Source organism: Antrihabitans auranticaus, assembly GCF_016481275.1.
In the GTDB taxonomy this organism is placed as follows: Bacteria; Actinomycetota; Actinomycetes; order Mycobacteriales; family Mycobacteriaceae; genus Antrihabitans.
Genome location: NZ_JAEMNW010000002.1, coordinates 806207 through 921252, shown reverse-complemented (window position 1 = coordinate 921252; position 115046 = coordinate 806207). Strand labels below are relative to the sequence as shown.

The following is a 115046-nucleotide window of genomic DNA, read 5'->3' as shown; positions in this document are numbered from 1 at the left end:
CCGAATGGACGAAGGACGCGGTCATTCGCGATCCACACGGTGCGTTGTTCACCGCGAGTCAGTTCACGCCGCCGACGTGAATCACGGCTCCGAGGTATCCGCGAACGAATGATGTTCGTGCGCCACAGTCCACGCGCCGTCCTGCTTTCGCAGGCCGAGCGTGAGTCGCAACCGGGCATCCGGTCGTAGCGCGAAATCCTCGGCCGTCCCACACCGCAGGAGGGCAAAAGCAAAAGCAACGTCCGCGCCGGCAGTGACCTCGAGCGACTCGATCTCGAACGATGACCCCTGCGCCTGCCATTCGAAGAAGTCCGGCCACACAGCGCGGTAGGCGTCGATCCCCCGCACCCCGGCGTGCGGCGGTGGGACGTCGAACATCACGATGTCGTCGGTGTGGTGGGCAACTACAAGATCGAGGTCGCCGCGATGGACGGCAGCTGCCCAGTTCTCGACAAGGTCACTGATTTGTTGTTCGTCGGGATTCCGCAAGTTCCTCATCCTCCTGCCGGCGGCAACGTCACGCTCCAGTGAACTCACAGAAGCGGGCACAGGAGTCGGCGATGCACCGGTAACCACCTGGTCGGCAGACCATTACGGCGTGTCGCTCGGCGTGTCGCAAAAGACTTTGCGCGCGAACTGTCGACTTCCCACAGTAGGTTCTAGACAAGAACGACAGCGGGAGGCGGCATGTACCTGTCCGAATTCGAGGCGCCAGGTCCCCTCACGGCTGACGTGGCGGACGAGCTGGCGCACCGCGCGAGCCGGTACACCTCGCGAATTGTGCTCTCCTGCAACGGCCGAAGCGTCCACGCCCCAGTCCTCGGCGTGAGTTGGGATGCCCTGGGCGTGCGCAAGGGCAGTACCGTGCTCGTCACTGTCGAAGGCGGTCACCACCCGCCGGACACCGAGGACGCCATAGCACTCGGGGACTTCGTTGGGTTCTTGGAGAAACTTACAAAAAACGGCGGCAAATCCTGAGCCAACGCGGCGTAACACCTGTCCGGTTTGCAACGACTGGACGTTTAGGAACCCACATTCCGTCGAGAGCTCAGGGACATGACCACGATGACACGCACGGACGAGCGATACTTCAGCTGGACAGCACGCCAGCTCATGCTCGGCAGCGACGCGACCCTCGTGACAGACCCGGTACACCCGTCCGACACGACGACCATTCACCTCGACGTCCACATGACGGTGGGCGCTCGAGAGGCGCGTCTGGTGACGTTCGCGTGCCTCGACGACGAGGACGACGAGTGGACAGCACTGCTGGTCGGTGACGTTTCCGGCGCCAGTGAAGTTCCCGTCCGCACGGTCGAGGAGGAGCGACTGCTGCTCGCTGGAGCGCGCAGCACGATCCCCGCCGAGATCCTCGTCGCCGTGCCACCCGAAGAGGCCGATATGCCGTCGGACACGTCGTGCCGGCGCATCATCCATACTCAGCTGTGCATGGGCGGCCCGATTCGCGATGTCATCGGCGCAGCCGGCGCCGTTTCGGTTGTCGTCAACTGGAGCGATCTGTCCCGTCCGGCCGCGTAAACCGGACCCACCGGGGGCCATCACCACAGCCTGGCTGAATATTGATGGCAATTGACATAGAGCCATATTGTGGCTGCAATTAGATGCGCGAACAATTACTGCCATGTTGTCGATTCTGCTTTCAGTCCTTCTCGTCATTGCCATGACGGCGGCAGTACGGTCGCACTCTCGTGGCCGTCGGGTCTTCTCGCTCGACCAGTTCCGGCCGGCAGCACCGTTCGTCGGCGTGCTGACCGACGGTCCTTCGGACTACCCGATCACCCGGTAGTGGAGATAGACCACGCCATTTCCGAAACGCCGCTGGTCCAGCAGTTCGAGCTGGCGTCGCTGACCGTCAGGGAGGTAGCGCGTGCCGCCGCCCACCATGACAGGTGAGATGAACTGGTGATACTCGTCGATCAGTCCGGCGCGCGCCGCTTGAGCGGCCAAGTTCGGTCCGTCGATCGAGATGTCTTGCACAGCTGCTTCTTTCAATGCCCGAATCGCCTCGGGATCGAAAGAGCGCTCGAGTCGCGTGCGTGCCGTTGTCACCTCGGGCAGCGTCGTCGAGTAGACGATCTTGTCCGCCGCGTGCCAGATCTTCGCGAAGTCCCGATGGACCGCCGGTTCGCCAGGGTCGTCGGCGGTTTCCCAGTAGGTCAGGGTTTCGTAGGTCCGCCGACCGAGCAGGTAGGTGCCGGTGGATCTGACAGTGTCGTTGACGAACCCATGCACCTCCTCGTCGGGCGCGCTCCAGTCGAAGTTTCCCGAGGAATCGGCGATATAGCCGTCCAGCGACGTGATTCCCATCGCGGTGAGCTTTCCCATCGAATCAGTAGAGCAGATCTCTGATGCGTGATTGCATGGAAGCCGTGAAGCTGTTCGTGACGGGTGGGACGGGCGCTATCGGAACGCACGCCATACCGGAACTGGTGCGAGCTGGCCACACAGTTACCGCGTTGGCCCGCACGCAGGAAAAGGCGACCGTGTTGCGGGCGCAGGGTGCAGCGCCGGTGATCGTCTCGCTGTTCGATCGGGCCGCGTTGGCGAAGGCCTTTGCCGGCCAAGACGCGGTCGTCAATCTGGCCAGTTCTTTGCCGTCTGTCACGCGTTTCATGAGCAGGCGAGCGTGGCGGCCCACAGAGAAGGTTCGCGCCGAAGGTTCGGCTGCCGTTGTCGATGCGGCACTGGATGCCGGTGTCGAGCGTGTCCTCCAGGAATCGGTGGTGATGCTGTACTGCGACAACGGTTCCGAGTGGGTCGACGAAGATTCACCCGTCGACCACTATCCGATCACGCGCGGAAACTTCGCCGCCGAAGCGAGCGCCAACAGGTTTACAGCCGCGGGCGGGACGGGCGTCGTTCTGCGCTTCGGCGTCTTTCTCGGTCCCGGCGCGGCACACAGCGAACTGCTGTATGCCCAGGCTCGGCGACACCTGGCAGCCGTGCTCGGACCGCCTGACAGCTACCTGCCGTCGATACACCTCGCTGACGCCGCAACCGCGCTCGACGCAGCGCTCACCGTCCCCGCGGGGACCTACAACATCGTCGACGACGAGCCTCTGACCAAGCGGCAGTATGCAGACGCCCTCGCTGCCGCGGCCGGCAAGAAGTCCTGGGTGCATGCGCCCGGTCGCGCGGCTCTGCTCGCCGGCGACCGGCTGACGTCCCTCACGCGATCACTCCGTGTGCGCAACGAGCGATTTCGGACGGCGTCAGGGTGGGCACCGCAGTTTCCGAGTGCCCGCGAGGGCTGGCGAGCAACGGCGGCCGTCCTCGACGCGGCGTGACGGCTACTCGCCAGGGAAGTCGATGATCGCGAGATTTGCCGGCAGCTCATCCTTGCGGGGCTCGGGGTCCGACATCCTCCCCTGCAGAAAGCTGCCGGTCAGGTAGTTGTCGGCAGCGAGGATTTCCTTGGGGTCGACTTGGCCTGCGTAGTCGAAATCGTCGATGACATAGGGCAACCCGTTGGCGCCGAGCAGACTCGGGCCGTCCATCAACTGGAAATGCAGATGCGAAGCGTTGGCATTCCCGGTGTTACCCAACTCGGCGATCTTGTCGCCCTTCTTGACCTTGTCCCCCGGCTCGACGAGTACCGTGCCCTCGATGAAGTGCGCGTACATAGCGTAGTCGCCGTCGCCGATGTCCAGGATGACGTGGTTGCCGTCGACGTTCTCGACCGTCAGCTTTGCGGCGAGGACCGGATCGGCTGCCGGCAGTACGCCGGGAGCGTTCGCGGCGACGTTGTCCAGCGTCGAGACGACAGTTCCGTCCGCCACTGCGTACACGGCCGAGCCGTAGTCGACGTAGCTTTCGTTCTTGGTTTTGTCGCCGGTATAGAACTGGCCCTGTTCGTTGGTTCGTTTCCAATCGATCGCGAATCGCTGGCTGTTGTTGATTTTGCCGTCGAGCGGCAGCGTCGAGCTACGGTGCGGAAAGCCCGGCAGGCAGCAGCCGTTCAGCGCAATCCAATTGTCGCCGCGCAGCGGCGATCCGATGACTCGCGGCTTCTCCAGGGAGATGTCGACCGGAGTCGTCACGTAGTCGATCGGGGTCGCTTCGCGAGCCGCGGGTGACGCCGCGCCGAAGGCATACAGATGATGCAGGACATTCTCGGGCGCGTCTTCGAGGTTGTCGAACGCGTAGTCCACGAAGAAGATTCGTGTCTCCTGCGGCGGAATGATCGTCGATCCCGCTGGCGCAGACGGCAACGCGCGCAGGCGGTTGCAGTCGCCGTACGAGCAGGTTGGATCGAAAATCGCGTTGCCGGAGAACGACGCGATCACCTTCGACGGATCCGACGCGTCTACGACGTCCAGCTTGCCCACGGTCGCCGGTACCGCCGACGCGTTCGTCAGCTCGAGGTCGTACGCGACGTGATACTTACCGTCGGTGGCCGGAAAGGGAAACGTGGGCGCACCGATCGACCCCACCGTGACCGAGGTGTAGGCATCGGGAACGGCTATCGAGCTGGTCTCGTTTTTCGCGGAGTCGGGTCCGTCCGACGAGCAACTTGCCAGTGCGAAAATCACCGAAACGGCAACGGCTGCAATCTTGGCGACAGACATGGTGCTCGCTTTCTCTGGGAAACATGCGCCGATGCGGTGCAGCTTAGCCATCGATCCGAGCGAGCCGGCTCCGGCTGACCGTCAATGTTTTCGGACCACGTACTCCGGCGCACCAGGCTTCCACACAATCACGTCCATGTGACTGTCGTTCATCTCGACGGCTGAGGCGCCCGTCAGTTCTGCCGCGTAGAACGGATCGAACTTCTCACCGCGCAAGTCGAATCCCGTGTCCTCGAACAGCTTGTTCGCGAACCGCTGGTGCAAGGCCTCGTCCTGCACGTTCCGCACGGTGCCCCATAATTTCGCGTCGCCGTCGGAGACGTGCGTATCGACGGTTGCGGTGTGCAGACAGAATCGCGGATCGCGGGCAAGATCCTTGAACTTGGTGGTGTCCGGCATTCCACCTATCCACATCTCACCTTCGAACGCCCGCGGTTCCATCGGGCTGATCCGCGGGTAACCGTCTGCTCGCAGGGTTGCGAGCATGCAGAGGTTCCCTGTCGCAGCGTGCCGCCGGTTGAAAATGGCGAAGATACGAGGCGCAGCGTCGGCAAATTCCTTCCAATTCGTCATACGCCGACGCTACGACACGGCACCGACAGAAACGCTCAGCTCGGCGACTTCCCCAGCGCCAGTCCGGCCGCCCGTCCGGAGAAGATGCACCCGCCGAGGAAGGTTCCCTCGAGCGCGTTGTAGCCGTGGACCCCGCCGCCGCCGAACCCGGCGACCTCGCCGGCGGCGTACAGGCCGGGGAACGGCTCGCCGTCTTCACGAATGACCTGTGAATCGAGGTTCGTCTGCAAGCCGCCCAGGGTCTTCCGGCTCAGGATGTTCAGGCGCACTGCGATCAGCGGTCCGTGTGAGGGGTCGAGTATCCTGTGCGGCTTCGCCACTCGCGCAAGCTTGTCGCCGAGGAATTGGCGTGCGTTCGTGATCGCCATGAGCTGCAGGTCTTTCGAGAACTTGTTCGCGACCTCGCGGTCACGCGCGACGATCTGGCGCTCCAAATCGGCGAAGTCCAACTGGGGCCCGCGGGCGATCTTGTTCATGCCGGCGACGAGTTCGCGCAGGTTGTCGGCGACCACGAAGTCGGCGCCGTGCTTTTTGAACGCCTCGACGGGTCCGGGCGCCCCCTTGGAGAGCCTGCTCTGCAACGTGAACTTGAGGTCTTTGCTCGTGATGTCCGGATTCTGCTCCGATCCCGACAAGGCGAACTCTTTCTCGATGATCGCCTGTGTCAACACGAACCACGAATAGTCGTAGCCGGTGGCAAGGATCGCTTTCATCGTCCCGTTGGTGTCGAAACCGGGAAAGTTCGGCGCCGGAAGTCGTTTGCCGGTGGCGTCGAACCACAGCGACGACGGACCCGGAATGATCCGGATCGCATGCTTCGGCCAGATCGGATCCCAGTTGTTGATGCCTTCCGTGTAGTGCCACATGCGGTCGCGGTTCGATATATGCCCGCCTGCGCGTTCGGTGATCTCCAGCATCCTGCCGTCGACATGCGCGGGGACACCGGCGATCATCGTCTCCGGGCATTTGCCCAGGCGATCGGTCGGCCAGTTCTTACGGATGAGATCGAAATTATGACCGATGCCACCGGACGTCACCACGACAGCTTGCGCGCGGAATTCGAACTGGCCCACAGCTTCCCGTGACGACGCCTTGCCTCGCTCGAGGTCCGTCGGCTCGAGCACCGTGCCCCGCACGCCGACGACCGCGCCGTCTTCGATGATCAAGTCGTCGACCTGATGGCGAAACTGGAAGGTGACCAAGCCCTTCTTCTCGCCCTCGAGAACGGGCTCGGCGAAAATGCGGACCACCTCTGGTCCGGTCCCCCACGTCAGGTGGAACCTCGGTACCGAGTTGCCGTGACCGTCTGCGTTTCCGCCGCCACGCTCGGCCCAACCGAGAACCGGGGTTATCCGCAGTCCGAGGTCGTGCACGTACTGGCGCTTCTCGGTGGCTGCGAACTCGACATACGCCTGCGCCCACTGCCGGCCCCAGTGGTCGTCGCCCTCGCGGTCGAAGCCCGCCGATCCCATCCAGTCCTGTAACGCTAGATCGTAGGAATCCTTGATACCGAGCCTGCGCTGCTCGGGGGTATCGACGAGGAAGAGTCCACCAAGCGACCAGAATGCCTGCGCGCCTAGGTTGTTGCGATTTTCTTGGTCGACGACGAGGACCTTGCGACCTGCCTTGACCAACTCGTGCGTTGCGACCAGCCCGGAGAGGCCCGCACCCACGACAATTACATCGGCTTGCTCGGTCATGGCATTCCTTCTGTCGGAGCGGCTTTTGCGTTCGAGGTGGAGCTGTAGGCCAGGACTACTTCGGTGAACAGATCGATGCGCCGAACGTGCACAGCCGGATTGTCCGGTTCGATCAGGCATTGGACCGTGGTGCCGTCGTGCACGGCTACGAGGGCTTGGCCCAGCGCAGCCGGGTCGGGCACTGTGCGCCCGGCGCGCAGCAGCAGGGCCTCGACCATCGGAGTCAAAGTCGAGACGATCGCCGATTCACGCGCGGCCACCATGTGCCGCAGCGGAGGGTTTCGCAGTGCGTGCGCGGTGAATTCTGCACTGATCCGGTACCAGTTGTCGTCGATCGGAACTGCCTGCAGAACGCGGGCGACGACGTCGCGAACGGTCCGCACGTCAGCATCCGAGCCTGCATCCAGTGCACTGTCGACGCCGGCCAGCATCTCCGCTGACCGGTCCTCCCACATCGCGAGGAACAGGTCGTCGAGCGTGTCGAAGTTCGAATAGAACGCGCCGCGGGTGTAGCCCGCGCGCTCGCAGATCTGCTCCACCGTCGACCGCCCGAAACCGTCCGCCGCGAACACGTCGAACGCGGCACCGAGCAATCTCTGCCGAGTTTCCGCGCGCCGCTTGGTGACGCGCTTACGATCGATCGGTGGCTCGTCGAGCTCGCCGGCATTGCGCATCCGAGCCATTCGCACCTCCCGTTCAGTCGATACACAAATGTATCGGATACAAGAACGTATGGGAATAGCTGTCTTCGCCGACGCGACCGCGGATGATGGCATGATGCCCGTGTGGCCAGACTCTGCACCTGCATCGTTGCCCTGACCGTCGTCTTGACCGCCGGCTGCTCGGCGGGCGAATCCACCGAATCGAGTACGACCGCCGCGAAACCGACGAGCGCTGCGGCCGCTTCGACCGACCAGGCGTCCGTAACCACCGCTGCGGAAACGACGCCCCTGCCGCCGGGTGGCGGCACCCCCGAGGAACAGTTCATCGCCGCTGTCCGGGCGGGCGGCATTCCGATTCGCAACGATGAGGGGCTGATCGGCACGGCACAGCGCATGTGCGACGCGTTGACCGCAGGTGAGTCGGTGGACGCAACCGCACAGCTCGGCATCGAGGAGCATCCGTGGAATCCCGACCAGGCAAAGACGGCGGTCCAGTTGGCCGGAACATTGCTGTGCCCGGAAAATGCGGGCAAGGTCGCGAACTAGTCCCCCGCAAGGAAGTTCCCAGAAACAAGTAACCTCCGCTCGATTCCCGAGCGGAGGTTGCCCACGGCGGCCTCGCACAATTGGGTGCCATCCACGATGTTCGCGGCTTCCCTGGGGGCAGAGTCAGCCTGCTCGCGCGATGCCACACACATTGACATCTGCTCGCCTGACACGCATACCGTCTGCGACCGTTCCCAGTCACGTCGAGCTGTTCGTATCAGCTTCCACCGTGATGAGCGTTTAGACCCATCGCGATTCCTTACCGTTGAAAGCAACCTTCGTTATTCAGATCTTGGGAACCGAGTTACTGCTGACTCACAACACGACGACCCTCGTCGTCGCCCGGTTCGGAAAGGTCCTAGGTGGGTCCCCTGCAGGAGGACCCACCACGCTCAGGCTACTTCCGAGATCTATGGTAACCCCGGATGACCTGCAGCGAAAGGGTTCGTTCTGGCCAAACAGCGCAACCGGAATTGTGCTGAATGATCATTCGTTCAAGGCGACGATCGGAGCTCTCATGGCCCGACACATGGGTAAACCGCTGCGCGCAGGCGAGGACGTCAACGCCGCCACCTACCATCCGTGGACGATGTGCGTTCCCGCTTCCCCCTGACGCTCAGTCGGCTACGAGCCCTGGGTCGGCAGACTGCGCGGGTCCTCGTCGGGGATTCCGTCCCCGTCCTCGTCGAACGTGACATCGACGCGCTCGAAGCCTTTGGCCCGTTGTGCTTTTGCCTGATCGGTGTAGGCGGCGCGGTCGCCCGCGGTCAAGCTGACATCGTCGGTGAACGGACCGAGCAGTGCCCGCGGATACAGGTGACCGACGATCACGGCGTTGATTTCCGCGCACATCACGGTGGCAGCGGCCGCTACGTACACGAATGCGAAAAGGCCGAGCACAACGGCGAACACGCTGTTCGTCGTGCTCGCGCTCTTCACGACCTCGGCGATGTAGTAGACACCGAACTGCTGAAGGAGTTGCCAGAACACCGCGGCCACGATGGCGCCCGGCAAGACGTGTTTGATAGCGAGCGTCTGTGCTGTGCCGTGCCGGAACGCAACGACGAAGACTGCGGTGTCGATCACCGTGGTGCCGAAAAGCAGCCCGGCGTGGGCGAGTCCGCCGAAGGAACTGAACGAACCGCTCACGATCGAGAGGGCGGCGGTGGCGCCCAATGCGATTCCGAGAACCAGCAGCAGCACGAGACTGCGCAAGCGGGAGAGGAATGGATTGCGGCGTTCGTTTCGTGGGACCGACCACACCGTGTCCATCGCGTTCTGCCACGCTTGGCCGACACCGAGCGCGCCGTAGATGGCGCCGACAACGCCGATCGTCAATCCCCAGCCGCCACCACTGAGTTCGCCCGGGTTCGCCAACTGATCGCCGATCACGGGGAACTGACTGAGCGCCGACTCCACGACGCGTTCCTGCAGACCGGGATTGCCGGCGAGTACGAGACCCAGCACGGTGGTCAGCAGCAGGAGAATCGGAAACAGCGAGACGAACGCGTAGTAGGTGATGAGTGCAGCCAGAAAGCTGCCCCTGTCGTCGACGAACTTGTAGACGACGGCGATGACGAATCCGACGGGTGGAAACCGTCTCTGCACTCTGTCCAACCGATCCAACATTCGCGGCTCCTGTGGGGCTAGGCCTCCACTATCGCTGTCGGCGAGCAGTTTTCCGCCTTTTTCGCCGGATTGTGGAGCATGTGCCCCACTACAGCGTGCGTATCCACCTTCGAGTGTCGGCCGGATCGATGACCTCGTCCAGCTCGAACGTGGTGGCCGAGGTCAGCGCCTTGCCGTGCTGGTAGGCAAGTTCGACGAACTGCTGGAACAGTTTCTCCCGTTCGTCCGGATCGGCAACCGCCGCAAGCTCTTTGCTGAACCCGAGCCGGACCGCCCCCTCGAGTCCCATACCGCCGATCTCGCCTGTCGGCCAGGCGACGGTGAACGCGGAGGCGTGAAACGATCCGGCCGCCATCGCCATCGCGCCGAGTCCGTATCCCTTGCGCAGAATGATGGTTCCGAACGGAACGGTCAGGCGCGCGCCGACTACGAACAGCCGCCCGAACCGTCGTACGGTCGCCTCCTTTTCTGCCTCGGGCCCCACCATGAATCCTGGTGTATCGCAGAGCGAAACGACGGGTAGCCGGAACGCCTCGCACAGCGCCAGGAAGTCCCCCAGCTTGTCGGACGCCTCGGCATCGATCGCGCCGCCCAGGTGGTGACCGCTGTTGGCGATCAGGGCGTACGGCACGCCTTCGACGCGGACCAGGGCCGTCACGACGCCGACGCCGTAGTCGGCGCGCAACTCTAGCGCAGAGTCCACGTCGACGACCGCCTCGATTGCCCGGCGGACGTCGTAGGACCGCAAGCGATTTTCGGGTACGACGTGCCGGGCGAGCCGTGGGTCGGGAGCCTCCCAATCGGGTTCGGGCCCTTGAAAATACGAGAGGAACCGCTTGGTGAGCGCAACAGCGTGCTGTTCGTCGCGAGCTACGAGGTCGACAACGCCGTTGCGGCGCTGCACCTCGATCGGACCGATGTCCTCCGGGCGGCAGGTGCCGAGCCCACCGCCCTCGATCATCGCCGGACCGCCCATGCCGATGTTGGCGTCAGGCGTGGCGATGATGACATTGCACACTCCGGCAAGAGCGGCGTTGCCCGCGAAGCACCGTCCCGAAACCACTGCTACGAGCGGAACTTGCCCGTTGAGTGCGGCAAGAGACCTGAACGTCGCAAGCTCGAGCCCCGCCGCGAGACCACCGTCGGTGTCTCCGGGCCGACCGCCGCCGCCCTCTGCGAACAGCACAATCGGCACCCGCTTGCGGGCAGCCAGGTCGAAGAGTCGATCCGTCTTGGCATGGTTGTACTTGCCCTGAGTCCCTGCCAGGACGGTGTAGTCGTAGGACAGCACCACGCACTCGGCGGCGCGTGTCCCGAAAGTCGCTGCGCCGATCGTGGCGATGCCACCGACCAGCCCGTCCGCGGGAGTGTTCGCGATGAGGTCCGCTTCGGAGCGGCGGGTCTTCTGGGCGGCGAGAACCAGCGACCCGTATTCGACGAAGGAATCCTGGTCGACGAGGTCGGCGATGTTCTCGCGCGCTGTGCGGCGAGCCAGCTTGCGGCGCTTGGCAACCGCCTCCGGCCGCGCCGGGTCGAGGGCTGCTTCGTGCCGGGCGTGGATCTCGGCGAGGTCGGGCCGAACCAGGTCGAGGTCGGTCGAGTCTGCCGCAACGTGCCCGGTATCGGTACCGGTCGGCCGGAATACGACGAGTGGATCGCCCGGTCCGACAACGTGACCGGGTGACACGAGACTGCGCACAGTGACCGCACCGCGAGGCGCCGTCAGCACATGCTGCATCTTCATCGCCTCGAGCATGACAAGCTGCGCGCCAGCGGTGACGATGATGCCTTCCGGCGCGATCTCGACGACGGTGCCGGCCATGGGCGCGCGAACGACGTCCTCGTCTGCGCGCAGTTCCACCGTCGACTGCGAGGTGCGCGGCGACCGAGACTGTGCCTCGGCCGCCAGCTCAGGTAGCCGCCCGGCGAGGAATGTGGTTGCGACAACGCCGGATTGCACATCCGGGTCTGCGAGGAGAAGCCGCAGGAACCCTGCGTTGGTGGCAATCCCCTCGATGATGAATTCGTCCAGGGCGACCTGAGCCTTGCGCAACGCCGCGGGGAAGGAAGACGACCGCACGTGCGTGATGACCTTCGCCAGCAACGAGTCGTAGCGCATGCTCGGAGTCAGTCCCGGACGGCCGAACGTATCGACGCGCACGCCTGGACCGGTCGGCGGAGCGAAGTTCACCAGCGTGCCACCCGACGGAGTCGGCGTTCCGTCGGGGGCCATCGACTCCATGTTCACGCGTGTCTGAATCGCGATGCCGCGCATCGCAATCGGATCACCGGAGACGGCACCGCAGGCGGCGGTGACGCCCGGCGGTAGGCCGAGTTCACCGAATGCCGCCCCGGTGGCCAGGGCCAACTGGACGCCGACGAGATCGATGCCCGTCACCTCTTCGGTGATGGTGTGCTCGACCTGAATTCGTGGATTGACCTCGAGGAAAACGAACCGGTCGCCGGCAACGAGGAATTCGACGGTGCCGACACCGTCAAGCCTTGCGCTTGCGGCTACCCGCACAGCAGCTTCGTGGAGCTCTCGCCGCAGCGTCGGTGAAATACCCTGTGCAGGTGCGATTTCCACGAGCTTCTGCTGTCGGCGCTGCAAACTGCAGTCGCGATCGCCGAGCGCAACGCACGAATCGGTCGAGCCGACCACTTGAACCTCGATGTGGCGGGCAGCGTCGAACAACTCCTCGGCGAACACCGCGGAATCCCCGAACGAGCGCTCCGCCTCCGACGCGCACACCTGGTACGCGGGTTCGAGGTCGGTTTCGTTGCGCACGATCCGCATACCGCGACCCCCGCCACCGGCGAGCGCCTTGATCATGATGCCGCCGGACCTACTGGCAAAGAAGGCACGAACATCCGCCAGCGAACTCGGTCCAACCGTCGCGGGCAACACCGGGACACCCGCACCGACTGCTGCCGCGCGTGCAGCCGACTTGTTTCCGAAGACGTCCAGGACCTCCGGTGCGGGCCCGACGAAGGTCACGCCGGCACGCCCGCATGCGCGGGCGAATTCTGCGTTCTCGCTGAGAAAGCCGTAACCGGGGTGGACGAGGTCGGCTCCCGAGTCCGCGGCAGCGCGCAGAATCGCCGAGTGGTCGAGATAGGCCTGCGCGCCGCTACCGTTGAGCGCGACCGCCTTGTCCGCCGCGTGCACATGTGGACTGTCCGCGTCGTCCGCGGCGTAGACGGCCACCGTCGCCATTCCGAGTTCGTGTGCGGTGCGGATGATGCGCAGCGCGATCTCGCCGCGGTTGGCTACGAGGAGAACCATTCCCCCAGACTATGCACAGCTCGAATCACGCCGTCGCTGCCACCGGATGCAGCGTGCGATACCCCTTGCGCACCCGGTAATCGTGCAGGTCCACCTTCGCGAGTTGACGCGTGAACTGGGTCGCGAATCCCGGATACATCGTCGCGTTGAACCCGTCCGCGGTGAGGTACCAGCTCTTGCAGCCCGAGTTCCAGGTAGTACTGGCTAGCCGCTCCTGAATATCGGCGTTGAACTCGTCCTGGCGCGCCTTCCGCACGTCGAATACCCGGATCTCGTCGCTGACGATCTTGCGAACCGCCTTCACGATGTAGGAGATCTGCGCCTCCATGTAGACCAGCGCAGAGTTATGGCCCGGACCGGAATTCGGCCCGAACGTGAGGAACAGGTTGGGATAGCCCGAGACGCTGACGCTCTTGTACGCGTACGCTCCCCGCGCCCATTCGTCCGCCAGCAGCCGACCGTGCAGGCCCGTCACAGGGAAAGGCGTTCCCGCCTTGCAGACGTCGAATCCTGTTGCAAAGACAATACAATCGAGTTCGTGCTCGATCCCGTCCGCCGTCCGAATGCCAGCGGGCGACAACGTCGCGATCGGCCAGGTGACGAGCTTGCAGTTGTCGCGCTGCAACGCCGGGTAGAAGTCGCTGCTGACCAGCATGCGTTTGCAACCCGCACGGAAATCCGGTGTCAACTGACGTCGCAACCACGAATCCCGCACTTGCCTGCGTAGATTCGCTTTGGCGGCGAGCTGGATGGCCGTGGTGACCGGCGAATTCCAGACCATCCCGACCGCCATCGCTTCATGACCCCAGTAACATGCCTGCCGAGCGGCATTCTCCGCCATCGGTATTCGTCCGAATGCGAACTTCGCCCAGCCCGGATGCCCGAAATCGAGCCGTGGCAACACCCAACCCGGCGTGCGCTGAAACACCTTGACGCTGCGCGCCGCCGCCACGAGTTCCGGGACGATCTGGACCGCGCTGGCGCCTGTTCCGACTACTGCTACTCGTTTTCCCGCCATGTCGTAGCCGTGATCCCAACGCGCGCTGTGAATTTTGTGGCCCGCATAGGTGTCGAGTCCACGAATATCGGGCCAGCTGGGATTTGCCAGCGGACCTGCCGCCATGACAACGGTCCGGCCGTAGTAGGTCCGCCCGCCGGCTGTGCGCACAGTCCAACGACCGGCAGGCTCGTCGAACTCGAGACCGGTCACCGTGGCCCGGAACTGGATGTGGCGCCGCAGGTCGAACTTGTCGACGATGTGCTCGATGTAGCGAAGAATCTCCGCGCCGCTCGAGTATGCGCGTGACCACGTCGGGTTCTGCGCAAACGAGTACGAGTACAGCAGCGACGGAATGTCGCATGCCGCACCGGGATAGGTGTTGTCGCGCCAGGTACCGCCGACTTCGTCGCCGCGCTCCAGGATCACGAAGTCGTCGATGCCGGACTGCTGCAACCGGATTGCGGTGCCCAATCCCGCGAAACCGGCGCCGACTATGAGGACGGTCGCGACCTGGTTCATCGCGAGATCGGTTCGTATGTAAGCTCTTCCGTCCAGGACGGTACCTTGCCGAGCAACCTGACCGGGAAATGATCGATCGCGACGTTCAACGATTCGGCAAGGAACTGGAACGGCTGGGTGTGGTTCACCGCGAGCGAGGCGTGGTGCTTGATGATGTGGTAGACGGGCAGGCGGCGAGTGTTGCGGCTGCGCTGTCCAACAGCCTCGTAACGCCGCACCGCGTTGTACAGCTTCTCCTCCGAAAGGCCCATCGCCGCCACGTTGGTGATCATTCGGGTGAGCAGCGGGGTGTAGAGCAGCAGGCCGAGAATGACGGTCGGCTGCAATGCGGTGCCGGCAAGCTCGACAGCGTGCTTGCGAAGCGGGCTCGCCCCGAGGTGGTCCAATACCTGGAAGCCCACGGCAAGATGCCGTGATTCGTCGTTGTTGATATTGCGGAACACCTCCGCACAGATCGGGTCGTCGACCTCGTCGAGCAAGAACTTCACCAGAGCGCCGTCGAGCGCGGTTTCCAACGCAGGGATCACGGATCCGAGAACTGCCAGGGAGAGGTCGTCGCCATAGCGGTCGAGCCATTCGATGACGAGTCGAATGTTCTTGTTGGGCACTGGCATTTCGCCTTTTTTGACCATCCCCCACCGGCGCATGAGGGCCAGCTCCGCGTTCGCGTGCCGCTGCTCCTCGGCGTGGAAGTAGGTGTAGATCTGTTTCAGATCATCGAACGGAGCCTTCGGCACCATCGCCGCGAACCCCCGCGCACCGACGTGTTCGATCCAGACCAGGTCGGACATGAAGGCTTTCAATTTCGGGTGCTGCTCGGCTGTGATCAGCTCGGCTCCCGGTGCCTCCCAGTCGATGTCGGCCAGTGCCCATTGCTTGTCTTCGATAGTGCGAAGCATGTCGCTGTATTCGAACGCCATTGTTCTCCTACTTCCAGCCGTGCTGGTGGCGCTCGCCACCATTGGCCGCGCCTGCCACCAGTTTGTGGTCGCTCGTCGAGGTTGTCAAGATGTAGGGGTGCGGGCAGCAGCAGGAACCTGGGGCGGTCGAACCGCAGACGAGCGCCGGACCGAGCGACGGCAGCGGCTCATCGCTGCCGCGACCGAGATCTGGAGCGAAAACGGCTGGGCAGCAGTGACGATGCGCGGCGTCTGCGCCCGCACATCACTGAACGACAGATACTTCTATGAGGTTTTCGAAGACCGCGACGCCATGCTCGTCGCGGTGTGGGACAGCGTCCGTACAGAGGTCCTCGAGCTCGTCGCCGACGTGCTGGCGGAAAACGCGGAGCAGCCGCCCCTGGAAACTTTGCGCATCGTCATCACAGCGGTCGTCGATCGGATCACCCAGGATCCCGGCCGCGCGCAGATCATGCTCGGCCACCACGCCGGCAGCACCGTGCTCGAGGATCGGCGCGCGTCCGCACTCCAGGACGCGACGGACCTGATCGTCGCGGCTGCCACACCGCACCTCAAGTCCGGTGTCGACGAAACGGCACTGCGGATGGACGTCCTCATCGGCATCGGCGGCTTCTACGAATTACTCGTCGCGTGGCTCTCGGGCGTACTCGAGCTCGAGCCCGATCAAATCGTCACGCACACAACTCGTTTCGGCGCGGCAATGGCCACCCAGTACTTGAAGCTGACGCCCGTGCGCGGTTAGGGAGGCTATGGAGTCGCCAACCGCGCACGAGTCACCGACCGCCGAAGTGTTTGCTGGTATCGCGGACGAGGCTGTCGTAGACAACCTTGTTGATCGGCCGGTTGAGCGGTCCGGCGGGCTTGGTCAGCGTTCCGGGCTCGAAGGCGAACGTCCAGGTGAAACGGCAACCGACCGGCGTCGGCTCCACGAGGTAGTCCTCCGCGAAACGCCGGAACATCGGGGCGTTCATCTGCTCGACCTGAAATCCGTGCCGTCGCCCCTCTTCCCACACGTCGAATCGTTCGCGGAGGGTCAACAGGCGTGCGAGCTTGACGGTTCGCGTCGTCCCGACGCCGAACGGGCGGTCCGAGGTATATCCGCCACTGAGCAGCTTGCACCATTTCAGGGGTTGGTCCGCGGTCAATCCTGCCCACACCTCCTCCGGCGCAACGGGTAGCTCGATCGGGTACACGTATCGGTACGGGGCGGTCGCGACGAAGTCCTCGTCGCACGGCTCCAGGTCGAACCAGCGGGCCATTGCGCTCACCTTTCTGCGGCGCGGACCGACCGCGTTCGGACATGCATTCGTTCGCCCTGCGGACCGTACAGGCTGAGGATCTCAGCGGGCCCGGGACCGGGGTTGCCGAACCAATGGGGAATATGTGTGTCGAATTCGGCCGCCTCCCCCGCAGTCAACACGATGTCGCGGTCCCCCAGCAAGAGACGCACTCGACCCGACATGACATACATCCACTCGTAGCCGTCGTGGACCTTCAGTTCCGGGTCGCGCTCGGGCGTGCGTGCCGGGAGGACCTGCTTGAACGCTTGCACACCGCCAGGTCGGCGGGTCAGCGGAATGATCGTGCTCCCATGCCTTTCGAAGGGTCGCATGTGCACGCGGGGATCACCGGTGGGTGGCGCGTCGACGAGCTGATCGAGCGGAACCTGATGCGCCGCAGCGAGCAAGAGCAACAGCTCCAGGGTCGGCCGCCGCTGCCCCGATTCCAGGCGCGACAGGGTGCTGACCGAAATGCCGGTCGACTCCGAAAGCTGCGCCAGTGTCGCGCGACGTTCCTTCCGCAAGGCGCGCAGTCGCGGACCGACGGTGTCGAGAACCTGCTCTAGATCCGGAGTGCTGTCGTCGCCCATCGCTCCAGTTTGCCACTTCGGCAAACATACTTGCCATATTTTCCCATCAGGTCGACAGTCGAGCCATGAACGAAAACTATGACGTCGTAATCGTCGGTGGCGGTGCCGCAGGGTTGGGCGGGGCGATGGCTCTGGCACGCGCACGTCGATCGGTGTTGGTGATCGACGACGGCACGCCCAGAAACGCCCCCGCGGGGCATGTCCACAATTACCTCGGCCGCGAGGGCACGCCGCCGCTCGAACTGGTCCAGATCGGCCGTGCCGAGGTTGCCGCATACGGCGGCGAGTTCAAGAACGCCCGCGTCACCGCCGTAGAACCGGTCGGTGGCCCGTCCTTTCGCGTAACTACGAGCGACGGCGTCGGCATCACCGCACGTCGCTTGCTCATTGCCACCGGTCTCGTCGACGAACTACCCGACATCCCGGGAGTCGCACAGCGGTGGGGCCGCGACGTCTTGCACTGTCCCTACTGCCACGGCTGGGAGGTCCGCGATCAGGCCATCGGAGTCATCGCCACGTCGTTCATGGCGGTGCACCAAGCTCTCTTGTTCCGGCAGCTCAGTCCTCACGTCACGTTCTTCCAGCACACCGCCCCCGCGCTGTCAGCAGAGGAAATCGAACAATTGGCCGCGCGCGACGTTCCAGTGGTCACCGGAGAAATCGCGACGCTGGATATCACCGACGACAAACTTTCCGGGGTTGTGCTCCGTTCTGGCGAGCTTCATCCACTTCAGGCTGTCGTTGTCGCACCCCGTTTCACCGCCCGGGTCGACATGCTCGCGGGACTCGGCCTCGAGCCGGTCGAACTGGAGCACAACGGTCATGTCATCGGAAGTTTCATCCCGGCCGATGCGCAGGGCGCCACGTCGGTTCCTGGCGTGTCAGTGGCCGGGAATGTCGCCGACCCGAAGGCGCAGGTGATCGTCTCGGCGGCATCTGGACTCACGGCCGGCGCGTTCATCAACGCCGACCTGGTGAACGAGGACGTCCGAGACGCCATCGCGGCGCGGGTGTCAGCCCGCTGACGAGATAGCCCGGGCGTCGAGTCCCGCGACGAAGCGCGCCACATCCGCGAGTGCAGCGCTCGCCGCACCGCCCAGGCGGTAGAACATCTGGAACACGTGAATCTGGTTGGGCCAGTTCTGCAGTTCGCACTCGCCGCCCGCGCGTTGCTGTGCCTGTCCGAACAGTTCCGCTGCAGGCCGCAGAATTTCACGCTCGCCGACCTGAATCAGAAGCGGCGCCAAATGCGGTCCAACTACCTGTTGTACGTCGGCGCGCGGATCCGTCGGGTCCGTGCCGTCGAAGTACAGGGCGATCAGTCGATCGGCGCCGCGCACCGGGATCAGCGGATCGCGACAACCGGCCTCGGTGGTGGCGTCCATCGCGAGCGCTGGGTCGATCAGCGGCGAGAAGGCGAATGCGCCGGCAGGTTGGGGCAGACCCAGCCTCTGCAACTCGCCGAGCAGACCGATCACCAGGTGCCCGCCGGCCGAATCTCCGCCCAGCACAATATCTTCCGGCCGATAGCCTTTGTGCAGCAGCCAGCGGTAGCCCGCGAGCGCGTCGTCTTGCGCCGCGGGAAAGCGATTCTCCGGCGCGCGCCGGTACCGGAGCACGAATGCCGGGCGGTCGCAATCGGCTGCAAGCCGAGCGGCCAGGCCGCGGTGTGTGCGCGGTGAGCACACGACGTACCCGCTGCCGTGTAGGTAATACAGCACCCGGCCAGCGGAAACTCCTGGCGGACTGACCCATTCGCCGCGCACGGCGTCAGCTCCGATTCGGGTGTCGACCGGAGTCACCACGCCACGTGGTGCGGGAGAAGTGGCACGCAGTACGACATCGATAAACACGCGGGCGATGTGGACGGTGACGCGATTGGCGGGCGCGACACGCACGACCGATTTGACGACGCCCATCCCGGCATACGCGAGAGGGCTCGCCGCCAGCCGATCCAGCACGTCTGCCATCGGCGGGACTTTCGGAACCGACACTCTCGGCCGATGAATCGAGATCACCACGTGCGCTCCTTCGCCTGCGACATTGCAAACTGGAGGAATACTAGCCGATATTCACTTGCCCGACGGTCGCGGCTGCCGTTCGGAAGTCGCTCCGCGCGAGCGCAGCGCATCCTAGGCTGTGACCGCCGACCGGTTACGACAAAGGAGATCTCCCGATGGCCTCTCGTCTCAACCCCTACATCAGCTTCGACGGCACAGCGCGTGAAGCGCTCGAGTTCTACAAAGACATTTTCGGTGGCACCCTCGACGTGAATACCTTCGCCGACTTCGGCGCACCCGACGCCGGCTACGGCGACAAGATCATGCACGGAATGCTCGAGACCGACAAGGGCTTCACGCTGATGGCGGCAGACACCCCACCCGGAATGGATTACAAGCCGGGCGAGAACATCACGGTCAGCCTGAGCGGTGACGACGAGGAACTACGCGGCTACTGGGACCGACTGATCGACGGCGGCACAGTCACCGTCCCGCTCGAAAAGCAGATGTGGGGCGACGAGTTCGGGTCCTGCATCGACAGGTTCGGCATTCCGTGGTTGATCAACATCACCGCGGCCCAGGGCTGACCCGCCGACTCAAGCGAAGGCTTGTGCGAGTCGCCCGCGCAATGTGCGGCCCGAATCTCGCGAGCGTTCGTCGATGAGGAAACGGATCTCCTCCTCGACCCCCTTGCGCACCAGGTCACGGACCTCGCACGCAGCGGCGTTCAGATCGGGTGAGCCGACCCAGGGCGTGGTGTCGATCGGAGTACCGACCGAGAAGTAGAAGCGTTCGGGCCGCATGATCGGCGTCGGTCCGATTCCCCGGGAAAGGGGCGGTGCGAGTTCCCAACGGAAGCCGAAGCGCTCGGCGACAGCGCGGACCGGTTTCAGTGCCGGGTGATCCGCATCCACGAGGATGTCGAAAGCGTCGTCGACGCCAATTGCGCCGACCGGGTAGATCGGCACACCTGCCTCGATCGCCATGCGCGCGAAGCCCGTTCGCTCGTCCCAGAGCAAGGCGTACTTCTCGTTCTTGCGGCGAACTGCTTCGCGGCCGCCACCCGGAAACACGAGGACCGCCTCGCCGTTGGCGAAGAGTGCCCGGCAGTTGTCGCGATTCGCCCGTACCGCTCCCCACCGATGCAGAACCTGACGAACGCCGGGCACAACCATGAGGATGTCCTCGGCGAGCCCACGCAGCACTCGACCGGTTCGGCGTTGCACCTCGTCCGCGAAGAGCGGAGCGTCCAACCCGCCGTACAGGTTGTGGTTTCCGGCGAGCATGATGGCACCCGACTGCGGGATGTTCTCGATTCCGTAGAACTTCGGACTGGTCCAGAGCCGCAGCGGCGCCAGCAGGGCGCTGATCAACCGTTCGTCGATGGAGTTGAACCGCACATCGAGAGGTGCGCCGTCGGTGAGCGGGGCATTCATATTGTGGTGACAATCCTTGTTCGGCCGGGCGATCGGTCGCCCTCATCGTACCGAGCGCCCCTCGGCTGACCCGAATCCGGCGCATCGGTGCTGGTCGGGAGCTTGTGCGGTACGACATATCGCTGCCCGAACTTTATCAGTGGCAGTTCGATGCAGCGATAGAGAACGTCCGCCGCAGTCAGTCCGATCACGATGACCGCGAGCGCTTTCCACGTGCCGTCGACCGAGGGGTACACCGACACCACCGCAAATCCCGCCAACGCCTGGACGAGATAGAGCGAGTACGACCGTTCTCCCACGAAGACGAGCGGACGGGCCGACAGTACCCGCTGAACTGGTCCGGGTGTGATCACCGCGGGCAGGAACAGAGCTACCGCAATCGCGTACAGCGGGCAGACCAGCACGAAACCGGGGAGGTCACCGGGCGCGTGCTGGCCGAGCAGTCTCGCACCCGGTCGCACCGCCAAGTGCACGCCGACGAACGCGATCGCTACCGCAATGGCCACATACGGGCGCGTGAGCGGCGCGACGACCGCGAAGCCGCGGCGACTGTGCATGCCGAGGGCGAGCAGGCAGCCGCACAGAATGGAGAAATAGTGGTACGACCACGCAGTTTGCTGCGATCCGAGGGTCGGTGGGATCAGAGCGAGCGCAAGGACCATGGTGCCCGCGGTGGCAGCGATCCGACGTCCACCAGCGCGACCACCGGCCGCCAACAGCCCGAACGCAAGCAGTGGCCAGACGAAATAGAACTTCTGCTCGATTCCGAGTGACCAGGAGTGCCCGAACGGGTTGTTGGCGACGAACTCGTTCCAGAAGAGCAGATAGTCCGGGAAAGCTGCCTGCAGCGGAGTGCCGAAGAACTTGCCCCGCACCACCCACACAAAAACGGTGAGTCCGAGCAGAACGAAGTAAACGGGCATGATGCGGAAGACACGGCGCACGTAGAAATTACGCAGTGAAATTCGGCCGAAACGGGATTCTTCCCGCAGGGCAAGCGTAGTGATCAGAAACCCAGAAAGGACGAAGAAGAGCTGGACGCCGATCCACCCCGACAGGAACTCCCATTCTTTTCCACCGAAATGAAAGATGACAACGCTGACAGCCGCAAATGCGCGGAGCCCGTCCAGCGCGGGAAATCGACGAATAGCCAGGTAGTCGGCGTGTGAAATGGCAGCCACTACCGGCTGCCGACCTTTTCCAAGGACACATCGACCCGGGGATACTCGACAATGGGCTCGGATTTCGCCATCACAACACGGGCCGCCAGGAAGCGCCGACCGAGGGCGATCATCGGCACTTCGACATGGCGGTACAGCACGTCAGCGGCGATGATCGACACGACGAGCACACCGATTGCCTTGCCGGTCCCGTGCAGAGACGGCATCGCCGAAACCACCATCAAGCCGGCGAGCACCTGCACCAGATAGATCGAGTAGGACCGCTCGCCCAGGTAGTTCATGATCCGCGTGGACAGCACCGTGCGGACCGGTCCGGGTCCTACGACAGCGACGAGCAGCATCGCGACGAAGAACGCGTAGATCGGGCACACAGCAACGAATCCGGGAATGTCCCACGGGTTGTGGTGCCCGAGGAACTCCGAGAGCGGACGGATCTGCCATTGCACGACGCAGAAGGCAATCGCCACAAGTCCCGCAATCTTGGGCTTGGTCAACGGCGCGACCAGGGCAAAGCCACGCGGACTGTGCATGATGAGGGCGACGACACACCCTGTAAGCACGGAAACGTAGTGGACCGGCCAGCCTTTCGGGTCCGCATCGAGAGTCGCGGGAATCGCGACGAGCGAAAGCACAATGCCGCCGCACGCGAGCGCGAGCCGACCGCGGCCGGCCCGCCCTGCCGCGGCGAGGAACCCGAACGCCAGCAACGGCCACACGATGTAGAACTTCTGCTCGATACCGAGCGACCACGACTGTCCGTACGGGGTGCCGTCGGCGAACTCGTTCCAGAACAGGAGGTACTCGGGGAACGCGGCCTGCAGTGGATGCCCGAAGAACTCGTCGCGATTCGCGAAGACGAGAACCGTCACCGCAAGCAAGAGGAAATAGACCGGCAGGATCCGGAAGAATCGCCGCACATAGAAGTTACGCAGCGATATCTTCCCGAAACGCGATTCTTCACGCAAAGCGAGTGTCGTGATCAGAAATCCGGACAGAACGAAGAAGAGTTGAACGCCGATCCAGCCCGACAACCAGCGCCATTGCACCTCGCCGTAGTGATAGAAAACAACGGCGATCGCGGCAAACGCGCGCAGTCCGTCCAATGCGGGAAATCGTTTCATCGCCAGATACTCGGCATGCGTCATCGCGCTCAATTGGGCCAGACCTTCCCGCACGCCCTGTCGCGCACTGATTGTTCAGACACATCCCCCGTTGGACAAAGCTCGGGCAAGCGTAGATGAACTGCGGGCCACCACTCAGTAAAGAGTGTTGAAACACACGTTGCTCCGGACCGGCGGGCGCCGCGTAGAGGCGCACCCGGATCTCCTGCAAGATGTACCCGTGCACATCGCGCTTCTGCTCGTGGTCCTTGTCGGCGTTGCGGTCGCGCTGGCAGCCGCCGCGCGGCGGGTCGGCGCGTCGGAACCGCTGGTCCTTGTCGTTGCCGGCGTCATCGGCTCGTACTCCACCCTCGTGCCGGACATCGAGATCGAACCGGACCTCATCCTGCTCGGCCTACTGCCGCCACTGTTGTACACGGCGGCGATCAAGACGTCCCTTGTCGACTTCAAGGCCAACAAACGAGCGATCGCGTTCCTCTCCGTCGGCCTGGTGCTGTTCACCACGTTCACGGTGGCGCTCGTTGTGTGGTGGATTCTGCAGGTGCCGTTCGCGGTCGCGGTAGCGCTCGGCGCTGTCGTTGCACCACCGGACGCCGTCGCCGCGACGGCTGTCGCACGCAAGGTCGGGATGCCGAGGCGCATCGTCACGATCCTCGAGGGAGAATCCCTGTTCAACGATGCGACGGCACTGGTCGCGTTGCGGACGGCCATCGCCGCGATCGGCGGCACGGTGGCAGTCTGGGAAGCGGGCTGGGACTTTCTCGTCGCCGCGGGCGGTGGCGCAGCGGTCGGTATCGCTGTCGCTTTCCTGCTGTCGATCTTGCGGCGCCGCATCACCGACCCCGTACTCGATACGTCGCTGTCGTTTCTCGCACCGTTCGTCGCGTATCTACCGGCCGAAGAGATCCACGCATCCGGCGTGATCTCGGTGGTCATCTGCGGCTTGATCCTCGGCCACAACGCACCGGTCTGGCAGAGTGCGGCGTCCAGGATTGCCGAGCGCACGAACTGGCAGACGATCCAGTTCATCCTCGAGAGCGTTGTGTTCCTCGTCATCGGCTTGCAGGTGCGCGCGATCGTCGACGACGCCTGGCACGGCGGAGTGGATCACAGTCGGGTGATCCTGGCGTGCGCCGCGGTGTTCCTGACCGTCGTTGTGTCCCGACCGCTCTGGGTCTTTCCGAGCACCTACCTGCCGAGGCTGATCCCGAGCGTCAAGGCCGCAGATCCCGCGCCGGGCTGGCGGAACGTCGCAGTCGTCTCCTGGGCGGGTATGCGCGGCGTCGTCACGCTTGCGGCTGTTCTGCTGCTGCCCGAGGACACACCGCACCGCGAGGTGCTGACGCTGTGCGCGCTCGTGGTCGTCGGCGGCACATTGTTGCTGCAGGGTTTGAGCCTGCCGTTCCTTGTTCGCCTGCTGAGCCTGCGTGGCCCCAGCCGTGCCGAGGACGCGCTGCAACAAGCGGGCCTGCTGCAGCAGGCCACCGATGCCGGGCTCGCCGAACTCGAAGCGAACATCACCCCGCAGACGTCGCCCGACGTCGTGGCCAGCCTGCGCTTCCGGCTCACGCAGCGGACGAATGCGGCATGGGAACGGCTCGGCGCTCCGGAGTCGGAACAGATGACGCCGAGCGAGGAATACCGGCGTCTGCGTTTGCAGATGCTGGGCGCGGAGCGTGCAGTGGTCCTCGAGGTTCGCGACTCGGGTGTGCTCGATCACGAAGTCCTGCAATCGGTGATGAGCCTGCTCGATCTCGAGGAGTCGTTGATAGACCGCTTCGACGAGGCCGGTGACGACCTACGCGAGGAAGCGCTGTCGTCGACGGTGACAGGCGAATGCGCACACCTTCTCGACGCACCGGTCACGTGTGTGCCGGACCATCCCGGAATCTGCCAGGAATGCCTCGACGAAGGCTTCGTGTGGGTTCACCTGCGGATGTGCCTCACCTGCGGACATGTCGCGTGCTGCGACTCCTCGGTCGGCAACCATGCGTCCGCCCACTTCCGCAGCACCGAGCATCCGGTGATGCGAAGCGTCGAACCCGGCGAGGCGTGGCGCTGGTGCTACGTCGACAACGTGCTCGGCTGACGCGTCCCCACCAAGACGTTGGCACCGCCGTCGTCGTCTGCGACGACCTGTGCGGTCAAACCGGCGGCGTCGAGAATGTGCACGGCCGCGGCCGCCTGCGCCTCGCCCGTCTCGAAGAACAGTCTGCCGCCTGGTGCTAGCCAGTCCGGTGCATCGGCAATCACGCGCCGCAGCACGTCGAGGCCATCGGCGCCCCCGTCGAGTGCCACCGAGTTTTCGTGCAGACGCGCTTCGGGCGGCATCATGGCGATCTCGCAGCTCGGCACATACGGTGCATTCACCAGCAGGACGTCGACCGTCCCGAGCAACGAATCGGGCAGCGGCTCATACAGATCCCCCTCGTAGACCGCTGCGCCGAGCGGAACCAGATTTCGGCGCGCGCACTGCACGGCGGCTGCGTCGATATCGGCTGCGTACACGCGGCAACTCGGGACACGCGAAGCAAATGCGAGACCCAAAGCGCCTGCGCCGCAACAGAGGTCGACCACGACCGGATTGTGCGGCGACGACGCGACGGCCTGCTCGATCAAAAACTCCGTGCGCCGGCGGGGTACGAACACTCGCGGATCCACCGATACTCGGAGACCACAGAACTCGGCCCAGCCGAGAATGTGCTCGAGAGGCAAACCGGCCGCGCGCCGCTCGACCATCGCATCGAGTTGCACGCGTGACTGCGCGGCTGCCAGCAGCAACCGCGCCTCGTCTTCGGCGAACACGCAGCCTGCAGCACGCAGCGTCGCAACGACGCCGGACACGGGCGCTACCGAATCAGTGGACATCCCCAACAAACCTTACCCAGTTGTGACGCCTGCACGATTTGCGTGCTCGACGCGCGATCCGCGACGAGACTCGAAGCCGAACCGAGGAGAACAAAGTGCGCGATTACCCGCAGATCCACACGCCCGTCGATCGCGTCGAGCCTGTACCCCGCCGAATTCGCGCGCGGTTGAACGGGAAGACGGTGCTCGACACGACCGCTGCGCTGTATGTCTGGGAGTGGCCCAACTATCCGCACTATTACATTCCCGTTGCCGACATCGACACCGAATTCGTCGTCGACGAAGAACACACCCACCGGTTGCGCCGCGGCAGCGTGCGCCGCCATGGCTTACGGGTCGGCTCTGCGGATCGGCCCGGCTCGGTCCGTGTGTTCACCGACGATTCGCTGCCTGGCCTCGCAGGCATGGCGCGAATCGACTGGACCGCGGTCGACTCGTGGTTCGAGGAGGACGAAGAGGTCTTCGTGCACCCACGCGACCCGTACACCCGCGTGGATGCGTTGCGGTCCACGCGGTCGGTACGAATCGAACTGGACGGGTTCGTCCTCGCCGAATCTGCCTCTCCAGTCATGGTTTTCGAGACCGGACTACCCACCCGGTACTACCTGAACCGCGCGGAAGTCGACTTCGGCCGCCTGACACCGACCGCCACCGTCACGTCCTGCCCGTACAAGGGCACGACCACGGGCTACTGGTCGATCACCACCGGGTCCGCGACCTACGCAGACCTGGCATGGTCCTACGACTTTCCGACGCGGGAGCTCTTGCCGATCGCGGGTCTCGTCGCGTTCTACAACGAGAAGGTGGATGTGTTCGTCGAGGGCCGGCTACAGGACCGGCCCATCACGCACTTCTTTCGCTGACGCACCCGTCACCAGTAGTTGCCTGATGTCGCATCGACGAATGCCTTCTTGGCGCCGGAGATTTCGGTGTCTTCGCCCTTCGCGGATGCCGAATCGCCGAACATTTTGAAACCCCGATTTCGGACGACGTCCATGATCTCCGGCGTCAAAGAATCCGCGAACGACGCAACGCGGCCGAACGCCGGACTGACCCTGCGCGGCCGCTCGATGATCGCCTCGCACACCACGTGTCCGGCCTCTTCGGGCGTCAGCGTCGGGAAGTTGTCGTACAGCGTGGTCGGGGCAATCATGGGGGTCCGCACCAGCGACATGTGGATGGTCGTGAAATGCACGTTCTCATCGCGTGTTTCGGCCTGGAACGCATCCGACGCGGTGTCCAGCGCAGCCTTCGACGCGATGTAGGCCGCGAAACGTGGCACGCGGGTCTGCACGCCGACCGTCGAGATGTTGATGACATGCCCGAACTTCCGCTCCCGCATACCGGGCAGCAGACCGAGCATCAGGCGAAGCGGCGCAAAGTAGTTCAGCTGCATCGTGCGTTCGAAGTCGTGGAAACGATCGTAGGACAGCGCAAGCGAGCGGCGGATCGAACGACCCGCGTTGTTGACGAGGATGTCGACGCGCCCGTGCTTTTCGAGGATCTGCGCGACGAGCTCGTCGATCGCCTCGAGATTGCTCAGGTCGCACGGGTACACGTGCGCGGTCCCACCGGCGACGCGGACCTCGTTGGCCACTTCCTGCAGCTTCTCCTCGCCGCGCGCGACGAGCAGGACGGTTGCGCCTGCCGCCGCGGCCTCGATCGCGGCCGCGCGGCCGATGCCCGACGATCCGCCCGTGATCAGCAGTATCTTGCCCCGCACGACCTCTGCCAGTTTCGGCCCGGGGCGAACGAGCCGTGCGAAGCCGGACGGCGTCGTGTATCCAGTCGGTGTCGCAAGGGCCTTGCTGATCGCATCGACGGGTTTGGTGACGAGGGCCCCGACCTGCTTCAACGGATTCATAGAATCGCTCCAATCACAATCGGATTCAACTGGCTCCCGTGATCGGCGCGCGTCCCACGTCGACGGGGTGCTGACCCAATCCTTCCAAAGATCGCCCAGGTGTCGAGGTGCTATTACGAGATAGCTGCGGGAGGCGACGTGGCACTGCTCTTGTGCACGGTCATAGCATGGACTCAGGGAGGTGGTTCCCGAGATGCTGTATCGATTACTCGCCGACGCGACCGTCGTCGTACATCTCGTCTTCGTCGGCTTTGTCGTGGTGGGCGGGTTCCTCGCATGGCGTTGGCGCGCATTGATTTTCCTGCACGTTCCCGCGGTCGGCTGGGGGTTCAGCGCCGTGCTGATCGGCATCGAGTGCCCCCTCACCGACTTGGAGAACTGGGCCCGCCACCATGCGGGTCAGGCCGGACTGCCGTCCAGCGGATTCATCGACCACTACCTCACCGGCGTCATCTACCCGGAGAGTGCGCTCGGACTGATTCGGATAGCGGTTGCAACGGCGGTCGTGACCTCGTGGGTCGGCTTCGCTGCGCTGACGCTCCGGCGGACACGGGTGGCGTAGGAGTGGCCTACCTGTCGGCGCATCTCCCTGTGCTTGCCCTTGCAGTGGAGTCGGTCGCGGTGTTCGAGGCTGCCGTGGATCGCTACCGGGTGGCCCTCGGCCTGGCGCCGGTGCAATCGGACCTGCAGCCGGGCAGGGTGGCCGCGTCTTTCCTCGGCGACCGGCTGATGCGGATCGACGGCGAGCCGATCTCCGGTTTCGCCGAACTGTCCGGATTCTTCGAAACTGCCGACGGCTGGATCCGCACGCACGCCAACTATCCGCATCACCGCGCCCGCCTACTGGGCGTACTCGGACTGCCCGGCGACGCCGACCGCGCAGCAACCACCCGTCGCTTACGGGGCCTTTCTGCCGACGCGGTCGAGAGCGACGCCGCGGGTGCCGGTGCCATCGCTGTGCGAGTTCGGACGGAAGCGGAGTGGGCAGCGAGCGCCCAGGGCCAGGCCGCAGCAACGGGTCCTCTCGTCGGGTCGACACCCCGAGCCGATAGCGGTAGCGCTGCGAATGCCGGAAGCGCGACCCTCGACCGCCCGCTCGACGGAGTCAAGGTACTCGACCTCACGCGTGTGATCGCCGGACCCACCGCGACGCGAGCGCTGGCGCTTGTGGGCGCCGATGTGCTCCGCATCGATGCGCCGCAATTGCCGGAAATTCCGTGGCAGCACCTCGAGACTGGACAGGGCAAGCGGTCGGCACTGCTCGATCTGCGGTCTGCACAGGACCACAAGAGGTTTCGGGATTTGCTCGCCGCCGCCGACGTGCTCGTGACCGGCTACCGGCCGGGCGCATTCGACAAGTTCGGGATCGATCCGGCCGTCGTGCGTCCCGGAATCATCGACGCCCGCGTCAGCGCATGGGGTGAGTCCGGTCCGTGGGCCGACCGCCGCGGCTTCGACAGCATCGTGCAGGCCGCTTCGGGTATCGCACTGATCGAGCGCGCCGACCCACCCGGCGCCCTTCCGGCTCAGGCGCTCGACCACGCGACGGGTTACCTGCTCGCCGCGGGCGTAGTCGATGGTTTGACCGACCGTGTGCGCGTCGGTCGGGGCACTGACGTGCGAGCCGCGCTCGCGCGCACGGCTGCCGACCTCCTGGCAGCACCCGGCAGAAGCGAGCAACCCGGTGAACCCACAAACCCGGGAGCGGACACTCTTGTCGAGCACGGCGGAATCCGCACTGCGCGACCGGCACTCGCGGCCTACGCAGACTTCCCGGCACCGGCACGGCAGTGGGGCGCCGATCCCGCCGACTGGGTGATGTGAGAATGCAACGGTGACAACCGCGCGAGTGATGGTCGACGTCGACACCGGGATCGACGATTCCCTTGCCCTGCTCTTCCTGCTCGCGAGTCCGGACGCCGAGATCGTCGGCATCGCGTCGACGGCGGGCAATGTCGCGGCACCCGTGGTCGCCGCCAACAATCTCGCCTGGCTCGATGTCTGTAGGGCCGGTCCGATCGAAGTTGCGCTCGGGTCGCTCACTCCCCTGGTCGTTCCGCTGGTCACGACCGAGGACACCCATGGACCACGAGGCATCGGGTACGCCGAACTGCCGCCGTCGGATCGTGCCTTGTCTGCGCGTTCGGCGAGCGACCTGTGGGTCGACGTTGCGCGCCGCCATCCCGGCGAGGTGACCGGCCTCGTGACCGGTCCGCTGACGAATCTTGCACTCGCGCTGAAAGCGGAACCGCAACTGCCGCAGCTACTCCGTCGCCTGGTCGTGATGGGAGGTGCGTTCCATTACGCGGGAAACACCACGCCGACCGCCGAATGGAACATTTCTGTCGATCCCGAGGCAGCGAAGGTGGTGTTCGACGCGTTCTCCGCCGCCGCGCTGCCGCCGATCATCTGCTCGCTGGACCTCACGGAGACGATCGAGATGAAGCCCGACCATGTTGCACGCCTCGCGCAGACGGCGGGAAGTGTTCCGGTCGAAGAAATTTCGGCCGACCATTCGGAAGCCACGCGTTCGACGGCTACCAACCCGATCGTGCGGCACTTCAGCGACGCGGTCCGGTTCTACATGAACTTTCACCGAGACCACGGGCAGGGTTTCCTCGCGCACATGCATGATCCGTTCGCTGCCGCAGTCGCGCTGGACCCGTCGATCGTGACGACCCGCCCGGTGACGGTGGATGTCGAGTTGACCGGAACGTTGACACGCGGGATGACTGTCGCCGACCTGACCGGCATGTGGGGCAGACCGCCGAACGCCGAGATAGCCACCCAGACCGATCCCGAGGCATTCTTCGATCTGTTGATCGAGCGCATCGGTTCCTGGGCGCGCACGCTCTATCCGCCGGTGGCGTCGTGAACTCCGACGCGACCGCGGTAGTCGAGTTCTGGCGCGAACTCGATTTGCCCGGACTGATCGACATCCATACGCATTTCATGCCTGACCGGGTGTTGCAAAAGGTGTGGGACTACTTCGATTCGGCCGGCCCCCTCACCGGCCGACCGTGGCCGATTCGCTATCGGACCGACGAGGACGCGCGCGTGGAACAGCTGCGCGAGTTCGGGGTTCGAGCGTTCACATCGATGATCTATCCACACAAGCCGGACATGGCCGCCTGGCTCAATGAATGGGCGGCCGAATTCGCCGCCCGCACACCGGATTGCCTGCAGACGGCGACCTTCTTTCCCGAACTCGGAGTCGAGAGCTACGTCGAACACGCCCTGACCGCGGGTGCGCGAATCTTCAAGTCGCACATACAGGTCGGTAATTATCACCCCGACGACCCGCTGCTGCATCCGGTCTGGGGCATGCTCGAAGACGCACAGGTTCCGATCGTCATCCACTGCGGTTCCGGCCCGGCACCGGGAACGTTCACCGGCCCCGATCCGATCCGCGCCGTCCTCGCCCGCACCCCGCGCCTGCGGTTGATCATTGCGCACATGGGAATGCCCGAGTATTCGGAGTTTCTCGACATCGCCGATCAGTATCACGGCGTATTGCTGGACACCACAATGGCTTTCACCGACTTCACCGAGGAAGGCATTCCATTCGGTCGCCACGAGCTGCCGCGGCTGCAGGCGCTGTCCGACCGGATCCTGTTCGGCAGTGACTTCCCCAATATCCCGTATCCCTACGTCGAGGCTCTGACTGCTCTGACGCGGCTCGAATTGGGCGACGAGTGGGTCCGTTCTGTCTGTTTCGCCAACGCAGCACGCATCTTCGGCATCTAGCGAGCCGAATGCATGCGCCGATCTCTCCGAGCGTGGCTAATGTGGTGGGCGTGGGCGAACCCCAGGCGATCATCGACCCGTTGACGCGAGCGGCTGTATTCCTCGTCGCCACCATCGACGAGGGTGGCGAACCGATCGTTCGCGATCTGCTCGCCGACGTGGCAGGCCTCGAACGGTCTGTCGGCTTTCGCCTTCCCGGAACCGGGTTGACCTGTGTCACCGCGATCGGATCCGCTGCCTGGGACCGCCTGTTCAGCGGGCCGAAACCACAGGAGCTACACGTATTTCCCGAGTTTGCCGGCGAGCGGCACCAGGCCCCGTCGACACCGGGCGATCTGCTCTTCCACATCAAGGCCGAATCGCTGGACGCGTGTTTCGAACTCGGGACCACCATCGCCGACCGTCTCGGCGCGGCAGCGACAATCGTCGACGAGACGATGGGCTTCCGGTATTTCGAACAGCGTGATCTGCTCGGCTTCGTCGACGGGACCGAGAACCCGACCGGCCGGGGCGCCTACTCTGCCGCGCTCGTCGGCGCCGAAGACCCCGAATTCGACGGTGGCAGTTACGTGATCGTTCAGAAGTATCTGCACGACATGGCGACCTGGAAGTTGCTGACCGTCGAAGAACAAGAAATGGTGATCGGCCGAACCAAACTGGACGACTACGAACTGCCGGACACGGTCAAACCCGTCGATTCACACGTCGCGAGGACGACGGTCATCGACGACAACGGTGACGAGCGGCAGATTCTGCGCGCCAATATGCCGTTCGGCAGCATCAAGTCCGGCGAATTCGGTACGTACTTCATCGGTTACGCCGCAACTCCTGCAGTGACGGAAACAATGCTGGAGAACATGTTCGTCGGTTCCGGCGACGTTACTCACGACCGGATCCTCGACTTTTCGACGGCAGTGACCGGCACTCTGTTCTTCGCGCCGGCCGTGGATTTTTTCGATGCTCTTCCGCCACCCCCGATTTCGGCAACCTCGGCAGTCCCCCACATACCGATGACGAACGGATCGCTCGACATCGGCAGCCTGAAAAGGAGCGTCACGTCGTCATGAACAATTTGTATCGGGATCTGGCACCGATCACCGCACCGGCGTGGACCGCGATCGAGGAAGAAGCGACGCGAACGTTCAAGCGCCACATCGCCGGTCGCCGCGTGGTCGATGTCTCCGGACCGCACGGCACCGACTTCTCTGCCGTGGGCCTCGGCCGGACGACGGCAATCGCGGCACCGGACACCGGTGTGGAAGCCCGCCAACGCGTCGTCGCGCCGCTCGTCGAACTCCGGGTTCCCTTCACGCTGTCCCGGGACGAAATCGACAACGTCGAACGGGGCGCGCAGGATACGGATCTCGACCCCGTGCGCGACGCAGCGAAGAAGATCGCGTTCGCCGAAGACAGGGCGATTTTCGAAGGTTATCCCGCTGCGGGGATTACGGGCATTCGCGCGACGTCCTCGTGCGAGTCGGTCCAGTTGCCCAGCGATCCGCGGCTGGTTCCCGAGGCGATTGCGCATGCGTTGAGCCAACTTCGGCTCGCCGGCGTGGGCGGGCCGTATTGCGTGCTTCTCAGCGCCGACCTCTACACGGTGGTCAGCGAAACTTCCGACCACGGATACCCGATCCGCGAGCACATCGGCCGCCAAATCGAAGGCGACATCATCTGGGCGCCGGCGATCGACGGTGCGTTCGTCCTCACCACACGCGGTGGCGACTTCGATCTTCAACTGGGCCAAGATCTCTCGATCGGCTACCTGAGCCACACCGCCGAAGACGTGCAGCTGTACTTCCAGGAAACCCTGACCTTCCTGGTCAATACCGCCGAGGCCGCCGTCGCGCTCGGGGCGAGCTAGGGGTCGATCGGCAGCGCACGATGGATTGTCAGTGCCGCCGCGAGCAGTCGTGACCCGTACGGGTCGCTGGGGTCGATACCCGTCAGGTCGGCCACCCGCCGCAGTCGATAGCTGAACGTGTTCGGATGTACGTGCAGTTCGCCGGCGGCCGACTTGCGGTCCAGGCCGTGCCTGATGTGTGCATCCAAAGCCTCCATCAGGTGTGGCTGCTCGATGACCGGTGCCAACTGTTCGATGATCAGGGCGCGCGCGGGTCCGGGTCGAGTGATCTGATACTCGAGCAGCATGTCCGAAAGCGTGTGCAGTCCGGTGCGCCGGCCGAGCCGCCGTGCGAGGTCGGCGACGTCGGTACTCTCCCGAACGGCGGCTGGGATGTCGGCATGCCCAACGGAATTGCATTGGGCGACATAGACGTCGACACCGAACCGGACCGCGAGCGTATCTGCGAGTGACTCGACGCGGGCTGCGCTCACCGCACCGGCGGGCAGCAACGCTGTCCCACTGACACCGTCGAAAGTGGTGAGAACAGGCCCGCCGGCGAGGTCGTCCAGCAGCTCCTGTGCCCAGCGCACCCACCGTCGCGTGACGAGCGTCGCGGCGGCATCGATCGGCGGATGTGTCACGCCCGCAATGATGGTGACGACGTCGTACTTTCCGGCCAACGTGACGCCGGCATGTGCTGCGAGTTCTGTTGCCGATTCGCCGCGCAGCAGCGCGGAGCACAACGACCGGCGTGCCTCACGCTCGGCACCGAACATCGATTGCTGAACCGAGCCGTATGTCTCCGCCGTTACCAAGCTGATCAGTTGTACATACGCGAGCATGTGCGAGCCGAATGCCGCGAGGTCGGCCGAATCTTCGGGTGCTGCCGATTCGCTGATCGCCGTCCAAAAGGTCTGAATTCCCCCGAAAAAGGCACCGATCACGGCTGTGAGCGGGATGCCGTCTTCAGCGAGGCGCGCGATGTGCACCTCGGCATTGCCCAGTTCCGCCCTGGTCACCGGCTTCTGTTCATAGAGGCCGCGGAGGAACAGTCCCGCTCCTTCGAGGGTGAGCGGAACCATTTCCTGGGCCGACTCGTGATTGGACAGCCGGACGGCTTCGGGCACAGCTGCCAGCGCCGCTGCAAACGCTTCCTCGGCGAGTTCGCGGAGCCGCGGGAGGACCCTGATGAATATCGGTGCGTCGGGCGCCAAGGGCGGTAGGTCATAAGCCATGGTTCGCATTGTCACGAGTAACAAACGACTGCGCAACATTCGTGCAATCCGCCTACAGACACGGATGGATTCGGGAGCAATACTTGTTTCTGACAATAGGCCGGTGCAGACGATGGCGTCTGCGCACCTGCGGGTTCCGCACGGCCGACACTCAGGAGGGCTACAACAACGTGGTTGCCAGTCGAAGCAAGCGTCCCAGCCAGGTCAGGCAGGCCCTCCGCGGGCATGGCCTCGCACAGAACAGCCTCGTCCGGAACGAATTCGCGGGTACAAGTCTGCAAGCGCGCGCATTGGATATCGGCCTGCGTGCCACGGTGAAACCCGCGATCAACATATGGGCGCTTGCGCCGAGTCTGCCCTGGCCCTACAAGGTCGTCGACCACGTCGGCCGCGCTCTGCGCTCTGTGCCGGGCACCAAACGGCGCCAGATCACGCTGCCGAACTGCCGCGCCGAGATCACTACCCCCGCGAACGTCCGCGGTGACCGGTACATGATCTACATGCACGGCGGCGCGTTCATCGTCGGTGGTCGCCACCTGCACTCCCAGCTCATCTCGCGCCTGGCGCGCGATCTGTCGACCGAAGTCATCGGCGTCGACTACCGGATGTTGCCGAAATTCAGCATCGACGACGGTGTCGCCGACTGCCTGGATGCCTACCGCCACGCGCTCGCCGAGGGCGTTCCCGCGGAGCAGATCGTGTTTGCCGGTGACTCCGCGGGTGCATACCTGGTCTTCATGACGGCGATCGTTGCCGGCGAGCAGGGCTTGCCGATGCCGGGTGCTATCGTCTCGATTTCACCGCCGACCGAGTTCGAACTCGGGACCAAGCTGGGTGCAGCCGCGAGCGACGCACTTTTCTCGAAGTACTTCGCACGCAAGTTCATGGGCTTCGTCGCCGCGCAACCGGTTGTGCCGCGTTCCCTCGTCGGTGCGAACTGCGCCGGATTGCCGCCGTCCCTGATCCAGGTGAGCAGCAACGAAATTCTGTATGCCGATGCAGAGCGGTTCGCCGGCGAACTCGGCCGCGCGGGAGTCTCGTGCGAACTGCAGGTGTGGCACGGCCAGGTGCACGTCTTCCAGGCCGCGGCGAGCATCGTTCCCGAAGCGGCACATGCGTTGTCGGAGGTCGTCGGGTTCGTCGACCGTACACTCGCAGCCAATTCAGCGGCGCGAACCGCGTAAGGACTGGGCTTCGCCCCTGTGCGCGGTCGGCGAGTCCATGGACTCGCCGACCGCGCACAGGGTCTACCCGTCGAAGGACTCGAGAATCCGCTCCGCAGCCAGTGCGGCGGTCAGCGATCCGTCGCGCACCTGATCCTCGACAGACTTGCGGATCGCCTTCACCTTCGGGTTGTCCGAAAGCCGGCGCAGCAGTTGATCGTTGACCATAGACCACGTCCAGTCGACAAGTTGCCGGCGCCGCTTCTCCTCGAATTCGCCTGCAGCGGAAAGCACTTTCTGGTGGGTCAGGACGGTCTCCCAGAACTCCGCGAGACCTGATTCCTCGAGTCCGCTCATCGTGAGTACCGTCGGCTTCCAGATGGCGTCGTGCGGATAGATCAGGCGCAGCGCACCCTGCAATTCCCTTGCCGCACTTTTCGCCTCGGTCAGATGCTTACCGTCTGCCTTGTTGACGGCGACGACGTCTGCGAGCTCGAGAACGCCTTTCTTGATGCCCTGCAACTGATCTCCCGTGCGGGCGAGCGTCAGGAAACAGAAGCAGTCGACCATATTGGCGACGGTCACTTCCGACTGACCGACACCTACGGTCTCGACGAGGATCACGTCGTATCCGGCGGCCTCGAGCAGCACGATCGTTTCCCGTGTCGCTTTCGCCACTCCCCCAAGGGTTCCCGAGGTGGGGGACGGACGAATATAAGCATCGCGCTCGACGGCGAGCCTGTTCATTCGCGTCTTGTCGCCGAGTATCGAGCCGCCGGTACGGGTCGATGACGGGTCGACAGCGAGGACCGCGACCCGGTGCCCCTGCCCGATCAAGCGCATTCCGAGCGAGTCGATGAACGTCGACTTGCCGACTCCCGGAACACCTGTGATGCCCACCCGGTGCGATCCCCCGGAATCGGGGAGGACCTTCAGCAACAGTTGCTGCGCCAGTTCGCGATGATCGGCGCGAGTCGATTCGACGAGTGTGATCGCACGGGCAAGTGCAGCCCGCTCGTTGTTGCGAACCGACTGCGCAAGCTGCTCGACATCGATTGCGGGTTTACTCACTGCGCAGCGAGTGCCCGAGCTGTGCCGCAAGCTTTTCGAGCAATCCGATTGCCGCATCGGCGATCACGGTGCCAGGCGGGAAGATCGCCGCCGCACCTGCCTCGTACAGCGCGTCGAAATCACCCGGCGGAATGACTCCACCCACGATCACCATGATGTCCGGACGGCCGACGTCGGCCAGCGCCTGGCGCAATGCCGGCACCAGCGTGAGATGGCCTGCGGCGAGCGACGACACACCGACCACGTGCACGTCGTTGTCGGCCGCTTGATGGGCCACCTCTTCGGGCGTCTGGAACAGTGGGCCGACGTCGACGTCGAAGCCGATGTCGGCGAACGCCGTTGCGATCACCTTCTGCCCGCGGTCATGGCCGTCCTGGCCCATTTTGGCAACCAGGATGCGGGGGCGACGCCCGTCTTCGTCGGCGAATTTCTGGACGAGTTCGGTTGCGGACGCCACGTTTCCTGCCTTTCCGACCTCGTCCCGGTAAACCCCACTGATCGTACGGATCTCCGCCTGGTGCCGTCCGTAAACCTTTTCCAGGGCGTCGGAAATCTCACCGACGGTCGCTTTCGCGCGCGCCGCGTTGATCGCAAGCGCGAGGAGGTTGTTGTCCATCCCGCCCTCGTCGGACGCCGCAGCGCGCGTCAACTCCGCGAGCGCCGCTTCGCACGCAGCCGAATCCCGCTCGGCACGAAGCCGTTCCAGCTTCTCGAGCTGCTCGCGTCGCACCTTCGAGTTCTCGACCTTGAGCACCTCGATGCTGTCGAGCTCGTCCGGAACGTACTTGTTGACGCCGACCAGCGGCTGCCGGCCGGAGTCGATTCGGGCCTGGGTGCGCGCAGCGGCTTCCTCGATGCGCAGCTTCGGAATGCCCTCGTTGATCGCCTGTGCCATGCCGCCCGCAGCCTCGACCTCGGCGATGTGTGCACGCGCTCGGTTGGCAAGCTGATGGGTCAGCCATTCGACGTAATAGGAACCGCCCCAGGGGTCGATCGGTCGCGTGGTACCGGACTCCTGCTGCAGCAGCAGCTGAGTGTTGCGGGCGATGCGGGCCGAGAAGTCGGTCGGCAGCGCGAGCGCCTCGTCGAGCGCGTTCGTGTGCAATGACTGCGTGTGGCCCTGGGTCGCTGCCATCGCTTCGACACAGGTGCGGGCGACGTTGTTGAAGACGTCCTGAGCGGTCAGGGACCAACCCGACGTCTGCGAATGTGTCCGCAGGGAGAGCGATTTCGCGCTCTTCGGCTCGAACTTGGCAACCAGTTCGCTCCACAGCAGACGACCGGCCCGGAGCTTGGCGACCTCCATGAAGAAGTTCATGCCGATGCCCCAGAAGAACGACAGTCGCGGCGCGAACGAGTCGATGTCCATGCCGGCATCGAGGCCCGCCCGGATGTACTCGACACCGTCGGCAAGCGTGTACGCCAACTCGAGGTCGGCTGTCGCTCCGGCTTCCTGAATGTGGTAACCCGAGATCGAGATCGAGTTGAACTTCGGCATCTTCGCGCTGGTGTACGCGAAAATGTCGGAGATGATCCGCATCGACGGCTTCGGCGGATAGATGTAGGTGTTGCGCACCATGAACTCTTTGAGAATGTCGTTCTGAATAGTCCCCGCGAGTTGCTCGGGAGACACGCCCTGCTCTTCGGCCGCAATGACGTAGAGCGCGAGAATGGGCAGCACCGCACCGTTCATCGTCATCGACACGCTGACCTGGCCGAGCGGGATGTGGTCGAACAACTGGCGCATGTCGAGGATGGAATCGATTGCCACACCGGCCATTCCGACGTCACCCTGCACGCGCGGGTGGTCGGAGTCGTAGCCACGGTGGGTCGCGAGATCGAACGCGACGCTGAGCCCCTTCTGACCGCCCGCGAGGTTGCGGCGGTAGAAAGCGTTCGAGTCGGCGGCCGTCGAGAAGCCCGCATACTGCCGGATGGTCCACGGCTGGTTGACATACATCGTCGGGTACGGACCGCGCAGGAACGGCACCGAACCCGGGTAGCTGCCGACCGGATACCCCTCCGCCGCAACGGCATCGCGATCTTCGCGGGTGTAGACCGGGCGGACGTCGATGCCCTCCGGCGTCGACCAGACGACCTCGTCAGCGGTGTAGTTGTTCGCTGCCGCGCCTGCGGCGATGTGCTCGGTCACCTGCTCCGCGGTGGGTGGCTTCGGATCCGAGTACCGGGTGTCGACGAGCGGAACCTCGGCGAAGTTGCCGATGGTGTGCTTGATTTCGCGCGTGGTCATGCCGCTCCCAAGGTGTCCAGCAGGCCGGAGAGAGCCGAGACTGCGTCGATTCGGGCTGTGAGAAAGACGTCCGGCCGGTCGGCACCCTCGGCGTGCGCGAAGGGCTTTTCCGGACCGGCGAGCAAGACCGTCGTGATACCCGCGGCACGGAGTGCGTCGACTGCTGGAACGCCATCGTCGACATAGCGCTTGTCGGACCCGCACAGAATCGCGACGGGCGTGCCCGCATCCGCGACGACGTGCCTGATCTTCGCCAGATCGAGCATGCCGGAGTTTTCCGTCTCGATTCCACCGGCAGCGAGCAGGTTGGCCGCAAAAGTGGTCCTGGCATTGTGCTCGGCGACCGGTCCCAGCGCGACGATCAGCACCTTGGGCCGAGAACCGTTGTCCGCCAGGTACTTGTCCGACCTGTCCCGCAAAGTCTCGAAGGCCGCGCTGTACCGCGCAACTCCGGGGAGTGTCGCGCCGGCCTCGGGCGGCAGTGGGTTCTCAGCGAGGTTCGGAAATTCGTTGATACCCGTGAGCGCTGTCTGGCGGTGCGCGATGTCGGACTCACGATCGGCTCGGGTCGCGGCGATGCGGTCCGCGATCGTTCCAGCGTCCAGTGCGGCGCGATAGCCACCCGCCGCTTCGATCTCCTGGAAGAAGGACCACGCCTTGCCTGCGATATCCGACGTCAGCGTGTCGATGTACCAGGAGCCTGCGCCCGGATCGAGCACGCGACCGAGGTGCGACTCTTCGAGCAGCAACAGTTGGGTGTTGCGGGCAACGCGCGCGGCGAACGTCTCTGTGACGTCGAGTGCGCCCGCCGGAACAGCGACGTCGAACGGCAGGACCGTCACCGCGTCCGCACCACCGACACCCGCGCCGAAGGCCGCGAGGGTCGTGCGCAGCATGTTCACCCAGGGATCGCGCTGTGTCATCATCGCCGCGGACGTGACGGCATGCTGCGGTGCGCCACCGGACTTCGGGGCACCACACACTTGCGCGATACGTGCCCAAACCTGGCGGGCCGCACGGAATTTCGCGATGGTCTGGAACTGGTCGTCGGTCGCCGCGTAGCGGAACTCGAGCTGGCCGAGTGCATCGGCGACGGGAATACCCGCTTCTGTGGTCAGTGCCCGGAGATATTCGAGACCGGCGGCGATCGCCGCACCGAGTTCTTGTGCGTCACTTGCGCCCGCGTTGTGAAAGACGGTTCCGTCGACGGTGAACGCCCGGACCGTCTCGGGTCGGCCGATGGCTTCGACTGCCAGTGTGACCGCGCTCGCCACATCGGTGTCGGGCGTGCCCGCGAACGCGCTTGTCAGCGGTGCGGCGCCGAGACCGACGGCGATGTCCGTGCGATCGGCAACTCCGTCTCCGGCGTCGGCCCGCTCGTCGAGCAGGCGAAAGAGCCGAGCGGCGACGGTCGCGACATCCTGGCCGGCATCGAGCGTGAGTGGCACGAGGTCGAGCAGCACGCCTGAAAGCGCGCTGTCGAGGTCGTCTGCCGCAACACCCGCGAGCCAGACAGCACTGACACCGTTCTCCAATGCGGAGAGAATGGCGCGATTCAGTGCGGCTGGGTCCGAATGGTTGTCGAAACGTGCGCTGACCTGCCAGCCCCGGTTTACGTCACGGGTGCGGTCGCGACCGCGCACGAACGGGAACTCGCCCGGCAGCGGGGTCTCTGCCTGTTCGTTGCGGGCCGTATAGAGGGGAGAAACGGTCACGCCGTCATAGGTCACGACATCGAGCAGCGTTTCGGGGTTCTCCGGTAGCTCACTGATATCTACCCTGCGTGCCTTCGCCAGCACGGCGGCCACTCCACGTTGCCAGGCGGCAAAATCGGACGGCGGATCTGCAGTTGCCTTGGTCTCGGGCTCTCGCACTGTCGACACTTGTGATGTCCCCTTGTCTGCTCCAGCGACGCCGCCGAGCACGGTCAGTTGGAATGATGTTAACCGTCGCTCCGCAGCCACTTTTCCAGGCCAGTGGCTACTCGCGAGTAGATTTTACCGATCTGAGCTGGCAAGTTCCGGATGGTGGACACGTGCGCGGCATACTCCCATGTGGGGCGTCGTGCGGAAATCCGGTGCGCTGGACGGTGGCCGACCACGGCCGCCGAACGGTCGAGTGTGATTCGTTGCACACTGCCAGTAGTCAAGTCGAAAAACTTGTTTTCGGTAAGTCAAGCCTGAGGGCTTGATACATACAGATCAAGTCGATAACCTTGACAAATGTTCGTACTGACCGTGGACCAACGAGGCAGCCGGCGTGACGTCGACCGCGTGGACGACCAACTCCGCGCCCTTGCACGCTATCGCCTCGTCCGGCCCTTCGAGCGCACTGCCGGCGACGAGATTCAGGGTGTCGCCGACACCGCCGACGTCGTCGTCGATATTGCCCTCGCTCTCGTCCGAGACGGGCACTGGAGCATCGGGATCGGGACCGGAAGCGTCGACGAGCCACTACCGACCACAACGCGCGCAGGGCGGGGACCGGCCTTCGAAGCGGCTCGCGCCGCCGTCACGCGGGCAAAGAACACCCCCGCGAGCATCGCAGTCGAAGGGCCCGATCCGACTGCGGCCGCCGACGCCGAAGCCGTATTGACGCTTCTCGCAATGCTGATCGGTCGCCGCTCGGCAAACGGGCACCAGGCAGTCGAGCAGATGCGCGCCGGACGGACTCAGTCGGAGGCTGCCGATAGGCTTGGCATCAGCAAACAAGCCGTGTCCCAACGGCTCTCCGCGGCGGGATGGCATGCGGAGGAGCCGGCGCGGTCTCTCGCCGAACGACTTCTGACGAAGGCAGACAACCTATGAACGTCCTCGCACTCGTGTTTCTCGGGATCGCGGCACTCTCGTCGGCCGCGCTCGGCTCGCGGCGAATTCCACTCTGGATCGCGCCGATCACCGCCGCGGTCTCGCTGTCGGCAGCCGCGATGTGCGCCGCATACGGCGATCCGATAACTGGTTTCGGAATTGCCGCCACGGCGGTCGTCGCCGTGACAGCGGCCGCGTTCGGCGGCGCCTCGATGGCGCCGGCAGCCTTCCGGCTCGCTCGCCGCCAACCGGCGGGATCGACTCCACCCACCGGCACTCCCGTCGCCAGCGGACCGCTGCGGGGCGGGCTGCTCATAGGCGTGCTCGAACGTGCCGCGGTCGCCGCGTCGATCATCGCCGCGAAGGGCCCCGAGGGCATCGCGATCGTCATGGCCGTCAAAGGCCTGGCCCGCTACCCGGAATTACGCGAGCCGACGGCGTCCGAGCAATTCATCATCGGCACCTTCACCAGCGTGCTCTGGGCGGTGGCGGCCGGCGCCGTCGGACGCGGGATGCTGAGCTGACCCGACCTATTCCTGCAACTCCCCCGGCGGCGTCCACGCGACCTGGGGCTTGTGCGCGGGCGGCAGTCCGTCCACCGGTTGCCGTGCGATGGCCTCGGCATCGCGGACAGCTTGAGCGATGTCGGGGTCCGTCCTCGTGTCGAACCAGCCGGCGACCTCGTCGGAATCGTCTTCGGGTCGCGGCAGATTCTCGTCGGTCGTCGCAGATGGTTCGTACCGGAAGACGCCGTCGTCACCGGGCGCACCGAGCGTCCGCGCGAAGCCCTTGAGCGCATCGCCGAAATCGCTCGGCACCAACCACACCTTGTTTGCGTCGCCCTGCGCCATCTGCGGCAGGGTCTGTAGATACTGGTACGCGAGCAGTTCCGGGGTCGGCTTGCCGGCTTTGATTGCGGCGAAGACCTTTTCGATTGCCTTCGCTTGGCCCTGCGCCTGCAGGTACTTCGCGGCCCGCTCGCCCTGCGCACGCAGGATCCGCGACTGCCGCTCACCTTCGGCTGCGAGGATCGACGCCTGCTTCGCGCCTTCCGCGGACAAGATCTGGCTCTGCTTCTGACCTTCGGCAGTCTTGATCGAGGACTCGCGAATACCTTCGGAATTCAGGATCATCGCGCGCTTCTCGCGATCGGCCTTCATCTGCTTCTCCATCGATTCCTGGATCGACGGCGGCGGATCGATACTCTTCAATTCGACCCGCGCGACCCGAAGGCCCCAGCGACCGGTCGCTTCGTCGAGCACACCGCGTAGTTGCTTGTTGATCGAATCGCGTGAGGTCAGCGTCTCCTCGAGAGTCATGCCACCGACCACGTTGCGCAGCGTCGTCACCGTCAACTGCTCGACCGCGGCGATGTAATTGCTGATCTCGTAGACCGCCGCCTGCGGGTTGGTCACCTGAAAGTAGACGACCGTGTCGATGTGCAGGGTCAGGTTGTCCTGGGTGATCACGGGCTGCGGTGGGAAGGAGACGACGCGTTCGCGCAGATCGACTTTCGCGCGAATTCGATCGACGAACGGCACGAGGAACGTCAGCTGTCCCGACGCTGTCCGCGCATAGCGGCCGAGTCGTTCGATGACGGCGGCTTCGGCCTGCGGTACCAGCGCGATCGACTTGAACACCACGACAGCGACGAACGCGACGATTACGCCCAGCACAATCAACGCAACCATTTACGGCCCCTTCCAGACGACGGCGGTAGCGCCGTCGATTCTCATGACTGTGACGGTCGTCCCGGGTGGGTAGACCTCGGTCAGGTCGAGCGGCCGTGCAGTCCACACGTCGCCGTCGAGCTTGACCTGACCCGCATGTTCCCCGACCTCTTCCAGAACCAGCGCGCGCTTACCGCTCAGAGCGTCGACATTCGTCGCGAGCGCCGGACGGGAACCCAAGCGCCGCAGCAGCATCGGTCGCACGACCGCAAGCAGTGACAGCGACAGCACACCGAAGATCACCGCATCGAGCCAGACCGGAAACGGCGTGACCGCACTCACGCCCGCGGTCGCAAGCGCACCGCCGGCCAACATAAGCAGAAAGAAGTCGCCGGTCAGCGCCTCGGCGGCGGCCAGCAGAACACCGGCGATCAACCAGATCAGTGGTCCCACAAGACCACTGTAGCCACATCGGGCCTAGTCGGTGGCGGTCACGAAATCGACGAGACGTTCTACGGCACCGATCAACGGCGATTCCAGGTCACGGTAGGAATTGACGGCCGCGTAGACCCGCCGCCAACCCTCCTGCGGGGTCCCCCAGCCGAGCCGTTTGCACACTCCCGTCTTCCAGTCCTCGCCGCGCGGAACCTTCGGCCACGCCTGGATACCGACAGCCTTCGGCGTCACCGCTTCCCAGACGTCGATGAACGGGTGCCCGGTCACGAGGACGTACGGCCCCAACCCGGTGGTGAGCTGAGTTTCCTTCGAACCGGTCACCAGGTGGTCGACGAGCACGCCGACCTTCCGGCCCTTGCCCGGCCCGAACGACGCGAGGCGCTCGCCGAGGTTGTCCAGACCTTCCAAATGCTCGACGACGACACCCTCGACGCGCAGGTCATGACCCCAGACCCGCTCTACCAGCGCCGCATCGTGCACGCCCTCGACCCAAATTCGGCTCGGCAGCGCCACCCGCGCTCGCAAGCCCTCCACCTTGGTCGATCCCGACGCCGAACGAGTAGCCGCTGTCTTCTGTGGTTTCGCCGTCGGCCGCACCAACGTGACCGGTTTGCCGTCGATCAGGAAGGCCGCCTCGCGCATTGCGAACAACCGGGTCCGCCGAGCGCCGTCCTCGAGTCGAACGAAATCACCGTCGTAGGTTTTGTCGAAGCCGACGACCGCGCCACAGAAACCGGTCGCGGCGTCCTCGACGACAAGATCGCGCTCGGCTTCTACTTTGGGTGTCACCGGCTTCCGGGCACGTGCGTGCCCGGCGTAGATGTCGCCGTATCCGTTTCGTGGGCTCACGGCCGACCACGGTAGCCAGCTTCGGAGTTGCACGCTGCGTGCCACGCCGACATATGCTCGTTGATTATGGTTTCACCGAGTGCATCCCTGACGATGTGGGCCAGTGCCTGGCTCGCGGGCAACTGTGCGCCCGACGACGTCCTGGACGCCATGCAGGAGTGGGCGCCCATGCACCTCGTCGGTGCCGCCGATCCGGTCATCGCCCATCGAACCGGGTTGCCGTGGCCGGACGCGCGCGACGCCGAAACCATGTCGGCCCTCAAGACTGTTCGGGAGGCCGCGGGGCACGACGGCTCCGCATTGCGGTTGGTGCTCCCGGTCCCCGGCGACGTCCGCGGCCTGCCCCCCGCCGGCCCGTTCACCGCCGCCGCAATCACCACGGGCGAAGGCCTCCTGGTCGGCAATCCGGGCACCGAGGGCGTCGGGCTCGTACCGGTTCGGTCGGGTCCGGACGTGTTGTGCTGGACCATCTTCGGTGTCGACATACCCCCGCGCGCCGAAGAACTCGGTCTCGGCGAAGCCGAGTTCGCCATGCGGACCGCGATGCGAGACGCAGCGGACGCGATGGCAGCCGTCCAACGTGTCGGCACGACCGAGTTCGATCCGCGGGCAGCACTCGAAGAACAGTTCGCCGAGAATGCGCGACACAAACTGCCCGACGCGGTGCCGACGCGTGCACTCCGAATCCTCGAGAGTGCAGACCGAGTAGACGCGATACTTGCTGTGGCGCAACGCGGATCGACCGCAACCGCGTTGACCGCCGCGGGCGCCGACAACATCGACGGACTGCTCAGACCGCTCTATGCAGCAGTGCGCTCGGCCCGCCTCGCCGCCATCGAGTCGTGCGTCCGAACGGCCACACGCGAGCTCGGCTAGACCGGCGCCGCGCTCAGACCGGCAGCGGACTCCGCGCCTGGCAGCAGCCGATGACGCACGGGACCCCGTCGGCCGTGCAACCGAACGCGGGTTCGCGCCCGAGCCGGCGCGGTTGTTCACCCGCGAGGTGCTCGGCCACGAGGTCGACGATCATGGCAGCGAAACGCGGGTCCGAACCGGGAGTCGCCGCCCGCGCGAACGCCATTCCGAGTTCGGCGGCCTTCTCGGTTGCTTCGTTGTCCAAGTCCCACACGACCTCGAGGTGGTCGGACACGAAACCGACCGGACTCACGATGACGGCATCGAAACCCTTCGCGGACAGGGCTTCCAGATGATCGCAGATATCGGGCTCCAGCCACGGCACCTGCGGCGGCCCCGAACGGGACTGCCAGACGAGGTCGAAATCGTCGAAACCTGCTGCCGCAGCGCATAATCGGGCCGCGTCGTAGACCTGGCGGCTGTAGAGTTTGCCGCCTGCCTCAGGCGGTCCGGCTTCGTTGTCCGCGCGCACCGGAATCGAATGCGCGGTGAAGACCAACCGAGCGCCGCCTCTCCGCTCCGGCGGCAAGGTACCGGCTGCAGCTGAGATCGCTTGTCCCACAGCCTCGATCAACAGCGGATGATCGTAATACTGGCGGAGTTTCACCAACGTCGGCGCGTCGGGACCCACCGCGGAGCGGGCCTGCCGAATGTCTTCGTGGTACTGGAGACAACCCGAGTAGCCCGCCCACGCCGACGTCGGAAAGACCAGCGCGTTCCGGATGCCGTCGTCCCGCATCCGCCCAACCGTATCGGCGACCAGCGGATGCCAGTTGCGATTACCGAAGTAGACGGGAAGCCCGATCCCTGCTCGCGCCAGCACCGCCTCCACGTCCGCGATGATCCCCCGATTGAGAGCGTTGATCGGGGACACACCGTCGAAGTGGTAGTAGTGCTCCGCGACGGCAAGCAGGCGTTCGCGTGGTACTCCCCTGCCGCGAGTGACGTTCTCCAGGAACGGCATTACATCGGCGCGCTGCTCCGGTCCACCGAACGAGAGCAGCAGCAGCGCATCGATTGCCATCAGCCGGCGAAATTCTCCGGGAACCACATGTTGTGGCTCGCGCCGCCGTCGACGTAGATGATCGAGCCCGTTGTGCCCGGCAACCAGTCCGACAACAGAGCCACAACCGACTTCGCGACGACCGACGGGTCGTCGACGTTCCAGCCGATCGGCGAGGCACCGTCCCAGTAGGTGTTCAGCATGTTGAGCTGCTTGGCGTCGTCGGTCGCTGTGCCCGCGATCGCCTTGGCTGCAAGGGTCTTGATCGGTCCTGCGGCAACGAGATTGGACCGAATCCGCTTCGCGGCACCGACCTCGCGAGCGACGTAGCGGTTCACCGACTCGAGCGCGGCCTTCGCCACGCCCATCCAGTTGTAGTACGGCATCGCGGTGCGCGGATCGAAGTCCATGCCGACGATCGAACCGCCCTCGTTCATGACGGGCAGCACGGCGCGAGCGAGCGAGGCGTAGCTCCACGCCGAGATCTCGAAGGACTTCGCGGCATCTGGTCCGGGAGCATCGAGGAACGGCAGCGCCTCGGGCCCCATGAGGGTCCGCGGGGCGAACGCAATCGAGTGCAGCACTCCATCGATGCCCTCGGGTGCGAGGTCACCGATCTTGCCCGCGAGCTCGCCGAGGTTTTCCTCGTTGGTCACGTCCAGCGGAATCGCCGGCGGTACCTCTTTCGGCAGTCGCCGCGCGATCCTGTCGATCAATCGCAAGCGCTCCGGAATACCGGTTATGATCACCTTGGCGCCTTGCTCCTGCGCTACCGCCGCCGCATGGAATGCGATGGAAGCATCGGTGATGATGCCGGTGATCAGGATGGTCTTGCCCTCGAGCAATCCCGCCATGTCGTTCTCCTAATGCCGAGTAAGTGGTGCCGACGAGTACGTGGTGTCGATCAGGTCAGTGGCCCATGCCCATGCCGCCGTCGACGGGAATGACGGCGCCCGACACGTAGCGTGAGTCCTCCGATGCCAGGAAGCTCACGACAGCTGCGACTTCTTCGGGCTGGCCGAGCCGCTGCAACGGAATGAACTTCTTGGCCATGTCGCGCAAATCTTCGGGCAGCTCGGCCGTCATGTCTGTCTCGATGAACCCCGGCGCGACGACGTTGGCAGTGATCGACCGCGAACCGAGTTCGCGCGTGATCGATCGCGCGAGACCGACCACACCGGCCTTGGACGCGGCGTAGTTGATCTGACCGGCCTGCCCACTGAATCCCACGACCGAGCCGAGGAAGATCATCCGGCCCCACTTGGCCCGCAGCATCGCGCGGTTGGCCCGCTTCGCGACGCGGAACGCACCGGTGAGGTTGGCGTCGAGCACGCGGGTGAACTGGTCCTCGCTCATCCGCATCAACAATGTGTCATCGGTGATACCGGCGTTGGCCACGAGCACCTCGACGGGCCCCTGGTGCTCTTCGATTTCCTTGAACGCCTTGTCGATCGAATCCGTGTCGGTGACATCGCACTGAACACCGAACAAGCCCTCCGGTGCACCTGAACTGCGATGTGTGACAGCGACTTTGTGGCCGTCTGCCGCGAGTCGCTGTGCAACAGCAAGACCGATGCCACGGTTGCCGCCCGTGACGAGTACCGAACGCGAAGTGGGAGTCGACATGGGAACAACCTATCTGTTCGAGATCGGGGTAAATGAGGCGACTCTGGGAAAGCGCCTGTCAGGGCAGGCGCTGGCGGCGAATCAGCGATACCGCTATCCCGGCGACGATGACGATCAGCCCGAGCGCGAGCCACGGTTTACTCGCGTCACCGCGCGTGTACTCGTAGCCGATCTGTTCCTCGAGGGTGTCGAACACTTCGTTCAACTCTTCGAGGCTCTCAGCGGTGAAGAAGTTTCCGCCCGACAGACGCGCGATCTCCTCCAGCGACTGATCGTCGACGGGGACCGGTACGCGTTCGGATCCGCCGCCCTCCTGGTTCGGAATGTCGACCGTGCCGTCCTCGGTGCCGAACGAGATCGTCGAGACCGGGATGCCCTTCGATTTCGACTCGCGGGCGGCGGTGAAGGCACCACGCGGATCGTCGGGATTTTCCGGGACCGTCTGTTTACCGTCCGACATCAGCACGATTCGCGCGGGCGGCGCTTCGTTCCCGCCGCCCAGCACCGCGGCGAGGGTTTCGATCGATTTGAGGGCCGTGAAGATGCCTTCGCCGGTGGCTGTTCGCTCACTCAGCCGCAACGACCCGATCGCCGCCTTCGTCTGCTCCCGGTCTGTCGTAGGTGACACGAGGACCGACGCCGTACCGGCGAACGCGACAAGGCCGAGGTTGATACCCGGCGTGAGGCCGTCAGCAAAGTCCGTCGCAGCCTCCTGGGCGGCCTTCAGCCTGCTCGGCCGGACGTCGGTCGCCTCCATGGACAGCGATACGTCGATGACCAGAATCACCGTGGCGCGGTTGCGCGGGATCTTCTTCGTCTCGGTCGGTCCTGCCATCGCGACGGTCAGCAGCATGACGCCGACGAGCAGCAACGCGATCGGCAGGTGCCGCAAGAAGCCCGGCCGTTTGGGTGCGACCTTCTCCAGCAACTCCATGTTGGTGAAGCGCAGGACGTGCTTCTGCTTGCGCCGCTGCACGAAGACGTAGGCGATCGCGAGGAGGGCGACGACGATGAGGAGGAGAAACCATTTGGGGTCTGCGGGTTCCGCGATGCTCAAACTCACTGGCGCGGCACCCGATTCACTGGCGCACCGAAACTGTGCCGACGAGTCGCGACGAACCTGACTACGTCGGTGATCCAGTCCCGATCCGTGCGCAGCGTCATCACCGGTGCGCCACAGCTACGCAACGATTGCTCCACCTGCTCGCGGTGAGCCTGCGCGGCATCCGCGAAGTCGGCGCGCAGATCGTTCGTGATGTTGAACTCGCGGGTCCGCCCGGTCTCAGGGTCGTGCAAGACGACGTTGCCGACGTCCGGCAGTTCCAGATCGCGCGGATCGAGCACCTCGATCGCCAGCAATTCGTGCCGCGCCGAAATTGCGCGCAGCGACCGCTGCCAGTCGATCGGGCCGAGGAAGTCGCTGATGACCACTGCGAGACCCCGTTTGCGCTGCGGCCGGCGCAGCGACTCGATGCCGCCGCGCAAGTCACCGCGGACGCCGCTCGGCGCCCGTGGCGTCGTCGCAATCTTGCGCAGCATCGAGCGGGCATGCATCCGGCCGCTGCGGGCGGGGATCCGAACCATCCGGTCGCCGGTCGCGACGACCGCACCGATCCGGTTGCCGCCGCCGCTGGTCAGGTGCGCGACCGCTGCCGCGGCCGCGACGACGAGGTCACGCTTCTCGCAACGCGCGGTACCGAAATCCAGGCTCGCCGACAGGTCCGCGACCACCCACGTCTCGAGCTCGCGGTCGGCAACCATCTGCCGCACGTGCGGGTGCGTCGTCCGGGCGGTCACCGACCAGTCCATCTGACGGACGTCGTCACCCGGTTGGTACATGCGGGAATCGCCGGGTTCCGAGCCGGGTCCGGGGATCAGTCCGAGGTGGTCGCCGTGCAGCACACCGTCCAACCGCCGACGGACGGTGAGCTCGAGGGTGTTCAGCGCTGCGGACAGCTTCGGGTCCAACAACTCACCCGACTGGAACGACGGCGGTGCGTGAGCCGTCACTGCGGCTTGGTCAGCGAGATCTGGTCAGCGCCGTTGCTTACGCCCGGCGGCGGCTGCTGCGGCTGTCCCCCCTGCTGCTGTCCCCCCTGCTGCGGCGGCGCGCCGTACTGCTGCTGCGGCGCAGGCGCATGTTGCATTCCGGTCGGGACCTGCTGGCCCTGCGGGCCGAGTGGCTGCGCGGCAACCTGCGGCAGACCGACTGTCTGCAGAACTTTGGTGATGATGTCCTCGGGCGAAACCTCGTCGGCAAGTGCGTCGTACGACAGCACCAACCGGTGCCTGAGCACGTCGGGAATGATTTCGAGAACGTCCTGCGGCACGACGTAGTCACGGCCGCGGATCAGGGCGAGTGCACGAGCGGCGGCAATGATGCCCAGGCTCGCGCGCGGCGACGCGCCGTAGGAGATCCAGCTCGCGACATCTGTGAGGCCGACCTTTTCCGGCGCACGAGTCGCCGCGATCACGCGCACGACGTAGTCGACCAATGCGTGGTGAACGAAGACACCACTTGCGACCTTCTGCAGGCGGACCACCTCGGCGGCGGAGAGAACCGCTTTGGCCTCGGGCGGAACCACGCCCATGCGATAGACGATCTCGCGCTCTTCCTCGATCGAGGGGTAGTCGACGAGGACCTTGAACAGGAAGCGGTCGCGCTGCGCCTCGGGCAGCGGGTACACACCCTCGCTCTCGATCGGGTTCTGGGTGGCCATCACCAAGAACGGATCGGGCATCGGGTACGTCTTGCCACCGATCGAGACATGGCGCTCGGCCATGACTTCGAGCAGCGCCGACTGCACCTTCGCGGGCGCGCGGTTGATTTCGTCGGCGAGGACGAAGTTGGCGACGACCGGTCCGAGTTCGGTATCGAACTGCTCGCGGCCCTGCCGGTAGATACGCGTACCGATCAGGTCGGTCGGTACCAGGTCGGGGGTGAACTGCACACGCGAGAACGAACCGCCGATCACCTTCGCGAACGTCTCGACGGCGAGCGTCTTGGCGATACCCGGCACACCTTCGAGGAGGATGTGCCCGCGTGCCAGTACGCCGACGAGCAACCGCTCGACGAGCCGGTCCTGCCCGACGATGACCCGCTTGACCTCGTACATGGCCTTTTCGAGCGTGGCGACGTCCGCAGCGAGTGTGGATTTCGGTGGGACCGAACTCGCGTCCGCGGTCGCCACGCTCCCAGCGGGCACCGCGTTCCCCGCCTTGCCGCTCGCCCGGTCTGATGAGGTCACCAAGAATCCACCGCTTTCAACCTAGGAGTCGTGCTCGATTCAGCTACCGACACAACTATTCCAGGTGTGAGCGAATTGTGCCGCTACGGCCCTCGAGATCGTCGTGTCGATCCTTCTGTATTGCCCGATCGGACTCTATGAAACCATCCGGACGGCGTACGGCATCAAGCCGTCTTCACGAACGTCGCTGACCTTCACGACATCGCCGGATTGCGGCGCCTCGAGCATCTTTCCGTCACCGAGATAGAGCGCGACGTGCTGACTGCCGTTTGCTCCCCAGAACAGCATGTCGCCGCGTTCCATGTCGTCGATCGGCACCTGTTCGCCCGCTGTGTACTGGTAACCGCTGTAGTGCGGAAGCGAGAAACCGATGCCGGCAAAGGCGTAGATCATGAGCCCCGAGCAGTCGAACCCGACCTTGCGGTAGTCGCCGTAACTGTCGGCCACGCCGCCGTCCTTGATGCCCTTTGTCGGCCCGTTCTCATCGCCGCCACCCCAGGCGTAGGGCACACCGAGTTGCGACATACCGCGATCGATCACCGTCTCGACGGCGTCCGAGCCTGTCGCCGACGGGGCCGGTCGGGTGCGCGTGCGCGGCCGGGTGCGCGGAGTCTCCGACGCCGATTGCTCGGGTTCGTCGAGCTGAGTGTGCGGACGCTGGCCGGCCGCCAATTCGGCGGCTCTGTCCCGCGCGGCCTGGTTCGCGGCGACCCGGGCTGCAGCCTCGTAGGCAATTTGCTGCGCCGTCTCGGCCGCCGCTTCGATGGCCTGTTGCTCGGCGATCTGCTGCGCGTTCCAGCTCTCGTAGGCGGTGCGTTGGCCTTCGAGGCCCGCAACGTTCGAGCGCGCCGCGTCCAGTTGCGCTTGCGCGACGTTTCGCTGGTTCTCGATTTCGGTCTTGCGGGACTGTTGCTGGCTCAGCGCTGTCTCGGCCACCGAGATCGCGTTCTCCGCCTCGCTCTTCTTGCTTGCAGCCTCCATGGCAGCCTCGTCGGCGTCTTGCTTGGCCTTGCGCGCCGACGAGTCTTTGTTGGCCTCTTCGGTTCTCGCACGTTGCAGGCCGTCGAGGACTTTGTCGCGGCTCTGTGAGATCAGTTCGACGACCTGTGCTCGGTCGATGACCTCGTCGGGCGTGGCTGAGCCCAGGTACGACGCGACCGAAGTTGCTCCGACATTGCCCTGCGTATAAGACATCGCGACGTACCCGTCGAATTTCTGCTGGGCCGCAGCAATCTCGTCGGTCGCGGCAGAGAGCGCCTGTCTGCTCAGAGCGACCGCTGCGTTCGCGACGTCGGCGAGGTCACGCGCGTTCTGCAGGTCGACGAGCGCTTTGTTCACTTCTTCACGCTTCAGAGCCACTTCGTCGTCGAGCGCACGCAGCTGCTCGTTGGCCGAAGCGACCTGGTTGATGAGGTCGCCGACCGTGCCCAACTGCGATTGGACGTGCGAGTCCGCCTGGGCGAGGTCGCTATCGCTCGGATTGGGCGGTGGCGGGGGCACGGCAATCGCCTGCCCGCTGAGTGTGACGGCGAGGGCTGCGGCGACGAATGCACCCAAAAGTGCTCGCACCGCGGTCGTCGCGGTCCGCGGCATGCCGCAGCTGCTCGACCTTCGATTCACAGATCTCTCCTCGGTCCGCAAAACCCGGGGCGATCCGACGCAGGCAAGCAATGCGCGCACAGCGCACGGCCGACACTCTGTCACCCTCCGCACCAGCGGGCACGAATGGCACCAGCGGACGCGAACAGCAACACAGTGATCCTTGCGACACACCTTCCCCAGTTGTGTCAAAGGCACCGTACGACACTTTCCGCACTAAAGGAACTCCAGTCACAAATAACATCAGAGTAATTCGACCGCCTCTCACCTGCGGAGATGCCGATCAGGCGCCCAAAAGTGGCGTTATTGTCGAATTATGCGAATTGGAGCGGCGATTTCCTGCCTCGGGACTCCGAGACGAAATTGTCATGCACAATCGCTATGAACAGACGACCAGTTCAGTCGATCGTCGCGTGCTCGGTCGGAGCCGGCTCCTCGGGCGTCGTGCCGCGCCGCGTCTTGACGACATACAGCCCACCGACGATCGCAAGGGTGGTCGCGAGGATGACGCACGTGATCGCCGTCCACGGCTGGCTGTAGGTCGACAATTCGTTCACAAAGTTGTTGGCAGCCTTTTCGGAGTTGCCGCCCGACCACTTGGCCGGATCTTCGGCCGTCTCGAGCTGGACTCTGCTGATCGAGTCGCTGTAGGTGCCGACGTAATCCGGACTCAGCACGAGGACGGTGCCGCCCTCGTGTTTGCCGACCTCCGTGGCGAGGTCCCGCAGCATCGAATCGTGGCCCGGATTCTTGTCGACGACGATGATCGTCAAGTCGATACCTTCGGCCTCCGCATGTGCGACGACCTTCGTCATCGCCGCGACTTCCGCCGGTGGCGCGCAGACGTGGTCCGTTGCGACGTCCGCGAGCACGTCGTCGAGATCGACGTCCGGCGGCAACGCTGCCGGCGCGGGCGCGAATGCGGCCTCGAACGCTCCAGCGCTGACGGCTCCAGCATTGGCGGCTTCGGCACTGAAAGGCGTGACGCTCAGGGACACAGAAATTCTCATCCGGTTGGTCGTATGCACACGCGATCGGGCCGATCGCGGGCTCGAGTGCACATTACGCGACGAGGCTCACAAACTTTGCGCAAGACTGCGCGCGATTCCGCCCCGAAATTTCACAGGACAAGCGTACTGTTAGACTCGGAACAGAGGCGGAGAGCCGGACAGTCGGCCGATCAGCCTCGCCTTGGCCGTCGACACAGCCCAGTCGGCGGCGACCCCATAACGAGTGGAGCTGACGTGACGAAAAGCATTGATACGTTCGGCGCCAAGGGCACGCTCGAGGTCGGCGAGAACTCTTACGAGATCTTCCGGCTCTCCGCGGTGCCTGGTACCGAGAAACTTCCTTACGCCCTCAAAGTACTTGCCGAGAACCTGTTGCGCACCGAAGACGGTGCCAACATAACCGAGGACCACATTCGCGCGATTTCCGAATGGGACCCGTCGGCCGACCCGAGCATCGAAATCCAGTTCACGCCGGCCCGCGTGATCATGCAGGACTTCACCGGTGTCCCCTGCATCGTCGACCTTGCCACCATGCGCGAGGCCGTCACCACCCTCGGCGGCGACCCGAGCAAGGTCAACCCGCTCTCGCCTGCCGACATGGTCATCGACCACTCGGTCATCCTCGACGTATTCGGACGCGCTGACGCTCTCGAGCGCAACGTCGACCTGGAGTACGAGCGAAACGGCGAGCGTTACCAGTTCCTGCGGTGGGGCCAGGGCGCGTTCGACGACTTCAAGGTCGTCCCCCCGGGCATGGGCATCGTCCACCAGGTCAACATCGAATACCTCGCACCGACGGTCATGGTCCGCAACGGCCAGGCCTATCCCGACACCTGCGTCGGAACCGACTCGCACACGACCATGGTCAACGGCCTGGGCGTGCTGGGCTGGGGCGTGGGCGGCATCGAGGCCGAGGCAGCCATGCTGGGCCAGCCCGTCTCGATGCTCATCCCCCGCGTCGTCGGCTTCAAGCTGTCGGGCGAGATCCACCCCGGCGTCACCGCCACCGACGTCGTCCTCACCGTCACCGACATGCTGCGCAAGCACGGCGTGGTCGGCAAGTTCGTCGAGTTCTACGGCGCCGGTGTCGCCGAAGTGCCGCTGGCGAACCGCGCAACGCTGGGCAACATGAGCCCCGAGTTCGGCTCCACCGCTGCCATTTTCCCGATCGACGAAGAAACGATCAACTACCTGCGCCTGACCGGCCGCACCGACGAGCAGCTCGCTCTCGTCGAGGCATACGCGAAGGAACAGGGCATGTGGCACGATGCCGACAAGGAGCCCGTCTACTCCGAGTACCTCGAGCTGGACCTGTCCACCGTGGTTCCGTCGATCGCAGGCCCGAAGCGCCCGCAGGACCGAATCATGTTGAGCGAGTCCAAGGTTGCGTTCCGTAAGGACATCCACAACTACACGAGCGACGACGAGTCCCGTCCCGCTGCGGCCACCCCGCACACGCACCTGGACGAAGCTGTCGAAGAGTCGTTCCCGGCCAGCGATCCGGCCGTCCTGTCGTTCGCGGACGACGACGCGATCGATGTCGCCTCCGCAGCCAACGGCGCCGAGGGTCGTCCGAGCAAGCCGATCAAGGTCACCACGGACGAGAAGGGCGAGTTCATCCTCGACCACGGCGCCGTCGTCGTCGCGGGTATCACGTCCTGTACGAACACCTCGAACCCCTCGGTCATGCTCGGCGCTGCACTGCTCGCCCGCAACGCCGTCGACAAGGGCCTCTCGACCAAGCCGTGGGTGAAGACCAACATGGCTCCCGGCTCGCAGGTCGTCAACGACTATTACGAGAAGGCCGGCCTGTGGCCGTACCTCGAGAAGTTGGGCTACTACCTCGGCGGTTACGGTTGCACCACCTGCATCGGTAACACGGGTCCGTTGCTCGAGCCGATCTCGAAGGCGATCAACGACAACGACCTCACCGTGACCGCGGTGCTCTCGGGTAACCGCAACTTCGAGGGCCGCATCTCCCCCGACGTGAAGATGAACTACCTGGCGTCGCCGCCGCTGGTCATTGCGTACGGCCTTGCGGGAACCATGGACTTCGACTTCGAGCACGACGCACTTGGCCAGGACACGGACGGCAACGACGTGTTCCTCAAGGACATCTGGCCGTCGCCGGCGGAGATCGAGGAGACAATCGCGTCTTCGATCAACCGGGACATGTTCTCGTCGTCCTACGCCACGATCTTCGAGGGCGACCACCGTTGGAAGGGACTCAACACCCCCGAGGGCGACACCTTCGAATGGGACGAGAATTCGACCTACGTTCGCAAGGCGCCGTATTTCGACGGCATGACGATGGAAACCACACCGGTCACCGATATCGAGGGCGCCCGCGTGCTCGCGCTGCTCGGTGACTCGGTCACCACCGACCACATCAGCCCGGCCGGTCCGATCAAGCCGGGGACGCCTGCCGCGCAGTACCTCGATTCGCACGGTGTGGAGCGCAAGGACTACAACTCCCTGGGCTCGCGTCGCGGCAACCACGAGGTCATGATTCGCGGCACGTTCGCGAACATCCGCCTGAAGAACCAACTCCTCGACGACGTCTCGGGTGGCTACACCCGCGACTTCACCCAGGACGGCGGACCGCAGTCGTTCATCTACGACGCCTCGCAGAACTACCAGGAGGCCGGCATCCCGCTGGTCGTGCTGGGCGGCAAGGAGTACGGCTCCGGTTCCTCGCGCGACTGGGCGGCCAAGGGCACCAGCCTGCTGGGTGTGCGGGCGGTCATCGTCGAATCGTTCGAACGTATCCACCGCTCGAATCTGATCGGCATGGGCGTGATCCCGCTGCAGTTCCCCGCGGGTGAATCGGCGAAGTCGCTGGGCATCACCGGCACCGAGACGTTCGACATCTCGGGTATCGAGGAGCTCAACAACGGCAAGACTCCGAAGGCGGTCCACGTGACCGCCACCAAGGAGGACGGGGAAAAGATCGAGTTCGACGCGGTCGTCCGTATCGACACACCCGGTGAAGCCGACTACTACCGCAACGGCGGCATTCTGCAGTACGTGCTGCGGAACATGGTCCGGTCCTAAGGCGCTAGCGCCTGTGCGCGGTTGGCGAGTCTCTGGACTCGTCGACTGCGCACAGGCCAACCGAAGGGAGGCCCGTTGCCGAAAGTCAGCGATGATCACCTCGCCGCGCGTCGCAGTCAGATCCTCGACGGCGCCCGGCGCTGCTTTGCCGAGTTCGGATACGACGGTGCGACGGTCCGGCTGCTCGAAGAAGCGACCGGACTGTCCCGCGGTGCGATCTTTCACCACTACCGAGACAAGGACGCGCTGTTCCTGGCGCTCGCCCATGAGGATGCCGCCCGGATGGCCGAGGTTGCGGCCACCCAGGGTCTGGTCCAGGTTATGCGGGACATGCTCGCCCACCCGGAGGAATTCGATTGGCTCGGAACACGTTTGGAGATCGCACGCCGGCTCCGAACCGACACCGAGTTCAGGCAGAATTGGGAACAGCGTTCAGAAGAGCTGACGGCCGCGACCGTCGCACGACTGGAACGACGAAAAGCAGAGGGGCGCCTGCGTGAGGACGTCCCCACCGAGGTACTCCTCGGCTACCTCGACCTGGTGCTGGACGGCTTGATCGCGCGAATAGCGTCGGGCCACACCAGTGACAACCTGTCCGCGGTGCTCGACCTCGTCGAAGAGTCGGTGCGGCGGAAGTATCCGCCGAGCGCATAGTTGTTCGGGCCGCGCGCATCGCGACGGCCTGAACAACCGCACACTCGATGCGGCCGCGCACCACCGTCAGGTGACGGCTTTGCGGCGGTTTGCGCCGCCTCGACCGCGCAGCTGCGCCTTCGATTCAACGAGGACATTGTGAATGAAGCCGTACGAGCGGCCGGTCGCTTGAGCGAGCGATCGGATGCTTGCACCAGCCTCATACTGCCTCTTGAGCTGAGTTTGCAGCTTGTCGCGGGACTTGCCCGTGACACGGGCTCCCTTGGGAAGACCAGCACTGTCGGCCATGGTGTCCTCCAGTCGTCCGACCAGCTGATTCAAGGCTAGACACTCGCCCCTAGCTGATCAACACTTCAGACCCTAAGCGAGCTGAATCAATTCGAGATAGTCGCCCGACCAGTGGTCTTCGGTGCCGTCCGGCAGCAGAATCACACGTTCGGGGGACAGTGCCTCGGCGGCGCCGGGGTCGTGGGTCACCAGGACAACTGCGCCGGCGTAGCTGCGAAGCGCGTCGAGCACCTGCTCGCGCGAAATCGGATCGAGGTTGTTGGTCGGTTCGTCGAGCAGCAACACGTTGGCCGCCGACGACACCAGACCTGCCAGCGCGAGCCGGGTCTTCTCGCCACCCGACAGCGTTCCAGCGGGTTGCTCGAGCTGCGGACCGGTGAACATGAACGCACCCAGTAGTGAACGCAGGTCCTGCTCCCCAGCGTCCGGCGCGGCATGCCGGATGTTTTCCCAGACGCTGGCGTGGTCGTCGAGCGTGTCGTGCTCCTGGGCGAAGTACCCGATCTTCAGGCCGTGCCCGGGCACCAGATTGCCCGCGTCAGGAGTCTCGACACCCGCGAGGATGCGCAGCAGTGTCGTCTTTCCGGCGCCGTTCAGCCCGAGGACGACGACGCGGCTGCCACGGTCGATGGCGAGGTCGACGCCGGTGAAAATCTCGAGTGAACCGTAGACTTTCGTCAGGTTCTCCGCCATCAGTGGAGTTTTTCCGCACGATGCCGGCTCCGGGAAACGAATATGCGCAACCTTGTCCGACACGCGGACCTCGTCGAGGGCAGCGATCAGTTTGTCGGCACGCTTGGCCATGTTCTGCGCGGCAACAGCTTTCGTCGCCTTGGCGCCGAGCTTGGCCGCCTGCATGCGCAGCGCGGACGCCTTCTTCTCGGCGTTTGCGCGTTCCCGGCGGCGGCGCTGTTCGTCTGTCGCACGGGCGTCGAGGTACTTCTTCCACGTCATGTTGTAGACGTCGGCCTCGCCGCGGACCGCGTCGAGGAACCACACGCGGTTGACGACGTCGGCGAGCAGCTCGACGTCGTGGCTGATCACGATCAGGCCGCCATCGTGGCTCTGCAGGAAGCTCCGCAGCCAGGTGATGGAGTCGGCGTCGAGGTGGTTGGTGGGCTCGTCGAGAAGCAGCACCGTGTCGGAACGGCCGCCGCTGCCGTCGGAGGCCGCAAAGAGGATTCTGGCGAGTTCGATGCGCCGCCGCTGACCACCGGACAGCGTCCGCAGCGATTGCGCGAGCACTCGATCGGGCAAACCGAGGCTGTTGCAGATCCGTGCCGCCTCGCTTTCGGCGACGTATCCGCCCAGCGACGAGAACCGGTCCTCGAGCTGCCCGTACTTGCGAACTGCCTTGTCACGCTCGGCTTCGTCGACGACCTCGGCCATCAGGAGCTGCTGTTTCTCGAGGTCACGGATCAACGAGTCGAGGCCGCGGGCCGACAACACGCGGTCCTTTGCGAGGACGTCGAGGTCGCCCTCCTTGGGATCCTGCGGCAGGTAGCCGACGTCGCCGGACCTGATCACCTCACCGGCGTACGGCTCACCTTCACCGGCAAGAATGCGCAGCGTCGTCGTCTTACCGGCACCGTTGCGCCCGACGAGGCCGATGCGGTCACCTGCCTGCACGCGCAACGCTGGGCCCGGGGCTTGCAGGAGGGTGCGTACACCGGCCCGAACTTCGAGGTCGGTCGCGGTAATCACACTGGTCTCCCGGAAGCATCATCGGTCTCATCGAATAGTGCCCCGCTCGAGGCACAAGAACTACCCATTTTACCGTGCCGTGGAAGCCTCCCCCGCCAGCTGCGCAGTGACTCCGCTAACGTTCGACGGCATGACCGAAAAGGACCTTCAGGGAAAGAGCGCGCTGGTCACGGGCGCAAGCCGCGGTATCGGCAAGGCGATCGCCGCCGAGTTTCTCGCGCGCGGTGCAAATGTGCTGATCACGGCACGTAAGCCGGAGCCACTCGCGGACGCGGCAGCGGACCTGAAAGCGCTCGGTCACGTCGGCAAAGTACTGACGCTCGCGGGCAACTCCGGCGATGCGGCGGCTCGGTCCGAGGCGGCCGAACTCGCCGTGAGCGAACTCGGCTCGCTCGACATCTTGATCAACAACACCGGTATCAACCCTGTCTACGGCTTCCTCATGGACGCCGACCTCGACGGCGTGCGCAAGATTTTCGATGTCAACGTCGTCGCTGCACTGGGTTACCTGCAGGAGGCCTACCGCGTCTGGATGAAGGAGCACGGCGGTGCCGTCGTCAACCTCGCGAGCGTTGCCGGCTTGCGTTCGTCGGGCGTCATCGGCGCCTACGGTGCGTCCAAGGCGGCGCTGATCAGGCTGACCGAAGAACTCGCCTGGCAGCTCGGGCCGAACATCCGCGTGAACGCTGTCGCGCCGGCGGTCGTCAAGACCAAGTTCGCCACCGCGTTGTACGCCGAAGGTGAAGAGAAAGCGGCGGCGCCGTATCCGATGAAGCGGCTCGGCACACCGGAGGACGTTGCTTCGCTCGTCGGTTTTCTCGTCTCCGACGCGGCCGCGTGGATCACCGGCGAGACCGTGCGCGTCGACGGTGGCTTGCTCGCGACCGGCGGCTTGTGACGGACGTTCTCGTCCTCGGTCTGGGACCTGCGGGACGCGCACTGGCGCACCGGTGCGCAATCGCGGGACTCGAGGTGCGCGCGATCGACCCGCACCCGAACAGGCGCTGGACGCCGACCTACGCGGCGTGGGCCGACGAGCTGCCCGAGTGGTTGCCGGACGCCGCGATTGCGACGACGGTACGGCCGCACGCCTTCACGACGCGACGCCACTCGATTGCCCGGGACTACTGCGTCCTGAGCACACCGAAACTCCAGGCGGCCCTGAGCCTGAACGCGGTGGCGACAGTCGAAGGCACCGTTGCCGAGGCGGCCCGCACTCAGGTGACCCTGGCCGACGGAACCGTCTTCAGCGCCGACTGCGTCATCGATGCGCGCGGCATCGGCCGGTCACCGGGCGCCGCCGAGCAGACCGCGTTCGGCGTAGTCGTCCCAGCCGAAACGGCCGCGCCCGCCCTGCAAGGCGCACCGGCGTGGTTCATGGACTGGCGCGGTGATCACGGTGCGAGTCCGGCCGCAACGCCGTCGTTTCTGTACGCAGTTCCACTGAACGAGAACGAGGTTCTGCTCGAAGAGACCTGCCTCGTCGGCAATCCCGCGCTCACCCTGCGCGAACTGGAAACCCGACTCGACGCGCGCCTCGCCGCCCGCGGCATCACACGGCCGTCGGCGGCACGTATCGAGCGCGTCCACTTCCCGGTCGCCGGCCCGCCGCAAAAGCGCACCGCTCCAACAGCATTCGGATCGCGTGGTCGCCTCATGCATCCTGGCACCGGTTACAGCGTTGCCGCGTCGCTTGCGGCGGCCGACGACGTTGCCGAGGCTTTGCAGAGCGGACGCAATCCGCGAAGGGTGTTGTGGCCCACGAAGGCTCATGCCGTGCAGGGTCTGCGCGCCGCCGGCCTGCGGACCTTGCTCGGCTTGCGACCCGATCAGGTGGCGCCGTTCTTCGCAACGTATTTCGATCTGCCGATCGACCTGCAGCGCGCCTACCTCTCGCGGCGAACAGACCTCCTCGGCTCGACGAAGACGATGCTGAGGTTGTTCGCGTCGTTTCCGCCCGACCTGCGCCGGGTCGCGGTGACACGCTCCGTGTTGCCCGCCAATCACTCGCCAATCCGGAGTTATTCCACCAAGATGGAGTGATGAGGTCGATCTGGAAGGGCTCCATCGCGTTCGGGCTGGTCAATGTCCCGGTGAAGGTCTACACCGCGACCGAGGACCACGACATCCGGTTTCACCAGGTGCACGCGAAGGATGGCGGGCGGATCAAATACGACCGTGTGTGCCAGGTGTGCGGCAAGTCGGTGCAATACGCCGATATCGACAAGGCGTACGAATCACCCGATGGCGATCGCGTCATCGTGACCGATACGGATTTCTCGAAACTCCCCGCCGCCGAGAAACACGAAATTCCGGTTCTCCAGTTCATTCCGTCCGAGCAGCTCGACCCGATTCTGCTGGACAAGAGCTACTACCTCGAGCCCGATTCCGCGACACCGAAGGCGTATGTGCTGCTTGCGACGACGCTCGAGAAGATCGAGCAGACAGCGCTCGTGCACTTCACGCTCCGCCAGAAGACTCGTCTTGCGGCGCTGCGTGTTCGCGACGGCGTGCTCGTGTTGCAGACGCTCCTGTGGCCCGACGAGGTGCGGGCAGCGGAGTTCTCGTCGCTCGAGGGCGTTGCCGAACCGCGCCCCCAGGAATTGAAGATGGCGGAAACCCTGGTCGACAGCATGTCCGGCGACTTCGATCCGTCGGAGTACACGGACGACTATCAATTCGAACTCAGGAAGCTGCTCGAAGAGACCATCGCGAACGGCGGCAAGAAGGTCATTCCTGCCGAGGAAAAGCCTGACGAAGAAGAAGACGCAGAGGTCGTCGACCTCGTTGCCGCATTGCAGCGCAGCGTCGACGCCGCAGCGGGCAAGAAACCGGCGGCAAAGTCCGCTCCCGCAAAGAAGGCGCCGGCGAAGAAGGCGCCCGCCAAGAAAGCGGCTTCGAGCGCACGGAAGGGCGCGTAAGGCTCGCGAGAAGTTTCAGGAACGATAACTCTGGCGCAACCGCGCGCTGACACGGTGGAAACACCGAGCGTGAAGTCTGGGTGAATGGAATGGGACGAGCTTTCTGAAACTGGCCGAATGTGGCGGGTACGGGTTCAGCTGCTCGATCGGCCTGGATCCCTGGCCGCGCTGACCGACCGGCTGTCGACTCACGGTTGCAACCTTCTCGGGGTCTCGGTGCTGCCGATCGGCCGTGATCCAGGTGCGGCTGCACCGCGGGTCATCGACGAGTTCGTGTTGCGCGCGCCCACCGACGTGACCGCCGACGAACTCGCCGCCCTCATCGAGGTCGACGGACTGCGCTGCCTCGGCATCTCTCCCGCGTCTGCGGGTGACCTCGTCGACGCCGAAACCGCTGTCCTGCGTGCGGCATCCGCTGCCGTTTCGGGCCGGGTGTCGATGTCGGAGGCGTTGCGCCGTGTCCTCGGCGCTGATTCCGTGACACCGAGCAGGCGCGCAGCCAACCTTGGGCGCCCGGGTGCGCCGCACCTCGAAAGCGCAGGCCATAGGGCGTATTTCGGCCTGCCGACGATGGAAACCCTGGTGGCCGAACGAGTCTGGGCGCCGTTCACGGAAGGCGAATTGGCCCGTGCGACAGCGTTGCTCGATCTGCTCGATGCGCGACCGTCCGCGCCGATACCCGAACTACCCACCGCGCCGCCGCCTGCCGTCGAATACCGATCGGCCCGTCAGCTGACCGCACTCGACGCGGTGTTCCTCAACGTCGAGACGCCGACGTCGCTGCTGCACGTCGGCAATCTCCTCGTGCTGGACCCGTCGAGCCTGCCCGGGCGCCGTTTGGCCGGCGCAGACCTGCGGGCGCTTTTCGCAACTCGGATGCACCTGATCGCGCCGTTGCGCTGGCGACTGCGGGAAGTGCCGCTGGGTCTGGACCTCCCGTACTGGGAGGACACGAACTACGTGGACCTGAACTATCACGTCCGCGAGATCGCCGTTGCCGCACCGGGAACCGACGTTCAGCTCAGTGCTCTCGTAGCAAAACTCGCGGCACAACCGCTCGACCGCCGTTTCCCGCTGTGGGAGGTCTACCTCATCAGCGGGCTCAGCGACGGTCGCCAGGCGCTGTACGCGAAGATCCATCACTCTGTGGTCGACGGCGTGTCCGGTGCCGAGGTTCTGTCGATGATTCTCGACCTCACCGCAGAACCGATGAGTGTGCCCGCGCCGCCCGTGCAGACGGTCCACAGGACCCCTCCGCCCGCGCTGTCCATGCTCGCGAAGGGCGTGTTCCGATCCTTGATCCGGCCGATGGACGCATTCAAGATCGCGCCTGCACTCGTGCGCGGAGTCGGCGGGCTGATCGGCGCGGCTCCGCGCACGCCGTTCAACGGACCGGTCAGCGCCGGCCGCACCTACGCCTTCACTTCGCTCCCCCTGAGCGACGTCAAGGAGGTGAAGAACGCGCTCGGCGGGACCGTCAACGACGTCGTAATGGCAATGTGCACAACCGCTTTGCGACGCTGGCTGCTTGCGCACCGGGCGCTACCGGACGGCCCGCTTGCTGCGGTTGTCCCGGTGTCGATCCGGCCTCCCGAGGAGATGGGCAAGGCCGGAAACCAGATCTCGTTCATGCAGGTCGGCATGCCGACCAACGAGCCCGATCCGCTGCGCCGCTTCGGGCAGCTCCGCTATCAGGTGATGCAGGCCAAGGCGCAGTACGCGCAGACGCCGCAGGATCTGTTCCAGAGTGCGGCCACGATCGCGCCGCAGGTTTTCAACGGCGTCGTGACGCGGATGGCGGCGCGGGTAGCGATCCGCGCGACGGTTCCGACGAACCTGGTCATCTCGAACGTGCCGGGTCCGCAGATCCCGCTGTATGCCGCCGGTGCGCGTGTCACCGGCTGCTTCCCGGTCTCCCTGGTTTCCGACGTGTCGGGCGGCATCAACGTCACCGTGATGTCGTACGCCGGGAGCCTGGACTTCGGGATCATCGCGTGTCCGTCGATGGTGCCCGACGTCGGTTCGTTCTCCCGCTACCTGTGGGAGGCACTCGAAGAACTCACCGATCTGTGCCGGACCGACGCGCCTACTTCCAATCGCGAAATGCGGCCATGAGCCGATCCCGGAAGTCCGGATCGAGCTGATCGTCGATGACCGACCCGGACAGGCGCACAGTCGTTTTGATCTGTGCGACGTATTCCGCACAGCCAGGACAGATTTCGAGGTGCGCTGCGATTCGGTCTCGTAGGTTCTCGTCTACCGCATCGTCGAGATATGCGGTGACGAGCTCGACGAGCTCCTGGCAGTCGATGGGGTCTGGTGTCACGTTTGTACCGCCAAATAGTCTGCGAGGCATTCGCGAATGCGCGCCCGGCCACGGTGCAGAAGCACCCGCTGGTTTGCGGGCGTCAGCGAAAGCAGCGTACATACTTCGGCTGCGTCCAAACCCAGGACGTCGCGCAGAGCAACGACGGCGCGCTGCCGCTCGGGTAGCTGATCGAGTTCACGCTTGGTGACCGAGAGCATCTCGGATTCGAGGACCGAACCTTCGGGCGTCTCCGGCCACGCCTCGGGCGGAGTGGCCCAGTGCCCCGGCCACTCCGGATCTGTTGCGGGCCGGAAGCGAGCGGGGTCGACCGTCGCTCCGCCCGGATAGGCGCTACGGTCGGCGATCGCCTGATTGTGGTCGCGGACGCCCCGCGTCTTGGCGATGTTCACCAGAACCGTGAACAGCCAGGTGCGCAACGCCGACCGCCCCTCGAATCGTGCAATCCCCTTGATCAGCGCAATCCAGGTTTCCTGCACGACCTCTTCGGCCGCCTCATGGCTCGCGACGTAATTACGTGCAACGCGCAGCATCATCGGCGTGTGTGCTTCGACCAGTTCGACGTAGGCCCGTTCGTCACCCCGTTGCAGTTGCTCGACCAACCGTCTCTCACGGTCGTCAGTCGCTACATTCACAACCCGCTCCGATCGCTGAACCCCTTCCGCGGGTAACGCTACCGCCATCGCGACCGACCACCAGGAAATGTCACTGGCACGTCATTGTTGGCGATCGTCATGGCCGGCTCGCCGCAGAAGCGCAATCGTGGCGCTGATCTCGCCGAGGTATTCCGTGCAGTGCACGCACTCGAGTAGGTGCTGCTCGAATGCCCTTCGCACGGCAGGCGGCAACTCGTCGTCGAGATAGTCGGTGACCATCTCGACGACCTGCCTGCACCTGATCTCATCGTCGCGCACCGCACTCGCCGCTACCTGTACTCCGGGTTCTGGAAGTCGTAGCGGCAGCCGGCATCCCAACCTGCGCGCTGGTTGCCGTAGGCGGGAACACCGCCTGCGTTCTTCAGCAGCCGCGCAAGGTGGATGAGGTTCCAGGTCATGAAGGTGGTGTTGCGGTTGGTGAAATCGTTCTCCGGACCACCCGAACCGGGATCGAGATAGGACGGGCCGGGGCCGGCCTCACCGATCCAGCCGGCATCGGCCTGCGGCGGAATCGTGTACCCGATGTGCTGCAACGTGTACAGAACGTTCTGCGCGCAATGCTTCACGCCGTCTTCGTTGCCGGTGATCAGACACCCGCCGACCCGCCCGTAGTACAGATACTGGCCGGCATCGTTGAGCAGGTGCGAACCGCCGTAGAGGCGCTCGTGCACCTGCTTCATGATCGAACTGTTGTCCCCGAGCCAGATCGGGCCCGCGAGAACCAGAATGTTGGACGCCAGCACCTTGTCGAAGATTTCCGGCCAGTCGTCCGTCGAGGCGCCGTGCTCGCGCATGTCCGGCCATACTCCGGTCGCGATGTCGTGATCGACGGCGCGCACCGTTTCGACGGCGATTCCGTGGGCCTCCATGATCCGCGTGCTGATGTCGACCAGCCCTTGGGTGTGGCTCGGTTCGGGCGAACGTTTCAGAGTGCAGTTGATGAATAACGCTCGAAGGTCGCTGTAGTCGGCGGGGGGCGGGTTGTCGGTTGATTCGGTCATGCACGAACAGTGTGCGGAGCTCACCCAGTCGTTACACCCGATTCACCGCGGCTTTGCCCTCCTCGAAGAATTCCGCGATCGACTCGACGGTCGGCAGGTCGTCGACACTGCGTGCCGCACCGAAGGAGGCGTTCCAGAACGGGCCGGTCTGCGTCGTCCACGGCCCGACGTAGGCGTACGGCGCCGGATGACCGGTGTCGCCCGGCGAGATGCCGTAGTTGACGTCGTCGAACGCAATGCCGAGATCGAAGTGTTCGGGCCACAGGATGGGCTCCTGTTCCGGCGCGAAGGCGCGTAACGCCTTGTCCCCCATCGCAAACCAGCCGAGCACAAGAGCCGCAGCGGCAGGGTCCACCGAGAGCGGGTCATCGAGCGAAACGCCCGACGTGTCCTTGTAGAGGTTCTCCGCCACGCCCGGTTCGACACCGGCGAGCGCAGCGAGTTCGCGACAGGTCCCGGTCAGCGGCGTGCGGCCGTCGGCCCAGACGAGGTCGGCGCCCTCGACTCGGATCGGCAGCACTGTGCCGCCGATCCCCGCCGGCGTGACGGCGAGCCGAATTGTCTTGTGCTGCCGATACTGCGGACCCGCGATCAGCAGTTCAGCGATCGCGTGCAGTGAACGCCGAGTGGCTGCCAAAGTGTCGTCGGTCATGAGAATCCTCGTTCCAATCTCGGTGTGACGCTCCGGAGTGCGCCCTGCACTACGCCGCATGTAACGCGCGCTACGTACAGCGTGTCGTATCAAGGATTGAGCGTTACATGAGCACATGGCGCCGCGGGGCGGAATTGCCCGCGCAGGGACGGGCTCAGACGCAATCGTGCCGGGCGCCCTTATCGGGATCAGCCATCGCACGGGCGCGACACGCGTCTCGGGTCCTGTCGAAGCGGAGGTCCGTCAGTAGACTCGGAGCCCTTGCACGAAGTCGGGTCGGGCCGCTTCATGTTGCCCGGAGTGTTGCGAATTCTGCGCCTGGATCGATAAGACAGGTTAGAGAACGAATTCGGGGACGCGTACGTTCAGCGCGTCGAGCTGCAACGGGGAGGGCATGATTTGCAGGTCTTGGGAGTCGAGACGGCACTGACCGACGTCACCGAACTCGGCGGTGGGAAGGCTCGCGGCCTGCACATCTTGAGCTCCGGTGGATTCGACGTGCCACGCTGGGGCGCGATCGGAGTAGACGCGTTCGCCGAGTTCGCGCACCATAATCAGTTGGCCGCGACGCTCGCCCGGCTGGCCGGGACGCGGCAACTCACCGATGCGCTGCCACTGGCAGCGCAGGTCCGCACGAGCATCGAGTCCGGCGAGATTCCGCCTGCGGTCACACGCGTGATCACCGACGCCTACCGCGTCGCAGGGAACGCAACCGTCGCCGTTCGTTCGTCAGGGCTCGCCGAGGATGGCGAAACCCTCTCGTATGCAGGACAATTCGACAGCTTCCTGAACGTCAACGCGCTGCAGGCCGTCGGTACAGCCGTGCGCCGGTGCTGGGCGTCTGCATACTCCGACCGATCGGTGCGGTACCTCCTCGAGCACGGCGCAGCTATTTCGGGTGCCGGCATCGCGGTCGTGATTCAGCAGTTGGCGGAAGCGAAGTTCAGTGGGGTCATGTTCACTGCCAACCCCATCACCGGTGCACGCAACGAGATCGCGATCAGTTCGGTGTACGGGATCGGCGAAGGCCTGGTCTCCGGCGCCGTCGACGCCGACTTCGTGTTACTGGACAAAGCGTCCGGCCGAATCCTCGAGCACAACGTGGGTGACAAGTCGGAGCAATACGTGCCGACGGGTGCCGCCGGGACAGCGCCGACCCCGGTCGCCGACCACCTGCGCAACGCGCCGACACTGACCGATGCGCAGTTGACCGATCTCGCGGCATCGGGCAGGGCGATCGAAGCACACTACGGTGGGCCGCAGGACATCGAATGGGTCGGTGACGATACGAAGATCTGGTTCGTGCAGTCACGTCCGATCACCGCACTTGCGCAACCCCCCGCGCCCGGTGCCGTCGTTGCCGGAGCCACAGAGACGGTTTCCGACGACGAGATACGAATCTGGGACAACTCCAACATCATCGAGAGCTTCAGCGGCATAAGCTCACCGCTGACCGCAACGACGGCAGCCGACGTATACGGCCGTGTCTACGAGAGCTACGCCCGCTCGTTGCGCGTGCCGGAGGCGCAACGACGGCAGGTCGGCGAGTGGACACCGGCGCTGCTCGGATACTTCCACGGGCGCGTCTACTACAACCTTTTGCACTGGTATCGCATGGTCGGCATCGCGCCGGGTTATCCACTCAACCGCCGTGTGCTCGAGGTCGCCCTCGGCGTCGACGAGAACCTGCCCAACGACGTCGCAAAGACTCTGCGGCCGTTCCGGTTTCGCTCACCGTTGCACAGGGCTCTCTCCCGCACCGTCACTACCGCGACCTACGTCAAAAGGTTCGCCGAGATCGACCGGATGACCGACGCGTTCATGGCCGATTTCTACCGCGCCTACGACACGTACGAGGCGGTCGACTACACCGGCATGGCGGGTTCGGAGGTCTACGACCGGTATCGCCGAATGGAGCGCGAACTCGTCGACCGATGGGGACCGATGATGGTGCTCGATGCCATCCTGCTGACGTCGTCCGGCCTGCTTTTCGCGCTCACCAAGCTGCTGCTGCCCGATGCACCCGAGTGGTTCACCTACGCGGTCGTGAGTCCCGGCGCCGACGTCGAATCCGCAGAACCCGCACGCGCCATGCAGGACATGGCCAAATACGTCCGCACCGACGCGACGCTTGCGGAGTTCGTCAACACGACCCCGCCGGATCAGGCCTACGCTGCGCTGCAGCAGTCGCCGTGGCCCGAATTCGCCCGCATGGTCGACGCCTACATCTCGAAGTACGGCTACCGCAGCCTCGACGAACTCAAGCTCGAGACGCCGGACCTCCGGGAAGACCCCGCCAGCCTGTTCATCATGTTGCGCAGCGCACTGCCCGACGCACCGCTGAGCAAGCGTCCCGAAGCCGACGACTACCTCGACGCGCACCTTCACGGTGTCCGGCGCCGCGTGTACGAGAAGCTCCGCGGGAAGGTCAGCCGGTCCCTGGGGCACCGGGAACGGTTGCGGTTCTGCCGGACTCGGGCCTTCGGAATGGTCAAGCGAACGATCCGCGCCATGGGACGCGACCTGGCGCGCCGTGGCCTGCTCGACGACTTCACCGACGTCTTCTACCTGCGCCTCGATGAACTGCACGACTGCTACGAGGGCACGCCGGACCCGGTCGAGCTCAAAGAGCTTGTCGCAGCACGCAAAGCGGCCCGCACCCGCGATGCCGAACTGGTCGCACCCGCACGGTTCACCACCAGGGGCGCAGACTTCGGGGCCGCAGCTCTCGCCGAGCAGGGCTGGGTCCCTGTCAGTTCGACCCCGTCCGCCGATGCGGGAACCGTACTGCGCGGCACCCCCTCCGCCTCGGGGGTGGTTCGTGGGCGGGCGGTTGTCGTCACCGAACCCGCGGATGTCGCAGGTGGAATTCTGATCGCGTACCGCACCGATCCGGGTTGGGTCGCGGCGCTGCCGTCGGCCTCCGCGCTGGTCATCGAGCGTGGCAGTCCACTGACGCACGTCGCGATCGTCGCGCGTGAACTCGGCGTGCCCACAGTTGTCCAGGTCAAGGACGTCACCAAGCTCGTCCGCACGGGAATGACCATCGAAATCGACGGTGCCGCTGGGACCGTCACCATTCTGTCCGGGGAGGACGACGCCACATGACGATCGATGCGCACGTTGCGCGCCTGCGCAACTGGTTGATCGACCCGACGCCGGGTCACGGGATCCACCTCGCCGACGAAGCAGACGGCTGGCAGTTCTATTCGTACGCCGACCTCGCCGACCGGGCCCGCAGGATCGCGACGTTGCTGCGCGACCACGGATTCGAGTCCGGTGACAACACCTGCGTTGTCATGCCCACGACCGCGAACTGTATCGCGACATTCTTCGGCGCCTTTGCCGCGGGCGGAGAGTTCACACCCATTCCGCCGCCGATGTTCGAGGACCTCACCAAGTACTGCGAGCACCTCAGCGCCATCCTGACCGTTGCCGAACCGCGGATCGTCGTCACGTCTCCCGAGTTCGTCGAGCTCGTCACTCGTTCGATGACCGCGTGCGGCCGTACCGACGCTCCCCTGGTGATCGACCATCCGACTCTGGCCGCGGTAGAACCTATCCCGGATCTTGTCGAGCCCGGAGCAGTCTGCCTGCTGCAGTTCACGTCGGGATCGACCGGTTCACCGCGCGGCGTCCAGATCAGCTGGGGGAACCTGGCCGACAATGCGCTGCGCATCGCGGACATCGTCGGCTGGCGCGACGGCGACGCGACCGCCTCGTGGCTGCCGCTCTATCACGACATGGGCCTGATCGGTGCACTGTTCATGACGGTTACGATGCAGGGCGACCTGTACCTCATGCGGCCCGACCAGTTCGTGCGTGACCCTTTGCGGTGGCTGCGCGCGATGGAGCACGCACAGCATTCGCCCTCCCCCGCCTTCACACTGAAATATGTTGCGCGACGGGTGGATCCCGACCAGCTGAAGGATCTCGACTTCTCCGGTTGGCGATCGCTCGCGCTCGGTTCGGAGCCTGTGCCACCCGGCGACGCGCTGGAGTTCGCAAACCTGCTCGCCCCCAGTGGATTCGATATTTCCGCGCTCACGATCGCGTACGGCCTGGCCGAGAACACGCTGCATGTGACGTCGTCGGCCCGCAACGCACCCATCACTGCCTTGCGTATCGACTTCGATGCTCTGCGCTTCGGGGAACCCGTCGAGGTGCGCGACAGCTGCGAACTCACAGCGGGCCAGACGATCTCGGGATCTGGCTGGACCATCGGCCTCGGTCGCTCGACTGCGACTTCGGCCGTGGCGATCGTCGACGAGAACGGCGGTCCGCTGCCCGATGGAACGCTCGGCGAAGTGGTCGTGACCGGAGAGTCGGTCGCGCTCGGGTACCAGGGCGAATCCGCGACTGCGGGAACGAGGATCGTCGACGGCACGCTACTGTCCGGCGACGCGGGCTTCCTCCATGACGGCGAGCTGTACGTCATCGGCCGGATGGGTACGAGTCTCAAGGTCCGCGGGCGGTCGGTCTTCATGGAAGACATCGAGACCCGAGTTGCCACAGAGATCTCGATCGCGCCGGGAAAGGTTGCCGCAGTGGCCGTTCCGGACGGTCCCGAGCCGGGCGTCGCGCTGTTCGTCGAACGGGACGCCGGCCCATGGGTCGACGCCGCACGCCGCAGCGTCGCCGCTGCCGTCGGATCGATCAACGCGGTTCGCGTGATCACGGGTCCGCGGGGACTCATTCAGCGCACGTCGAGCGGCAAGCCGCGGCGGCGCCACATGTGGCAGTTGCTGCGCGCCGGCAACCTGCAAGGAGCGGTCGATCACGCACCGAGGCCGTCGCTCATTCTGTCCGAGGATTACATCCAGACAATCTTCGGCGAAGCGGCACGCCAGATCAGCATCGCCGCGAACAGCGCTGTGCTACTCGAGGGTTCGATCGCGGAGGGGTTCGGCAACGACGGTTCCGACATCGACTTCCTGATCGTCTCCGCGGGCGCCGATCGATTGCCGACGATGCCGACCGTGCTGTTCGTCGACGGTCGGCGGGTGGAAGTGCGCACCCGTTCGGAGGCTCAGCTGCGAGAACAGATCGCCCGGGTGGGCGCCGGGTCGGCCGACGAGGACACCCTCAACCGGGTGCAGCGTTTCCTGCGCGCACACGTCGTCCGCACGCCGGACGGTTGCCCCGATATCGAGGCTCTGCGCGCATTGCTGCCGTACGACGCTTTCGCAGCGCACATGCAGGAATGGTGGTCGGCACGTGCGGTGCAGGCATTGCGGTACGCCGTTGCACTATCTGCGCTGGGGGCCGGCGACGAAGCCGACGGCTGGGCGAACGATGCCTCGAATCAGGCCATGAAGTCGTGGGTCGCCGGGCGCGGCGAGGCCTACCTCGAATCCAAGTGGCTGCCACAGCAATTGGCTCGTATCGGTGCCGACCCGCTGGTCGAGCGCTTTCGCGCGTCGACGGCACCGACCCTGGACGACGCAATCGAGCTGGCTGCGCTCGCCGGTGTGCCGCGGGTCGACAACGACGCCGACTCGGTTCGCTTGCAACGTGTCCCGGATGTGACGACGTGGCCCATCGGTGACCGGATTCATGTGGTGCGCGACCGCAGGGACGTCTTCGCGCTGTCCGAAAATGCCGGAAAGGCATGGCGGTGCGTCGTGTTCGGCCAGTCGCTCGCCGATGTGATCGACCGCGCCGAGGACGACATCCGGGCCGAACTGGCCGAATTCGTTCGGCTCGGTCTCGTGGGGTTGCGCTGGGAGCGTGGCGAATCGATCGAGCCTGCGCTGGCGATGTGCGATGTCGTGCGCCCGTTCACGCCGCCGCCCGGGCACATCGTTCCGCCGCTGGGCGTCGGTGGTGCCACTCGCACTCCTGGCGTCATCGCCACGCTTTCGCCACTGCCTGCCCACCGGTTCACAGAATGCGCGTTGACGCTGATCTGGTCGAACATCGTCCTCGAGAATGCGCGCGAAGACCTCATCGGCGCCGTCAAGAACTCGCAGTGGCAGGTGGCGGCGATCGCTGCGCACAGGCTGGTTGCGATGTGTACGCGAGTACTGCTCTCGACGTACGGCGTACATCCGCTGCCGGCAGATGTGGCAGCGAAAACAACACTGCAACAGGTTGTTCCAGCGATCGCCGAGCAGCACGCTGACATCGTGACGCTCCTGGACACTGCGCAGGATGCAGCGTTCGACGATGCGCACAGCGCGCAGCAAGCGCTCGCCGCCCTTACCGAGTTCGTCGACGCGGTGCGAAAGGTAGCGAACGGTTCCGACTTCCCGACCTCGTTCACCTCGCGCGAGCAGTGGCGTCGGACGCTCGACATCAGCTACGACTGGTTGCGGGTCGGCGGCTATCTCGACAGCAAACTGCCGCTCGACGAGGCCCGAGACCTGTTGACATCCGGTGGACTTCAGCCGCACGCGCGCCCGGACATCGGGGATCGCGAATGAGCGCTCCCGAGAAAGTGCGCTCCATCGTCTGTGCGATGGCGCCGCTGCAACCGGCCTCCGTCGCAGACGACGAGCGCCTGATCGACGACCTCGGCTTCGACTCGCTGCGCCTGATGGAGCTGACCGTCGTTCTGGAGCGGGCCTTCGACCGGCCGCCGTATCGGCCCGAGGATCTCGCAGGGGTGTTGACGGTCGGCGCCGTCGTCGACCTCGTCGAACGGACTGTCGGATGAGGGCACCCCACGTACTGCTTACCGGCGCAACCGGTTCGGTCGGCGCAGAAGTGCTCGCACGGCTTGTCGCGGCGGGCACGCGAGTGTCCGCGCTAATACACCGCAACGGGCGGTTCCTCGCCAGCGATGGCAGCGTCGTCGAGAGCCCCGAAGCCGATTCGCTGTCCGGCAACGTCCGCCTCGACGGGTTCGGGCTCTCGACGAACGAAAGACTCGAACTCGGCAGGTCTGTGACCTGCATCGTCCATTGCGCTGCGACAACCGATTTCGGTGCTTCCCAGGACGAATACGACGAGCTGAACGTCGGTGGCACCAGACACGCGATCGGGCTGGCCCGCGAGTGGGACGTTCCGCTCGTTCACATCAGCACGGCTTACGTCTGCGGGCTGCGAAACGACGTGATCGGCGAGGACGAACTCGATGCCGGCCAGGAATTCGGAAACGGCTACGAGCAGAGCAAGTTCCGCTGCGAGCAGCTGATTCGCGATGCGAGTTCCCACGGTCTGCGAGCGGCGGTCGTGCGGCCCGCCATCGTCGTCGGTCGCTCCACGGACGGCGCAATCCGTGAATACAAGAACATGTATCCCGTAGTGAAGCTGATCGTCGAAGGCAAGCTGCGCTCGCTGCCCGGCCGGTACGACGCGACGTTGTCCCTCGTACCTGTCGACTACGTGGCAGACGTCATCGCGGCGGTAGTCTTCGATATCAAGAGTGCGGTGGGCGGCACCTACCATGCGGTCGGTGCCGCCGACCTCTCACTCCGGGACGTGTCCGACGTGTTCGCCGAGTACCCGTCGTTCGCCGTCGCCAAATTCGTTCCGGCAGCGTCGTTCTCGATCGACGATCTGGAGCGCAACGAGCGCGAGTACTACCTGCGGATCGGCGCCCGCTACACCAGCTACTTCGGTCGCCGAGTCGGATTCGATGCCACGAACACCGAAAAGCTCCTCGGCAGGCGCGCTCCCGCCACCGGCAAGGATTACCTGCGATTGCTGCTCGACTTCTGCTTGGATTCAGGCTATCTGGGCACGCCGCTGCCCTCGATCGACGACGTGCTGCGCCGTCTGGGGACGGAGTGATAATGCCACCGGCGACATTCGAGACCACCCCCCTCACCACGATGCCCGAGAAGCTTGCGGCGTACTGCCGCGACACCTACTTCCTCGAAACCTCGGAGCAGCTGGAATCCCTCGGCGTCTGCAGCGAATCGTTCGCACGGCGCACCGGACTGTTGTTTCTCAAGCCGGATGCCATCGTCGCGCGAGCTGTTGCCCCTACCCTGACATGGTTGTCCGAGAACGGCTTTCGTGTCGTCAGCGCACGGCGAATCGATGCCGATCGGCATTTTGTGCGCGCCCTCTGGTACTACCAGTGGAACATCGCATCGCCGCAGCGGCGCCAGCTTGCCGACCTCCTCCTGGCAGTCTCCGGGTCTCTGCTGCTCGTTGTCACCGACGCCGCGGAACGGTTGCCGACGACCGTTCGCCTCACCGACCGCAAGGGTCCGACTGCGCCACGGAAACGGCAACCCGGCGAGCTACGGCATGTGCTCGGCGGTGACACATACCTGCTCAACATGGTTCACACGGCTGACGATCCGGCCGACGTGCTCCGCGAACTCGGCATCTATCTGCCCACTCGCGAACGGCGAGCTGTGATCGAGGAGGCGAGCGCCGGCGCCGACCGCAGCCTAGACGCGGCGGCGATCGGCGAGGCGCTCTACACGCAGGTAGAGGCCCGAAGTTTCGACCGCGCCGTGGCGGAGCGCTCGATCCTCGCGTCGGTACCACGAGAAGTACGCGCGGATCCCACAACCGACCGGGACTGGGCCGAGCTGATTCAGGCTGCCTGGCAACATGATTGGCCGCTGGACCCGTGGGACGTACTCGTCGTCGGAGCTGCGGTGCTTCCGATGCGCACACCCGAAGGCACGCAAACGCTCGAAGCAGCGCCTGCCGCGGCCTGGCTCGCTAGAGACGTGGAGGACCCTGATGAGTGAACGAGCAGCGACCGAGCCCACACCGACCGAGCCCACAGTGGCCGAATTACTGCACGGCCGAACCATCTCGCGCGACATCGTCCACCGTGCCTCCATCGCCGAAGTATTCGTGACGTCGCTACACAAACTGCGCGACGACGAGTACGTCACCACTGCGCAACTGCCCCGCTCCCACGCGTACTACTGCGACCACATCGGCGAACTCGGCCGCTCCTACGATCCGATGATGGTGATGGAGGCTGCACGGCAGAGCGGAATGGCCGTCGTGCACAGGTTCTTCGACGTGCCGACCGGGCGAGCGTTCCTGTTGCGAACATTCAACGGGCGCTCGCTCTCACCCGACGCGTGGAAGATCTGCTCCACCCCGGCGGATCTCTCGATCACGGTGGCGGTCAAGCGCATTTTTCACACCGAGGATCTGCCGACCGGGATGGCCGTCCAACTCGACGTCCGCCGGGGTGGCGAGCCGATGATGTCGGTCGACAGCAAATTCTCCTGGATTCCGCGGCCGGTCTGGGATGCATTGCGCCATCAGGCGCGCAGCGCCGTCGGACTTTCCGACATCGTCATGCCATTGCCACCGGGGCAGCGCGCCCGAGCCGCGCTCGTAGGTAGGGAATCGCAGCGCAACGTCGTCATTGCCGAACCGAAGATCGACGGCAACACCGCCACCGCAACTTTGGTCTGCGACGTGGACCACCCCACCATCTTCGATCACCCGGTGGACCACGTTCCGGGTTCGCTGCAGATCGAGGCGTGCAGGCAATTGGGCTGGGCGCTGCTGGCAGCGCGGACTTCGGGCGCAGCGCCGCGGACCGAATGCGTGAAGAGCACGTTCACCGGCTTCCTCGAACTCGACAGGCCGAGCGACGTCACAGCCGAGATCATCGACAGCGGCGTTGGAGATACCCTGGTGGCCTGCACGATTCGGCAGTCTGGTCGGCCCGCCGCTGAGTTCGTCGTCGGCTACACGCTGCCTAACAGCGAGTTGTGAGCGTGCCCGATTCGGCTCTCACAACAACGCGGGCCTATCGCCGTCGCCTGGACCTGACCCGATCGGTGCCGCGGGAGGTCGTCACGGCATGCCTCGACATTGCAGTCCATGCGCCGAGCGGCTCGAACCGGCGGGCCTGGCAGTTCGTCGTCGTCGACGATCCAGAGGTCCGGTCCGAGATCGCCTCCTTCTACCGGCGCGGATTCACCGAGAACCTCGTCGGTAAGACACCTGGACCCGCACAGCGCGCAGACTTCGAATCAGCGCAGTACCTGGCGGATCGGCTGCACCAAGTGCCTGTGCTGGTCATCGCCTGCCAGACCGGTCGGCCGCCGGACTCCGCGCCGAAACTCGCGAGCTTCTACGGCTCGATCTACCCGGCGGTGTGGAGCTTCATGGTCGCGCTCCGCGCCCGCGGCCTCGGCTCGAGCCTCACTACGGCACACCTTGCCTACGAGCGCGAGGTTGCGGCCTTGCTCGGAATTCCGTACGGGGAGGTCACTCAGGTCGCGCTGATTCCCCTCGCGTACCTGAAGGACGATCCGCCGTCGTCGAAGCCGAGATCTGCTGCTCCACTGACACACTGGAACCGCTGGCCTGCCGATGACAAGCACTGAACAGCAATCCTCGATCCGGCGTGTGCTGGGTTTCATCGCGGTTATGTACAAGCCGCATTACGCGGTCTACGGCGTGCTATGGGTACTTGCGCTCGAAGGTACGGCGGCGCTCGTCTCCGGCGAGAACTGGAAGCCGAACTCGCACACAGCTGTTCGCACCATCGTGGTCCTCATGGTGTTGCTGTATCTGCGAATGGTCGACGAGCAGAAGGATCTCGAATACGACCGCGTGAACAACCCCGACCGCCCCCTCGTCACCGGTGCCGTGAGCGCCGCGGAATTGCGGGTGTCGATGGTGCTACTGGCCGCGGCCTGCGTCGGCGCGAGTCTCTGGCTGTCGATCGGGTCCGCGGCGATGATCGCCGCCACGCTCGCGTACGGACTCTTGCTCTGGGCGGCGGAAGCGTCGTCGCGCGTCGTCCGGACACACATCATGGTGAATCTCGTCATCACCTATCCCGTACAGCTCGTTCTGACTGCCTATGTGCTGGTCTCTGCGATCGACACCGGCGAAGTCCGCTCGGGTTGGCGCACGTTCGCGACCGCGCTGATTTTCGCGGGCGCATTTCTTCAGTTCGAGTTCGCCCGCAAGACCTCGAAGAGGCACGAACCCCGCGAGTTGCTGTACTCGAATGCCCTCGGCGCGGCCGGGAGTGGCTTCGCCATAGCACTTTTCGCGACACTCGCGGTTGCCGCCGACCTTGCGCTCGTGCAACCGTGGCGCTTCGACTGGGTGCCGCAGGTTGTCGCCTGGCTGCCGATTCTGCTGGTCCCGGTTCCCTGGGCAGGCTTGTGGCAGTTCCTGCGGACGCCACGCGAGCGCTTTTCGCTGCTACCGGCTGTCGTGTTCGTATTGGTGCTCTACGCCGTGCTGATCCTTGCGGCCCTCGTCCTGACCTGAGAGGCGCGGCAGCCAGAACGGCAACGCTGCCAGCGCAAGTACGGTCACGACCGTGTATCCAGTTGCGGCGACCACCAGTTGCTGTGTCAGGTCGAGCGGTTCGTCCCGCCACGCTTCAGGCACCGCGAGCACGAACGTCGGTACCAGGAACCACGCCACGGCGGCGATCCGAATGAGTCGGGGCAGGAGCACGCCTCGCCAGCGTGCACCGAACAGCCAGACCAGGGCGGGCACGATCCACACCGCGTGATGCGGCCACGAGACCGGCGATGCAAGAAGCGCCGTGAAGGCGACAACAGTGACGCTCAGCAGCACTTCCCGACGACGATAGGCCCAGGTCGCGGCAGCCAACCCGAGAACCGCCACGACGATGCTGAGCGGCAGCCAGGCCGCAAACCCGATGTCGCCGGCGGAGGCTCGCGCGATCAGACCTGGCAAGGATTGATTCTGGACGTCGGACAGGTCGGCGACGCGATTCGTGTCGAGGAAGGCGCCCTCGAGCCAGTACTCGCGTGAATCCGCCGGCAGGAACGCAAAACCTAGCCCGATGGTGACGATGCCCGCAGCGAGCGCTCTGCCCCCGACCGCCGAGCGACCGATGCAGAACAGGAAAACGACGAAAATCGCTGGCCAGAGCTTGATTCCGAGCGCGATGCCGGTCGCGATGCCCTGCAACCGCTGCGGTAGCAGTCGCGAGAAGTCCAGCAGTATCAGCAACATCAGCACGACGTTGAGCTGACCGAGCGTGGTGCTCGCCAACACCGGAGTGAGCAGGCAAGCGACCGCAAGCATCCACAGCCGAAGCGTCGTCCGTCCGCCGTCCACATTCCGCGACAACCACAGCACCCCGGCAAGCGCAGCGCAGTTCACCAGTACCGAAAGCGCATGTGCCACAGACGTTCCGAGCAGAGCGAGTGGCACGAAGACCAGGGCGGCGAAGGGCGGATATGTGAACTGCATGTTGTCGAACGCGGCAGTGTCGATGCTCAGGTCGTAGAGCGAGCGACCCTCGCGCGCAGCAACTCCCGCCGCGTCGTACACCGCGAAGTCGGCCATCCAGATCGGAGTGCCCTGCAGGATCGCGATCAGCCCGGCTGCAAGGACGACAACCGCCCCCGCCGTCGACCACCACGTTCGTCGTTGCGCCTGGGTGCCGGAGTCCACCTCTGCTAGGTTAGCGGCGATGAGAGTCGTACTCCCGATGGCCGGAACGCGTGGCGACGTACAGCCTGCCGTTGCGCTCGGCCTGGAATTGCAATCACGTGGTCACGAGGTTGTTCTCGGCGTGCCGCCCAACCTGGTCGACTTTGCGACGCGAGCCGGTGTCGACGCCCGGCAGTTCGGCCCGGACGTCCAGCAGCTGTACTCGTCCGAACGTGGCCAGAAAGCGCTCGCGGCGGGCAGCACGTTCAAACTGATGCCGATGGTCGCCAAGCAGATGGCCGAGTACGCCGACCGCATGGACAGCGAACTCATCGCGGTGACCGAAGGCGCGGACGTGCTGGTGTCGACGCAGATGACCGAGGACCGCTGCCAGTCCATCGCCGAAGCGAACGACATCCCGATGGTCACTCTGCACACGTTCCCCAGTCGGCGCAACGCGACATATCCGTTCCCTGGATCGGTCGATCACAGCAAAAAGACGCCTGCGTTCGTCAACAAGACCACGTGGCTGGTCGCCGAGAACATTCGTCGAGTCGTCTTCGGCCGGTACGTGAATCGCCTGCGTAAACGACTCGGACTGCCGACAACCTACAAGTCCGTCGAAGGTGTGCTCGCGGGACTCGGTGTCCCGGAAATCCAGATCTACGACAAGCATCTCGTACCTGGGCTCGCCGACGAATGGGGAACCGCGAGGCCTTTTGCCGGGTTCCTGCCGTTATCCAGGGAAGCCCGCGAGGCGGTCGGCGAGTTGGCAGATGCGCACGACGACGTGGTTGCGTGGGCCGATTCCGGTCCGCCACCAATCTATTTCGGCTTCGGCAGCATGCCGATCCGGGACGCGCAAGCCATCTCGGCGATTGTCGCCGACGTCTGTGCCAAAGTCGGGCAGCGCGCACTGATCAGCGCAGGGTGGAGCGACCTCGCCCAGACCGATGCGCAGACGCCGAGCCACGTCAAAGTGGTCGGCGCAGTAGCGCACGACATCGTGCTCCCCCATTGTGCGGCGGCCGTGCACCACGGTGGGATCGGGACGACGTTCGAGAGCCTGCGTGCCGGATTGCCGACCTTGATCTGCTCGGTCTCGTTCGATCAGCCGTTCTGGGGTGCGCAAGTCGCGCGGCTCGGACTGGGGGCACACCTACCGTTCCCGAAACTGGCAGCGGCTTCGCTCGAGGAAAAGCTTGGCGTCCTTCTGGACGAGGAAACGGGTGCACGCGCCCGACTCTTCGCAGATAAATTGAAGCCGTCGGACGACGCGGTCGCGCGGGTCGCGGATGCGATCGAGGCCAGAAGTACTCGATGACACCGTTTCCACCAGCACAGCGGCCGATTCCACGACGATGAAGTGCATCTGAGGACCGTCGGCGCCGGTGGACCGGTCACCTCCGTCCGGACTACATCCACCAAGCATGTCGCCACCAACGCGGGCGAAGACACGACGGTCTCTTGACACAACGACGCCCCGCCAAATGATCGGCGGGGCGTCGGTCGGTCTGCTGGGTGTCAGAGCACGGTGCCGCAGCTGGGCCACGCGCCTGCGCCCTGCGTCGCCAGGACATTTTCGGCAACGCGGATCTGCTCGGCCTTCGAGGCGTAGTGCGGCGAACCGCTGCCACCGTTGGCGGCCCAGGTGCTTTCCGTGAACTGCAGGCCACCGTAGTAACCGTTACCGGTGTTGGTCGACCAGTCGCCGCCCGATTCACACGCGGCGACTGCGTCCCACTGCGACTCCGAGGCTGCGGAAGCGGTTCCGCTTCCGAGGGCCAGCGGTGCGACAACGAGGGCGCCGGCAGCAGCGGCGAAAGTGGCGGTGCGCTTGATCTTGTTCATTCTGATAAAACCTTCCACGTAGTTGGCGGGTGCAGCGCAAAACGACGCACTGCAAAGCGTCTTCCGGTGGTGATTTACTTTCACTCCAGTACGGGCATGAGAATGGAAATAGGCCCGTCGGGGATAATCTTGAATTCTCTGGTCGTTTTACCGGCTGTCGAACTACTAACCAGTATAGTTGCCGCGTTACATATATTCGAGGCGCGGATCAGGGCTTGACGAATTCACGATGAATTGTGTACGTGCTGGTCAGGAGTATTTCTGGACGATTCATGGTGAGGGCGGTTGGGCCATTATGTAACTCGGATCACCGGAAAATTGCGGTGCCGGTCACCCAGGTGAAAATCGTGGGACACAGATCACACCAGATCCAGTCAGGTCATGAAAATGGAGCTTGTGCAGTACAAACAATGGTGCCGATGGACGAAAGCCATTTGGTCGTGATCAAGGTTGGCTTTGGTGAGAGCGAGCAAAAGGCGCGTGCCTACGGTGTGTCCCTGACCCGATGCTCGTGATCACCACACGGGGCTGACCCGATGCTCGTGATCACCGCGCCCGGCCGTGAGACCGAGCAAATGGCGCATGCGCCCGGCGTGTCCCTGACCCGATGCTCGTGATCACCGCGCCCGGCCGTGAGACCGAGCAAATGGCGCACCCCCACGAGGTGTCCCTAACCCGATGCTCGTGATCACCGCACCCGGCCGTGAGACCGAGCAAAAGGCGCGTGCCCACGGCGTGTCCCTAACCCGATGCTCGTGATCACCACGCCCGGCCGTGAGACCGAGCAAATGGCGCACGCCCACGGCGTGTCCCTGACCCGATGCTCGTGATCACCACACAGGGCTGACCCGATGCTCGTGATCACCACGCCCCCCGCGCTAGAGGCGGCACAAACAACCCCGCGCACCCTCCGGTGATGCGCACACCCCGCAGGGTGCGCATCGACTGGAGAATGCGCGGAGTCGTCTTTGCGCGGCGTGGCGCGCGGAAGTTGTCAGACCGTGAAACCCAAGGCGCGAAGCTGCTCGCGGCCGTCGTCGGTGATCTTGTCCGGACCCCACGGCGGCATCCAGACCCAGTTGATCTTCAGGTCGGAGCACAGTCCGCTGCGGACCAGCGCGTTCCTCGTCTGATCTTCGATGACATCGGTCAACGGGCAGGCCGCCGAGGTCAGGGTCATGTCGATCAGCGCTACCTGCTCGTCATCCACCTGGATGCCGTAGACAAGCCCAAGGTCGACGACGTTGATCCCGAGTTCGGGGTCGACGACGTCGCGCATCGCTTCCTCGATGTCATCGAGGAACGCGGCGTTCTCTGCGCTGGTGGTTTCAGTGTTCGCTGTTTCAGTCATGATGCTGCCTGTCTCCCGTTGATACGAACAACGGCGTCTTTGAAAGCCATCCATCCCAGCAGCGCGCATTTCACCCGCGCTGGGTACTTCGATACACCGGCGAAAGCGATTCCGTCACCGATCACGTCTTCATCGCCTTCGACGGTACCCCGGCTGCTGATCATCTCGTTGAACGCATCGACGACGCGCAGAGCCTCCTCGAGCTGCAGCCCGATGACCTGGTCGGTGAGTACCGACGTCGACGCCTGGCTGATCGAGCAGCCCTGACCGTCGTAGGAAACGTCGGTCACCTTGTCGTCGACGATCTGCACACGCAGCGTCACCTCGTCACCACACGTCGGGTTGACGTGATGGACCTCGGCGCCGAACGGCTCACGCAGGCCTCGCGCATGCGGGTGCTTGTAGTGATCGAGGATCACTTCCTGGTACATCTGCTCCATGCGCATGGTCTATACAACCCCGAAGAACGCTTGAGCCTTCCGAACCGCCGCCACCAGCGCGTCGACCTCGTCCAACGTGTTGTAGACCGCAAACGATGCTCGTGCGGTCGCAGCGACACCGAACTTGCGGTGCAACGGCCACGCGCAGTGGTGCCCGACGCGAATCGCGACACCTTCGTCGTCGAGAATCTGGCCGAGGTCGTGTGCGTGAATGCCGTCGACGACGAACGCGACTGCTCCCCCACGGTCCACATTCTCGGTCGGTCCGACGATGCGAACGCCGTCGATGGCGCTCAAACCTTCGAGCGCAGCAGACACCAGGACATGTTCGTGTGCCGCAACCGCGTCCATGCCGATTGCCTCGAGGTACCGGACAGCGGCACCGAGGCCGACGACCTGCGACGTCATCGGCACGCCGGCCTCGAACCGCTGCGGCGGCGGGGCGTACGTGCTGACCTCCATGGTCACTGTCTCGATCATCGAGCCACCGGTGAGGAAAGGTGGCGCGCTCGCGAGCAGCTCACGTTTGGCATACAGGACGCCGACACCCGAGGGACCGAGCATCTTGTGCCCGGAGAACGCGGCGAAGTCCACGTCGAGTTCGTGAAAGTTCACGGGCATGTGCGGCACGGACTGGCACGCATCGAGCACCACCAATGCGCCGACCGCTCGTGCCCGACGAACCAACTCGGCTACGGGAGCAACCGCGCCCGTCACGTTCGACTGGTGCGTGAACGCGACGACCTTCACGGCTTCGGTGAGCTCGAGCGAATCGAGGTCGATGCGACCTTCGTCGGTCACGCTGTACCACTTGAGCGTCGCTCCGGTACGCCGCGCAAGTTCTTGCCACGGAACTAGATTCGCGTGGTGTTCGAGTTCGGTGATGACGATCTCATCGCCCGGTCCCAGCGCGTACGGGAAACGGTCGTCCGACAACGCATACGTGACGACGTTCAGCGACTCGGTCGCGTTCTTCGTGAACACGACCTCGTCGACGTCGACCCCAACGAACCGCGCGATGTCGGCACGAGCGTCTTCGTACGCGTCCGTCGCCTCTTCGGCAAGCTGGTGGGCACCGCGGTGTACGGCGGCATTTCTCGTAGTCAGGAACTCACGCTCCGCGTCGAGAACCTGCAGTGGACGCTGCGACGTCGCGCCGGAATCCAGGTACACCAACGGTTTCCCGTCGCGCACGGTCCGGCTCAGGATCGGGAAATCCGCCCTGATTCGTGTGACGTCGAGCGTTCCGACTGTGCTGGTCACAGCTAGGCTCCTGCTGTCGCGGCCTGGGTGAATCGTACGTAGCCGTTGGCATCGAGTTCGTCGGCCAGCTCGGGGCCACCTTCGGCGACGATCTTGCCGCCGATGAAGACGTGGACGTACTCCGGCGCGATGTACTTGAGAATCCGGGTGTAGTGCGTGATCAGGAGCACGCCGCCGTTCTCGCGCTCCTTGTAGCGGTTGACGCCCTCGGAGACGACGCGCAGTGCGTCGACGTCGAGACCGGAGTCGGTCTCGTCGAGGATTGCGATCTTCGGCTTGAGCAGCCCGAGCTGAAGAATCTCGTGACGCTTCTTCTCGCCGCCCGAGAAACCCTCGTTCACCGAACGCTCGCCGAACGACGGGTCGATCTCGAGCTCGGCCATCGCTGTCTTGGCCTCTTTGACCCAGTGGCGCAGCTTCGGAGCCTCGCCGCGGACCGCTGTGGCGGCGGTGCGAAGGAAGTTCGACATAGACACGCCGGGGACCTCGACCGGGTACTGCATCGCGAGGAACAGACCCGCCCGCGCACGTTCGTCAACGCTCATGGCCAGCACGTCTTCACCGTCGAGCGTGATCGAACCCGAGGTCACCGTGTACTTGGGGTGGCCAGCGATCGCGTACGACAGGGTCGACTTGCCGGAACCGTTCGGTCCCATGATCGCGTGCGTCTCGCCGGAGCGAACCGTGAGGTTCACGCCCTTGAGGATGCTGATCGGCTCCGCGTTCTCGTCAGGGTTTGCGACCTCGACGTGTAGGTCTTTGATTTCCAGCGTGGTCATTCGAATGTCCTTATGGGGTAATAGGTTTCAGGCGCCGACCGCGGCGAGCTCGACTTCGATGGCTGCTTCGAGTCGATCGCGGATCTCCGGCACGGCGATTTTGTTGATGATCTCGTGGAAGAACCCGCGGACGACGAGACGTCGCGCCTGATCCTCCGGAATTCCGCGCGCGCGCAGATAGAACAGCTGCTCGTCGTCGAATCGTCCTGTCGCACTAGCGTGCCCGGCTCCGAGGATCTCACCGGTCTCGATCTCGAGGTTCGGCACCGAGTCCGCGCGCGCACCGTCGGTGAGCACGAGGTTCCGGTTGAGCTCGAACGTGTCCGTGCCTTCTGCGGCTACGCGAATCAGCACGTCGCCAACCCAGACGGTGTGAGCATCGGGCTTGCCCGAATTGGGATCACCCTGCAGGGCGCCCTTGTAGGTCACACGCGACTTGCAGTGCGGCTGCGCATGATCGACGAGCAGGCGCTGCTCGAAGTGCTGGCCGGCGTCGGCGAAGTAGAGGCCGAGCAGTTCGGCGTCGCCGCCGGGACCGTCGTAGCGCACTGTCGCAGTCAGGCGCACCAGGTCGCCACCGAGCGTGACGGACGTGTGCCGAAGCACCGCGTCCCGGCCGAGCTTGGCGTGATGTGCGGTCGTGTGCACTGCGTCGTCGGCCCAATCCTGAACCACGACAACAGTAAGCGAAGCGCTGTCGCCCACGACGAACTCGATGTTCTCCGCGTAGGTACCGCTGCCCTGTTGGTCGATGACGACCGTCGCCTTGGCGAACTGCTCGAGCCGAATCTGCGTGTGGCCGTAGGCCGTTTTGCCTTCGCCGGGGCCGGTAACGGAAACGACGACCGCCTCGGCGACCTCGTGCTCCTTGGCGACGGAAACGACCGTCGCGCTGTCGAATCCCGAATAGGCCTGCGCCGCAACTCGATCCGACGGCACACCCGCTTGACCGAGCCGCGCATCGTCGCGACCGACCGTCTCGACGGTCACGCCTTCGCCGCGAACCTCGACGGTCGCAGTACCGTCGGCAACTGCAGTCCCGTCATGCAATCCGCGGAGCCGGCGCATCGGCGTGAACCGCCACACTTCGTCACGGCCGGACGGCACCTCGAACTGGTTCACATCGAACGACGTGAAAACCTCGCCCTTGTTGGTTGCCGCACCGGCACCTGGGTTCTGGACGGGTTTGGGGTTTTCGCCCTCGACTGCCTCTACCACTCCCGTTGGAGTTCCCACTAACCCACAGACCCTTCCATTTGCAGCTCGATGAGCCGGTTCAGCTCGAGCGCGTACTCCATCGGGAGTTCCTTGGCGATCGGCTCGACGAACCCGCGAACGACCATGGCCATTGCCTCGTCCTCGGAAAGGCCTCGACTCATGAGGTAGAACAACTGATCGTCGCTGACCTTCGAGACCGTGGCCTCGTGGCCCATCGTCACGTCGTCCTCGCGGATGTCGACGTAGGGATACGTGTCGGAGCGGCTGATTGTGTCGACGAGCAGCGCATCGCACTTCACGGTCGACTTCGAGCCGTAGGCACCCTTGTTCACCTGAACGAGTCCGCGGTAGGACGCGCGGCCACCGCCACGGGCGACGGACTTGCTGATGATCGTCGACGACGTGTGCGGCGCCAGGTGCAGCATCTTCGCGCCGGTGTCCTGGTGCTGACCCTCGCCGGCGAATGCAACCGAGAGAACCTCGCCATGGGCGTGCTCACCGGTCATCCAGACTGCCGGGTACTTCATGGTGACCTTGGAACCGATGTTGCCGTCGATCCACTCCATGGTCGCGCCCGCCTCTGCCTTGGCACGCTTGGTGACCAGGTTGTAGACGTTGTTCGACCAGTTCTGGATCGTGGTGTACCGGCAGCGGCCACCCTTCTTGACGATGATCTCGACAACCGCGGAGTGCAGCGAGTCCGACTTGTAGATCGGCGCAGTACAGCCCTCGACGTAGTGCACGTAGGCACCCTCGTCGACGATGATCAGCGTGCGCTCGAACTGGCCCATGTTCTCGGTGTTGATCCGGAAGTAGGCCTGCAGCGGGATGTCGACGTGGACGCCCGGCGGGACGTAGATGAACGAGCCACCCGACCACACGGCCGTGTTCAGCGCGGAGAACTTGTTGTCGCCGGCCGGAATCACGGTGCCGAAGTACTGCCGGAACAGTTCCGGCTGCTCTTTCAGCGCCGTATCGGTGTCGAGGAAGAGCACGCCCTGCTTCTCGAGATCCTCGCGGATCGAGTGGTAGACGACCTCGGACTCGTACTGAGCGGCAACGCCGGAGACGAGGCGCTGCTTCTCGGCCTCGGGGATGCCCAGCTTGTCGTAGGTGTTCTTGATGTCAGCAGGCAGATCGTCCCACGTCGCGGCCTGCTTTTCGCTCGACCGGACGAAGTACTTGATGTTGTCGAAGTCGATGCCGCTCAGATCGGAACCCCAGTTGGGCATCGGCTTGCGGTCGAAGATGCGCAGCGCCTTGAGGCGTGCCTCGAGCATCCACTCGGGTTCGCTCTTCTTATCGGAGATATCGCGCACGACGGCGTCGGAGAGACCGCGCTTGGCGCTGGCTCCCGCGACATCGGAATCCGCCCAGCCGTAGCCGTATTTGCCCAGCGAGGCGATCGCCTCGTCCTGGGTCAGCGGTGCCGTCTGGTCTGTGGTGACGGTCATTCGACTTCCTTCCGAAGTCTCGTGGTTGCCGACGCGGGCTGTGCGCCGACCGATACTGCAACTTTTCGAACCGGAATCAGGGGAACGTGGGTCGTACAGGCGCAATCGCCGTTCGCGATCGTCGCAAGTCGCTGCACGTGCGTGCCGAGCAGATCGCGGAATGCGTCCAGCTCTGCTGCGCACAGTTCCGGAAACTCTTCTGCCACATGCGAAACCGGGCAATGATGCTGGCAGATCTGTACTCCGGTGCCGACTTTTCGCGTCGTCGCGGCGAATCCGGCATTGGTGAAGGCCTCAGCGATTTCGTCCGCCTTGGCCACCGTGGAATCTTTGGAATCGTGGCCGAGCGGGGCGACATCGCCGACGATCGCGGCGACGCGCTTGCGGGCGAAAACCTCGATTGCGGAATCGCCGCCGATCTCACGAAGCTGCCGCATGGCAGCGCCCGCGAGGTCGTCGTATGCGTGGCCGAGCTTGCCTCGACCCCGGGGAGTCAGCTGGAACTGCTTTGCCGGCCTGCCGCGCCCGCGCTGCTGCCAGCTCGCCGACGTCGTCGCGCGGGCTTCGCCGCCCTCGATCAGGGCATCCAGGTGTCTGCGCACGCCGGCGGCGCTCAAACCCAGTTTGGATCCGATTGCGCCGGCTGTGATCGGGCCTTCCTCGAGCAGCAATTTGACGACTGCCGAGCGGGTGTGGCCATCGTGTGACACGGCAACGGGAGCAGCGTCGGCCGCGGCGACGGTGTTCTGGACCGTCCCGTAGTCGCCCGCATCCGGGTTGCCGAATGTTTTCACAACACTAGTGTGACGGAATTCAGCGAGCGGGTCTAGCAAGGGTGCCCTGATTAACATCCGCTGCTCAGAGCTCGCCGCTTCCCCACTAGGCTGCCGGTGTGGCAGCGGGGCATGACGACGACGAACCGACGGGCGCTGTGCCGGTATTCGACCGCCTGCGGCATCTCGGGCGTCGGGCACTGGGCTTGGACGTTCCCACACCCGACCACACCGTCGCGGTCCTGCACAAGGACGAGCACGAAGTACCGGGACTGAACCAACGCGAGACCCTTCGACTTCGCTATATAAGGCTGTTCGGCTCGACAGGAACCGTTCTGATGGCAATCGGCGCACTCGGCGTCGGGGCTCAGCCGGTCCTGCAGAACCCGACCTACGGCGTCCGGATTCTGGGCCTGTTCGCCCGCACCTACATCGCTGCGATGACGATCACGATGACCGGCACCGTCATGGTTGTGATGGCGTGGCTGCTCCTCGGCCGGTACGCGATCGGCCGGACCCGCAATGGCGAACCACCGCGGCGGATGACCCGTTCCCAGCTCGACCGGACACTCTTGCTCTGGATCGTTCCGCTTTCCATCGCGCCGCCGATGTTCAGCCGCGACGTGTACTCCTACCTGGCGCAGAGCGAGATCACAGCGCGTGGACTCGACCCCTACGAGGTCGGGCCGAAGACCGCATTGGGTGACGGGCACGTCCTCACGCGCACAGTCCCGAACATCTGGCGTGAGACACCTGCGCCCTACGGCCCGCTGTCGCTGTGGCTCGGCCGCGGGATATCGAACTTCACCGGCGAAAACATCATTGCCGGCATCTTCTTTCACCGATTGCTCGCGCTCGGTGGCGTCGCACTGATCGTGTGGGCGCTACCGCGCCTGGCCAAACGCTGCGGAGTGTCGGCGGTCAGTGCACTGTGGCTCGGCGCCGCCAATCCTCTTCTGCTGTTTCACCTGGTCAGCGGCGTCCACAACGAGGCGTTGATGCTCGGACTCATGCTGGCCGGCATGGAACTCGCGATGCGCGCCATCCAGAGTGCCGACCCCTTGCGAGGGGCAAACTTCGCCTTGCTCGTCGGCGGCTGCGCCGTGATAGCGCTCGGTTCGACCATCAAGATTCCGGCGTTGATCGCCCTGGGTTTCGTAGGAATGGCACTTGCGCATCGCTGGGGCATGAATTGGCGAAGTGTGCTCGCATCGGCAGCACTGCTCGGGGTGATCGCCGCGTCGGTGACGCTTGCCATCAGTACGGCCAGCGGTCTCGGATTCGGCTGGATCCACACCCTTGGTACGGCTAATGCGGTCCGCAGTTGGATGTCGCTGCCCACCTCGATCGGGATCGTGACCGGGTTCGGCGGCGTACTGCTCGGGCTCGGCGACCACACGACCGCGCTCCTGAGCCTGACACGACCGATCGCCGCCCTGTGTGCGGTCTACATCGCAATTCGCATGCTCGTGGCGACCTATACCAACCGACTGCACGCGGTCGGCGCCCTCGGTGTCGCGCTCGGCGCCCTTGTGCTCCTGTTCCCGGTGGTGCAGCCCTGGTACCTGCTCTGGGCAGTGGTTCCGCTCGCCGCCTGGGCGACCAGACCGGCCTTCCGCCTCCCGACGATCTGCTTCTCCTCGATCGTCAGCGTGATCTTGATGCCGAGCGGCAAGGACGAGGAACCTTTCGTCATCGTGCAGGCCGCAATCGCGACTGTGATCATCTGCGGCGCGCTCATCCTCGCGACCCGCAACCTGCTGCCGTGGCGCAGTGAGACCGGGGCGCTGGCCGAGGAGCCCGCGCCGACCGAATACGCTAAGTCTCCGTGACGACAGGAACATCGAAGGCGGGGGCGGTCCGCGCGACCCAGCCTGTGGTGCGCCTGCAGGGCGTCGTGAAGCGATTCGGAGCGGTGACAGCGGTCGATGGATTGGACCTCGAAGTCCAGCAATCGCAGGTCCTGGCACTGCTCGGACCCAACGGCGCAGGAAAAACGACCACCGTCGAGATGTGCGAGGGATTCGGCGCGCCGGACGCAGGCGAGGTCCGCGTGCTCGGGCTCGATCCCACGAAAGACTCTGCGGCTCTGCGCGCCCGCATCGGTGTGATGTTGCAGGGCGGCGGCGCGTATCCCGGCTCCCGGGCCGGCGAGATGCTCGCGCTCGTCGCGTCGTACTCGGCGAATCCGCTCAGTCCCGACTGGCTGCTGCGCACCCTCGGCCTCCTGGACGCCGCGAAGACCCCTTACAGGCGACTCTCAGGTGGTCAGCAGCAGCGACTCGCGCTCGCCTGCGCGCTCGTAGGTAGGCCGGAACTGGTGTTTCTCGACGAGCCCACCGCAGGCATGGACACCCAGGGCCGTCTGCTCGTCTGGGAATTGATCGACTCGCTACGCCGCGACGGCGTGACCGTCCTGCTGACCACGCACATGATGGACGAAGCCGAACAGCTCGCGGACGAACTCGTCATCATCGACCACGGCAAAGTCGTTGCTTCCGGCACTCCGGCCGAGGTCACGACCCGTGGCGCGGACGGTCAGTTACGGTTCTCGGCGCCACCGAACCTCGACCTCACCCTGCTCGTGACCGCGCTGCCCGAGGGTTTCGAACCGCGCGAGAGCTCGCCCGGGTCCTACCTGATCCAGGGCGACATCAACCCGCAGGTGCTTGCGACCGTCACCGCATGGTGCGCACGGATCGGCGTACTCGCTACCGACCTGCGCGTCGACCAACGCCGACTCGAAGACGTCTTCCTCGATCTGACCGGGCGGGAATTGCGATGATGACCAGCCGTTTTCAGCCGGGCACCTTCACGCCCGACCCACGGCCGAACGTGCCGACCCGCATGCTGGCCGCGCAGACCAAACTCGAGCTGATCCTGTTGCTGCGCAATGGTGAGCAGCTGCTCCTGACCATGTTCATCCCGGTCACGCTGCTGATCGGACTATGTGTGCTCCCGTTCGGCGACCTCGGAGACAACCGGGTCGACAGCGTGGTTCCGGGTGTGATGATGGTCGCCGTCATGTCGACCGCTTTCACCGGTCAGGCCATTGCGGTCGGGTTCGACCGACGCTACGGAGCGTTGAAACGACTCGGCGCAACTCCCCTGCCGACGTGGGGAATCATCGCGGGCAAGAGCGCCGCGGTGGTGATTGTCGTCACGATTCAGGCGATAATCCTCGGTCTCATCGGAGTTGCCCTCGGTTGGCGTCCGGACCTGACGGGGCTTGCCCTCGGTGCGGTCGTGATCGGGCTCGGCACTGTGACGTTCGCTGCGCTCGGCCTCCTGCTGGGCGGCACGTTGAAGGCCGAGATCGTGCTGGCACTTGCGAACGTCCTCTGGTTCGTCATGCTCGGTATCGGGAGCGTCGTGTTCGCCTCCGACCAGCTGCCCGAGGCAGTCCGCATGATCGCTCGGGTAATTCCGTCGGGCGCACTGGCCCACGGCCTGAAAGAGGCTGTCGCCTCCTCGGTTGACTGGTTCGCATTCGCCGTTCTCGCAGCTTGGGCCATCGTTGGCGGCTGGGCGGCGACGAAGTTGTTCCGCTTCACCTGATAGCCAACGACACGCTGTAGTTGACAGCCAGTACCATCGAGACGTGCTTTATCGCGGCTACCTCAGCCTGGTCGATCGTCTCCCGCTTCCGTCACTACGCGTGCAGCGGTGGATCGCGATCGGCGTGATCCTCACGCAGGCCGGTATCGCGGTGACCGGGGCGATCGTCCGCGTGACCGCGTCAGGCCTCGGTTGCCCGACCTGGCCGCAATGCTTCCCCGGCAGCTTCACCCCGGTGGGCGTTTCCGAAGTCGCCGTCGTCCACCAGGCTGTCGAGTTCGGCAACCGGATGCTGACCTCTGTGGTCGTGCTCTTCGCCGCCGCGATCGTCCTCGCCGTCACTCGTGCGCACCGCCGCCGCGAGGTCGTCGCGTTCGCGTGGCTGATGCCCGGCGGAACGGTCGTCCAGGCGGTCATCGGCGGCATCACGGTGCGGACCGGTCTGCTGTGGTGGACCGTCGCCATCCACTTGATCGCGTCGATGGCAATGGTCTGGCTCGCAGTCCTGCTCTACAACAAGATCACCGAACCGGACGACGGAGTCATTGTCACGGCCGTCCCTGCGCCGCTGCGGTGGCTCACCGCCCTTTCGGGCGCAGCTCTGGCGGGGACGCTGGTTGCGGGCACTCTCGTCACGGCAGCGGGCCCGCACGCCGGCGACAAGAGCCTGGACCGCACGGTCCCCCGCCTCGAGGTCGAGATCGTGACGCTCGTGCATCTGCACTCGCAGTTCGTCGTCGGCTACCTTGCACTGCTGATCGGTCTTGCCTTCGGCCTGTACGCGGTTCGCGCGCCCAGGACCGTGCACGTCCGACTGCGGGTTCTGCTCGCCCTCGTTCTCGCTCAGGGGCTCGTCGGGCTCGTGCAGTACTTCACCGACGTCCCAGCCGCGCTGGTGGCCATTCACGTCGGTGGTGCTGCCGCATGCACCGCGGCGACAGCCGCACTCTGGGCGGCAGGGCGCACCCGCGAGGCGGTCGGTCGGGTGCCCGACACAACGCCGGCAACGGCTGTGCGCCAACCTGTCTAACAACGCCGTGCGGTAGAACGGACTCATGCGCGCCATTCGAGTTTCGCAGCACGGTGGTCCGGACGTTCTCGAACTTGTCGAAACCCCGGACCCCACGATCACCCCGAACCAGGTTCTGGTCCACACCGACGCGATCGGTGTGAACTTCATCGACACGTATTTCCGCACGGGCGCCTACCCGCGCGACGTGCCCTACATCCCTGGTGCCGAGGGGACCGGCGTCGTCGAGGCGGTCGGCGACGAGGTCACCGAGTTCACTGTCGGCGACCGAGTCGCATGGGCCTCCGCTGACGACAGCTACGCCGAGAAGGTCGCGGTCGATGCCGACAAGGCAGTGCCCGTGCCCGACGGTGTCGCAGCATCGGAAGCCGCGTCCGTGCTGCTGCAGGGCATGACGGCGCACTACCTGCTCAATTCGATCTACACGCCCGCGCCGGGCGAGACCGTCCTCGTGCATGCGGGCGCGGGCGGCGTCGGTTTGGTACTGACCCAACTCGCCGTGGAAAAGGGCGCCCGCGTCATCACAACCGTCTCCACCGACGAGAAGGAGACGTTGTCACGCGAGGCGGGCGCGGCTGAGGTGCTTCGGTACGGCCCAGATCTCGCCAATGAGGTCCGCGACCTCACCGACGGCACCGGCGTGGCCGCGGTCTACGACGGCGTCGGCAAGGACACGTTCGAAGCCAGCCTGGCGGCACTGCGCATTCGTGGCACGCTTGCGCTCTTCGGGGCGGCAAGCGGAAAGGTCCCGCCGTTCGACCCGCAGCGATTGTCCGGCATGGGCTCCTTGTTTCTCACCCGCCCGACGCTGGTGCACTACACCCGCGACCGCGCCGAACTGCTGTGGCGCAGCTCCGAAATCTTCGCGGCAATTGCCAAGGGCGCACTGCAGATTCGGATCGGCGCCCAGTACCCGCTCGAGCACGCTGCCGCCGCACACCGAGATCTGGAGGGTCGCAAGACGACCGGTTCGATCGTGCTCGTACCCTGACCTCACCGGCGTCGCTCGCACGCCAGTCGGGAGCTGCGCAATGCATGTCATCACCAGGTCGGCGGCGGTCGGAGTCGTCATCGCGGCGTTTCTCCTCGCCGGCTGTTCCGATATCGAGAAAGCGCTCAACGAAGGCGGGGACACACCCTGCAAGGAGTTCGTGAAGCAGGACCAGAACAAGCAGCGCCAGACGATCACCAAGGCCATCAAAGAGCAGTCGGGCAACGACAACGAACCCATGGGAGTGGTCGTGGACGCCGGCATCGTCTCGGTCAACCTGCTGTGCCAGGTGCAGACCAACCAGGACGTACCGATCAAGCAGGCCAACCTCGTCGGGGCACTCGTACCGCGCTAGCGGCTCATCACCTGCTTCGCGGTCTCGATCACGCGGTCGGGCGTGAAGCCGAACTTTGTCAGCAACTCCTTGAGCGGCGCCGATGCGCCAAAGGTCTCCATACCGATGACGGCGCCGTCGAGACCGACGTAGCGGTGCCACCCGAGAGTCGATGCCTGCTCGACGGCCACTCTCGCACGCACGGACGGCGGCAGCACGCTGTCGCGGTACTCCTGTGACTGCTGCTCGAACAGTTCCAGACACGGCATGCTGACCACCCGCGCCGCAATGCCTTCCGCGGTGAGCTGCTCGTACGCGCCGACGACCAGCCCGACCTCGCTGCCCGTGGCCATGAGAATCACCTCGGGGTTGTCGGCTGACGCGAGGACGTACGCGCCCTTTGCGAGGTTTGCCGCCGACGCGTACACGGTCCGGTCCAGCGTGGGCAGATCTTGCCGCGACAGAATCAAGGCCGCAGGCTCATGTTTCAAGGCGGCGATGAGCCGCCACGCCTCGACGACCTCGTTCGCGTCCGCCGGCCTGATGACGAGAAGACCGGGAATCGCGCGCAACGAAAGCAATTGCTCGACCGGCTGATGTGTCGGGCCGTCCTCGCCGACACCGATCGAGTCGTGCGTGAAGATGTGAATCGTCGGAATCTCCATGATCGCGGAGAGCCGTATCGCCCCGCGCGCGAAGTCGGAGAAGATCATAAAGCCCGACCAGTACGGCCGAATCTTGCTGACTGCCAAGCCATTCGCGATCGTGGCGGCAGCGAACTCGCGCACGCCGAAGTGCATGTTCCGGCCGCCGGGTGTCTCCGCCTGCAGCGCGCCGGCACCGTCGAAGGTGAGGAGAGTCTTGGTCGACGGTGCGAGGTCCGCTGCTCCCCCGATCAGCCAGGGATAGTGCTGCGCAAGCGCGTTGAGGACCTTGCCCGACGATGCGCGCGACGCGAGACCCTTCGGATCTGCCGGAAAATCGGTCAAGCCTGCGTCCCAATCATCCGGAAGTTCGCGGCGTTGCATTCGCTCGAGTTGGTCGGCGAGGTCCGGGAATTCTGCGCGGTACTTCTGGAACTTTGTTTCCCACTCTTCGCGCAGTTGGCGCCCGCGCGTCCCGATGCCGTTCGCGAAGTTGTCGTACACGCCGTCGGGCACGTAGAACTGCTCGTCGGGCGGGAATCCGTAGAACGCCTTCGTGGCGGCGACTTCGTCGACACCGAGCGGCTCGCCGTGCGCCGACGCGGTCCCCTGTTTGGTGGGCGCGCCGTAGGCGATATGGCTGTCGACGATGATCAGAGTCGGACGATCGGTCGACTTTGCGAACGTCTCGAATGCCCTGCCGAGCATCCGCAGGTCGTTCGCGTCACCGACCCGTGTGACGTTCCAGCCGTAGCCGATGAAACGCGTCGCGACGTCTTCGGTGAACGCGATGTCGGTCGAACCTTCGATCGTGATCTTGTTGTTGTCGTAGATCCAGCAGAGGTTCGACAGCTTCAAATGCGCCGCGAGCGACGCGGCCTCGGACGCGACGCCCTCCATCATGCAGCCGTCACCGCCGAGGGCGTAGACGTTGAATCCGAACAGGTCGTGACCAGGCCTGTTGTAGTTCGCAGCGAGCCAATTGCTGGCGATCGCAATACCGACGCTCGTGGCGAAGCCGGTGCCGAGCGGGCCTGTGGTGCACTCGATTCCCGAGGTCCAACGGTATTCGGGGTGACCGGGACACTTCGAGTCGAGCTGGCGGAACTTCTTCAGATCGGCGAGCTCCACCGACGGTTTGCCGACCGTCTCGTAGGCAGAATCGACGGCCTGCACGCCTGTCAGGTGGAGGATCGAATACAGCAGGGTCGACGCATGGCCGGCGGAGAGTACGAACCGGTCGCGGTTCGGCCACACCGGGTCGGCAGGATCGAACCTGAGCACGTTCTGCCAGAGCTGGTACACAACCGGAGCCATGGCCATGGGCGTGCCGGGGTGACCTGAGTTCGCGGCCTGAACGGCGTCGATGCAGAGCGTGCGAATCGTGTTGACGCTGATTGCGTCGATGTCTGGTCCTGCGACTGCTGCCGTCATCGTGCCAATCCTGGCAGCACTGATCGATCAGGAAAGCGAAATCGAGAACAACCGAAAAGTCAGCTGAGAATATCGCCGAAAGTTCGCCAGCCGAGCAGCGAGTCGACGGCCAGACCGAAGAAAACCACCGCAAGGTAGTTGTTGGACTGCAAGAAAAGCTTCAGTGGCTTGACCGATTCGCCACGCCGTACGCCGGCGTACAACTGATGCGCCATGAGCAGGAACCAGGCTCCCGCGACGAGCGCGATTGCGGCGTAGACGGCGCCTGTTGCCGGAACGAGCGCCATCGTCGCCGCGACGGTCAGCCAGGTGTAAACGACGATCTGCTTCGTGACCTTCTCCTCCGTCGCCACGACGGGAAGCATGGGCACACCGGCCGCTCGATAGTCTTCCTTGTAGCGCATGGCGAGTGCCCAGGTGTGCGGCGGCGTCCAGAAGAAAATAACCGCGAACAGCACGAATGCCGGCCAGCCGACGGTCCCCGTGACTGCGGCCCAGCCGACGAGGACGGGCATACAGCCGGCCGCGCCACCCCAGACGACGTTCTGCGAGGTCCGGCGCTTGAGGCCGAGCGTATAGACGAAAACGTAGAACAGGATCGTGCCGACGACCAGCAACCCGCTGAGCAGGTTGGCCTGCCACCACAGCCAGGCGAAGGACGCGAGACCGAGAACGACGCCGAAGACGAAGGCATGCGACGTCGGAACGGCTTCCCGCGCCAGTGGCCGACGCGCGGTCCGCTTCATCTTCTTGTCGATATCGGCATCGGCGACACAGTTGAGCGTGTTCGCGCTGGCCGCACCGAGCCAGCCGCCGAACAGCGTTGCGACGATGAGCACGATGTCGACGCGACCACGATCGGCCAGCAACATTGTCGGAATCGTCGCGACGAGCAGCAGCTCGATGACGCGGGGCTTGGTCAGCGCCAGGTACATCAGCGGCCGCGCGAGAATGCGCTGGTACAGCGGCGGAATCACCGGCTGGACCGCGACTGCGGACGAGTCCGGTTCGGACGGTGAGACGCCGAGGCCATGGCCACCGCGCTGTTGCCCTATCCGCACTCTCACTCCTTGCACCGCGCGTTCGCGCCTCTTCGACACCGCTCGCATGCGCGACCGACCCGGCCCATTTCGAAGTAGCGCACAGGGTCTTGATCCCGCCGCTACTACGCACGATGGTAGACGCCCGACCTGACGCGACATCGCCGAACCCCCGGTTCTGGGGCGCGGCGGTTACAAAAGTGGGACGCTCGGCGAATTCTCGCAACTCCGATGCCACGATGGGCGGACGGCGGGCGCACACGACTACTAGTGTTGAGCAGTACCTGCAATCTGATGAGGAGACCTCTGCTCGTGTCGATATCGGACGACATCCGCGCCCTAACCCAGCCGAACCACCCGTCGAACTGGACCGCTCTGGACACAAGGGCCGTCGACACCGTGCGCGTGCTCGCAGCAGACGCCGTGCAGAAGGTCGGAAACGGCCACCCCGGCACCGCAATGAGCCTGGCGCCGTTGGCCTACACGCTCTTCCAGCGGACGATGCGCCATGACCCCACCGATCCCGATTGGCCAGGACGCGACCGCTTCGTGCTGTCGTGCGGTCACTCGAGTCTCACGCTCTACATCCAGCTCTACCTCGCGGGCTTCGGCCTCGAGCTCGCCGACCTCGAGGCGCTGCGCACCTGGGGTTCACTCACTCCGGGCCACCCTGAGCACGGCCACACCAAGGGCGTGGAGATCACGACCGGCCCGCTCGGCCAGGGTCTTGCGTCCGCGGTCGGCATGGCCATGGCCGCACGCCGCGAGCGCGGGCTGTTCGATCCGGACGCCGCGCCCGGCGAGAGCCCGTTCGATCATCACATCTACGTCATCGCCTCCGACGGCGACATCGAAGAGGGTGTGACGTCCGAGGCCTCCTCCCTTGCCGGTGTGCAGCAGCTTGGCAACCTCGTCGTGATCTACGACGACAACAAGATTTCGATCGAAGACGACACGGCGATCGCACTGTCCGAGGACACCGCCGCCCGGTACGAGGCCTACGGCTGGCACGTTCAGGTCGTCAACGGCGGCGAGGATGTTGTCGCGATCGAGGAAGCGCTGGCGGCTGCGAAGGCCGAGACGAGCCGGCCGTCGTTCATCCTGCTCCGCACGATCATCGGCTACCCGGCGCCGAACAAGATGAACACGGGCGCCGCGCACGGTGCCGCGCTCGGCAAGGACGAGGTTGCGGCAGTCAAGTCCGCGCTCGGTTTCGATCCCGAGAAGTCGTTCGAGGTCACCGACGAGGTCATCGCGCACACGCGGGAGGCTGCCGATCGCGGCGCTGCCGCGCACAAGGAATGGCAAACCGCCTTCGACGCCTGGGCCGAGCGGTCACCCGAAGCCAAGGCGCTCTTCGATCGTCTGCACGGCCGGCAATTGCCCGACGGCTGGTACGACGGGCTGCCGTCGTGGGATGTCGATCCGAAGGGTGTCGCCACCCGCAAGGCTTCGGCAGCTGTGCTGGATGCGCTGGGACCGGTCCTGCCGGAACTCTGGGGCGGGTCCGCGGACCTCGCCGAGAGCAACAACACGACGATCAAGGGCTCGCTGTCCTTCGGCCCCGAGTCGATCACCACGGGGGCCTGGAAAGCCCACCCGTACGGCCGCACGCTGCATTTCGGCGTCCGTGAGCACGCAATGGGCTCGATCCTCAACGGCATTGCGCTGCACGGTCCGACCCGTCCGTACGGCGGTACGTTCCTGATCTTCAGCGACTACATGCGGCCTGCCGTCCGGCTCGCCGCACTGATGAAGCTGCCGACGATCTATGTCTGGACCCACGACTCGATCGGGCTCGGCGAGGACGGACCGACCCACCAGCCGATCGAAACCCTGGCCGCCCTGCGTGCGATTCCCGGCCTCGACGTCGTCCGCCCGGGCGACGCCAACGAGACCGCGCACGCCTGGCGCGCCGTGATCGACCAGGGCCGGGACGTCGGAAATCATCGCCCGGCCGGCCTGGCGCTGACCCGCCAGAACCTGCCGGTGCTGGAAGGCACCAGCTACGAGGGTGTCTCCAAAGGCGGGTACATCCTGGCCGAGGCCTCGGGCGGTACCCCGGAGGCAATCATCATCGCAACCGGCTCGGAGCTGCAGTTGGCCGTCTCGGCGCGCGCAAGCCTCGAGGCTGACGGCGTCCCGACACGGGTCGTCTCGATGCCCTGTGTCGAGTGGTTCGACGCCCAGGACAAGAGCTACCGCGACGAGGTTCTGCCGCCGTCGGTGAAGGCTCGTGTGGCCGTCGAAGCCGGTATCGCCATGCCGTGGTACCGATTCGTCGGCGACGCCGGCGAGATCATCTCGATCGAGCACTTCGGCGCCTCCGCCGATTTCGAAACACTGTTCCGCGAGTTCGGCATCACGTCCGAAGCGGTCACCGCGGCTGCGAAGCGTGCACTCACCACAGCGAAGGGATAGACGATGACCCAGAACCCCAACCTCGCCGAGCTATCGAGCGTCGGCGTATCCGTGTGGCTCGACGATCTGTCGCGCGAGCGCATTCAGAGCGGCAATCTGACCGAGCTGATCGAGACGCGCAGCGTTGTCGGCGTCACGACCAACCCGACGATCTTCCAGGGTGCGCTCAGCAACGGCGACTCCTACGACGGCGAAGTGCAGGAACTCGCCTCGCGCGGTGCGTCTGTCGAAGAGTTGATCCGCACGATCACCACGGACGACGTGCGCTCGGCGTGTGATGTTTTCGCGCCGATCTACGAGGCAACCAACGGCCGCGACGGTCGTGTGTCGATCGAGGTCGATCCGTTCCTGGCCTTCGACACCGACAAGACGGTGGCGCAGGCCATCGAGCTGTGGAAGATCGTCGACCGGCCGAACGTGCTGATCAAGATCCCGGCAACCCTCCCGGGTCTGCCTGCGATCACGCAGGCGATCGGTGAAGGCATCAGTGTCAACGTCACCTTGATCTTCTCGGTGGAGCGGCACCGCGCGGTCATGGAGGCCTATCTCGAAGGTCTGAAGATCGCGAAGGAAGCCGGCCGCGACCTCAGCAAGATCCACTCGGTCGCATCGTTCTTCGTCTCGCGTGTCGACTCCGAGATCGACAAGCGACTCGAAGCAATCGGCACCGACGAGGCGCTCGGATTGCGCGGCAAGGCCGGCATTGCGAACGCGGTTCTCGCATATGCCGCCTACCAGGAGAACTTCGAGCCCGGCACGGCATTTGCGGACCTCGAAGCTGCAGGTGCGAACCGCCAGCGTCCGCTGTGGGCATCGACCGGTGTGAAGAACCCCGAGTACTCCGACGTCATGTACGTCACCGAACTCGCGGCGCCGAACACCGTCAACACGATGCCCGAGAAGACCCTGCAGGCTGTCGCCGACCACGGCGAGATCCACGGTGACGCCGTCACAGGACAGTCAGGTGCTGCACAGCAGATCTTCGATCAGGTCAGCGGCGCGGGTGTCGACCTGAACGACGTGTTCGGCGTGCTCGAGTCGGAGGGCGTCGACAAGTTCATGAAGTCCTGGCAGGAGCTGCTGGACGCGACTGCGGAGACTATGAAGGCCGCCGCGGACGCGAACTGAGACGTGGCAGCCGAGTCCGTCGCGCAGTGGGTCAACCCACTGCGCGACGAGCAGGACAAACGAGTTCCCCATATTGCCGGTCCTTGCAGCTTGGTGATCTTCGGTGTCACCGGCGATCTCGCCCGCAAGAAGCTGATGCCGGCCGTGTACGACCTGGCCAGCCGAGGTCTGTTACCGCCAGGCTTCGCGCTGGTCGGTTTCGCCCGGCGTGACTGGGCGCACGAAGACTTCGCGGAGATTGTCAAGGAAGCGGTAAAAGAGCACTCGCGCACCAAGTTTCGTGACGAGGTGTGGGAGCGGATCGCGGAAGGCACGCGTTTTGTCAAGGGGACTTTCGACGATGCCGAGGCCTTCACACGGCTCGCGCAGACTCTGAAGGACCTTGACGAAGAACGTGGCACAGGAGGTAACCACGCCTTCTACCTGTCGATCCCGCCAGGCGCGTTTCCCGTTGTGCTCGAGCAGCTTTCCAAGTCCGGTCTCGCCGATCCCGAACCGGACGAATGGCGCCGCGTCGTCATCGAGAAGCCGTTCGGTCATGATCTCGCGAGCGCCAAGGAGCTGAATGCCTTGGTGAACAAGGTCTTTCCCGAGCACACGGTGTTCCGGATCGATCACTACCTCGGCAAGGAAACCGTACAGAACATCTTGGCGCTGCGCTTTGCCAACCAGCTCTTCGATCCCATCTGGAACGCGCACTACGTGGACCATGTCCAGATCACCATGGCCGAGGACATCGGACTTGGCGGGCGCGCAGGCTATTACGACGGAATCGGCGCCGCACGTGATGTCATCCAGAACCATCTCCTCCAACTGCTCGCGTTCACCGCGATGGAAGAGCCGATCAACTTCGAACCTTCCGAACTGCAGGCCGAGAAGATCAAGGTTTTGTCCTCGACGCGGCTGATCGAACCGCTGGACGATACGACTGCGCGCGGCCAATACGGACCTGGCTGGCAGGGCAGCGTGCCTGTTGTCGGTCTGCTGGAAGAAGAAGGGTTCGCGAAGGACTCGAAAACTGAGACCTACGCCGCCATCACACTCGAGGTCGACACGCGACGCTGGGCGGGCGTCCCGTTCTACCTGCGGACCGGTAAACGACTCGGGCGCAGGGTCACCGAGATCGCCGTCGTCTTCAAGCGCGCGCCGCACCTGCCGTTCGAGAAGACGATGACCGAAGAACTCGGCCAGAACGCGATCGTCATCCGCGTCCAGCCGGACGAGGGCGTCACCATGCGATTCGGTTCCAAGGTTCCCGGTTCGAGCATGGAGGTCCGCGACGTCAACATGGACTTCAGCTACGGCCAAGCCTTCACCGAGTCCTCGCCCGAGGCATACGAACGTTTGATCCTGGACGTGCTCCTGGGTGTGCCGTCGCTGTTCCCGGTCAATGCGGAGGTCGAATTGTCCTGGCGCATATTGGATCCGGCGCTCGACCACTGGGCGGAGCACGGAAAGCCGGAAGAGTACGAGTCAGGTACCTGGGGTCCAGCGTCCGCTGATCGCATGCTCGAACGAACCGGGCGCGAATGGAGACGACCGTGATTGTCGAGGTACCGGATGCCACGACGTCCGCGATCAACAAGAAGATCGTCGAACTCCGCGAGATGCACGGGATCGTCACCAGCGGACGGGTGCTGACCCTCGTCGTCTGTGTTCTCGACGACAACGACGCCGAGGAAGCGATCGAAGCCGCCAACGAGGCGAGTAAAGAGCACCCCTGTCGCGTGATCGTGCTTGCTCGTGGCGACCGGGAGGCCGAGAACCGACTCGACGCACAGATTCGGCTCGGTGGCGAGTCGGGTGCCTCGGAGGTCATCGTCCTGCGCCTGCAGGGCGAACTATCCGAGCACGAGAGCAGTGTGGTCACTCCGTTCCTGCTGCCCGACACGCCTGTCGTCGCCTGGTGGCCACGCGGCGCACCCGCAGCGCCGTCGCAGGATCCGGTCGGCAAGTTGGCAATACGGCGTATCACCGACGCAACCAACGAGCCGGACCCGCTGGCTGCGATACGGGCTCGGCGCGAAACCTATGCCGCGGGCGACACCGATCTGGCTTGGAGCCGGATCACGTACTGGCGTGCGCTCTTGACCGCAGCGTTGGACGAGCCACCTTTCGAGCCAGTCGAGTCCGTGACCATCTCGGGGTTGGCGGAAGAACCCGCGCTGGACGTCCTGGCCGGTTGGCTCGCCATCCGGCTCGACTGCCCGGTGACCAGGCTCGAAGGCCTGCTGAGCGTCGAGCTGCACCGTAGGACGTCGTCGATCACGATCAGCCGGCCGCAGACAGGGCGAACCGCCACCATCATCCGGACCGGACAGCCCGACAAGCGCCTTGCCCTGGCGCGCAGGAAAACTCAAGACTGTCTCGCTGAAGATCTGCGGCGATTCGACGCCGACGAGATCTACGAATCAGCGCTGCGCGGTCTGGAAAGGGTCACGTATGAGTGAAGTGATCGTCGAGCGGTATGCCGATACCGATGCGCTCGTCGACGCCGCCGCACGTCGCTTCGTAGCCGCCGTGGTCTCGGCGCAACGCGAGCGCGGCAGCGCGTCCGTCGTGCTGACCGGCGGCGGCACGGGAATCGGTCTGCTCAAAGCCGTCCGCAAGGATCCGGGCGACATCGACTGGTCCGCGATCGACATCTACTGGGGTGACGATCGCTTCGTCCCGTACGAGGACTCCGAACGAAACGAACTGCAGGCGCGTGACGCGCTCCTCGACCACGTCCCGGTCGACGAGTCGCGTGTCTTCCCGATGGCGCCGTCGGATGGTGCGTTCGACGACAACCCTGCTGTGGCTGCCGCTGCCTACGCGCAGCTCGTGCCCGACGAGTTCGATATTCACCTGCTCGGCATGGGCGGCGAAGGTCACGTGAACTCGCTGTTTCCGCACACCGACGCAGTTCGGGAGACGTCCGCAACGGTTGTCGCCGTGACGGATTCGCCGAAGCCGCCGCCGGTTCGGGTCACGCTGACCCTGCCTGCCGTCCAGCGTGCCAAAGAGGTCTGGCTCGTCGTGTCCGGTGCGAACAAAGCCGAGGCCGTGGCCGCGGCCATCGGCGGCGCGTCCTCGGACGACATTCCGTCAGCAGGTGCTCGTGGCAAGAACGCAACGGTGTGGCTCCTCGACGAAGCGGCCGCAAGCGAGCTCCCTCAGGCATAGTCGTCGGTCTCGGGCGGCACGATTCGCGGCGTATTGCGCTGCCGCTCGGCACCGTCGATTGCGTTGCAGCGCAGCCGGATCACGGGCCTACTGCGCGATTGCTCGCTTGTCGCCCGTCGCCACGCTGCGTGGCGCTCGCCGCATCGACCCATCGCTCCCCCTAGTCCCACGCTGTTCTTGTCGCTTGAAATCTAGGACGCGCAGTCGCCGAGTTCGGTTCCACTGCGCCGAGAAGTTGTCACAATGAAGGCATGACGCTGGGCGAAGTTCGACCCGAACACGATCGGCAAGCCGGTAGCGACCTCGTACTCATCCACTACGTGCGTGGGTTTGCAGTGCCTGTGCTCGACGTGTGGGAGTTCATGACCGAGGCGGCGAAGCTGCCGTCCTGGTTCGGCTCGATCATCGGTGACCCGGAGAGCGGGCGAGTCACCATCACCACCCTTGACGAGTCGCTCGATGTACAGATCGACAGATGCACTGCGCCGCACCGACTCGCCGTCACGATCGACGGTGGCGTCGTCGAGGTTGCGCTCGACCAGATCGGTGTCGTCACGTCACTGGAACTCGTCCGCAGACACCTGCACCCCGACCAAGCGGCAACCGTCGGACCGCGGTGGCAGTACTACCTCGATTGCCTCGAGGCAGCGGTGGCGGGGCAGCCTCTGCCGGTGTGGTCCGGGTACGCGGATCTGGCGACGGAGTACTAGCCGCTGTTGCGAAGTGCAGTGGCCAGACCGTTCATCGTCAGCAGGATTCCGCGCTTGACCAGCTCTCGATCGTCGCCGGCACGGAACTGCTTGAGCAGCTCGACCTGGAGATGGTTGAGCGGCTCCAGGTAGGGAAATCTGTTGAATATCGAGTACGCAAGCGACGGATTATCGGCGAACAGGTCTTTCGAACCGGTGATCTTCCGGTACAGATCGAGAGTCAGCTCGTGTTCGGCGCTGATCATGCCGAAGACCTTCGCGCGCAGTTCGGCGTCAGGAACGAGCTCCGCGTACCGCGCGGCCAGTCCCATGTCGGATTTCGCCATGACCATCGCCATGTTCGACAGCACGGTTCGGAAGAAGGGCCACTTTTCGTACAGGTCGGTCAGTTGCGCGAGCTTGCCGGAATCGCCGTCGATCCATTCTTCGAATGCCGTTCCGACGCCGTACCAGCCGGGGAGCATCACACGTGACTGGCTCCACGACATCACCCATGGGATCGCCCGCAGGTCATAGACCGAGTTCGTCGGCTTGCGCGATGCCGGACGACTGCCGATGTTGAGTTCACCGATTTCGGCAACCGGGGTCGACATGCGGAAGTAGTCGACGAATCCCGGCGTCTCGTGCACGAGTGCGCCGTAGGCCTGGCGCGCGCGGGCTGCGAGGTCGTCCAGAATCGCATACGCGGGCTCCGCGTCCTCGCCCAGACCTTCGACATCCAGCAGCGTGGATTCCAGAGTCGCGGCGAGCAACGACTCCAAGTTTCGGCGGGCGAGCCGCGGCTCCGCGAACTTCGCCGCGATCACCTCGCCCTGCTCGGTGATCCGCAAGGATCCAGTGACCGCACCCGCGGGCTGCGCGAGAATCGCATCGTAACTCGGGCCACCGCCGCGACCGACCGTACCGCCGCGACCGTGGAACAGCCGCAACCGGATGCCTGTCTTTCGTGCCGCCTCGACGAGGTCGAGTTCGGCGCGGTAGAGCGCCCAATTGGCGGCGAGGTAGCCGCCGTCCTTGTTCGAGTCGGAGTACCCGAGCATGACCTCTTGGTTGTCGCCACGGTTGCGAACCAGCGCCCGGTAGACGGGCACATCCAGGGTGGCCTGCAACGTGGCAGCGCCTTGCTGCAGATCCTCGATGGTCTCGAAGAGCGGAACGACGCCGATCGGCGAGGTCGGGCCGTCCGGCGAACCGGGATCCAGGATGCCCGCCTCTTTCAACAGCAAGGCTGCTTCGAGCATGTCGCTGACCGAGGTACACATGCTGATGATGTAGTTCGGCACGGCACCCGGGCCGAGGTTGCGGACCGCCCGACCAGCCGCCCGGGTGATCGCCAGTTCCTTCGTCGTCAGCTCGCTGAATTCCGCGTCCGGACTGGTCAACGGCCTGCGGGCACCGAGTTCGCGCGCGAGGATCTCGACGCGGGTGTCCTCGTCCAGGGAGGCGTAGTCATCGTGCACGCCGGCCCATGCCAGCAACTCGGCCACGACCTCCTCGTGTACCTCCGAGTTCTGCCGCAGATCGAGGCCGGACAGGTGGAACCCGAAGGTCTCGATCGAATTGCGCAGGTCGGCGAGGCGATCGTCTGCCAATATCGCGTCGCCGTGTCCGCGCAACGACGCGTCGATCGCGTCGAGGTCGTCGAGTGCGTCGCGCGGCGATTCGTAGGGTTCGAGACTCGACGCCAATGCGCTCGTGGGGAGGACGTCCAGAATTCGCTCCGCCGTGGCCGACAACCTCCCACGGACACTGCGCAAGGCCTGCCGATACGGCTCGTCGTCGCGGTTGGAGCCGCTGTCTCCCGAGGCCTCGGCCAGCTCCTGGACCCGGTAGGTCACCGTCACCAGCCGCGCCGACATCGACAGTTCCTGTTCCAGCGTCGACAACGCGGACAGATAGCTCTCGAAGGCGACGAACGCGGCTCGGTCGGTTGCGCGATGGACGACGTCGGCGTCGACGAACGGATTGCCGTCCCGATCGCCACCGATCCAGGACCCCGGGCGCAGCATCGGCGCGCTGAGGAGATCCGCCTTCGGCCAGCGCTGCCGCAGCTCGGTCCGCAATTCGGCGTTGATGCGCGGTATGACTTCGAGCAGGGACATGTGGTAGTACCGCAGGCCGACCTCGATCTCGTCCTGAATTCGCAGCCGCGACAACCGAATCAGCGCGGTTTGCCACAGTGTGATGATCTGGCGCCGCAACTGGCGTTCGACCTGTGCGGCTTCGCGGTCGTCGAGTTCGGTCCGTTCGCGGAACCGCATCAGATCGGTGATGCGGGTCTGCACTTCGAACACCGTGCGGCGCCGCGTCTCCGTGGGGTGCGCGGTAATGACCGGTGCGACAAGAGCATCGGTGAGTAAGTTCGCGACCGTCTCCGAATCTAGCTCGGCCGCATCGAGTTTCGCGTAGGTGGCGGCCAGCGTACTGTCCTGCGGCGGCTCCCCTGCCCGAATGTGGATGGCGCGACGACGGTCGCGGTGAATATCTTCGGCGAGATTTGCCAGCAACGAAAAGTGGCTGAAGGCACGAATAACCGGGATCGCTTTGGCGATCGGGATGCCGTCGAAGAGTTGTGCCAGTTCAGCTCGGTCGATCTCGGAGCGACGCACGCGGAACGACTCGACGCGCGCTTTCTCGACCAGATCGAATATCTCCTCGCCGTCCTGCTCGCGAACGATCTGACCGAGAATCCCACCGAGAAGCCGGATGTCTTCACGCAGCGGCTCGGTGGCCGCTCGCTCCGAATCTGTCACGACGCCAGCTGAATCGGATGTCATAGCTCCAGTATCGGGCCTGTGCCCGTACCGCGCGCGCTCAGCTGTACTTGATCTCCAGGCCGATGCCGAGGATGGCGATGAGCCAGATGATGCCGGTGAAGATGGTCAGGCGGTCGAGGTTCTTCTCGACGACCGTGGACCCGGACAGGCTCGACTGCACGCCACCACCGAAAAGGCTCGACAGACCTCCGCCCTTGGCCCGGTGCAACAGCACCAGAACCATCAGCAGGAGGCTGGTGGTGACGAGCAAGATATCCAGAAACAGGTCCACGGTGTCGAAATTCCTTCGTCTTCGCTCGTCCTAGTCAGTGTCGAGGCGTTCGCTCAAACACAATACAGGCGATTACGGGAGGGGTCCGCCCGCGGCGATTGCTGCGAGGGTCGCGAACTCGTCGCCCTTGAGCGACGCGCCGCCGACGAGTGCGCCGTCGATGTCGGTCTGCGAGGTCAGCTCGCCGACGTTCTTCGCATTGACGGAACCGCCGTAGAGAACACGAACCTGTGCCGCGACCTCGGGAGTAGCGATGTTCGCGAGCTCGGCGCGGATAGCCCCGCACACTTCCTGCGCGTCCTGCGGAGTCGCCACCTTGCCGGTCCCGATTGCCCAGACCGGCTCGTAGGCGATGACGACCTTCGCCACCTCGTCGGCGGTGAGTCCCGCCAGCGAACCCCGCAGGCTGTCCACGTTGTACTGCACATGTGTACCGGCCTCGCGAATGTCGATACTTTCACCGATGCACACGATGGGCGTGAGGTTGTGCCGTAGTGCCGCCTTGGCCTTGGCGAGAACGACCTCGTCGGTCTCACCGTGCATGGAGCGGCGCTCCGAGTGCCCTACCGTCACGAACGTGCAGCCGAGCTTCGCGAGCATCGTGCCGCTGATCTCGCCGGTGTAGGCACCGACGTCGTGGCGCGAAATGTCCTGTGCACCGAAGGTGAGCAGGAGGTTGTCACCCTCGACCAAGGTCTGGACACTGCGGATATCCGTGAACGGCGGCAGGACGGTGACGTCGACCTTCGCGAAGTACTTCTCGGGCAACGAGAACGCGATCTTCTGCACCAGCGAGATGGCCTCGAGGTGATTGAGGTTCATCTTCCAGTTGCCCGCGATGAGCGGAGTTCGTGACACTTATGCCTCTTCCAGTGCCGATATACCGGGGAGCTCTTTGCCCTCCAGGTACTCGAGCGACGCGCCGCCGCCCGTGGAGATGTGTGAGAAGCCGTCGTCGGGCAGCCCGAGCGTGCGCACCGCTGCCGCGGAGTCGCCGCCGCCGACCACCGTGAACGCACCTTTGCGAGTGGCGGCCACGATCGACTCGGCCACGCCCTTCGTGCCCGCGGCGAAGTTCTCGAACTCGAACACACCCATCGGACCGTTCCAGAACACCGTCTTGGCGGCACCGAGCACAGCAGCAAATCGCTTCGTCGAATCCGGGCCGATGTCGAGGCCCATCCAGCCGTCGGGGATCTCGCGAACCGGAACCGTCTTGAATTCGGCGCCCGCAGCGAAGCTGTCCGCGACGACCACGTCGCGCGGTAGGTGGATCACGTCGGCGAACCGGTCGAGCAGATCCTTGCAGGTGTCGATCATCTCGGTCTGGCACAGCGAGCTGCCGACCGAGTAGCCTTGCGCGGCAAAGAATGTGAAGCACATTCCGCCGCCGATGACCAGCGTGTCGACCTTCGGTGCAAGTGCCTCGATGACCGCCAGCTTGTCCGAAACCTTCGACCCACCGAGCACGACGGCGTACGGTTCCGCCGGGTCGGTCGTCAGCTTCGCCAGTACCTCGACTTCCGCTGCGACCAAGTTGCCGGCGTAGGACGGCAGCAGCTTGGCAACGTCGTATACCGAGGCCTGCTTGCGGTGTACCACGCCGAATCCGTCGGAGACGAACGCGGCGCCGGGATCGAGCAGGTCCACGAGTGCCTGCGCGAGCTTGCCGCGCTCGGCATCGTCCTTGCTGGTTTCGCGGGGGTCGAACCGGATGTTCTCGAGGAGCAGCACGTCACCGTCGGTCAGCCCCTCGGCGCGCGCGAGCGCATCCTGGCCGACCACATCGCCGGCGAGTTGCACGTTGCGGCCGAGCAGCTCACCGAGCTTCGCGGCCACGGGTGCGAGCGAGAGTGCCGGGTTCGGTTCACCCTTGGGGCGGCCGAGGTGGGCGGTCACGATGACCTTCGCACCGGCGTCGACCAGCGCTTTCAATGTCGGTACGGATGCTGCGATGCGCCCGGGATCGGTGATGACACCGTTTTCCAACGGCACGTTGAGGTCGGAGCGAACCAGCACTCCGCGCCCCTCGACACCGTCCGCAAGCAGATCAGCCAGGGTTTTGACAGCCACAGTCAGGAAGCCCTTCTCAGAGCGACTTGGCGACGAGGCCGATGAGGTCGACGAGGCGGTTGCTGTAGCCCCACTCGTTGTCGTACCACGAGACGACCTTCGCCTGATCGTCGATGACCTTCGTCAGACCTGCATCGAAGATCGACGAGTGCGGGTCGGTGACGATGTCGGACGACACGATGGGCGCTTCGGTGTACTTCAGGATGCCCTTGAGCGTGCCCTCGGCGGCGGCCTTCATCGCGGCGTTGATCTCCGCGATGGACGCGGCGGTCTTCAGGTTGACGGTGAGGTCGGTGCACGAACCCGTCGGGATCGGTACACGCAGGGCGTACCCGTCGAGCTTGCCGAGCAACTGCGGGAGCACCAGGCCGATGGCCTTGGCCGCACCCGTTCCGGTCGGGACGACGTTGAGTGCGGCGGCGCGCGCACGACGCAGGTCGCTGTGCGGGCCGTCCTGGAGGTTCTGGTCCTGGGTGTAGGCGTGGACCGTGGTCATGAGGCCCTTGACGATGCCGAACTCGTCGTCGAGGACCTTCGCGATCGGTCCGAGACAGTTCGTGGTGCAGGAGGCGTTCGAAATGATGTTCTGGCTGCCGTCGTACTTGTCGTCGTTGACGCCCATCACGATGGTGATGTCTTCGCCCTTGGCGGGAGCCGAGATGATGACCTTCTTCGCACCGGCATCCAAGTGGCCCTTGGCCTTTGCTGCGTCGGTGAAGATGCCGGTCGACTCAACGACGATGTCGACACCCAAATCGCCCCACGGCAGCTCGGCGAGCGGACCCTTGTGCTCGAGCGCGGTGATGCGCTGATCGCCGACGACGATGGTGTCGTCACCGTCGAGGCTCACATCGTGCGGCAGCCGGCCGAGGATCGAGTCGTACTTCAGCAGGTGTGCCAGAGAAGCATTGTCGGTGAGGTCGTTGACTGCAACGATCTCGATATCAGTGCTGCCGAGCGCGCGTTGCGCATCGACTGCCCTGAAGAAGTTCCGCCCGATGCGGCCGAAGCCGTTCACGCCAACCCGAACCGTCACAGTCCGCTCCTTTAGTCATCTTTTGGATTTCGCTACTACCCTAATGCGCGGCGTGTCCGCGCGTGGCGGGCCCCACATCGCGACCCTTACGCCTCGTCGAGCAGTTCCGCGGTGACCGCCGATTCCGTGTCAGGAATACCGATCTCTTTCGCGCGGCGGTCCGCCATCGACAGTAGTCGCCTGATCCGGCCGGCGACGGCGTCTTTGGTCATCGGCGGATCGGCCAGTTGCCCGAGTTCTTCCAAGGACGCCTGCCGATGTGCGACACGCAGTGTCCCCGCAGCGGCGAGGTGATCCGGGACGTCGTCGCCGAGGATCTGCAACGCGCGTTCGACGCGCGCCGCTGCCGCAACCGCCGCTCTAGCAGAACGACGCAGGTTCGCATCGTCGAAGTTCGCAAGCCGGTTGGCGGTCGCCCGGACCTCGCGCCGCATCCGGCGCTCTTCCCAGGTCAGCCGGGTGTCCTGCGCACCCATCCTGGTCAGGAGTGCGCCGATTGCCTCGCCGTCGCGCACGACCACACGGTCGGTACCGCGAACCTCCCGTGCCTTCGCGACGACACCGAGCCGCCGCGCCGCACCCACCAGCGCCAGCGCCGCTTCGGGTCCGGGACAGCTCACTTCGAGTGCCGACGAGCGGCCGGGCTCGGTCAACGAGCCATGTGCGAGGAAGGCGCCACGCCAAGCGGCTTCCGCGTCACCGACGCTGCCTCCGACAACCTGCGCAGGCAACCCGCGGACCGGTCGGCCACGGACATCCAGCAACCCGGTTTGGCGAGCAAGGGACTCGCCCTCCTTGGCGACGCGGACCACGTAGCGCGAGCTCTTCCGAAGACCGCCGGCGCTGATCACATGCACGTCGGAGCCGTAACCGTAGAGCTCGAAGATTTCCCGGCGCAGCCTGCGCGCAATCGAGCCCAGATCGACCTCGGCCTCGACGACGACCCGCCCTCCGACGATGTGCAAACCTCCGGCAAACCGCAGCAGCGCCGAAAGCTCGGCCCGCCGGGCACTCTGCTGGCTGACGACGAGCCTGCTCAACTCGTCCTTGACCTCCGCCGTCATCGCCACGACGCGGTCTCCTTTCCGCCGAGTCCAACACTTGCGGCCACGTCGCTGCTCCCCCGTTGTCGTGCGGCCAGCTGTTCCAGCACGGCCGCGAGCTTTCCCGGATGATGCTTGTGCGTTCCCGGTTCTGCGACATCCGCAAACCGGACGAGCGCGCCGAGCTTGCGTGCCGCGCGTCGCAGGTGCGTACGTTCTCGTCCTTCGGGAACCGCCCCCGAATCGACGACCACGTGGTCGACCTTCAATCCTGGTGCGTGCTGCGACAATACGTGCAAGTGGCGCTCGGCGGAGAATCCCGCGGTTTCCCCCGGTTGCGCGGCGAGGTTGAGCACCAGAATCTTCGGTGCAGTCGTCGCGATCAGCGCTTCTTTCAGCTCTGGTACGAGGACGTGGGGGATCACGCTGGAGAACCAGGACCCCGGTCCGAGCACGATGATGTCGGCTCGGTCGATCGCATCGAGGGCCTGCGGACAGGCCGGCGGATCCGAAGGGATCAGCCGCACCCGGCGAACCTGCCCCGGCGTAGTCGCGACCGCGACCTGACCGCGGATCGACCGGTTCACGCGCGGGTCGGCCTCCAGGCCCGCGACGTCCGCCTCGATAGTCAGCGCGATCTGCGCCATCGGCAGAACACGCCCTTTGATCCGCAAGATCTTCGCGAGTTCGTCGAGCGCCGCGACCGGATCGCCGAGCACCTCCGTCAAACCGGCAATTATGAGGTTGCCGACCGAATGTCCCGCAAGAGCGCCGGTTCCCCGGAACCGGTGTTGCACGGTTCGCGTCCAGACGGTTGCCTGCTCGTCCTCGCCCGCTAGCGCTGCGAGCGCCATCCGGAGGTCACCCGGCGGGATCACGCCGAGTTCGGAACGCAGCCTGCCCGACGAACCGCCGTCGTCGGCAACCGTCACGATCGCCGTCACCGAGCCGCTGAATCGGCGTACAGCGTTGAGGGTCGCGAAAAGTCCGTGTCCCCCGCCGAGCGCGACGACCGCGAGCTCGTCACGCGCTTGCGCACCACTCATTCGCGCCCCAGATCGCGGTGCACGATGCGCACGTTGTGCGAGCCGTCGTCGATCGATTCGGCCAGTGCTTCGGTTATCGCGACGCTGCGGTGTTTGCCGCCGGTGCAGCCCACCGCAATCGTCATGTAGCGCTTGCCTTCCTGCCGGTAACCGACAGCCGTCAACTCGACCAGGCGCCGCGCGGTCTGCAGATAGTCGGCAGCACCTTGGCGCGACAACACGTAATCCCGCACTGCCGCCTCCTGTCCAGTCTGTTCCCTGAGCTCCGGAATCCAATGTGGATTGGGGAGAAAACGCAAATCCAACACCATGTCGGCGTCGATCGGCACCCCGTACTTGAATCCGAACGACTGGACCGTAATTTGGAGCGTCGTGGAACTGTCTCCGCCGTAATATTCTTCGATCCTGCGGTGCAATTGGTGGACGCTCAACTCGGTTGTGTCGATCACAACGTCAGCGAACGTCTTCACCTTCGACAGCCGACGGCGCTCGAGCGCGATGCCTTCGGAGAGGGTGCCGTCGCTCGTCTCGATCTGCAGGGGATGCCGCCTACGCGCGTATCCGAATCTGCGGACGAGCACATCGTCGGACGCTTCGAGGAACAACACCCGGATATGGACCGACCGTGATTCGAGCTTCTTCACTACCTGACTGAGATCGGCGGTGAAGAACCTACTGCGGACGTCCATCACCAGCGCGAGCCGCTGAATCGGTGGATCGACCTCGAGGCCCAGGTCGATCATCTGCGAAATCAGTTCTGGCGGAAGGTTGTCGGCGACGTACCAGCCCAGGTCCTCGAGCACCTTTGCGGCCGTGCCGCGCCCGGCGCCGGACAGACCCGTGACGACCACGACGTCGACGCCGGGGTTCGTTGCAGCCGCATCGTCCACAACTTCTTCGCTCACCGGGCCGCCCTGTTCGTCTCGATGCCTGCCATTCCGACATTGGTCACTTCGAGGCAACCAGATTGCCATCATTCCTTACAGAGACAGCCGCGTCGACCGACTGTGTCTCGCCTGCTGGGATCAACCAGATTTCGCGAACGGCTCGAAAGTGGCGGGACGCCGGCGAGCGCGGCGAGAGGCAGGACGCTGCGAACCTCTTAGGGCTGGCGCCCGCAAACGCGGCGCGACGTCGAACGAAATCCGGCCGCGTTCGCCTCGCGCGCATGCCTGAATTACGACCGCAGGCGGAGGGTTCAGGCAGTGCGGACAGACTTCAGCCCTGCTCCGAGATCTACTCCCGGCATGCTCGCACGGCCGTGCCGGACATTCTCCCGCTCGGTCTTCGACACCATTTTGTACGCCGAATCGCTGTCGCCGACGAGGACGTTGCGCAGGTCGAACGGAAGCGGTACCCCCGGGCGCCGATGGACCGCGCGAACCGCG

109 protein-coding genes (2 of these 109 running past the window's edge) are annotated in these 115046 nt (G+C 64.8%); 48 read left to right on the top strand and 61 right to left on the bottom strand.

Annotated features, from left to right (window positions below; genetic code table 11):
• On the top strand, window positions 1-80 hold the 3' portion of the coding sequence (locus JGU72_RS12335) for a VOC family protein (protein ID WP_199684183.1). Its footprint begins 787 nt before the window's first position; 80 of the gene's 867 nt are visible here — the last part of the coding sequence; the start codon falls outside the window, past its left edge; its stop codon occupies window positions 78-80.
• A gap of 1 nt (window position 81) precedes the next feature.
• Here JGU72_RS12335 and JGU72_RS12330 read toward each other — a convergent pair whose 3' ends face one another.
• Window positions 82-489 (bottom strand): YybH family protein, encoded by a 408-nt coding sequence (locus JGU72_RS12330; protein WP_233531900.1) that lies wholly within the window; start codon window positions 487-489, stop codon window positions 82-84.
• A 198-nt stretch (window positions 490-687) separates the two neighbouring features.
• On the opposite strand from JGU72_RS12330, the gene JGU72_RS12325 reads away from it, so the two are divergent.
• The 3 genes from JGU72_RS12325 to JGU72_RS12315 all read left to right on the top strand — a co-directional run bounded on the left by JGU72_RS12325 (window position 688) and on the right by JGU72_RS12315 (window position 1807).
• Window positions 688-978 (top strand): HPr family phosphocarrier protein, encoded by a 291-nt coding sequence (locus JGU72_RS12325; protein ID WP_199684181.1) that lies wholly within the window; start codon window positions 688-690, stop codon window positions 976-978.
• A 78-nt stretch (window positions 979-1056) separates the two neighbouring features.
• The gene (locus JGU72_RS12320; RefSeq protein WP_199684180.1) at window positions 1057-1539 is read left to right on the top strand and encodes a hypothetical protein; all 483 of its coding nucleotides are present in this window, start codon (window positions 1057-1059) and stop codon (window positions 1537-1539) included.
• A gap of 103 nt (window positions 1540-1642) precedes the next feature.
• Window positions 1643-1807: a hypothetical protein gene (locus tag JGU72_RS12315; RefSeq protein WP_199684179.1), complete on the top strand. Its 165-nt coding sequence runs from the start codon at window positions 1643-1645 to the stop codon at window positions 1805-1807.
• Here JGU72_RS12315 and JGU72_RS12310 read toward each other — a convergent pair.
• Window positions 1789-2346, bottom strand: a complete 558-nt coding sequence (locus JGU72_RS12310; RefSeq protein WP_199684178.1) for a dihydrofolate reductase family protein — start codon at window positions 2344-2346, stop codon at window positions 1789-1791. The two genes, JGU72_RS12315 and JGU72_RS12310, sit on opposite strands and share 19 nt — an antisense overlap.
• Before the next feature lie 44 nt (window positions 2347-2390).
• Between JGU72_RS12310 and JGU72_RS12305 the strand changes: the two genes are divergently transcribed.
• Complete coding sequence (locus JGU72_RS12305) at window positions 2391-3308, top strand: NAD-dependent epimerase/dehydratase family protein (RefSeq protein WP_199684598.1); 918 nt, start codon at window positions 2391-2393, stop codon at window positions 3306-3308.
• Between the two features lie 3 nt (window positions 3309-3311).
• Here JGU72_RS12305 and JGU72_RS12300 read toward each other — a convergent pair whose 3' ends face one another.
• From JGU72_RS12300 to JGU72_RS12285, 4 genes are read right to left on the bottom strand one after another with little or no spacing between them, the layout of a single operon-like run.
• Entirely contained in the window at window positions 3312-4640 is a 1329-nt protein-coding gene (locus JGU72_RS12300) for a M23 family metallopeptidase (RefSeq protein ID WP_199684177.1), read from the bottom strand.
• Window positions 4641-4670: 30 nt separating this feature from the next.
• Entirely contained in the window at window positions 4671-5162 is a 492-nt protein-coding gene (locus JGU72_RS12295) for a pyridoxamine 5'-phosphate oxidase family protein (protein ID WP_199684176.1), read from the bottom strand.
• Between the two features lie 35 nt (window positions 5163-5197).
• Window positions 5198-6862 (bottom strand): FAD-binding dehydrogenase, encoded by a 1665-nt coding sequence (locus JGU72_RS12290; protein WP_199684175.1) that lies wholly within the window; start codon window positions 6860-6862, stop codon window positions 5198-5200.
• Window positions 6859-7545, bottom strand: a complete 687-nt coding sequence (locus JGU72_RS12285) for a TetR/AcrR family transcriptional regulator (RefSeq protein ID WP_233531893.1) — start codon at window positions 7543-7545, stop codon at window positions 6859-6861. Before JGU72_RS12285 ends, JGU72_RS12290 begins: the two co-directional genes overlap by 4 nt.
• Window positions 7546-7647: 102 nt before the next feature.
• On the opposite strand from JGU72_RS12285, the gene JGU72_RS12280 reads away from it, so the two are divergent.
• Window positions 7648-8070: a DUF732 domain-containing protein gene (locus tag JGU72_RS12280; RefSeq protein WP_199684174.1), complete on the top strand. Its 423-nt coding sequence runs from the start codon at window positions 7648-7650 to the stop codon at window positions 8068-8070.
• A 624-nt stretch (window positions 8071-8694) separates the two neighbouring features.
• Here JGU72_RS12280 and JGU72_RS12275 read toward each other — a convergent pair.
• The 4 genes from JGU72_RS12275 to JGU72_RS12260 all read right to left on the bottom strand — a co-directional run bounded on the left by JGU72_RS12275 (window position 8695) and on the right by JGU72_RS12260 (window position 15424).
• A complete protein-coding gene (locus JGU72_RS12275) occupies window positions 8695-9699 on the bottom strand; it encodes a YihY/virulence factor BrkB family protein (RefSeq protein WP_199684173.1) in 1005 nt (334 codons plus the stop codon).
• An 88-nt stretch (window positions 9700-9787) separates the two neighbouring features.
• Entirely contained in the window at window positions 9788-12985 is a 3198-nt protein-coding gene (locus tag JGU72_RS12270) for an acetyl-CoA carboxylase family protein (protein ID WP_199684172.1), read from the bottom strand.
• Window positions 12986-13010: 25 nt separating this feature from the next.
• Entirely contained in the window at window positions 13011-14504 is a 1494-nt protein-coding gene (locus tag JGU72_RS12265) for a flavin-containing monooxygenase (protein ID WP_199684171.1), read from the bottom strand.
• A complete protein-coding gene (locus tag JGU72_RS12260; protein ID WP_199684170.1) occupies window positions 14501-15424 on the bottom strand; it encodes a ferritin-like domain-containing protein in 924 nt (307 codons plus the stop codon). Before JGU72_RS12260 ends, JGU72_RS12265 begins: the two co-directional genes overlap by 4 nt.
• A gap of 97 nt (window positions 15425-15521) precedes the next feature.
• Here JGU72_RS12260 and JGU72_RS12255 point away from each other — a divergent pair, with 97 nt between their 5' ends.
• Entirely contained in the window at window positions 15522-16166 is a 645-nt protein-coding gene (locus tag JGU72_RS12255; RefSeq protein WP_199684169.1) for a TetR/AcrR family transcriptional regulator, read from the top strand.
• A 31-nt stretch (window positions 16167-16197) separates the two neighbouring features.
• Here JGU72_RS12255 and JGU72_RS12250 read toward each other — a convergent pair whose 3' ends face one another.
• Together JGU72_RS12250 and JGU72_RS12245 are read right to left on the bottom strand one after the other, a co-directional pair.
• Entirely contained in the window at window positions 16198-16683 is a 486-nt protein-coding gene (locus JGU72_RS12250) for an SRPBCC family protein (RefSeq protein ID WP_199684168.1), read from the bottom strand.
• Window positions 16684-16688: 5 nt separating this feature from the next.
• Window positions 16689-17294, bottom strand: coding sequence for a helix-turn-helix domain-containing protein (locus JGU72_RS12245; protein WP_199684167.1), 606 nt, complete (start codon window positions 17292-17294; stop codon window positions 16689-16691).
• 65 nt (window positions 17295-17359) lie between these two features.
• Here JGU72_RS12245 and JGU72_RS12240 point away from each other — a divergent pair, with 65 nt between their 5' ends.
• A complete protein-coding gene (locus JGU72_RS12240; protein ID WP_199684166.1) occupies window positions 17360-18319 on the top strand; it encodes an NAD(P)/FAD-dependent oxidoreductase in 960 nt (319 codons plus the stop codon).
• Here JGU72_RS12240 and JGU72_RS12235 read toward each other — a convergent pair.
• The gene (locus JGU72_RS12235) at window positions 18308-19315 is read right to left on the bottom strand and encodes an alpha/beta hydrolase (RefSeq protein ID WP_199684165.1); all 1008 of its coding nucleotides are present in this window, start codon (window positions 19313-19315) and stop codon (window positions 18308-18310) included. The genes JGU72_RS12240 and JGU72_RS12235 overlap by 12 nt on opposite strands.
• A 155-nt stretch (window positions 19316-19470) precedes the next feature.
• Here JGU72_RS12235 and JGU72_RS12230 point away from each other — a divergent pair, with 155 nt between their 5' ends.
• Window positions 19471-19881 (top strand): VOC family protein, encoded by a 411-nt coding sequence (locus JGU72_RS12230; protein ID WP_199684164.1) that lies wholly within the window; start codon window positions 19471-19473, stop codon window positions 19879-19881.
• 9 nt (window positions 19882-19890) lie between these two features.
• Here the strand turns inward: JGU72_RS12230 and JGU72_RS12225 are convergent, their stop codons facing one another.
• The 3 genes from JGU72_RS12225 to JGU72_RS12215 are packed head-to-tail and all read right to left on the bottom strand — an operon-like array spanning window position 19891 to window position 23032.
• Entirely contained in the window at window positions 19891-20730 is an 840-nt protein-coding gene (locus JGU72_RS12225) for a lysophospholipid acyltransferase family protein (protein ID WP_199684163.1), read from the bottom strand.
• Window positions 20727-21911: an acyltransferase family protein gene (locus JGU72_RS12220; protein ID WP_199684162.1), complete on the bottom strand. Its 1185-nt coding sequence runs from the start codon at window positions 21909-21911 to the stop codon at window positions 20727-20729. The genes JGU72_RS12225 and JGU72_RS12220 overlap by 4 nt, the downstream gene beginning before the upstream one ends.
• Window positions 21911-23032 (bottom strand): acyltransferase family protein, encoded by a 1122-nt coding sequence (locus JGU72_RS12215; RefSeq protein ID WP_199684161.1) that lies wholly within the window; start codon window positions 23030-23032, stop codon window positions 21911-21913. Before JGU72_RS12215 ends, JGU72_RS12220 begins: the two co-directional genes overlap by 1 nt.
• 145 nt (window positions 23033-23177) lie before the next feature.
• On the opposite strand from JGU72_RS12215, the gene JGU72_RS12210 reads away from it, so the two are divergent.
• On the top strand, window positions 23178-25121 hold the full coding sequence (locus JGU72_RS12210) for a Na+/H+ antiporter (RefSeq protein WP_307828407.1): 1944 nt from the start codon (window positions 23178-23180) through the stop codon (window positions 25119-25121).
• Here the strand turns inward: JGU72_RS12210 and JGU72_RS12205 are convergent.
• Window positions 25097-25900: a putative protein N(5)-glutamine methyltransferase gene (locus JGU72_RS12205; protein ID WP_199684160.1), complete on the bottom strand. Its 804-nt coding sequence runs from the start codon at window positions 25898-25900 to the stop codon at window positions 25097-25099. The two genes, JGU72_RS12210 and JGU72_RS12205, sit on opposite strands and share 25 nt — an antisense overlap.
• Window positions 25901-25995: 95 nt before the next feature.
• On the opposite strand from JGU72_RS12205, the gene JGU72_RS12200 reads away from it, so the two are divergent.
• Window positions 25996-26763 carry a DUF427 domain-containing protein gene (locus JGU72_RS12200; RefSeq protein WP_199684159.1) on the top strand — a complete coding sequence of 256 codons (768 nt, stop codon included), beginning with the start codon at window positions 25996-25998 and terminating at the stop codon, window positions 26761-26763.
• Window positions 26764-26771: 8 nt separating this feature from the next.
• Here the strand turns inward: JGU72_RS12200 and JGU72_RS12195 are convergent, their stop codons facing one another.
• Window positions 26772-27764, bottom strand: coding sequence for an SDR family NAD(P)-dependent oxidoreductase (locus JGU72_RS12195; RefSeq protein ID WP_199684158.1), 993 nt, complete (start codon window positions 27762-27764; stop codon window positions 26772-26774).
• A gap of 193 nt (window positions 27765-27957) precedes the next feature.
• Between JGU72_RS12195 and JGU72_RS12190 the strand changes: the two genes are divergently transcribed.
• The 6 genes from JGU72_RS12190 to JGU72_RS12165 are packed head-to-tail and all read left to right on the top strand — an operon-like array spanning window position 27958 to window position 33375.
• On the top strand, window positions 27958-28326 hold the full coding sequence (locus JGU72_RS12190; protein WP_199684157.1) for a DUF2784 domain-containing protein: 369 nt from the start codon (window positions 27958-27960) through the stop codon (window positions 28324-28326).
• A 2-nt stretch (window positions 28327-28328) separates the two neighbouring features.
• Window positions 28329-29588, top strand: a complete 1260-nt coding sequence (locus tag JGU72_RS12185; RefSeq protein ID WP_307828406.1) for a CoA transferase — start codon at window positions 28329-28331, stop codon at window positions 29586-29588.
• Between the two features lie 10 nt (window positions 29589-29598).
• On the top strand, window positions 29599-30639 hold the full coding sequence (locus JGU72_RS12180) for a nucleoside hydrolase (protein WP_307828405.1): 1041 nt from the start codon (window positions 29599-29601) through the stop codon (window positions 30637-30639).
• Window positions 30636-31511 carry an amidohydrolase family protein gene (locus tag JGU72_RS12175; protein ID WP_307828404.1) on the top strand — a complete coding sequence of 292 codons (876 nt, stop codon included), beginning with the start codon at window positions 30636-30638 and terminating at the stop codon, window positions 31509-31511. Before JGU72_RS12180 ends, JGU72_RS12175 begins: the two co-directional genes overlap by 4 nt.
• 50 nt (window positions 31512-31561) lie before the next feature.
• Entirely contained in the window at window positions 31562-32578 is a 1017-nt protein-coding gene (locus tag JGU72_RS12170; protein ID WP_199684155.1) for a Dyp-type peroxidase, read from the top strand.
• Window positions 32575-33375, top strand: coding sequence for a family 1 encapsulin nanocompartment shell protein (locus tag JGU72_RS12165; protein WP_199684154.1), 801 nt, complete (start codon window positions 32575-32577; stop codon window positions 33373-33375). Before JGU72_RS12170 ends, JGU72_RS12165 begins: the two co-directional genes overlap by 4 nt.
• On the opposite strand, the gene JGU72_RS12160 is transcribed toward JGU72_RS12165, so the two are convergent.
• Window positions 33372-34592, bottom strand: a complete 1221-nt coding sequence (locus tag JGU72_RS12160; RefSeq protein WP_199684153.1) for a PucR family transcriptional regulator — start codon at window positions 34590-34592, stop codon at window positions 33372-33374. The genes JGU72_RS12165 and JGU72_RS12160 overlap by 4 nt on opposite strands.
• A gap of 170 nt (window positions 34593-34762) precedes the next feature.
• On the opposite strand from JGU72_RS12160, the gene JGU72_RS12155 reads away from it, so the two are divergent.
• Window positions 34763-35776 carry an alpha/beta hydrolase gene (locus tag JGU72_RS12155; RefSeq protein WP_199684152.1) on the top strand — a complete coding sequence of 338 codons (1014 nt, stop codon included), beginning with the start codon at window positions 34763-34765 and terminating at the stop codon, window positions 35774-35776.
• Between the two features lie 63 nt (window positions 35777-35839).
• Here JGU72_RS12155 and meaB read toward each other — a convergent pair whose 3' ends face one another.
• From meaB to JGU72_RS12140, 3 genes are read right to left on the bottom strand one after another with little or no spacing between them, the layout of a single operon-like run.
• The gene (gene meaB / locus JGU72_RS12150; protein ID WP_199684151.1) at window positions 35840-36826 is read right to left on the bottom strand and encodes a methylmalonyl Co-A mutase-associated GTPase MeaB; all 987 of its coding nucleotides are present in this window, start codon (window positions 36824-36826) and stop codon (window positions 35840-35842) included.
• A complete protein-coding gene (gene scpA, locus JGU72_RS12145) occupies window positions 36819-39077 on the bottom strand; it encodes a methylmalonyl-CoA mutase (RefSeq protein ID WP_199684150.1) in 2259 nt (752 codons plus the stop codon). Before scpA ends, meaB begins: the two co-directional genes overlap by 8 nt.
• The gene (locus JGU72_RS12140; protein WP_307828403.1) at window positions 39074-40960 is read right to left on the bottom strand and encodes a methylmalonyl-CoA mutase family protein; all 1887 of its coding nucleotides are present in this window, start codon (window positions 40958-40960) and stop codon (window positions 39074-39076) included. The genes scpA and JGU72_RS12140 overlap by 4 nt, the downstream gene beginning before the upstream one ends.
• Window positions 40961-41299: 339 nt before the next feature.
• Here JGU72_RS12140 and JGU72_RS12135 point away from each other — a divergent pair, with 339 nt between their 5' ends.
• The gene (locus tag JGU72_RS12135; RefSeq protein WP_199684149.1) at window positions 41300-41884 is read left to right on the top strand and encodes a hypothetical protein; all 585 of its coding nucleotides are present in this window, start codon (window positions 41300-41302) and stop codon (window positions 41882-41884) included.
• The gene (locus tag JGU72_RS12130; RefSeq protein ID WP_199684148.1) at window positions 41881-42408 is read left to right on the top strand and encodes a hypothetical protein; all 528 of its coding nucleotides are present in this window, start codon (window positions 41881-41883) and stop codon (window positions 42406-42408) included. Before JGU72_RS12135 ends, JGU72_RS12130 begins: the two co-directional genes overlap by 4 nt.
• A 6-nt stretch (window positions 42409-42414) precedes the next feature.
• On the opposite strand, the gene JGU72_RS12125 is transcribed toward JGU72_RS12130, so the two are convergent.
• From JGU72_RS12125 to JGU72_RS12115, 3 genes are read right to left on the bottom strand one after another with little or no spacing between them, the layout of a single operon-like run.
• Window positions 42415-43575: an SPFH domain-containing protein gene (locus JGU72_RS12125; RefSeq protein ID WP_199684147.1), complete on the bottom strand. Its 1161-nt coding sequence runs from the start codon at window positions 43573-43575 to the stop codon at window positions 42415-42417.
• Window positions 43576-44007 carry an NfeD family protein gene (locus JGU72_RS12120; protein WP_199684146.1) on the bottom strand — a complete coding sequence of 144 codons (432 nt, stop codon included), beginning with the start codon at window positions 44005-44007 and terminating at the stop codon, window positions 43576-43578. It lies immediately after the preceding gene.
• Between the two features lie 24 nt (window positions 44008-44031).
• Entirely contained in the window at window positions 44032-44859 is an 828-nt protein-coding gene (locus JGU72_RS12115; protein WP_199684145.1) for a DUF3097 domain-containing protein, read from the bottom strand.
• A gap of 66 nt (window positions 44860-44925) precedes the next feature.
• On the opposite strand from JGU72_RS12115, the gene JGU72_RS12110 reads away from it, so the two are divergent.
• Window positions 44926-45735: a hypothetical protein gene (locus tag JGU72_RS12110; RefSeq protein ID WP_199684144.1), complete on the top strand. Its 810-nt coding sequence runs from the start codon at window positions 44926-44928 to the stop codon at window positions 45733-45735.
• A 13-nt stretch (window positions 45736-45748) separates the two neighbouring features.
• Here the strand turns inward: JGU72_RS12110 and JGU72_RS12105 are convergent, their stop codons facing one another.
• The 8 genes from JGU72_RS12105 to JGU72_RS12070 form a co-directional block, all read right to left on the bottom strand.
• Window positions 45749-46798 carry a ferrochelatase gene (locus JGU72_RS12105; RefSeq protein WP_199684143.1) on the bottom strand — a complete coding sequence of 350 codons (1050 nt, stop codon included), beginning with the start codon at window positions 46796-46798 and terminating at the stop codon, window positions 45749-45751.
• A complete protein-coding gene (inhA, locus tag JGU72_RS12100; RefSeq protein WP_199684142.1) occupies window positions 46798-47631 on the bottom strand; it encodes an NADH-dependent enoyl-ACP reductase InhA in 834 nt (277 codons plus the stop codon). Before inhA ends, JGU72_RS12105 begins: the two co-directional genes overlap by 1 nt.
• A gap of 55 nt (window positions 47632-47686) precedes the next feature.
• Entirely contained in the window at window positions 47687-48403 is a 717-nt protein-coding gene (gene fabG1, locus JGU72_RS12095; RefSeq protein ID WP_199684141.1) for a 3-oxoacyl-ACP reductase FabG1, read from the bottom strand.
• A 58-nt stretch (window positions 48404-48461) separates the two neighbouring features.
• Window positions 48462-49460: a VWA domain-containing protein gene (locus JGU72_RS12090; protein ID WP_199684592.1), complete on the bottom strand. Its 999-nt coding sequence runs from the start codon at window positions 49458-49460 to the stop codon at window positions 48462-48464.
• Window positions 49461-49462: 2 nt separating this feature from the next.
• A complete protein-coding gene (locus JGU72_RS12085) occupies window positions 49463-50413 on the bottom strand; it encodes a DUF58 domain-containing protein (RefSeq protein ID WP_199684140.1) in 951 nt (316 codons plus the stop codon).
• Window positions 50410-51519 carry an AAA family ATPase gene (locus JGU72_RS12080; protein WP_199684591.1) on the bottom strand — a complete coding sequence of 370 codons (1110 nt, stop codon included), beginning with the start codon at window positions 51517-51519 and terminating at the stop codon, window positions 50410-50412. Before JGU72_RS12080 ends, JGU72_RS12085 begins: the two co-directional genes overlap by 4 nt.
• A 267-nt stretch (window positions 51520-51786) precedes the next feature.
• A complete protein-coding gene (locus JGU72_RS12075) occupies window positions 51787-53244 on the bottom strand; it encodes an NlpC/P60 family protein (RefSeq protein WP_199684590.1) in 1458 nt (485 codons plus the stop codon).
• Between the two features lie 404 nt (window positions 53245-53648).
• Window positions 53649-54260, bottom strand: a complete 612-nt coding sequence (locus JGU72_RS12070) for an Rv1476 family membrane protein (RefSeq protein ID WP_233531888.1) — start codon at window positions 54258-54260, stop codon at window positions 53649-53651.
• Window positions 54261-54494: 234 nt separating this feature from the next.
• Between JGU72_RS12070 and JGU72_RS12065 the strand changes: the two genes are divergently transcribed.
• Window positions 54495-57314 carry an aconitate hydratase gene (locus JGU72_RS12065; RefSeq protein ID WP_199684139.1) on the top strand — a complete coding sequence of 940 codons (2820 nt, stop codon included), beginning with the start codon at window positions 54495-54497 and terminating at the stop codon, window positions 57312-57314.
• A gap of 75 nt (window positions 57315-57389) precedes the next feature.
• Entirely contained in the window at window positions 57390-57968 is a 579-nt protein-coding gene (locus JGU72_RS12060; protein ID WP_199684138.1) for a TetR/AcrR family transcriptional regulator, read from the top strand.
• A gap of 66 nt (window positions 57969-58034) precedes the next feature.
• Here JGU72_RS12060 and JGU72_RS12055 read toward each other — a convergent pair whose 3' ends face one another.
• Window positions 58035-58256, bottom strand: coding sequence for a helix-turn-helix domain-containing protein (locus tag JGU72_RS12055; protein ID WP_199684588.1), 222 nt, complete (start codon window positions 58254-58256; stop codon window positions 58035-58037).
• A gap of 72 nt (window positions 58257-58328) precedes the next feature.
• A complete protein-coding gene (locus tag JGU72_RS12050) occupies window positions 58329-59960 on the bottom strand; it encodes an ABC-F family ATP-binding cassette domain-containing protein (RefSeq protein ID WP_199684137.1) in 1632 nt (543 codons plus the stop codon).
• Window positions 59961-60090: 130 nt separating this feature from the next.
• On the opposite strand from JGU72_RS12050, the gene JGU72_RS12045 reads away from it, so the two are divergent.
• The 4 genes from JGU72_RS12045 (at window position 60091) to JGU72_RS12030 (ending at window position 64996) form a co-directional block, all read left to right on the top strand.
• Entirely contained in the window at window positions 60091-60858 is a 768-nt protein-coding gene (locus JGU72_RS12045) for an SDR family oxidoreductase (protein WP_199684136.1), read from the top strand.
• Window positions 60855-62003, top strand: a complete 1149-nt coding sequence (locus JGU72_RS12040) for a lycopene cyclase family protein (protein ID WP_307828402.1) — start codon at window positions 60855-60857, stop codon at window positions 62001-62003. Before JGU72_RS12045 ends, JGU72_RS12040 begins: the two co-directional genes overlap by 4 nt.
• Window positions 62003-62881, top strand: a complete 879-nt coding sequence (ku, locus tag JGU72_RS12035) for a non-homologous end joining protein Ku (protein WP_199684134.1) — start codon at window positions 62003-62005, stop codon at window positions 62879-62881. Before JGU72_RS12040 ends, ku begins: the two co-directional genes overlap by 1 nt.
• Before the next feature lie 117 nt (window positions 62882-62998).
• A complete protein-coding gene (locus tag JGU72_RS12030) occupies window positions 62999-64996 on the top strand; it encodes a wax ester/triacylglycerol synthase family O-acyltransferase (protein ID WP_199684133.1) in 1998 nt (665 codons plus the stop codon).
• Here the strand turns inward: JGU72_RS12030 and JGU72_RS12025 are convergent.
• From JGU72_RS12025 to JGU72_RS12005, 5 genes are read right to left on the bottom strand one after another with little or no spacing between them, the layout of a single operon-like run.
• Window positions 64968-65207: an anti-sigma factor family protein gene (locus tag JGU72_RS12025; protein WP_307828401.1), complete on the bottom strand. Its 240-nt coding sequence runs from the start codon at window positions 65205-65207 to the stop codon at window positions 64968-64970. The two genes, JGU72_RS12030 and JGU72_RS12025, sit on opposite strands and share 29 nt — an antisense overlap.
• Window positions 65204-65890 carry an RNA polymerase sigma factor gene (locus tag JGU72_RS12020; protein ID WP_199684132.1) on the bottom strand — a complete coding sequence of 229 codons (687 nt, stop codon included), beginning with the start codon at window positions 65888-65890 and terminating at the stop codon, window positions 65204-65206. The genes JGU72_RS12025 and JGU72_RS12020 overlap by 4 nt, the downstream gene beginning before the upstream one ends.
• A 33-nt stretch (window positions 65891-65923) precedes the next feature.
• The gene (locus tag JGU72_RS31035) at window positions 65924-66121 is read right to left on the bottom strand and encodes an anti-sigma factor family protein (RefSeq protein WP_199684131.1); all 198 of its coding nucleotides are present in this window, start codon (window positions 66119-66121) and stop codon (window positions 65924-65926) included.
• An 11-nt stretch (window positions 66122-66132) separates the two neighbouring features.
• Window positions 66133-66864: a flavodoxin family protein gene (locus tag JGU72_RS12010; RefSeq protein WP_199684130.1), complete on the bottom strand. Its 732-nt coding sequence runs from the start codon at window positions 66862-66864 to the stop codon at window positions 66133-66135.
• A 31-nt stretch (window positions 66865-66895) separates the two neighbouring features.
• Window positions 66896-67516, bottom strand: a complete 621-nt coding sequence (locus JGU72_RS12005) for a hypothetical protein (protein WP_199684129.1) — start codon at window positions 67514-67516, stop codon at window positions 66896-66898.
• 399 nt (window positions 67517-67915) lie between these two features.
• On the opposite strand from JGU72_RS12005, the gene JGU72_RS12000 reads away from it, so the two are divergent.
• Genes JGU72_RS12000 through JGU72_RS11965 form a run of 8 tightly spaced genes read left to right on the top strand, consistent with a single transcriptional unit; the run spans window position 67916 to window position 78685 of the window.
• Window positions 67916-70624, top strand: a complete 2709-nt coding sequence (locus JGU72_RS12000; RefSeq protein ID WP_199684128.1) for a phosphoenolpyruvate synthase — start codon at window positions 67916-67918, stop codon at window positions 70622-70624.
• Complete coding sequence (locus JGU72_RS11995) at window positions 70621-73941, top strand: AMP-binding protein (protein ID WP_199684127.1); 3321 nt, start codon at window positions 70621-70623, stop codon at window positions 73939-73941. The genes JGU72_RS12000 and JGU72_RS11995 overlap by 4 nt, the downstream gene beginning before the upstream one ends.
• Window positions 73938-74174 carry an acyl carrier protein gene (locus tag JGU72_RS11990; protein ID WP_199684126.1) on the top strand — a complete coding sequence of 79 codons (237 nt, stop codon included), beginning with the start codon at window positions 73938-73940 and terminating at the stop codon, window positions 74172-74174. The genes JGU72_RS11995 and JGU72_RS11990 overlap by 4 nt, the downstream gene beginning before the upstream one ends.
• Window positions 74171-75253 carry an SDR family oxidoreductase gene (locus tag JGU72_RS11985; RefSeq protein ID WP_199684125.1) on the top strand — a complete coding sequence of 361 codons (1083 nt, stop codon included), beginning with the start codon at window positions 74171-74173 and terminating at the stop codon, window positions 75251-75253. Before JGU72_RS11990 ends, JGU72_RS11985 begins: the two co-directional genes overlap by 4 nt.
• Before the next feature lie 2 nt (window positions 75254-75255).
• Window positions 75256-76173, top strand: a complete 918-nt coding sequence (locus JGU72_RS11980; protein ID WP_199684124.1) for a nucleoside-diphosphate kinase — start codon at window positions 75256-75258, stop codon at window positions 76171-76173.
• Window positions 76166-77167: a ScbA/BarX family gamma-butyrolactone biosynthesis protein gene (locus JGU72_RS11975; protein WP_199684123.1), complete on the top strand. Its 1002-nt coding sequence runs from the start codon at window positions 76166-76168 to the stop codon at window positions 77165-77167. The genes JGU72_RS11980 and JGU72_RS11975 overlap by 8 nt, the downstream gene beginning before the upstream one ends.
• Window positions 77164-77784, top strand: coding sequence for a nitroreductase family protein (locus JGU72_RS11970; RefSeq protein ID WP_307828399.1), 621 nt, complete (start codon window positions 77164-77166; stop codon window positions 77782-77784). Before JGU72_RS11975 ends, JGU72_RS11970 begins: the two co-directional genes overlap by 4 nt.
• On the top strand, window positions 77771-78685 hold the full coding sequence (locus tag JGU72_RS11965; RefSeq protein ID WP_199684122.1) for a UbiA prenyltransferase family protein: 915 nt from the start codon (window positions 77771-77773) through the stop codon (window positions 78683-78685). Before JGU72_RS11970 ends, JGU72_RS11965 begins: the two co-directional genes overlap by 14 nt.
• Here JGU72_RS11965 and JGU72_RS11960 read toward each other — a convergent pair.
• Window positions 78617-79849: a glycosyltransferase 87 family protein gene (locus JGU72_RS11960; protein WP_199684121.1), complete on the bottom strand. Its 1233-nt coding sequence runs from the start codon at window positions 79847-79849 to the stop codon at window positions 78617-78619. The genes JGU72_RS11965 and JGU72_RS11960 overlap by 69 nt on opposite strands.
• A 19-nt stretch (window positions 79850-79868) precedes the next feature.
• On the opposite strand from JGU72_RS11960, the gene JGU72_RS11955 reads away from it, so the two are divergent.
• Complete coding sequence (locus JGU72_RS11955) at window positions 79869-81152, top strand: glycosyltransferase (protein ID WP_199684120.1); 1284 nt, start codon at window positions 79869-79871, stop codon at window positions 81150-81152.
• Window positions 81153-81352: 200 nt separating this feature from the next.
• Here JGU72_RS11955 and JGU72_RS11950 read toward each other — a convergent pair whose 3' ends face one another.
• From JGU72_RS11950 to JGU72_RS11915, 8 genes are all read right to left on the bottom strand, one after another.
• Complete coding sequence (locus JGU72_RS11950; RefSeq protein WP_199684119.1) at window positions 81353-81679, bottom strand: transglycosylase family protein; 327 nt, start codon at window positions 81677-81679, stop codon at window positions 81353-81355.
• 994 nt (window positions 81680-82673) lie between these two features.
• Window positions 82674-83030 carry a metal-sulfur cluster assembly factor gene (locus JGU72_RS11945; protein ID WP_199684118.1) on the bottom strand — a complete coding sequence of 119 codons (357 nt, stop codon included), beginning with the start codon at window positions 83028-83030 and terminating at the stop codon, window positions 82674-82676.
• A complete protein-coding gene (sufU, locus tag JGU72_RS11940; RefSeq protein ID WP_199684117.1) occupies window positions 83027-83476 on the bottom strand; it encodes a Fe-S cluster assembly sulfur transfer protein SufU in 450 nt (149 codons plus the stop codon). The genes JGU72_RS11945 and sufU overlap by 4 nt, the downstream gene beginning before the upstream one ends.
• A gap of 3 nt (window positions 83477-83479) precedes the next feature.
• The gene (locus tag JGU72_RS11935; RefSeq protein ID WP_199684116.1) at window positions 83480-84733 is read right to left on the bottom strand and encodes a cysteine desulfurase; all 1254 of its coding nucleotides are present in this window, start codon (window positions 84731-84733) and stop codon (window positions 83480-83482) included.
• Between the two features lie 2 nt (window positions 84734-84735).
• Window positions 84736-85512, bottom strand: a complete 777-nt coding sequence (gene sufC / locus JGU72_RS11930) for a Fe-S cluster assembly ATPase SufC (RefSeq protein ID WP_199684115.1) — start codon at window positions 85510-85512, stop codon at window positions 84736-84738.
• A 27-nt stretch (window positions 85513-85539) separates the two neighbouring features.
• Window positions 85540-86748, bottom strand: a complete 1209-nt coding sequence (gene sufD, locus JGU72_RS11925) for a Fe-S cluster assembly protein SufD (RefSeq protein WP_199684114.1) — start codon at window positions 86746-86748, stop codon at window positions 85540-85542.
• Window positions 86748-88184, bottom strand: a complete 1437-nt coding sequence (sufB, locus tag JGU72_RS11920) for a Fe-S cluster assembly protein SufB (RefSeq protein WP_199684113.1) — start codon at window positions 88182-88184, stop codon at window positions 86748-86750. Before sufB ends, sufD begins: the two co-directional genes overlap by 1 nt.
• A complete protein-coding gene (locus JGU72_RS11915) occupies window positions 88181-89035 on the bottom strand; it encodes a helix-turn-helix transcriptional regulator (RefSeq protein ID WP_233531886.1) in 855 nt (284 codons plus the stop codon). Before JGU72_RS11915 ends, sufB begins: the two co-directional genes overlap by 4 nt.
• Before the next feature lie 80 nt (window positions 89036-89115).
• On the opposite strand from JGU72_RS11915, the gene mptB reads away from it, so the two are divergent.
• From mptB to JGU72_RS11885, 6 genes are read left to right on the top strand one after another with little or no spacing between them, the layout of a single operon-like run.
• Window positions 89116-90789 carry a polyprenol phosphomannose-dependent alpha 1,6 mannosyltransferase MptB gene (gene mptB / locus JGU72_RS11910; RefSeq protein ID WP_307828442.1) on the top strand — a complete coding sequence of 558 codons (1674 nt, stop codon included), beginning with the start codon at window positions 89116-89118 and terminating at the stop codon, window positions 90787-90789.
• The gene (locus JGU72_RS11905) at window positions 90786-91742 is read left to right on the top strand and encodes an ABC transporter ATP-binding protein (RefSeq protein ID WP_307828398.1); all 957 of its coding nucleotides are present in this window, start codon (window positions 90786-90788) and stop codon (window positions 91740-91742) included. Before mptB ends, JGU72_RS11905 begins: the two co-directional genes overlap by 4 nt.
• Window positions 91739-92515 carry an ABC transporter permease gene (locus JGU72_RS11900; RefSeq protein WP_199684112.1) on the top strand — a complete coding sequence of 259 codons (777 nt, stop codon included), beginning with the start codon at window positions 91739-91741 and terminating at the stop codon, window positions 92513-92515. Before JGU72_RS11905 ends, JGU72_RS11900 begins: the two co-directional genes overlap by 4 nt.
• Before the next feature lie 43 nt (window positions 92516-92558).
• Entirely contained in the window at window positions 92559-93545 is a 987-nt protein-coding gene (locus JGU72_RS11895; RefSeq protein ID WP_199684111.1) for a COX15/CtaA family protein, read from the top strand.
• Between the two features lie 25 nt (window positions 93546-93570).
• Window positions 93571-94536, top strand: a complete 966-nt coding sequence (locus JGU72_RS11890) for a quinone oxidoreductase family protein (protein ID WP_199684110.1) — start codon at window positions 93571-93573, stop codon at window positions 94534-94536.
• A 40-nt stretch (window positions 94537-94576) separates the two neighbouring features.
• The gene (locus JGU72_RS11885; protein ID WP_199684109.1) at window positions 94577-94891 is read left to right on the top strand and encodes a hypothetical protein; all 315 of its coding nucleotides are present in this window, start codon (window positions 94577-94579) and stop codon (window positions 94889-94891) included.
• Here JGU72_RS11885 and tkt (JGU72_RS11880) read toward each other — a convergent pair.
• Window positions 94888-96948, bottom strand: a complete 2061-nt coding sequence (gene tkt / locus JGU72_RS11880; RefSeq protein WP_199684108.1) for a transketolase — start codon at window positions 96946-96948, stop codon at window positions 94888-94890. The two genes, JGU72_RS11885 and tkt (JGU72_RS11880), sit on opposite strands and share 4 nt — an antisense overlap.
• Before the next feature lie 59 nt (window positions 96949-97007).
• Window positions 97008-98057: a heme o synthase gene (locus JGU72_RS11875; protein WP_199684107.1), complete on the bottom strand. Its 1050-nt coding sequence runs from the start codon at window positions 98055-98057 to the stop codon at window positions 97008-97010.
• A 243-nt stretch (window positions 98058-98300) separates the two neighbouring features.
• On the opposite strand from JGU72_RS11875, the gene tkt (JGU72_RS11870) reads away from it, so the two are divergent.
• From tkt (JGU72_RS11870) to pgl, 5 genes are read left to right on the top strand one after another with little or no spacing between them, the layout of a single operon-like run.
• Window positions 98301-100409: a transketolase gene (gene tkt / locus JGU72_RS11870; protein ID WP_199684106.1), complete on the top strand. Its 2109-nt coding sequence runs from the start codon at window positions 98301-98303 to the stop codon at window positions 100407-100409.
• Between the two features lie 3 nt (window positions 100410-100412).
• Complete coding sequence (tal, locus tag JGU72_RS11865; RefSeq protein ID WP_199684105.1) at window positions 100413-101537, top strand: transaldolase; 1125 nt, start codon at window positions 100413-100415, stop codon at window positions 101535-101537.
• Between the two features lie 3 nt (window positions 101538-101540).
• Complete coding sequence (gene zwf, locus JGU72_RS11860; protein ID WP_199684104.1) at window positions 101541-103082, top strand: glucose-6-phosphate dehydrogenase; 1542 nt, start codon at window positions 101541-101543, stop codon at window positions 103080-103082.
• Window positions 103079-103987 (top strand): glucose-6-phosphate dehydrogenase assembly protein OpcA, encoded by a 909-nt coding sequence (gene opcA, locus JGU72_RS11855; RefSeq protein ID WP_199684103.1) that lies wholly within the window; start codon window positions 103079-103081, stop codon window positions 103985-103987. Before zwf ends, opcA begins: the two co-directional genes overlap by 4 nt.
• Window positions 103980-104702, top strand: coding sequence for a 6-phosphogluconolactonase (gene pgl, locus JGU72_RS11850; RefSeq protein WP_199684102.1), 723 nt, complete (start codon window positions 103980-103982; stop codon window positions 104700-104702). The genes opcA and pgl overlap by 8 nt, the downstream gene beginning before the upstream one ends.
• On the opposite strand, the gene JGU72_RS11845 is transcribed toward pgl, so the two are convergent.
• Window positions 104693-104872 (bottom strand): hypothetical protein, encoded by a 180-nt coding sequence (locus JGU72_RS11845; RefSeq protein WP_199684101.1) that lies wholly within the window; start codon window positions 104870-104872, stop codon window positions 104693-104695. The genes pgl and JGU72_RS11845 overlap by 10 nt on opposite strands.
• A gap of 81 nt (window positions 104873-104953) precedes the next feature.
• Here JGU72_RS11845 and JGU72_RS11840 point away from each other — a divergent pair, with 81 nt between their 5' ends.
• Window positions 104954-105412: an SRPBCC family protein gene (locus JGU72_RS11840; protein WP_199684100.1), complete on the top strand. Its 459-nt coding sequence runs from the start codon at window positions 104954-104956 to the stop codon at window positions 105410-105412.
• Here JGU72_RS11840 and ppc read toward each other — a convergent pair.
• From ppc to JGU72_RS11795, 9 genes are all read right to left on the bottom strand, one after another.
• Window positions 105409-108189: a phosphoenolpyruvate carboxylase gene (ppc, locus tag JGU72_RS11835; protein ID WP_199684099.1), complete on the bottom strand. Its 2781-nt coding sequence runs from the start codon at window positions 108187-108189 to the stop codon at window positions 105409-105411. The two genes, JGU72_RS11840 and ppc, sit on opposite strands and share 4 nt — an antisense overlap.
• A gap of 37 nt (window positions 108190-108226) precedes the next feature.
• A complete protein-coding gene (gene secG / locus JGU72_RS11830) occupies window positions 108227-108460 on the bottom strand; it encodes a preprotein translocase subunit SecG (RefSeq protein ID WP_199684098.1) in 234 nt (77 codons plus the stop codon).
• A gap of 72 nt (window positions 108461-108532) precedes the next feature.
• Entirely contained in the window at window positions 108533-109318 is a 786-nt protein-coding gene (tpiA, locus tag JGU72_RS11825; protein ID WP_199684097.1) for a triose-phosphate isomerase, read from the bottom strand.
• On the bottom strand, window positions 109319-110533 hold the full coding sequence (locus JGU72_RS11820) for a phosphoglycerate kinase (RefSeq protein WP_199684096.1): 1215 nt from the start codon (window positions 110531-110533) through the stop codon (window positions 109319-109321).
• A 16-nt stretch (window positions 110534-110549) separates the two neighbouring features.
• Entirely contained in the window at window positions 110550-111569 is a 1020-nt protein-coding gene (gene gap, locus JGU72_RS11815; RefSeq protein WP_199684095.1) for a type I glyceraldehyde-3-phosphate dehydrogenase, read from the bottom strand.
• An 86-nt stretch (window positions 111570-111655) separates the two neighbouring features.
• Window positions 111656-112633 carry a DNA-binding protein WhiA gene (whiA, locus tag JGU72_RS11810; RefSeq protein ID WP_199684582.1) on the bottom strand — a complete coding sequence of 326 codons (978 nt, stop codon included), beginning with the start codon at window positions 112631-112633 and terminating at the stop codon, window positions 111656-111658.
• The gene (locus JGU72_RS11805) at window positions 112630-113658 is read right to left on the bottom strand and encodes a gluconeogenesis factor YvcK family protein (RefSeq protein ID WP_199684094.1); all 1029 of its coding nucleotides are present in this window, start codon (window positions 113656-113658) and stop codon (window positions 112630-112632) included. The genes whiA and JGU72_RS11805 overlap by 4 nt, the downstream gene beginning before the upstream one ends.
• Window positions 113655-114632, bottom strand: a complete 978-nt coding sequence (gene rapZ / locus JGU72_RS11800; RefSeq protein ID WP_199684093.1) for an RNase adapter RapZ — start codon at window positions 114630-114632, stop codon at window positions 113655-113657. The genes JGU72_RS11805 and rapZ overlap by 4 nt, the downstream gene beginning before the upstream one ends.
• Window positions 114633-114856: 224 nt before the next feature.
• A protein-coding gene (locus JGU72_RS11795) for an oxygenase MpaB family protein (RefSeq protein ID WP_199684092.1) crosses the window boundary here: on the bottom strand, window positions 114857-115046 show its end. The gene runs 740 nt beyond the window's last position; only the last 190 of its 930 coding nucleotides appear in the window; its start codon lies off the right edge, out of view — the gene reads right to left on this strand; the stop codon is at window positions 114857-114859.

Excerpts from the sequence above, each read along its gene's own strand:
- sufC (WP_199684115.1), bottom strand. The coding sequence starts at position 85,512 with ATGACCACGCTGGAAATCAAAGACCTACACGTCGAGGTCGCAAACCCT.
- JGU72_RS12215 (WP_199684161.1), bottom strand. The coding sequence starts at position 23,032 with ATGAAACGATTTCCCGCATTGGACGGACTGCGCGCGTTTGCCGCGATC.
- JGU72_RS11995 (WP_199684127.1), top strand. The coding sequence starts at position 70,621 with ATGACGATCGATGCGCACGTTGCGCGCCTGCGCAACTGGTTGATCGAC.
- JGU72_RS11900 (WP_199684112.1), top strand. The coding sequence starts at position 91,739 with ATGATGACCAGCCGTTTTCAGCCGGGCACCTTCACGCCCGACCCACGG.
- JGU72_RS11890 (WP_199684110.1), top strand. The coding sequence starts at position 93,571 with ATGCGCGCCATTCGAGTTTCGCAGCACGGTGGTCCGGACGTTCTCGAA.
- JGU72_RS12165 (WP_199684154.1), top strand. The coding sequence starts at position 32,575 with ATGAACAATTTGTATCGGGATCTGGCACCGATCACCGCACCGGCGTGG.
- JGU72_RS12225 (WP_199684163.1), bottom strand. The coding sequence starts at position 20,730 with ATGAATGCCCCGCTCACCGACGGCGCACCTCTCGATGTGCGGTTCAAC.
- JGU72_RS12245 (WP_199684167.1), bottom strand. The coding sequence starts at position 17,294 with ATGGGCGACGACAGCACTCCGGATCTAGAGCAGGTTCTCGACACCGTC.
- ppc (WP_199684099.1), bottom strand. The coding sequence starts at position 108,189 with ATGACATCCGATTCAGCTGGCGTCGTGACAGATTCGGAGCGAGCGGCC.
- JGU72_RS12125 (WP_199684147.1), bottom strand. The coding sequence starts at position 43,575 with ATGGTTGCGTTGATTGTGCTGGGCGTAATCGTCGCGTTCGTCGCTGTC.
- tal (WP_199684105.1), top strand. The coding sequence starts at position 100,413 with ATGACCCAGAACCCCAACCTCGCCGAGCTATCGAGCGTCGGCGTATCC.
- JGU72_RS12320 (WP_199684180.1), top strand. The coding sequence starts at position 1,057 with ATGACCACGATGACACGCACGGACGAGCGATACTTCAGCTGGACAGCA.
- JGU72_RS12290 (WP_199684175.1), bottom strand. The coding sequence starts at position 6,862 with ATGACCGAGCAAGCCGATGTAATTGTCGTGGGTGCGGGCCTCTCCGGG.
- sufU (WP_199684117.1), bottom strand. The coding sequence starts at position 83,476 with ATGCGCATGGAGCAGATGTACCAGGAAGTGATCCTCGATCACTACAAG.
- JGU72_RS12300 (WP_199684177.1), bottom strand. The coding sequence starts at position 4,640 with ATGGCTAAGCTGCACCGCATCGGCGCATGTTTCCCAGAGAAAGCGAGC.
- rapZ (WP_199684093.1), bottom strand. The coding sequence starts at position 114,632 with ATGGCAATCTGGTTGCCTCGAAGTGACCAATGTCGGAATGGCAGGCAT.
- JGU72_RS12030 (WP_199684133.1), top strand. The coding sequence starts at position 62,999 with ATGTGGCGGGTACGGGTTCAGCTGCTCGATCGGCCTGGATCCCTGGCC.
- JGU72_RS11990 (WP_199684126.1), top strand. The coding sequence starts at position 73,938 with ATGAGCGCTCCCGAGAAAGTGCGCTCCATCGTCTGTGCGATGGCGCCG.
- JGU72_RS11805 (WP_199684094.1), bottom strand. The coding sequence starts at position 113,658 with ATGAGTGGTGCGCAAGCGCGTGACGAGCTCGCGGTCGTCGCGCTCGGC.
- JGU72_RS11945 (WP_199684118.1), bottom strand. The coding sequence starts at position 83,030 with ATGACTGAAACAGCGAACACTGAAACCACCAGCGCAGAGAACGCCGCG.
- JGU72_RS12295 (WP_199684176.1), bottom strand. The coding sequence starts at position 5,162 with ATGACGAATTGGAAGGAATTTGCCGACGCTGCGCCTCGTATCTTCGCC.
- JGU72_RS12105 (WP_199684143.1), bottom strand. The coding sequence starts at position 46,798 with ATGGCAATCGATGCGCTGCTGCTGCTCTCGTTCGGTGGACCGGAGCAG.
- JGU72_RS12190 (WP_199684157.1), top strand. The coding sequence starts at position 27,958 with ATGCTGTATCGATTACTCGCCGACGCGACCGTCGTCGTACATCTCGTC.
- JGU72_RS11975 (WP_199684123.1), top strand. The coding sequence starts at position 76,166 with ATGAGTGAACGAGCAGCGACCGAGCCCACACCGACCGAGCCCACAGTG.
- JGU72_RS11965 (WP_199684122.1), top strand. The coding sequence starts at position 77,771 with ATGACAAGCACTGAACAGCAATCCTCGATCCGGCGTGTGCTGGGTTTC.
- JGU72_RS12270 (WP_199684172.1), bottom strand. The coding sequence starts at position 12,985 with ATGGTTCTCCTCGTAGCCAACCGCGGCGAGATCGCGCTGCGCATCATC.
- JGU72_RS11950 (WP_199684119.1), bottom strand. The coding sequence starts at position 81,679 with ATGAACAAGATCAAGCGCACCGCCACTTTCGCCGCTGCTGCCGGCGCC.
- JGU72_RS12275 (WP_199684173.1), bottom strand. The coding sequence starts at position 9,699 with ATGTTGGATCGGTTGGACAGAGTGCAGAGACGGTTTCCACCCGTCGGA.
- JGU72_RS12020 (WP_199684132.1), bottom strand. The coding sequence starts at position 65,890 with ATGGCGGTAGCGTTACCCGCGGAAGGGGTTCAGCGATCGGAGCGGGTT.
- inhA (WP_199684142.1), bottom strand. The coding sequence starts at position 47,631 with ATGGCGGGATTGCTCGAGGGCAAGACCATCCTGATCACCGGCATCATC.
- JGU72_RS12005 (WP_199684129.1), bottom strand. The coding sequence starts at position 67,516 with ATGACCGACGACACTTTGGCAGCCACTCGGCGTTCACTGCACGCGATC.
- ku (WP_199684134.1), top strand. The coding sequence starts at position 62,003 with ATGAGGTCGATCTGGAAGGGCTCCATCGCGTTCGGGCTGGTCAATGTC.
- JGU72_RS12075 (WP_199684590.1), bottom strand. The coding sequence starts at position 53,244 with ATGCCGCGGACCGCGACGACCGCGGTGCGAGCACTTTTGGGTGCATTC.
- JGU72_RS12055 (WP_199684588.1), bottom strand. The coding sequence starts at position 58,256 with ATGGCCGACAGTGCTGGTCTTCCCAAGGGAGCCCGTGTCACGGGCAAG.
- JGU72_RS11915 (WP_233531886.1), bottom strand. The coding sequence starts at position 89,035 with ATGTTAATCAGGGCACCCTTGCTAGACCCGCTCGCTGAATTCCGTCAC.
- JGU72_RS12250 (WP_199684168.1), bottom strand. The coding sequence starts at position 16,683 with ATGGCCCGCTGGTTCGACCTGGAGCCGTGCGACGAGGACTTCGTCGCG.
- pgl (WP_199684102.1), top strand. The coding sequence starts at position 103,980 with ATGAGTGAAGTGATCGTCGAGCGGTATGCCGATACCGATGCGCTCGTC.
- JGU72_RS12080 (WP_199684591.1), bottom strand. The coding sequence starts at position 51,519 with ATGTACGAGGTCAAGCGGGTCATCGTCGGGCAGGACCGGCTCGTCGAG.
- whiA (WP_199684582.1), bottom strand. The coding sequence starts at position 112,633 with ATGACGGCGGAGGTCAAGGACGAGTTGAGCAGGCTCGTCGTCAGCCAG.
- JGU72_RS12325 (WP_199684181.1), top strand. The coding sequence starts at position 688 with ATGTACCTGTCCGAATTCGAGGCGCCAGGTCCCCTCACGGCTGACGTG.
- scpA (WP_199684150.1), bottom strand. The coding sequence starts at position 39,077 with ATGACCACGCGCGAAATCAAGCACACCATCGGCAACTTCGCCGAGGTT.
- JGU72_RS12110 (WP_199684144.1), top strand. The coding sequence starts at position 44,926 with ATGGTTTCACCGAGTGCATCCCTGACGATGTGGGCCAGTGCCTGGCTC.
- JGU72_RS12240 (WP_199684166.1), top strand. The coding sequence starts at position 17,360 with ATGAACGAAAACTATGACGTCGTAATCGTCGGTGGCGGTGCCGCAGGG.
- JGU72_RS12285 (WP_233531893.1), bottom strand. The coding sequence starts at position 7,545 with ATGGCTCGGATGCGCAATGCCGGCGAGCTCGACGAGCCACCGATCGAT.
- JGU72_RS11875 (WP_199684107.1), bottom strand. The coding sequence starts at position 98,057 with ATGCGAGCGGTGTCGAAGAGGCGCGAACGCGCGGTGCAAGGAGTGAGA.
- JGU72_RS12265 (WP_199684171.1), bottom strand. The coding sequence starts at position 14,504 with ATGAACCAGGTCGCGACCGTCCTCATAGTCGGCGCCGGTTTCGCGGGA.
- JGU72_RS12160 (WP_199684153.1), bottom strand. The coding sequence starts at position 34,592 with ATGGCTTATGACCTACCGCCCTTGGCGCCCGACGCACCGATATTCATC.
- JGU72_RS12045 (WP_199684136.1), top strand. The coding sequence starts at position 60,091 with ATGACCGAAAAGGACCTTCAGGGAAAGAGCGCGCTGGTCACGGGCGCA.
- JGU72_RS12230 (WP_199684164.1), top strand. The coding sequence starts at position 19,471 with ATGGCCTCTCGTCTCAACCCCTACATCAGCTTCGACGGCACAGCGCGT.
- JGU72_RS12195 (WP_199684158.1), bottom strand. The coding sequence starts at position 27,764 with ATGAATCCGTTGAAGCAGGTCGGGGCCCTCGTCACCAAACCCGTCGAT.
- tkt (WP_199684108.1), bottom strand. The coding sequence starts at position 96,948 with ATGACGGCAGCAGTCGCAGGACCAGACATCGACGCAATCAGCGTCAAC.
- JGU72_RS12310 (WP_199684178.1), bottom strand. The coding sequence starts at position 2,346 with ATGGGAAAGCTCACCGCGATGGGAATCACGTCGCTGGACGGCTATATC.
- JGU72_RS11885 (WP_199684109.1), top strand. The coding sequence starts at position 94,577 with ATGCATGTCATCACCAGGTCGGCGGCGGTCGGAGTCGTCATCGCGGCG.
- JGU72_RS12070 (WP_233531888.1), bottom strand. The coding sequence starts at position 54,260 with ATGAGAATTTCTGTGTCCCTGAGCGTCACGCCTTTCAGTGCCGAAGCC.
- JGU72_RS12010 (WP_199684130.1), bottom strand. The coding sequence starts at position 66,864 with ATGACCGAATCAACCGACAACCCGCCCCCCGCCGACTACAGCGACCTT.
- JGU72_RS11955 (WP_199684120.1), top strand. The coding sequence starts at position 79,869 with ATGAGAGTCGTACTCCCGATGGCCGGAACGCGTGGCGACGTACAGCCT.
- fabG1 (WP_199684141.1), bottom strand. The coding sequence starts at position 48,403 with ATGTCGACTCCCACTTCGCGTTCGGTACTCGTCACGGGCGGCAACCGT.
- JGU72_RS12260 (WP_199684170.1), bottom strand. The coding sequence starts at position 15,424 with ATGGCGTTCGAATACAGCGACATGCTTCGCACTATCGAAGACAAGCAA.
- JGU72_RS11985 (WP_199684125.1), top strand. The coding sequence starts at position 74,171 with ATGAGGGCACCCCACGTACTGCTTACCGGCGCAACCGGTTCGGTCGGC.
- JGU72_RS12205 (WP_199684160.1), bottom strand. The coding sequence starts at position 25,900 with ATGTCCACTGATTCGGTAGCGCCCGTGTCCGGCGTCGTTGCGACGCTG.
- JGU72_RS12135 (WP_199684149.1), top strand. The coding sequence starts at position 41,300 with ATGTTCGTACTGACCGTGGACCAACGAGGCAGCCGGCGTGACGTCGAC.
- JGU72_RS12130 (WP_199684148.1), top strand. The coding sequence starts at position 41,881 with ATGAACGTCCTCGCACTCGTGTTTCTCGGGATCGCGGCACTCTCGTCG.
- JGU72_RS12315 (WP_199684179.1), top strand. The coding sequence starts at position 1,643 with ATGTTGTCGATTCTGCTTTCAGTCCTTCTCGTCATTGCCATGACGGCG.
- JGU72_RS11840 (WP_199684100.1), top strand. The coding sequence starts at position 104,954 with ATGACGCTGGGCGAAGTTCGACCCGAACACGATCGGCAAGCCGGTAGC.
- JGU72_RS11980 (WP_199684124.1), top strand. The coding sequence starts at position 75,256 with ATGCCACCGGCGACATTCGAGACCACCCCCCTCACCACGATGCCCGAG.
- sufB (WP_199684113.1), bottom strand. The coding sequence starts at position 88,184 with ATGACCGTCACCACAGACCAGACGGCACCGCTGACCCAGGACGAGGCG.